Here is a 112,113-nt window from a genome sequence, read left to right on the forward strand (position 1 = left end):
AGATCGAGGAGCTCGGAGTCGTCGACCATGTCCACCTTGTTCATGAACACGACCAGCGCCGGAACGCCCACCTGACGCGCCAGAAGAATATGCTCGCGCGTCTGCGGCATCGGGCCGTCCGCCGCAGACACAACGAGGATCGCCCCGTCCATCTGCGCCGCGCCCGTGATCATGTTCTTCACATAGTCGGCGTGCCCGGGGCAGTCCACATGCGCATAGTGACGGTTCGCCGTCTCATATTCCACATGCGCCGTCGAGATCGTGATCCCGCGCGCCTTCTCCTCAGGCGCCTTGTCGATCTGGTCATAGGCCGTGAACGACGCTCCACCCGTCTCGGCAAGAACCTTCGTGATCGCCGCCGTCAACGACGTCTTCCCGTGGTCAACGTGACCAATCGTTCCGATGTTGCAGTGCGGCTTCGTCCGCTCAAACTTTTCTTTGGCCATCGTAGGGCTCCTAGGAGGAACTCGACGTTCGTCGTCGTTGGTTGCGGATGAAGGTTCAGGCGTATTTCGCTTGAACCTCGGCGGCGACCGCCTGCGGCACCTGCTCGTAGTGGTCGAACTGCATGGTGTAGGTCGCACGGCCCTGGCTCATGGAGCGCAAGGTATTCACGTAGCCGAACATGTTGGCGAGCGGCACCATGGCGTTGATCACCACAGCATTGCCACGCATGTCCTGACCTTGGATCTGCCCACGGCGCGAGTTCAGGTCGCCGATGACCGATCCAGTATAATCCTCCGGCGTCACGACCTCGACCTTCATCACCGGCTCGAGCAGCACTGGCGAACCCTTCTGCAGGGCCTCGCGCAGAGCGGCACGGGACGCGATCTCGAAGGCAAGTGCCGAGGAGTCCACCTCGTGGAACGCGCCGTCCACGAGCTGCACCTTGAGATCGACCACAGGAAAGCCCGCCAGCACGCCGGAGCCGAGGACGCTTTGCAGGCCCTTCTCCACGCCCGGGATATATTCCTTGGGCACGGCACCACCGACGATCTTCGATTCGAAGACATAGCCGGCGCCGGTCTCGTTCGGCTCGACGATAAACTTCACACGAGCGAACTGGCCGGTACCACCGGTCTGCTTCTTGTGCGTGTAATCGATCTCGGTCTTCTTCGTGATCTTCTCACGATAGGCGACCTGAGGCGCGCCGATATTGGCGTCCACCTTGTAGGTGCGTCGCAGGATGTCGACCTTGATGTCGAGATGCAGCTCGCCCATCCCCTTGAGGATGGTCTGACCCGACTCCTGATCGGTCGAAACCCGGAACGACGGATCTTCCGCCGCAAGCTTGGACAGCGCGATACCGAGCTTCTCCTGATCGGCCTTCGATTTCGGCTCGATGGCGATCTCGATGACCGGCTCCGGAAATTCCATCTTTTCGAGAATGACCGGCTTCAGGGTGTCACACAGGGTGTCGCCCGTACGCACGTCCTTGAGACCAGCCAGCGCGACGATGTCGCCGGCATAGGCCTCCTTGATGTCTTCGCGGTTATTCGCATGCATCAGCAGCATGCGGCCAACCCGCTCCTTCTTCTCGCGCGTCGAATTCAGGATCGAGGAGCCAGCCTCGACTGAGCCCGAATAGACACGGCAGAACGTGATCGTGCCGACGAAGGGGTCGTCCATGATCTTGAAGGCGAGCATCGAGAAGGGCTCGTCGTCCGACGGCCTACGTTCGATCGGCTCATCGGTCTTGACGTCGATGCCCTTGATGGCGCCGCGATCGATCGGCGACGGCAGGTAGTCGACGACGGCGTCGAGCAGCGGCTGCACGCCCTTGTTCTTGAAGGCCGAGCCGCAGAGCACGGGATGGAAGGCACGCTTCTGCACGGCCAGACGCACGAGACGCCGCAGCGTCTCCTCATCCGGCTCCTGGCCCTCGAAATAGGCGGCCATGGCATCATCGTCGAGTTCGACGGTGGCCTCGACCAGCTTCGTCCGGTACTCCTGCGCCTTCTCCGCCATATCGGCGGGGATCTCTTCGTCGTGGAACTTGGCGCCGAGCGCCTCATCTTCCCAGACGATCGCCTTCATGCGGATAAGATCGACGACGCCCTTGAAGGAAGACTCCGACCCTATCGGCAGCTGCAGGCATACCGGCTTGCCAGCCACGCGATCGATGATCGAATCGACGCAGCGATACAGGTCCGAGCCGACCTTATCCATCTTGTTGACGAAGACGATGCGCGGCACGTCGTACTTGTCGGCCTGCCGCCATACGGTCTCGGTCTGCGGCTCCACACCCTGGCTGCCGTCCAGCACGCAGACGCAACCGTCGAGCACGCGCAGGCTGCGCTCGACCTCAATGGTGAAATCGACGTGGCCGGGCGTGTCGATGATGTTCAGGCGCTTGTTGCGCCAGATGCAGGTCGTCGCAGCCGACGTGATCGTGATGCCACGCTCCTGCTCCTGCTCCATCCAGTCCATGGTGGCAGCGCCCTCATGGACCTCACCGATTTTGTGGCTCTTGCCCGTGTAATAGAGGATGCGTTCCGTCGTCGTCGTCTTGCCCGCATCAATGTGGGCCATGATGCCGAAGTTACGGTAGTCCTCGATGGCATGATTGCGGGGCATGATCGTTCTCTCGGCAGCTTGCAGTCGTTACCAGCGATAGTGCGAAAAGGCGCGGTTGGACTCCGCCATCCGGTGGGTGTCCTCGCGCTTCTTGACGGCACTACCACGATTGCTGGAGGCGTCCATGAGTTCCGACGAAAGCCTCTCGACCATCGTCTTGTCGTTGCGTGCACGCGCCGCCTGAATGAGCCAGCGGATCGCGAGTGCCTGACGGCGCTCGTTCCGCACCTCGACCGGCACCTGATAGGTCGCGCCACCCACACGCCGGGAGCGCACCTCGATGGCCGGCGCGACATTGTCGAGCGCCTGCTTGAAGACCGAAAGCGGTTCGGTCTTCAGTTTCTGCTCGATGATATCGAGCGCGCCATAGACGATCGCCTCTGCGACCGACTTCTTGCCGTCGCGCATGACCGAATTCATGAATTTGGTCACGATCACGTCCCCGAACTTCGGGTCCGGAATGATCTCGCGCTTCTCGGCACTGTGACGACGGGACATGCTTCAGCTCCGCCCTAAATCCTGAGTTTCCTTGAGCCTTGAGGCTCGCGGCCCCGGCGGGTGGGCGAAAGCACCACCCCCGAGATGATCTGTATGACGGCCGATCACTTCGGCCGCTTGGCGCCGTATTTCGAGCGGCGCTGCTTGCGGTTCTTCACGCCCTGCGTGTCGAGCACGCCGCGCAGGATATGATAGCGAACGCCCGGAAGATCTTTCACGCGGCCGCCGCGGATCATGACGACCGAGTGTTCCTGAAGATTGTGACCTTCACCCGGAATGTAGCCGATGACCTCGTAGCCGTTGGTCAGCCGAACCTTCGCGACCTTACGCAGAGCCGAATTCGGCTTCTTCGGCGTGGTCGTATAGACGCGCGTGCAAACGCCCCGCTTCTGCGGGCATGCTTCGAGCGCGGGAACGGTGTTCCTGCTCTTCGGCGCCGTCCTCGGCTTGCTGATCAACTGGTTGATCGTCGGCATGCTCTCGTTCTCTCGCTTCGGTCGCCGCAACGACCATCGGCCCTGTCTTCGCCCGACCATCGGACGGAAAACAATTCGATCTCGCTGCGCCGCGGCAGTCCGGGCATAGCCCGGGACGGCAATGGCGCAACACAAACCCACGCCTTAAGCTTTTCCAAGCTAAAGGCGTGAAGCACATGCAGAGGACCGCGACATCTCGTGGCGCGATCTTGCTCCAGCTCTGACGTTACAAGCCTGACTTGCGGTCAGTCGGTGCTAAAACGGCAGCGTTTAGGCGTCAAACACCGAAGCGCGTCGCTTCGATCTGCGAACACCTACCACCTGCCAGAGTTCGGAGCTTCTAGCCCCAGACTGCCCGGCCGTCAACCCCGGAATGACCGATTTTGAGCCTGGCAGCTGCTTTCGCCCATCATTCGGTCAAGGGGCGCCGGCGGATCATCGAGACTTCACAAAGAAGTGCCGTGAGGATGGATCCTCACGGCACTCTAGTTCATTCACCATCCCATAAGGGCTGGGAGGTCGGCTGCTTACTCCGCGGCCGCTGGCGGCAGCTCCGGCGCGTTTCGCGCCGCGACTGCCTGCTGGTTCTCGGACACGCGCTGCGCGAGGATCAAATCGTCGCGACGCTGCGCGATCTCCTTGAGGCGCGCCGCAAGGGCACCGGTGCCGGCTGGGATGAGCGAACCGACGATGACGTTCTCCTTGAGCCCCTCGAGCGAGTCGGCCTTACCATTGACGGCCGCCTCGGTGAGGACGCGGGTCGTCTCCTGGAAGGACGCTGCCGAGATGAAGGAGCGCGTCTGCAGGCTCGCCTTGGTGATGCCGAGGAGGACCGGATTGCCCACTGCGGGCTTCTTGCCTTCCGCAATCAGCTTCTCGTTGGCCTCCGCCAGCTCCATGCGGTCCACCTGCTCGCCCTGCAGGAACTCCGAATCGCCGGGCTCGTCGATATCGACCTTCTGCAGCATCTGGCGAACGATCACCTCGATGTGCTTGTCGTTGATATTGACGCCCTGCAACCGGTAGACCTCCTGGATCTCGTTGACGAGATAGGCGGCGAGTTCCTCGACGCCCTTGATGGCCAGGATGTCATGCGGCGCCGGATTGCCGTCGACGATGAAATCGCCGACCTCGACCACGTCGCCGTCCTGCAGATGGATGTGCTTGCCCTTCGGGATCAGGTACTCCACCGGCTCGGAACCATCGTGCGGCACCAGGCTCAGGCGACGCTTGTTCTTGTAGTCGCGCCCGAACTGAACGGTGCCGGACTTCTCGGCGATAATCGCCGCGTCCTTCGGCCGCCGCGCCTCGAAGAGCTCCGCCACCCGCGGCAAGCCGCCGGTGATGTCGCGCGTCTTGGCGCTTTCCGTCGGAATACGCGCCAGCACGTCGCCGGCCTTCACCTTGTTGCCGGGGTCGACGGCGATGATACCGTCGACAGGCAACAGCCAGCGCGCTTCACCACCGCGCGCCAGCTTGGCCACCTTGCCCTCCGCATCGTGCACGACGATGGCCGGCCTCAAGTCTGAGGTTCTCGCCGAGCCGCGCCAGTCGATGACGACGCGCTTGGCGATACCGGTCGCCTCGTCCACCGTCTCGGTGATCGAGCCGCCCTCTACCAGATCCTCGAAGGCCACCGTGCCGTCGACCTCGGTCAAGATGGGACGCGTATACGGGTCCCACTCGGCGATGCGCTGCCCGCGCTTCACCTGATCCCCGTCGTCCACCTTGAGCCGCGAGCCGTACTGCACGCGGTGCACCGCACGTTCCTGTCCATCCGGCGCAAGGAGCACCACCGCGACGTTGCGGCCCATGGCGATGAGATCGCCATCGGTGTTGCGCGCCAAATTGCGGTTGCGGATCTTGACCACGCCCTCGAAATTCGTCTCGAGGAAGGACTGGTCCGCGATCTGCGCCGCGCCACCGATGTGGAAGGTGCGCATGGTGAGCTGCGTGCCCGGCTCGCCGATCGACTGCGCCGCGATGACGCCGACCGCCTCACCGTGGTTGACCGGCGTGCCGCGCGCAAGGTCACGGCCGTAGCAGGTGCCGCAGACGCCGATCCGCGACTCGCAGGTGAGCACGGAGCGGATCTTCACCTCCTGGATACCGGCCGCATTGATCGGCTCGATATGCCATTCCTCGATCATCGTGCCTTTCGGAACGATGATCTTGCCGTCCGGATCGACCAGATCCTCCGCCGCGGTGCGGCCGAGGATGCGCGAGGCGAGCGTGGCGACGATCTGTCCCGCATCGACGATGGCGCGCATGCGGATGCCCCGTTCCGAACCGCAATCCGGCTCGCGAATGACCGCATCCTGCGCCACGTCGACGAGACGACGCGTCAGATAGCCGGAGTTGGCCGTCTTCAGCGCCGTGTCGGCGAGGCCCTTGCGCGCGCCGTGCGTCGAGTTGAAGTACTCGAGCACGTCGAGGCCTTCCTTGAAGTTCGAGATGATCGGGCTCTCGATGATCTCGCCGGAAGGCTTGGCCATCAGGCCGCGCATCGCGCCGAGCTGACGCATCTGCTCGCGCGAACCGCGCGCGCCGGAATGCGCCATCATATAGATCGAGTTCACCTGCAGATCGCGGCCGTTCTCGTCCTTCTTCACGGACGAGATGCGGCTCATCATCTCCTCGGCGAGGCGGGCGGAGCACTTGCCCCAGGCATCGACCACCTTGTTGTACTTCTCGCCCTGGGTGATCAGGCCGTCATTGTACTGCTGCTCGAACTCCTTCACGAGCGAGCGCGTCTCCTCGACGATGCTCCACTTGTTCTCCGGCACGATCATGTCGTCCTTGCCGAACGAAATGCCCGCCTTGAACGCGTGGTAGAAGCCAAGCGCCATGATGCGATCGCAGAAGATCACCGATTCCTTCTGCCCGCAGTTGCGGTAGACGGTATCGATCATCGCGGAGATTTCCTTCTTCGTCATGAGCTTGTTCACGACGTCGAAGGGAACGGCCGGATGGCGCGGCAGCACGCGTGACAGAACCACGCGGCCGGGCGTCGTCTCGTAGATCTTCGAATAGGTCTTGCCGTCCTGATCGACACCCTGCCACCGGTAGCGGATCTTGGTGTGATAGGTGACGACCTTCTCGGCCAGCGCATGCTCGAGCTCGCCGATATCGGAGAAAGCCTTGCCTTCGCCCGGCTCACCCTCGGCGATGATCGACAGATAATAGAGACCAAGCACGATGTCCTGGCTCGGCACGATGATCGGCTGACCATTGGCCGGGTGCAGGATGTTGTTGGTCGACATCATCAGGACGCGCGCTTCGAGCTGGGCCTCGAGCGACAGCGGCACGTGCACGGCCATCTGGTCGCCGTCGAAGTCCGCGTTGAAGGCGGCGCAGACCAGCGGATGCAGCTGGATCGCCTTGCCCTCGATGAGCACGGGCTCAAACGCCTGGATGCCCAAGCGGTGCAGCGTCGGCGCCCGGTTCAGCATCACCGGATGCTCGCGGATGACCTCGTCCAGGATATCCCAGACCTCCGGCTTCTCCTTCTCGACGAGCTTCTTCGCCTGCTTAACGGTGGCCGACAGGCCCTTGGCGTCGAGGCGGGCATAGATGAAGGGCTTGAACAGCTCGAGCGCCATCTTCTTCGGCAGCCCGCACTGATGCAGCTTCATCTCCGGACCGACCACGATCACGGAGCGGCCGGAATAGTCGACGCGCTTGCCGAGCAGGTTCTGGCGGAACCGGCCCTGCTTGCCTTTCAGCATATCGGCGAGCGACTTCAGCGGCCGCTTGTTGGCGCCCGTGATGACGCGGCCACGGCGGCCGTTGTCGAACAGCGCATCGACCGCTTCCTGCAGCATCCGCTTCTCGTTACGGATGATGATGTCGGGAGCCCGGAGCTCGATGAGGCGCTTCAGGCGGTTGTTGCGGTTGATGACGCGCCGGTAGAGGTCGTTGAGATCCGACGTGGCGAAGCGCCCGCCATCCAGCGGCACGAGCGGCCGGATGTCCGGAGGAATAACCGGAACGACCGTCAGGATCATCCACTCCGGCTTATTGCCCGAGAGCTGGAAGGCCTCGATGATCTTGAGGCGCTTCATCAGCTTCTTGGGCTTCAGCTCGGAGGTCGTCGTCGCAATCTCGTGGCGCAGGTCCGCCGCGATCTTGTCGAGATCGAGCGAGCGCAGGATCTCACGAATCGCCTCGGCGCCGATCAGCGCCGTAAACGAATCGTCCCCATATTCCTCCTGGGCGCGCAGGTACTCGTCCTCCGAGAGGAGCTGACGCTCCTTCAAGGGGGTGAGGCCCGGCTCGATAACGACGTAATATTCGAAATAGAGGATGCGCTCGAGATCCTTCAGCGTCATGTCGAGCAGAAGGCCGATGCGCGAGGGCAGTGACTTCAAAAACCAGATATGAGCGACGGGAGCGGCGAGCTCGATATGGCCCATGCGCTCGCGCCGTACGCGCGCGAGCGTGACCTCGACACCGCATTTCTCGCAGATGACGCCCTTGTACTTCATGCGCTTGTACTTGCCGCACAAGCACTCGTAGTCCTTGATCGGGCCGAAAATCCGCGCGCAGAACAAACCGTCGCGCTCCGGCTTGAACGTACGGTAGTTGATCGTCTCCGGCTTTTTGATCTCACCGAAGGACCAAGACAGAATCTTCTCCGGGCTCGCGATCGAGATTTTGATCTGATCGAACGTTTGCGCAGGAGCCTGGGTATTGAAGAGATTCATGACCTCTTGGTTCATCGCCGTCTCCTTCAAGCCGCGTCGGAGCATCGCTAAGCTCCCGCTGGCCGATATCTTCAAGCCGCCGCCAACGGCTCATCTCAACACGGGAGGCTGCGCATGCCCCGGGGCATCCGCAGCCCATTCATCACGATCCGGACGGAATGGTCACCGCCAAGCCTCTGCCTTGAAAGCTCCTCGGCTCACTCGGCAGCTTCCGAAGGCGGCAATTCCACCTGCGGCTTTTTGGTCGATAGCAGTTCGACATTGAGGCCAAGCGATCGCATCTCTTTCACCAACACGTTGAAGCTCTCGGGTATGCCGGCTTCGAAGGTGTCATCGCCGCGCACGATCGCCTCGTAGACCTTGGTGCGACCCGCCACGTCGTCCGACTTCACCGTCAGCATCTCCTGCAGGGTGTAGGCTGCGCCATAAGCTTCCAGCGCCCACACCTCCATTTCGCCGAAGCGCTGTCCACCGAACTGCGCCTTGCCGCCCAACGGCTGCTGAGTGACGAGCGAATACGGCCCGATCGAGCGCGCGTGGATCTTGTCGTCGACGAGATGGTGCAGCTTCAACATATATATGTAGCCGACCGTCACTTTGCGATCGAAGGCTTCGCCAGTCCGTCCGTCATAGAGCGTGACCTGACCTGAGCGGTCGAGCCCCGCCTCCTCCAGCATGCGCTCGATATCGCTCTCCTTCGCCCCGTCGAAGACCGGCGTCGCGATCGGGACGCCGCGGCGCAGATTTTGACCGAGTTCCACCAGGCCGGCGTCGTCGAGCTGGTCGATGTCGCTATTGTCGCCGTAGACCTTCGTCAAGGCACCCTTGAGCTGGCTCGCGTCGTGCGACCTGAGATAGGCGTCGACCGCCTGTCCCACCTGCCGACCGAGGCCGGCGCAGGCCCAGCCCATATGCGTCTCGAGAATCTGCCCGACATTCATACGGCTCGGCACGCCGAGCGGGTTGAGCACGATATCGGCATGCGTGCCATCCTCGAGGAACGGCATGTCCTCGATAGGCACGATGCGCGACACAACGCCCTTGTTGCCGTGACGGCCGGCCATTTTGTCGCCGGGCTGGATCTTGCGCTTCACCGCCACGAAGACCTTGACCATCTTCATGACGCCGGGCGGCAGCTCGTCGCCGCGCTGCAGCTTCTCGACCTTGTCGAGGAAGCGCTGTTCGAGGCGCTTCTTCGATTCGTCGTACTGCTTGCGCATGGCCTCGAGCTCGGCCATGAGCGGGTCGTCCGTGACAGCAAAAGCCCACCACTGCGAGCGCGGGAACTCCGCCAGGCTCTCGCGCGTCAGCTCCACGTCCTTCCGGAAGCCCTTGGGCCCGGCGACCGGGGTCTGGCCCGTGAGGAGCTGGGCGAGACGCGCATAGACGTTCCTGTCGAGGATCGCCTGCTCGTCGTCGCGGTCCTTGGCCAGCCGCTCGATTTCCTCGCGCTCGATGGCCTGGGCACGCTCGTCCTTGTCGACGCCGTGGCGGTTGAACACCCGCACTTCGACGACTGTACCGGTGACGCCCGGCGGCACGCGCAACGAGGTGTCGCGCACGTCGGAGGCCTTCTCGCCGAAGATGGCGCGAAGCAGCTTCTCTTCCGGCGTCATCGGGCTCTCGCCCTTAGGCGTGATCTTGCCGACGAGGATGTCACCGGCATTCACTTCGGCGCCGATATAGACCATGCCGGCTTCGTCGAGGTTCTTCAGCGCCTCTTCCGAGACATTCGGAATGTCGCGCGTGATTTCCTCAGGCCCGAGCTTCGTGTCGCGGGCCATCACCTCGAACTCTTCGATATGGATCGACGTGAACACGTCGTCCTTCACGATCCGCTCGGAGAGCAGGATCGAGTCCTCGAAGTTGTAGCCGTTCCAGGGCATGAACGCGACGAGCACGTTGCGGCCGAGCGCGAGCTCGCCGAGATCGGTCGAGGGACCGTCGGCAATGATGTCGCCCTTGCGCACGAAATCACCCACCTTCACCAGCGGCCGCTGGTTGATGCAGGTCGACTGGTTGGAACGCTGGAACTTCATCAGCCGGTAGATGTCGACGCCCGACTTGGTGGGGTCGAGATCCTCGGTCGCACGCACGACGATACGGGTCGCATCGACCTGGTCGATGATACCCGTCCGGCGAGCCCCAATGGCCGCACCCGAGTCGCGGGCGACCACCGCCTCCATGCCCGTTCCCACGAAGGGAGCATCGGCCTTGACCAGCGGCACCGCCTGGCGCTGCATGTTCGAGCCCATGAGGGCGCGGTTGGCGTCGTCGTTCTCGAGGAACGGGATGAGCGCCGCAGCCACCGAAACGAGCTGCTTCGGCGACACGTCCATATAGTCGACCCGATCCGGCGGCACGACCACGACGTCGCCGGCCCGGCGGCAGACCACCAGGTCCTCCGTCAGCTTGCCTTCGGCGTCGATGTCGGCATTCGCCTGGGCGACGTAGTACTTCGATTCCTCCATCGCCGAGAGATAGACGACATCACTGGTCACCGCGCCGTCGCGCACCCGGCGATAGGGCGCTTCGATGAAGCCGTATTTATTCACCCGCGCGAAGGTCGCGAGCGAGTTGATGAGGCCGATATTCGGGCCTTCCGGCGTCTCGATCGGGCAGATCCGGCCATAATGCGTCGGATGCACGTCGCGCACCTCGAAGCCTGCGCGCTCGCGGGTGAGGCCGCCCGGCCCAAGCGCCGACAGGCGTCGCTTGTGCGTGACCTCCGAAAGCGGATTGGTCTGGTCCATGAACTGCGACAGCTGCGAGGAGCCGAAGAATTCGCGCACCGCCGCCGCCGCGGGCTTGGCGTTGATCAGGTCCTGCGGCATCACGGTGTCGATGTCGACCGACGACATGCGTTCCTTGATGGCGCGCTCCATCCTGAGGAGCCCCAGACGATACTGGTTCTCCATCAGTTCGCCGACCGAGCGCACGCGGCGGTTGCCGAGATGGTCGATGTCGTCCACCTCGCCACGGCCGTCGCGCAGGTCGACGAGCGCCTTGACGACCGCCAGCATGTCTTCGCGCCGCAATGTGCGCATGGTGTCAGGCGCATCGAGATCGAGGCGCATGTTCATCTTCACGCGCCCGACCGCCGAAAGGTCATAGCGCTCGGCATCGAAGAACAGCGAGTTGAACATCGACTCCGCCGTATCGAGCGTCGGCGGCTCGCCCGGCCGCATCACGCGGTAGATGTCGAACAGGGCCTCCTCGCGCGAGGAGTTCTTGTCGAGCTTGAGCGTATTGCGGATATAGGGACCGATATTGACGTGGTCGATATCGAGGACCGGGATCTCCTCGAACTCGCTCTCGATGAGACTTTTCAGGAGCTTTTCGGTGATCTCCTCACCGGCTTCCGCATAAATCTCGCCATTCGCGTAGTTCACGAGGTCCTCGGCCACATACTGGCCGATGAGATCCTCGTTCGTGGCGCGCAGATCCTTCACGCCCTTTTCCGCCAGAAGGCGCGCAGAGCGAGCCGTCAGCTTCTTGCCGGTCTCGATCACCACCTCGCCCGTATCGGCGTCGATGACGTCCGTTGTCGCCTTGAAGCCCTTCAGGCGCTCGGGATCGAAGGGAACGCGCCAGCCGTCCTTGTTCTTCTTGTAGACGACGCGGTTGTAGAAGGTGTCGAGGATTTCCTCGCCGTCGAGGCCGAGCGCAAAGAGCAGCGACGTCACCGGGATCTTCCGGCGACGATCGATGCGGGCATAGACGATGTCCTTGGCGTCGAACTCGATGTCGAGCCAGGACCCGCGATACGGAATGATGCGTGCGGCAAAGAGGAGCTTGCCCGACGAATGGGTCTTGCCCTTGTCATGGTCGAAGAACACGCCCGGCGAGCGGTGCATCTGGCTGACGATGACACGCTCGGTGCCGTTGACGATGAAGGTGCCGTTGTCCGTCATGAGCGGCATATCGCCCATGTAGACATCCTGCTCCTTGATGTCCTTGACGGAGCGCGAACCGGTGTCCTCGTCGACATCGAACACGATCAGGCGCAGCGTCACCTTCAGCGGCGCGGCAAAGGTCATGCCCCGCTGGCGACACTCGTCGACATCGTATTTCGGCAGCTCGAAGGTGTATTTGACGAACTCGAGCAGCGCGCTGCCGGAAAAGTCAGATATCGGAAAGACGGACTTGAAGACGGACTGCAGCCCTTCCTCCGGCCGCCCCCCCTTCGGCTCCTCGACCATCAGGAATTGGTCATAAGATGCCTTCTGAACCTCGATGAGGTTCGGCATCTGGGCCACTTCCCGGATCTTGCCGAAGAATTTGCGGACGCGCTTCGGGCCAGTGATCGTCTGGGCCATATCTGTTCTCGCTCCTCACGCACGGCTGACCGGGCAGCCCCGGGCGGGGCATGGTGCGGCAGAGGCCGCCGGGTCAGCCGCGCCGCTCACGCGGCTTGCTGCTTTGCTTGCGGTCGCCGCCTCCGGCGATCGCTATCATTATCGCCGTCCCGGCCGGATCTGCGCGATCCTGGAGCTTAGGGACGACATAACGGCCCCGGAGACGAAGCGTCTTCGGGACCGTTGAAGTCTTAGTTGCTGACGGCCCGTGGAATCGGGCCGTCTCGATGAAAAAGGACGAGGCCCCCTTTCATCGCGATTGCCAGCATCAGCGACCCGAGGTCACTTCAGCTCCACCTTGGCGCCGACCTTCTCGAGAGCGGCCTTGATCTTCTCGGCCTCTTCCTTGCCTACGCCTTCCTTGACGGGCTTCGGCGCGGCCTCGACGAGATCCTTGGCCTCCTTCAGGCCGAGACCGGTGACGGCGCGGACCTCTTTGATGACCTCGATCTTCTTGTCGCCGGTGGCGGCCAGAACGACCGTGAACTCGGTCTGCTCTTCGACGGGAGCAGCCGCGCCCGCTGCCGGCGCAGCCGCAACCGCGACGGCGGCAGCGGCGGAAACGCCCCACTTCTCCTCGAGGAGCTTCGCGAGCTCCGCGGCTTCGAGAACGGTCAGGCCCGACAGTTCGTCGACGAGCTTTGCTAGATCAGCCATAGTTTCTTCTTCCTGGTTCGGTTCGGTATGGGGTTAGACGGCCTCACGCCGCTTCGTCTCGCTTGGCATAAGCCCCGAACACGCGCGCCAGTTTGCCGGCGGGCGCATTGACGACCTGCACCACCTTCGTCGCCGGGGCCTGCACGAGGCCGACGATCTTGGCGCGCAATTCGTCGAGGGAGGGCAGTGAGGCGAGTGCCTTCACGCCGTCCGGGTTCAGAGCAGTCGTCCCCATCGCCCCGCCGAGGATCACGAGCTTGTCGTTGGCCTTGGCGAAGTCGGTGGCGACTTTCGGTGCCGCAACGGGATCGCTGGAATAAGCCAGCAATGTCGGCCCCTTCAGGAGGGACGCGATGGACGCGACATCCGTGCCTTCGAGAGCGATCTTGGCGAGGCGGTTTTTCGTGACCTTGACGGAGCCGCCTGCCTGCTTCATCTCCCTACGGAGCTTCTGCATGTCGGCGACCGTCAGGCCGGCATAGTGAGCGACGACAACAACGCCGGTCGAGGTGAACACCTCGCCCAATGTCGTGACGAGCTCTGCTTTTGCCGCTCTGTCCACTTGGCTCTCTCCGGTTCGACGGCACGGGAACACCCCTGCCGTCGGCTGCACATGCCGCTCGCCGTGCATCAGGCCTGCGCCCGACGCCGTGCGATACGGCGCTCGCAAGCCCTGTCCCCCGGATCGAAGAGCAACACTCTCGCCCCAGGTCATAGGTCCGAACCGACCAGCCGCGAAGCCCCGCTTGTGCGGAACTTCCCGGCGAAAATCAGCCTTCCCCGTCTATGCTGGCTTCACGCAGAAATTAAGCCGATGATCGGCACCCGCAGTCTCGGACAGGACATAAGGCCGGATCGAGCAGAAGTCTCCTCCTGCCCGCCGGCCCTTCCACCCAGTTGCCCGGGCAGAAACGCTCACGGAAGACCGCAAGCGGCCTTCCAGGTTTTAGGATACAAACGTTCTTAATAACCACTACTAAGGCGCTTGCCAAGGGGCAAACGCGAATCAAATCGGACGATCGGCAACCGACGCCGGTTCCTTCGAGTGGCGTCGGGCTGCAACATCGTCAGGCGTTCAGGACCGACGCCGGATCGACCTTCACGCCAGGCCCCATCGTCGAGGAGATGGCGATGCGCTGGACATAGGTGCCCTTGGCGCCCGCCGGCCTCGCCTTGGCGACCGCGTCGGCGAAGGCCTTGATGTTCTCCACGAGCTTGTCCGCCTCAAAGGAGGCCTTGCCGATGCCGGCATGGACGATACCCGCCTTCTCCACCCGGAACTCGACCGCGCCGCCCTTTGCCGCCTTGACGGCGCCGGCCACGTCCATGGTCACAGTGCCGACCTTCGGGTTGGGCATCAGACCGCGGGGGCCGAGCACCTTGCCGAGCCGGCCGACGAGCGGCATGAGATCGGGTGTCGCGATGCAACGGTCGAACTCGATGGTACCACCCTGGACGATCTCGAGGAGATCCTCGGCGCCGACGATATCCGCCCCCGCCGCCTTGGCCTCATCAGCCTTCGCACCACGCGCGAAGACCGCCACCCGCACCGTTCGGCCGGAACCGTTCGGCAACTGGCACACGCCACGCACCATCTGGTCCGCATGGCGGGGGTCCACGCCGAGATTCATCGCCACTTCGATGGTCTCATCGAACTTGGCCTTGGCCCGCTCCTGAATCATTTTGACCGCATCGGTGAGCCCATAGAGCTTCGTGCGATCGACCCCGTCGCGGAGATTTGTGATCCGTTTTGCCGTCTTTGCCATGATCGATCTCCTCAGCCCTGAACCTCGAGGCCCATAGAACGGGCTGAGCCTTCGATCATCGCCACCGCAGCCTCGATGCTGTCGCAGTTGAGGTCGGCCATCTTCTTCTCGGCGATCTCCTGCAGCTGCGTCCGCGTTACCTGGCCGGCCATGGCCCCCTTGCCGGGCGTCTTCGAGCCGCTGGTGACGCCCGCCGCCTTCTTGAGGAAATAGGAGACCGGCGGCTGCTTCATTTCGAAGGTGAAGGAGCGATCCTGATAGGCGGTGATGATCACCGGGATCGGCATGCCCTTCTCCATCTGCGCCGTGCGCGCATTGAAGGCCTTGCAGAATTCCATGATGTTCAGGCCGCGCTGACCGAGCGCGGGACCGATCGGCGGCGAGGGATTGGCGGCCCCTGCCGGTACTTGAAGCTTCACGTAGCCCGTGATCTTCTTTGCCATGATGGCTGCTCCCAAAAGACGGCACGCCGGATGCCATCCGGTTGCCGTGGGTTGCAGATCGCGGTGCGGTTCCTTTTGCCCGGCTGGCGACCGGAGAACCTCCCGCGGCTGATGCCGCATCCAGTGGCTGCGGCGTGGGGGCCGAACGGTCCCCATGCGAGAACGGACAGGTCCATTCTCGCGGACGTGTCACATAGCAATACGGACCGGCGGAAACAAGCCCCGCCGGCCGCGAACTGCTCTATGCAACGGGTCAGACCTTCTCGACCTGACCGTATTCGAGATCGACCGGGGTAGCGCGTCCGAAGATCGACACCGCGACCTTGAGCCGGGCGCGGGCTTCGTCGACCTCCTCCACGGTTCCGTTGAAGGATGCGAAGGGCCCGTCGGCGACGCGCACCTGTTCGCCCACCTCGAAGCTGACCGACGGCTTCGGGCGATCAACGCCCTCCGCCACCTGACCCTTGATGCGCTCGGCCTCGCGATCCGGGATCGGCATGGGCTTGGCCTTGTCGGCACCCAGGAAGCCCGTGACCTTCGGCGTGTTTTTGATCAGGTGGTAGACCTCGTCGGTGAGGTCGCATTTCACCAGGACATAGCCCGGGAAGAACTTGCGTTCCGTATCGACCTTACGGCCGCGGCGCACCTCGACGACCTTCTCGGTCGGCACAAGGATCTCGTCGAACTTGTCTTCAAGGCCTCGCTGGGCCGCCTGATCGCGCAGTGACTGCGCCACCTTGTTCTCGAAATTCGAGTAGGCGTGAACGATGTACCACCGCTTGGATCCGGAGGACACGCTGTTGGCACTGGCTGGGGACATTGGGGAACCTCCTAACGTCCGATACCGAGGACCAGAGTCACGCCGAACTGGATCAGTTGATCGGCGATCAGAAAAAATATGCTCGCCAGGATGACCATGACGAACACCATCGCCGTCGTGACGAGGGTCTCCTTGCGGGTGGGCCACGTGACCTTGGAGGCCTCGTTGCTGACCTGCTGCAAAAATTCGACCGGGTTCGTCTTCGCCATTTCCCATCACCATTCGCGCTTTCGTGCAATGCCCATGGCATGCCGACGGCGCGGCTTGATCAACATCGGTATCGGCACTGCCGCTCGCAAGCACCGAACCGTCAATAGAATCGCCAGACCGGCTTGCCGCCGCCTTAAAATCCGAAGGCCCCAACGAGGGGCCAATACGGGGTCCGCTGGCAGGAGTGGAGGGACTCGAACCCCCAACCCCCGGTTTTGGAGACCGGTGCTCTAACCAGTTGAGCTACACTCCTAGCGGATCCGGCGAAGCGACACGCCGGCGAGACGACAGCTGCCGAGCGGCCGAGGTCGTCAGGGGCGATATCGCCATCTTCCTATACATCAGTTGTGCGGGAAGGCGATAGGTGATTGACGGCCCCGGACGATGCCGTCGAGAGAGCCCGGGAGCGCCATGGCTCCCGGGATAGATGTCAGCTTTACTCAATGATCGAGGCGACGACGCCGGCGCCGACGGTGCGCCCGCCCTCGCGGATGGCGAAGCGCAGCTTCTCTTCCATCGCGATCGGCACGATCAGCGTCACCTCCATGGNTCGTCACAACCTTAAGGCGTTGCCGTTCTGAGGAGGATCGGGCCCGTCGGCCCCGAAATTGCGGGACCGTCTAGGGGGTTTCGCTCAATTCCGCAAGAGCCAGTTACGATACTCTCTAACTAACATACTCGCCGATCAGCACGTAGCCGGGATCGGAAGAATTGATCGCCATCGCCAGGGCCGTCCCGATACCACCGCCGATCTCCCTGGAGCGGTAGACTCCGTCGTATTTGAGAACGAGCGCACCGGTCTTGGCATCCACCAGATCGATCTCGGCCTGGATCTTGGGGCGGCTCTCGACAAAGACACGCCGAGCCACCGAGGGTACGTCGAAGATCTTCAGCCGGACTACCGCCTTGAGCGGCTTCGCCCCCGTGAAGAGCGGCGTGATCTGCGAGCCGAATTCAGCGCCGAATTGGTCGTCGAGGGCCGTCTGGAACTGTTCCTGGACTTCGGGAAAATTCCAGGACGGCTCGTTTTGCAACCGCCTGGCGACGCTGGGGTCGACGGCATGCGTCTTGAGATAAGCCTCTTCCTGGCTGGGCCAGGAGCGCACAACCTTGACGCCCTTGACCGCGACCTGCGCGATCTTGAACCTCTGGAACGCGCTCAGATCCATGGAATGCGGCGGCACCGTCGCGCAGGCAGCCAAGACCAAGCTCGCCATCGCGAGCAACATAAATCGCCCAATCAACGAAGCCCCCCGGCAACGCTTAAAGAACAATCAAAAAGTCATGGAGCGGGTGAAGGGAATCGAACCCTCGTCATCAGCTTGGAAGGCTGTTGCTCTACCATTGAGCTACACCCGCACCGCAAAACAGTTCCGAGACGGGTGGTGGAGGGGGTTGGATTCGAACCAACGTAGGCATAGCCAACGGATTTACAGTCCGTCCCCTTTAACCACTCGGGCACCCCTCCGCCCGTCCCGCGAAACTGCCCCATGAGGCAGTCCGGATGCACATCTCGCGCAAGCACGAGCAGCGGGGCGTTCTTAAGTGGAGCCGGTCGCGAGTGTCAACAGCAAAACCCGACTGGCGCGATTGAGCGCCCTATGCGACATCTGCCCCTCTCCTACCAGCCAGCCCCCCTCAGCCACGAATGCCGCCGCCATGACCGATGACGAAGCCCGGACGCACAAGCGACCCGCCGCAAGGCCCGGTCACCGGGCGGCGCGCGGCGTCCGAGCGTCGCAAAACCGCGATGAGCCCGGCAGCGTCATCCTTTATGGCTGGCATCCGGTCGTTGAAGCCCTGGCCAACTCGAAGCGGCGCCTGCGTCGCCTCATGGCGACTGAAAATGCACTCCAACGACTGAACGAGAGATTCGAGACCCTGCGCATTGACGCAGACCTCGTGCGGCCGGAGGAGATCGGCCGGCGCCTCGAGCCGGACGCCGTGCACCAGGGGCTTTATCTCGAAGCCGATCCCCTGCCCTCGCCGACCATCGAGACGATGAATGCGCGCTCGCTCATCCTCGCGCTCGACCAGATCACCGATCCGCACAATGTCGGAGCGATCGTGCGTTCGGCGGCGGCCTTCGGCGTCGACACCATCATCACGACCGCCCGCCACAGCCCAGCAGCCACCGGCGTCATGGCGAAATCGGCGTCAGGGGGCTTGGAACACGTCCCCTTCACCATCGTCCGCAATCTGGCCGGTGCCTTGCAGACATTGAGCGAGCGTGGCTTCCTGTGCATCGGTCTCGACTCGGCCGGGACGACGCCGCTCGAAGCCGTCCAGCTGCATCGGCCCGTCGTGCTGGTGCTCGGTGCCGAGGGCAAGGGGCTGCGGCAACTGACGCGCGAGCGTTGCAGCGCGCTAGTGCGCCTGGACGTTCCCGGTGCCATCAAGAGCCTGAACGTGTCGAACGCAGCCGCGGTGGCGCTTTATGCGGTGAGCAGGAACCTTCCGCCCGCCTGAGCGCCCAAGCCTCGGCCGTCATTCGCATCCTCCTAACAGCCTGCGCTCGCTACGACTTTCGGCTGACGACGAATTGACGAGCGACATCTCGCCACGTGCACCATAGCCTCGCCGCATTGAGTCTCGCCGGGCTGATTCGTGATTAGCGTGGTCGTTGGCACCCGCCAGCGGTCACGTCCTCCCGACGCAGACTCCATAAGAACGAGGATGGCCAGGGAGGCACCGATGAGTGTTGCGACATCCGTACCGATTGAAGGAAAAAAACAGCCGATGACGCGCGAAGAGAAGAAGGTGATCGTCGCCTCTTCGCTCGGCACAGTCTTCGAATGGTATGATTTTTACCTCGCGGGCTCTCTTGCGATCAATATATCGGCCAATTTCTTTTCCGGCGTCAATCCGACTGCCGGCTTCATCTTCACACTTCTCGGCTTTGCAGCCGGTTTCGCAGTCAGGCCTTTTGGTGCGCTGTTCTTCGGGCGCCTGGGCGATCTCATCGGCCGCAAATACACCTTCCTCGTGACCATGACAGTCATGGGCTTATCCACATTCATCGTGGGTCTGCTGCCGAGCTATGCCGCGATCGGCATCGTCGCGCCCATCGCCTTCGTGGTCTGCCGCCTGCTCCAGGGCCTGGCACTCGGCGGGGAATATGGGGGAGCTGCCACCTATGTCGCCGAACACGCTCCGCAGGGCCGGCGTGGCTTCTATACTTCCTGGATCCAGACGACCGCGACCTTCGGGCTGTTCCTTTCGCTCGTCGTCATCCTCCTGCTTCGTTTTTCCATGTCGGCGGAGGACTTCGCCGCCTGGGGCTGGCGCGTACCGTTTCTCCTTTCCATCCTGCTGCTGGGCATTTCCATCTGGATCCGGCTTCAGCTGCAGGAATCGCCTGCTTTCACCAAGATGAAGGCTGAAGGCACCCAGTCGAAGGCCCCCCTGACGGAAGCCTTCGGCCGCTGGAAGAACGCCAAGATCGGCCTCATCGCCCTTTTCGGCGGCACGGCTGGCCAGGCCGTCGTCTGGTATACAGGCCAGTTCTACGCGCTGTTCTATCTCACCCAGACGCTGAAGGTGGACGGGACGACGGCCAATCTGTTGATTGCGCTCGCCCTTCTCATCGGCACCCCCTTCTTCATCGTCTTCGGCTGGCTCTCGGACCGGATCGGCCGCAAGCCGATCATCCTGGCCGGCTGCCTGATCGCGGCAATCAGTTACTTCCCACTCTTCGCCGCCCTGTCCCAGTACAGCAATCCCGACCTCGTTGCCGCGCAGGAGAACGCGCCGGTGACCGTCATCGCCGATCCGGCCGAGTGCTCCTTCCAGTTCAACCCGGTCGGCACGTCGAGCTTCACGACATCCTGCGACATCGCGAAGTCTTTCCTGGCCCGCAACGCGGTGAACTACGCCAATGAGGCGGCTCTGGCAGGGACTGTGGCGAAGATCAGGATCGGCGACCAGGTCATCGAGGCCTTCGACGCCAAAGCCGCCGGCCCAGAAGCCGCAGCACGGACAACTGCATTCACCAAAACTGTCACCGACGCCATCCGCGCGCACGGCTATCCGGCCGCAGCCGATCCGGCAAAGATGAACAAGGTCATGATGACCGTCATCCTCACCATCTTGGTGCTCTTCGTGACGATGGTCTATGGGCCGATCGCCGCGCTGCTCGTCGAACTCTTCCCGACGCGCATCCGCTATACCGGGATGTCCCTGCCCTACCATATCGGCAACGGCTGGTTCGGCGGCTTTCTGCCGCCCACCGCCTTCGCCATCGTGGCGGCGACCGGGAACATCTATTCAGGCTTGTGGTACCCCATCGCCATCGCGCTGATGACCTTCGTGGTTGGCCTTCTGCTCCTCCCGGAAACGAAGGACCGCGACATCTACACCTACAAGGGGGAATGAGAACGGGCAGTGGATAGCGGCCCGGCCGGTTCGCAGTTTCGCCACGATCTGCACGTTGACTGACCGGGCCTTTCAGTGACCGCGTTCCTGTAACCGATCGGGGCGAGACCGCCGGCGATGGATCGGAGCCTGCCGAACAATATTGTCGGGAGACTCCGAACAGTTGGAACTCCCGGCAGTTCGATCCGTTCTACCTCGACGGAAGATCATCAGTTTTCCGAGACCCCAACGTGAAAACCCCGCCTTGCGGCGGGGTCTTTTTTTGAGGCCGAGGTGAGTGAGGGCTGCCTCAGTAGCGGCAGACCCTAACCTGCCGCACCCGCCAGACACCGTTCACGACCACCCGCCTTGGCGCGCGATAGCAATAATCCGCCTGGCTTGCCTGGGTGGCGATTGCAGTCCCTGCTGCACCGATGAGAAGCCCGGTCGCCAGCGCCGCTCCCGTACCCCAACGATCGTAATAGTATCCAGGGTAGCCGTAGTAGCCGTAATAGGCCGGCCTGTACCAGCCTCCCCGCCAGCCCGGGCGATACCAGCCGCCACGCCAGCGCGGCCCGTAGTAGCCACCCCTCCAGGCCGGGCGGTTCCAGCCTCTCCATGCGGCGCGGTTCCAGCCCGGCCGGCCGCCATAATAGGCCTGCCGGAATCCTGCACGGCGGAACCCTGGACCGCGGAAGCCGGGCCCACCACGGAACTGAGCCCCGCGAAAGGCAGGCCCGCCCCGGAACCCGGGCCCGCGGAAGCCCGGCCCCCGGAACGCAGGTCCACCGCCCCAATTGCGGCCGCCCATGCCGCCGCGGAGAGCCATCCCGCCACCGCGACCACCTCCGCCCCGCCACGCGGGCTGGGCGTCGGCCGGCGTCGGGATTGCCGACGCAAAGAAGGACACCGCCAGCATCGCGCCTGCGCCAAACAGCAGTGATTTGAATGTGAATGGAATGTTCATCGTCGTCCTCCCGCTCATGTCGGCATCGGCAGGCATCAGCGTCTCGTGCAGTTTATAATACTTAACCCTTTGTTAATCGACCAGTTCCGAGGCTGCCGAAGCGCGCGGGATACGTCCCGAAGCAAAAAGGCCTCGCACTGGCGGGGCCTTCCTGGTTGTCACGAATATGTGCATCAGTCGCAGATGGTGACGCGCCGATACGACCAGCCCCAGCCATCCACCCAGACCCGCCGGCGTTCGACGTAACAGCCCGGGTCGTAATCATAGACCGGGCCAGGTCCCGCATAGGCCGGCCGGACGGCCCCGGCCGCCAGGGCGCCGAGTGCCAAGCCGCCGACAATGCCGGCCGCAGCCGCCGCACCGGCGTTACCGCCGCGGTGGTGATAGTAATGGGGACCGTGACCGCGCCACCGCGCCGAAGCGTCGCCCGCACCCGCCACGACCGAGCCGGCAAGAACCAGGCCGGCGAGCCCGGCGCTCAGGATTTTCTTCGAGACTTGAAAGCTCATCGCTCTCCTTCCGCAGGGTTTTCATCAAAGCTAACCCCGACCCTCCGTAAGACTAACCGCGACCTCACGGGAGCGGTTCCCACCGAACACCGGCAGCATGTCCGCCATGAAAAAGGCCCCGGCAAGCGGGGCCTTTTGATAGCTATCGATGCGCAATCAATCGCAGACGGTGACGCGCCGGAACGACCAGCCGAGACCTTCGACCCAGACTCGCCGACGCTCTACATAACAGTCCGGATCATAGTCGTAGACGGGGGCTGGCGCCGCATAGGCCGGTCGCGCGGCGGTGGCGGCGAGCGCTCCGAGCGCCAGACCACCGACCAAGCCGGCCGCCACCGCTGCGCCCGGATTGCCGTGGTAATGGTGATAATGGTGGTAGTATCGGGGACCATACCACCGGGCCGCGGCATCGCCCGTGCCGGCCGCCATCGCCCCCGCGAGCACCAGGCCGGCGAGCCCGGCGCTCAGAAGCTTTTTCGACATTTGGAAGCTCATCGCCCTTCCTCACAACCAAACTGACCACAACTGGCATGGCCTGCGCGTGTAACTACGCATGAAGGGGATACTGCCAAGCCTTTATGGCGGAATCCGGACCTTGAGCACAGCGCTCTTTTTCGCGAATGTCTTGCAAAACCGGCAGGTGACCTTGCCCGCCCTGCACGACCACATGGGCAGCTGGAGGCAGCCATGAGGACGGCCTGCGCTTGTTGGCGGGCAGCCCCCTCCAAATGGTGGCGAGATGCTATCTTGCGGTCCTGCGGAAAGGCTGGTAGCCCAAAGTCGCGCTTGGGGTGGGAGGCCGGTTTAGCTCAGCTGGTAGAGCACCTGATTTGTAATCAGGGGGTCGGGGGTTCGAATCCCTCAACCGGCACCAGCAACGTCAACTACTTAGACGGAATTTCAGCCCCTGGACGATGCCAGGATCTGCACTCAGGGTAACGTACGGGGTAACAAGAGCGTTGCCCAGCCTTTCCCGAGCGATTGAGCGGAAAGCGCCGCCGATGGGCCCTCTCGAGTTGATTCGCATCGACACGTCAGCTGTTACCCTGGCACGTCATCCGGTCGCCAAGGTAACAGGCGGTGCCGCCTCGCCCGCTACGTTGCAGCGAGCTCATCCCTTGCGGCTTCAGGTCGTGGTGCTCACCCGCTGGATCGCCGAGAACGGCACGATCCAGACCCTGTCGTCTTCATCCTGAAATCTGACGCAGTCTGACGTCACAACTGCGTGGTGTCTCACGTGGAAGGTCTGGTTGGCGCAGCAGAGGCGCACTGTATCGTGTTTTTCGAGAATTTCTTTGAGCAGCGTGGCGAAATTGGCCCGCAAGGCAACCTTCATCGGATCTCTCCCCCGTTCCGAAGACCTGGATTAGACACATTCAAAACAGCGGGGCGCCATCATCAGAAAGTCTAATCTCAAGGGCGTGATCGTCGGTTTCGCGCCGCGTCTTGCTCGTCGGCCAGCCTCCTGCGGGAAATTCAACCATATAGCACCGGAGCGACGAGAGCGGGCCCGACAGCCGGGACGTCGCGGCGTTCTTCGGCAAGAACCATTTCGATGTCCTGAAGGCAATCAGGAGCCTAGGTTGCTCGGCAGAATTCAGGGAAAGAAATTTTGCTTCGTTTAAGATCAATGACTTAACAGGTGATACCACGTCCCACGTCCTCATAACGAAGGACGGCTTCACCTTCCTGGTGATGGGCTTCAGAGGCGTCAAGGCCGCCAAGTTCAAAGAGGCCTATATCGCCCAGTTCAATGCGATGGAGGCCAAGCTCCGCCAGTTCGAAATCGAGCGGATCGAACAGATCGCCGGTATCATGCGGTCGAGCGATATCCGCGCCACGGCGCAGGCGGCGAAGAGATTCACGCTGAAAGGCGGCGTGATCATGCCGAGCGCCAAGTTCACGACCATCACCATGCCGAAATTTACGGGATCGATGCCGAAGCTGGCGGCTACGGGTGCAAGGATCGGCGCCAGGACGATGATCGCTGCCGAGGTCTCGATTAACATGCCGATGAAGAATAGGCAGAGGTTCACCGCCAGGAGGAAAACCAGCCGTTCTCGAAGGTCTGGGTCGGGTAGGCACCGATCTGCGCCGGCATTCCGGCGCGTCAGCAAGAAGCTGAACAGGCCGGTGCGTATGATGGCCGACGAGGCTAAAGCCGGCCTTATCGGTGCTGCGCGCGACGCCTGAGCTCAACCCTGGCCGGATCTATGCACGTTATCCCGACGGGGGTCTCACGGCACCGATCAGCGCCATGCTGAAGTCGATCCAGAAATCGCTGCTCGCCATCGACTACCTGAAGATCGAGGGCTAGGCCGGCTCGCCAGCTGCATCGGCCGGCAGCAGGAACGGGATCTGCTCGAGCACGCGCTCGACGGCGGCGATCACCGCCTCAATCTCGGCCGTCGCGCTGCCGACCCGGTGGGCTGCGCAGACCCAGGCATGGGCAAATTGCGGCACCGAACGGAGCTTCACCACCTGTCCTGCGGCCAGGGCGGTCTCCATTAGCTTGACGGGCAGGAAAGCCGCGGCGACGCCCTCCTGCACAAGGTGGGCGATCACCATCTGCCCGGTGCAATAGTCGAGCCGCCGCGGCGACACGTCCGCGGCGCTGAACCAGTCAATCACCTGGCGGTGCATCGCCGAGGGCGGCGGATTCGACAGCAACTGGCAGTCCTGCAGGTCGGCTGGCCTGATGGTCGGGCGAAGCCCGAGCGACGGCGCGGCGATCCACGCCGCCTCCTGGCGGCCGAGCCTGACCAGGCGGATCGCGGCGCCGCCTGTCGGATGAACCAGGAAGGCAAGGTCGAGCCGATGCTCGCGCAGCTCGTCCTCGAGATGCGAACTCGTCGCCACCGAAAGCTCGAGCCGCAGCAGCGGGTAGCGCGCCGCCAGATCCTTGAGGATCAGCGGCAGGCAGGCGACCGCGAAGGTCTCGGGCAGCCCGACTCTGACCGTCCCGTGGATCTCCCCGGCCGAGCCGACCCGTTCGCGCAGCCGGCCGAGCTCATCGATGATGGTCAGCGCGTGGACGAAGAGCAGCTCGCCGTCGACGGTAAGCCGCAACACGGTGCCGGCCCGCTTGAAGACGCGGACGCCGAGTTCGTCCTGCAGCGACTTCAGGCGGAGCGAGACGGTCGGCTGCGCCAGGAAGAGCTGTCTTGCCGCCGCTTGGACCGATCCGAGGCGCGCCGTCCAGACGAACGCTTCCAGTTCAGCAATCGTCGGTCGCATTGAAATTCCCAATATTAGTCGGCCAGATAAACAAATTGGATTTGGGAATGCAATGCTGCGTAAACTTACGCAAAGAGAACGGGCTGTTTCATTCGGAGGGAGAGGACTATGCAGCGACATTTCCGCGTGATTGCGGTGCTGGCGGCGGTCGGGCTCGGCGCCTCACAGGGCGAAGCCCAGGACTTCGCAAAGGTCAATCTCAAGGTGTCTGGCGGCAACCAGACGCAAAACATGTTCCAGAAGATCTACAAGCCCTTCTTCACCGAGACGCTCGCGGCGCGGACCAACGGCACGATCACCACCACCTTCGGCTCGCTCGAGGAGCTCGGCTTGCGCGGCCCCGAAGTGCTGCGCCTGCTGCGCCAAGGCGTCTTTGACATCTCCGAGGGCACGCTCAGCTACATGGCCGGCGAGGACCCGCGTTTCGACGGCCTCGACCTGCCGGGCGTCACCGTCGACATCGCCACTCAGCGCAAGGCTGCCGACGCCTTCCGCCCTGTCCTCGCGAAGGCGCTTGAGGAAAAATACGGCACCAAGCTGCTGAGCATGAGTCCGATCGCCGCGCAGATGTTCTACTGCAAGGGCGAGATCACCGGCCTGGACTCGCTGCGCGGCAAGGCGGTGCGGACCTTCAACCGGGCGATGTCCCAGATGGTCGAGGGGGCTGGCGGCTCGACCGTGAACATTCCCTTCGCCGAGGTCATCCCCGCGATGCAGCGCGGCGTCGCGCAATGTGCCGTCACCGGAACCTCCGCCGGCAACACCGCGCGCTGGTGGGAGGTGAGCGACCACCTTTACGCCCTGCCGATGGGCTGGTCGATGACCTTCTTCGGCGCCAATCTACGCAACTGGTCGCGCCTGGACGAGAAGACCCGCAGCTTCCTCGAGAAGCAGTTTGTGGAGCTCGAGGACCGGATGTGGGCCCAGGCGGGCAGCGACATCCAAGACGGCGTCAACTGCAACACCGGCTCGGGCCCATGCAAGGACGGGATCGAGGCGACGTCAAAGATGAAGTTCGTCACCGTGTCGGAGGCTGACAAGGCCGCGGCGCAGAAGATCGTCCGCGAGCGGGTGCTGCCCGACTGGGCCAAGCGCTGTGGCCCCGAGTGCGTCAGCCAATGGAACGCGACGGTTGGCAAGGTCGCCGGAATTGAGGCGAGCGCGCAGTAGCGCCTTTCTCAGGACAGTGACGATGGCACGGCTCCATGACGTTGTCGCGGGCTTGTCCTTGTGGATGGCTCGCATCGGCGGCCTGATGCTGGTGGCGGCCTCGGGCCTAATCAGTATCGAGATCCTGGCGCGCAAATTCATTCTGATTCCGTTCAGCGTTGGCAGCGAGCTGTCGAGCTACGCGCTGGCGATCGCGGCGAGCTGGGCCTTCGGCTATGCCGTGCTCAACCGCGCCCATGTTCGCATCGACGTAGTCAGGAACTGGACGCCGCCGGCCGTCCGCTTCGGGCTCGACGTGCTGGCTTTGGCGACGCTGGCGGCGGCTGCGCTGATCCTGAGCTATTTCGCCTGGGACACGGTCGAGACCTCCTGGTTGCTGGGTGCGCGCGAGAACACTTCGCTGGGCACACTGCTGGTCATCCCGCAGGGCCTGTGGCTGATCGGGCTGATCTGGTTCGCGCTGGTCTGCGTTGAGCAACTCGTGCTGGTCGGGCTGGCGCTGCTGAGGGGCTCGCCGGGCGAAGCCGCCGCCATCGTCGCCACACCAGACGTCGCTGACGAGGTCGAGGAAGCGCTCGAAGCCGTCGACGCCCAGCCGGTCGTTCCAAGGTAGCCGCCCATGGTACCCACCTCGCTCGGACTTCTCATCGTCCTGCTCGGTCTCAGCATACCGGTCGGTGCGGCACTTCTGCTGTTGGCGTTATCGCTGGGCGCGATCTACTCGCCGATGCCGATCTATCTTGCGATGGGCGAGGTGGTCTGGTCCGCATCGACCAATTTCCTCTTGGTCAGCGTGCCCCTATTCGTCCTGCTCGGCGAAATCCTGCTGCGCTCGGGCATGGCGGACCGACTCTACCGCTCGATGAGCCACTGGCTTGCTTGGCTGCCGGGCGGGCTGATGCATGCCAATATCGGCGCCTCGATGGTTTTCGCCGCCACCTCCGGCTCCAGCGTCGCCACCGCAGCGACGATCGGCACCGTGGCGACGCCGGTCATCAAGACCTACGGCTATGGCGAGCGCCTCTTTCTAGGCACCATCGCAGCTGGCGGGACGCTCGGCATCCTCATCCCGCCCTCCATCAATCTGATCATCTATGGCTGGTTGACGCAGACATCGGTTCCGCAGCTCTATTTGGCGGGCTTCGTGCCGGGTCTCGTGCTGGGCCTGCTCTTCATGGCGACGATCCTGATCTGCTGCCTGTTCAAGCCGCAGTGGCGCGGACGCCAGATCGAGACCTCGTGGCGCGATCGGATCGACAGCATCGGAGGGCTGGTCCCGCCGGCGATCATCTTCCTGATCGTCATCGGCAGCATCTATGCGGGCTTTGCGACGCCCACGGAGTCGGCCGCGCTCGGCGTGATCGCTGCGATCGTCCTCGCGGCGCTCAACCGGCGGCTCAGCCTCAGCATGATTCTCGAGGCGCTCGACGGCACGATGCGGACCTCCGCGATGATCATGCTGATCGTCGCCTCGGCCTTCTTCCTGAACTTCGTGCTCTCGGCGATCGGACTGGTGGCGGCCTTGAACAGCTTCGTCACCGGACTCGGGCTCGGCCCGATGGGCACGCTCATCGCCGTGATCGTGTTCTACCTCGTCCTCGGCTGCTTCATGGAGCCGTTGCCGATGATGATCGTCACCATCCCGATCATCGTGCCGGTCATCGTCCAGGCCGGTTTCGACCCGGTCTGGTTCGGGATCATGGTCGTGCTGCTCTGCGAGACGGCGATGATCACACCGCCTGTCGGCGTCAATCTTTATGTCGTCCAGGGCGTACGCGGCCGCGGCGTCATCAGCGACGTGATCCTCGGCGTGCTGCCCTTCATCGGCAGCCTGCTCGCCATGATCGCCCTCATCATTCTTGCCCCCGGAACAGTCATGTGGCTGCCGAAGCTGATCGGCGCCCATTGATGAACACACAGGAGACCAGCGTGAGCTACCCCCGGACCGTATCGTTGCGCGGCAAGCAGATCGAGATCACCGAAGCCAAGCGCGCGGCGCGGCTCGCAGAGATGCCCGAGATCGGCTGGATTGAGGACGCCGATCTGCGCGACAACGTACTCGACGCCTGGGCCGCCGCGCTGGAGGCGCATGGCTTCACGCAGATTGGCGAGATGAAGCCCTCGGGCAATTACGATTCGCTACCGCTGCTCAGCGGCTCGCAGGCCGACCATATGCGCTCGGTCTGCCGGCTTGCGGTGAAGACGGCCGAGGAGATGGCCGCGCTGTTCCCGGCCTTCCGCTACAACCGCGACATCCTCATCGCCGGCGCGCTCTGCCACGACATCGGCAAGGTCTGGGAGTTCCAGCCCGACAACGTCAAGCGCTGGAAGGAAAGCCCGCAGGCGGTCGGCATGCCGTCGATCCGGCACCCGGCCTATGGTGTCTATATCTGCCTGAGCATGGGCTTGCCCGAAGCCATCGCCCATATCGCCGCCGCCCATTCTGGCGAAGGTGAGCTGCTGGAGCGCAGTCTGGAGAACACCCTCGTCCATTGGGCGGACGTGACCTTCTGGAAGGCGGTACAGGCCGGCGGCCAGTTGTCCAGCACCGACACCTGGCTCGACGGGCTGACGGCCGGCGTTAGCGGGCAACCGCGAGCCTGATGCGCCACCTAGCTTCCCGACCACGGCAAGCTAACGGCGAAATCAGCCACTCGCAGCTTACTCGCGAAACAGCGATACACGCGCTATGCAGTGTCTGCGGGCGGTTTCACTTCCGGAAAGCGCCCTCAAATTCGGTCGTTGAGCAATCTTGTAGACCTCCCATAACCTGCCGGGCCGGTTAGTTCATCCGATTTCTATAAGTAGGGGCGGTCGAGACTTTATCGGCGGATTCCCCCGGGTTGGGTTGGAACTTTGGGCGTCCATTGGCGCACCAATCGACCCGCCCTTGCTTGATCCAGAAGTGGCAACCACAGTCGTTCAGCTGATCCACGGATGGCCGCACGGTAGGCCGATGCCAGAAATCTCGGATTACGTTCCAACGTGGTCGGCGACCGGGGTTCAATGAGAGACTGATGGCCTTGCCGCAGCCGCCCGGGCAGGACAGGCATGCCCACTTCTCGATCTGCCCGTCGCACACGACGAGCAGCTTTCCAGGTGGAATCTGCGCTCCGGCGGGAAAGGCCGGAGTGTTCTCGGTGAGCAGATCGAACCGGAGGAATCCCAACAAGCGCAGAAAGCGGGCGATTCTGTTCTTCACCGCTCAGTCCACCATGTCGAGGAAGGGCGTGACGTCGCCGGCGCCGCAATTCCGATCGGAATTGCAGCTCGGGCAGCGATCGCGGTGCCGGTGCGCGATGAAGCGCTCGTCGCGGGCATGCCAGCGACGAACGCGGTTCGGGATCATGCCCTTCATGCCATGGAAGCCGGTGAGCGCCGCGATCAGCTCGTCGACGGCTACCGAGGCCATCTCGGTCGTGAAGGTGACGACTGCCGGTGCGGGATCGCCACCGCCGATGACGTAGGCCTCCTCCTTTCGACGTTGGTATTCCTCGGGACGAGTTCGTTCCAGGTCCTCCTCGTGGGCCCGAGTGGCATTCACCACTCCCGAGCAAATTAGGCACGGGCGTCCGGGAAGGACGGTAGTCACGCGGCCATTCAGGTCTGCGCTGTGCGTTTCGGTGGGCGCGATCATGCGGAGGCCGACATCGATCACCGGGATGCCATAGAAGTACGCGAGCCGATTGATGAAGATCCGGCCCGAGTTGTCATCGGTGCAGCCGAAGACGAAGTCCGACGCCTTGAGGGCATCGCGCACCTCCACCGAGTTCACCCAAGCTTTGCTTGTGACGACATGGCATTCAACGCCCATGGCCTCGATCTCGCGCTTGAGGATATCGACCTTGGGCGTGCCAACGTCGGACCTGCGGGAACCATGGACGCGATTGAGATTGCTCTCGGCCAGGGTATCGTTGTCGATCAAGTAGATGCGACCCACGCCGATGCGGGCAAGCAGCAGCGCTACCGCGCTACCGGTGCCGCCGCAACCGACGACACAGACCCGGAGCGAGCGCAATGTGGCGTTGAAACCGTCGCCGAAGAGGCGGCGCTGGCGATCGAGATGCGACGATACCATGCCCTCGGTCGGCATGCGCGCGTGGCGAGTGAAGCGGCCGCCCACGATCTGTACGGCATCGGCGAGCAAATACGTATTCCCGTCGAGCCAGATTCGGGCGCACACCGAGCCATCGCCGCCGAGCACTATGCTGACCAGGCCGCGAACACCCTTGAGGTGCGCGGTGCGGGCGAGCTCACGTTCGTTGCGGTCGTCTTGGTCGGAGAAGAAGGCGTAGCTGCCCGGATGGGTGTGCACGATTGCGGGCACCTTGCCGGCGATCAAGGCATCGCCGAGCAGCCGCATGAAGCCGATTGTGCTCCAGGTCACATGCATCGGCGAGGCGCTGATCCTCTCAGCCGCCGGTATGTCGGCCACCTGGTGGGTGACCAGACGCAAACGGGGTTCGTGGGTCCAGGGATCGGCGGCGATATCGGAGGAGCCCAATAGCATATAGGCCGCCGCCTCCGGAGCATCGCGCCCCGGAAGCAGCGGACGGAGCAGATCCATGTGCTGCTCGAGAATGGTGACGTCGACGATGGTCATCTTAGGCCGCCTTCTGGAATGCCAGCTCGGCGCGGGCGACCATGGTGCGGATGCCATCAATGCCGGCGCGCCATTCGGCATGGCGGGACCAGCGCTGCCAGCTGGTACCCGCGAACTGATGAGCGACGTCCGCGCACTTGGCGTCGCGCCCGCTGGCCTTCAGCTTGATCCAGGGCGCGGTGTAGAACATGTCGACGCTGGCGTCGGGATAACCTGCGGGCAGCTGGATCATGATGTCGACGGTGTCGCGGTCGAACTTGCCAGGCGGGAGCGGGAAGTCCTTGATGACGACGCCGCTCGAGCCGGCCTCACCGATGATCTCGTAGGTCAGGCCGTTGTCCTCGAGATACCGGCGGTCGGCGGACGGAACGGCGAATAGCCCCTCCGTCGTCTCGCGGATCACCGTGATGAAGCGCTCGATGCCGTTGCCGGCCAGGTCGACCAGGTCGGTATCAGCGATCGGACGATCATGCCCGCCGCGCACCTCCAGGTAGATGGTGTAGCGCTCATCGACACCGGCCAGGTTGCGTAGCGCCTTGCCGCTGATGAGGCTCTTGCCCCACGACATCTGGCGTTCCTCGATGGTAAAATTGAAAGTGCGGTCGGTTTCGAAATAGGCGAAGACCTCGGTGCCCTTGCCGCGCAGGTCGAAGGTCTCGTCCAGGCGGACGTCCTCGAACTCGCCGTTGGGCATAATCGCGAAGAGGGAATAGTTCTCCACGTCGCAGACGCCGGCGGCCGCGAGGATCTGACGCCCGACGGGGATCGGATCGGCGACGGTGGCGTTGTGGTAGTTCACGCCGTCATTGGTGAAGCGGACGCGGTAGGCGGTGTTGGCGGCTTCGGCCGCACGGTTCTCGGTGGTCATAGTTCTGTATTCTCCATCGGGTCATCCGCGTGATGCGTGCCCTCTGAAGAACCAATCGGAGCCTCTAGACCGAACCGGTAACGCCGGCCGAAATTTTTTTCACGAGCGTTCCCAGAGGCAGCGAGCCGCAGATGAAGAAGGCGGGGCAGCGTGGGCAGGACCGACTGCTGCGGTTGGGTGGAAGATCACCGGTCAAGATGGCGGAGACCACCTTATCGACACCTGCACGGCGCGCGGCCAACTTCTTCGGGTCGATCTCAATCCGCATGGAGTCGGGCTCCGCAAGGTGCACGACCTCGATCGTAGCGCCCGGAAAAGTCTCCTGCGCCGCGAAGAAGAATGACGTTGAAGCCGCGTCCGTTTGCGATTTCTTCGTCGCGTGGCCCGTCCGCACGCGCCGCACCCGCAACTTTCCTTCGGCGTCCTCGAGGATGTCGTCGACGCGTACCTCGATCGTGGCGCCGCCCGAGGCCAGAACGAGGCCAGGGTTGGAGACCTTGGTCATGCCGGCTCTGCTCACGATCAGCCGGTCAACTAGCGTCTCGGCTATGACTCGATATTCCTCTGCATAGCCGCTCTTGCCGACTCCTGTCTCCTCCAACGCCAAGCCAAGGCGCTGGTCCACCTCGGCGGGATCGACCTGATTGGGTGGTTGCTGCACCATCCAGTCTACGACCAGTTGCACGGCGTCGTGCATCTGCACGAAGGTCGTTTCGAACCGTTTCCCGCCGACTTCAAGCAGATAGGAATAATAGAACCGGCGAGGGCAGCTGTCGTAGGTGGCCAACTTTGTGTCGCCTATGGACAGCTTGCCATCGAACACGATGTCCACCTTCCCCACATCTTCAGGCGGCAGCTCCAGGGTTGGATCGAAGTACGATCTGATCGCAGGCGGTACGATGCGATCGATGTACTCTGAGTGGCTCCATTTAGAGCCAGCGGCATTTTTGGTCGGCGTGTAGAGCACCAGGCGATCGCGGGCACGGGACATGGCGACGTAGAACAGGCATTCTTGCTCGTCGAGATGGGCCTGTTGGCGGATTTCCTTGCCGGTGCCCTCGGCGCCTCTGACAAGACCATTCGGTGTTTCGATGCCTTGGAACATGTTCGGCGATCGCGGAATGCTATTGGCGTTTACGCCTGGAAAGTGGATGGCGCGGAACTCCAGCCCCTTGGACCCATGGATGGTCATGAGCCGCACGGCGTCCAGGCCTTGAGCCGAGGACGGCAACTGCCGAAGATCGCGCTCGTCGGCCAGGCGAACGAGGCGTCGGATGCGGTCGAGCAATCTCACAATAGGCAGGCCCTGGCCGGGTGCCGGATTTCGCACGAAGTTCATGAGCTGCCAGATAGCGATACTCTTTGCACGGGATGCGATGGTCGCGCCGGTCGCCAGATCCGCCGCTATCCACGTGCGATCCAGAAGCAGCGTCGAGAGGACGTCCCACGGCAACGACTTCTCGTCAAATCCGGCCAAGGCTTTGCCAATCTTGCCCAACGCGTCCCGGCCCGCCGGCGTCAAACCGGGAAGTTGCTCCGAGGTTGCCGACCATGCGGGTTCCGGCGCCGAGCCGGCCGCCAGCGACTGGATGACATAGGCGGCATCGCCAATGTCCATGGCGAATTGGGCCATGGTGGCTGCGCGGACGATCCCCATGGCTCGACCATCTACCAACATCGAGAGCAGGGACAGCAGGTCCTTGATCTCCGGCCGTTCGAAGATGCTGCCCAGATGCAGTACGGGTATGCCAAGGCTCTCAAGGGCGGCGCCGACCTTGGCCAGCTTGTCGTTTCCGGTGCATAGGAGCGCCTGGTCCCTGTAAGCGACCCCTTCGGCCCGAAGTGCCTCGATAGCCTCGGCCACGGCCTCGATCTCGTCGGCGGCGTAGTCGACCTGACGGTGCTCTGGCTGATGACCAGATACCCCTCTTTCCGCCTCGAGCGAGGAATCCTTGCCTCGGGCGACGTTCATCTGCTCGGCAAACTTGGAGAAGGTCTTCACTATCTCGTCAGTGGATCGGTAATTAAGGGTGAGTCGGCCATCCTTCGCCCCGGGGAAGTCCTTGGCGAAATTGGCGAGGTTCACCGACGAGGCGCCCCTGAACCGATAGATCGACTGCTTCGCGTCTCCGACCGCCCAGACATGCTCGCCGGTGGGGCGCAGCTTCTTAAGGAGTTCGACGCTGCTGCGGTTCACGTCTTGGTATTCGTCAACCAGCACATGGGTATAGTGCCCGGAAAGTTCGGCCCGTACGTCCTCGTGCTGGGTCAACAGTTTCACCGGCAGTGTAACGAGGTCGCCGAAATCCAGCCGAGGCAGGGCGCTCTTGATCTCCTCGTACCGCGCATAGACGCGTGCGACCTCGGCCTGCCTTTCGGCCTCCGTCCTGGTTTCATCCGTTTCGGCTGCCTCCGCCATTGCGTCGGCTAGCCTCTCGAACTCGGGTGGCGCCACCAACTCGTCCTTCGCGCGAGATATGGCCGCCAAGATCTTGTCTAGGTTCTCGGTCGGGTCCCAGAGGTTCTTGAAATGCTTGAGTCCGAGTTTGGGCGCCTCGAACTCTAAGAGGCCGATGGCGTCGGCTCGATCAATCATCTTCGGATCGTCGGGCAGCCCCAGGCGGTCGTGGAACCGGCGGATGAGGTCCAGGCCGAAGGAGTGGAAGGTCCCGATCCACATCGCCGCCGCAGCAGCCGGGTTCATCGCTGCGATGCGATCGAACAGTTCACCTGCAGCCTTGTTGGAGAACGTGAGCACGAGGATGCTTCGTGGGTCCACATTCTTGGCCAGGAGCCAGCCGACGCGGCCGACCAGGGTCTGCGTCTTTCCGGTGCCTGGACCGGCCTCGAGCAGATAGGGTTCGCCCCAGTGCTCGGCGGCTGCCTTCTGCCGCTCGTTCAGGGGGCGCTCCACCGGGATCTTGACGAGATTCGGATCGACCTCCGGGAGCAGAAGCGCATCGAGCAATTGCTGGACGATGGCCGGCCCCGGAGCGCCCATCATCCGCGCGATGTTTTCCGATGTCATGGCGCCGTCTATGTGCAGCGTCTTGGCGGTTGCGCGGGGCAGGAGCAACTCCCTCGCGAAAAGGTCCATCTGGACCTCTCGCCGTTGCCGCCTGCTGTAGTCCTCCACGCGTTCGGCGCCGACCGGCGGCATTTCGGAAGGACGCGAGGGGTCGACGTTCCTGGCCTCGTCTCGTTGAGTGCGATCACCTAGTTCGATATGGCCGACTTCATGAGCGACGAGAAAGGCATCGCCGAAATCCGAGCCGGTCGCCTCGTGCAAGATCAGGGGTATGGTGGGATCGTAAATCGCCCGGGCGCCGTTGAGCATCGGGCTGCCTTTATCGACCTTCTGCACCTCTACTCCTGCCGCGTCTGCGGCCGCCAGCGAGAGCTGATAGGGCTTGGCGATGTCCGAGCCCTTCGCGATCATCTGTTTGTTGATTTCGGCGGCGCGACGACGTGCGATCTCGATCCCGTCCATGTCACTCCTCGAGCAGCTTCGCGATCTCTTCTGGACTATGGCCGCATTGCTTCAATACATCGGCAAGCGCCATCTGCTGAGAAGTGGTCGGTTTACCGTCTGACTTGTAGCTCGCGCCGGGAGCCAAGGCTCGAGGCGCATCGAGATAGGCCGACACCTGTTCGATGCCGGCGCCCAAGGCGCTCGCGAGGCACGTCAGAAAACGGCGTGGGATGGACGTAAACGATATCGCTCGGTCGCGTAGTTGCATTACGACCGCGGTCTTCACGCCCAGTGCCGTCGCCACGTCCCTAGTGAAGCGGGCCGAGGTCAACGGCTCCGACGAGGCGGCCGAGTATCGGGTCCAGGACCCCGCGACCACCGAGGATTCCATGTCAAGCCACGCCTCGTCGACCTCATCGAACTCAAGCTCTAGAGCGAGCGCAAGGAGCTCAGACCTGAGATCCGGATAGGAAGTGAGGTAGCGATCCAGCGTCTCCTTGCCGTGGCTCGGCTCGACTGCGAAAGCGGCAAGAACGTCCTCGATCTCTTCTGGCCGACGGGTCATTCTAGGTCCTCCAGTGCTCGTCGGAGCTTCGCGAGGGCGCGGTCTCTTCGATTGCGGACCGTCTTCTCAGAGCATCCGAGTACGCTCCTGATTGTTGTGGCGTTGGGTTCCTTGGAGTCAATTGGATAGCCCTTGAGCATAAGCACGACGACTTCGCGCTCTTCTGCAGGCAGTTCATTGATCGCAACGCCCAACGCCGACCGGTAAACCGGATCGTCGATTTTTCGGGGATTGAACGGATCGAACGAACCGGCGGCCGCTTCCACTTCAGCCGAAATGGCCTCTTCATCATTGTAGGAAAGCGGTCGCTCGCGATCCTCCTCGGTGTCGATCTTGGTCCGCGCTGTGGATCGCAGCAGCTTCATGGCTGACGCGAAGTTGATCTCGAAGTAATCGAGCCCGTCGCAGTAGCCGTTCCGGTCCTGCGTCAGTTTGACTTCGAACGCGAAGACGACGGCCTCGATGATCTTTGCTGCTCGCGCGGTGATGGCGCGCTTCCCCTCCACAAAGTGAACGGCCCCGGAAACCGTGGCCGCACGCTCCACCCTTGCAATAAGGGCCTTGTACATGAGTTCGAACTGACGACTGGAGTTGTCGCGCTTCGATTTGCGGACGAAATGCAGCAGACACTCTGACGGCAAGAAGTCTGGATGCGTTGGCGATGCGATACACATCCGCTCGATCAGCTCGTCGCGAGGCAGGTGTCCCAGCCGGTCGATGAGGGCTTCGACCTCCCCGCGCCGGCGATAGAGCTCTCCACCGGCTTTTCTCTTCCTCAATGGCTCTGCCAAATGCCCCCCCAAACTGTAGCAGCCCAACCCAACTTTCTACCGAGTCGGTCCCGTTTTCAGCAAGTGCCCGCCTCCAAACACTTAATCGTTGTCCAATGGGGGAATTCGAAAACCACGCTCGCTTCCAGCAATGACCAACCTTGTTCGCGTCATCGATTATGTCTGCCTTCATCAAGTCGGCTGACGAGACTGCGGGATTCAGGTACTTGGGGGTCCAGAGGTCCTAAAGCGGGCCGCTGCCTGCACGCGATATGCAAGGGGTGCTGGACCATTGATTCGGCTACAGCGGCTGCGTAACCGCGTGCATCCAAAGGCAGACGCGCTGCCCGCGCTGAACGGCAGCTAACCACGTTTCTATGATCAGGAGCCGCCGGTCTGCTATCGGCCCCAGGTGCCAGGCAGCTTCGCGCCCCAAGCCAGCCATTCGATGCGATTTGTATCGCTGCTGAAAGCAGTCGTTCGGTTGGGTAGCGGGCAGAGACACGATCGCGTTTCGAACGGCTTCGCAGAAGGCCTGTAACAAATTCGCCTCGCTCACCAGCCGACAGCGTGGGGATCGTGGAAATTCGAGTTCACTTCCTCGTCGGAGCGCGTTCGGTTGCAGATGCCAGCAAGCCTTTTGCGGGCTCCGCGTCGAAACGGAGGGGCGCGCAGAAAGCGCCGATCGCGTCGCGTAAGGCGGTGGCGCGGCCCCCCAGCCAGACCGCCTCCCTTGCATCTCCTTATCCGCCCATAGATCGCAACTGCGGTCCGGGATCTGCGGCAAGGTCTATGGCCTTGGGTTCGTCGAACCGGTGAGACGTTATGTGGAAACCACCTTGGCCCCGTTCGTAAGCGCTCCGAAGGTGTAGAAGGACAAGTCGGGTCCAGCAAATCGCCTCGGCGATTTCCGACCATCACCTCCACAGCACTGTCTCACTTCCTCCGGCTTTTCATTTGCGTTCGCTGGTGCTCGCAATTGCTCAGGGAACTGCATAGGAACCTCTAGATGGCGCAATGGCCATTATACCGTCTCGCCGCCATCGATAACCATGGCGCGCCCGACGGCGAAGCCGGCCGCGTCGGAGCACACCGTCAGGCAGCACGCGGCAGCGTCGTCGCCTGTAATGCGCCTTCCAGGATATCGAGCGCCGCGACAAGATCGGCGTTGGACAACACCAGCGGCGCGAGGAAGCGCACGATGTTGCGGTGAACGCCGCATTTGATCGCCAGCAGCCCGCCCTCGCGAGCCTTGTCGATGACCTTCTGGGCGGTTTCGGCATCGGGCGTCTTGCTGGCGCGGTCCGTGACGAACTCGATCGCGCGCATGAAGCCGAGACCGCGCACTGTGCCGATCGCCATGTATTTCGCGGCCAGGGCGTCGAGCCCGGCGCCGAGCTGGCTACCGAGGGCTTCGGCGCGATCGAGCAGGCCGTCCTGCTCGAAGGCGTCGAGCACGCCATGCGCGGCGGCGCAGGCCAGCGCATTGCCGCCATAGGTGCCGCCGAGGCCGCCCGGCAACGGCGCGTCCATGATCTCGGCCTTGCCCACGACGCCGGAGAGCGGCAGGCCACCGGCCAGGCTCTTCGCCACCGTCACGAGGTCGGGCTGGATGCCGGAGTGCTCGAAGCCGAACAGCTTTCCGGTGCGTCCGAAGCCGGTCTGGATCTCGTCGGCGATCAGCACGATGCCGTGGCGTTCGGTCAACGCCCGCAGCGCCTGCATGAAGGCGGGCGGCGCCGGCAAGAAGCCGCCATCGCCCTGAACCGGCTCGATGATGATAGCCGCGACGCGGTCGGGCGCGATCTGGGTGGCGAAAAGCTCGTCGAGCGCGGCCAGCGCGACCTCGGTCGTCACGCCGCGATAGGCGTCCGGATAGGGAGCGTGGTGGATCTCGCCAGCGAAGGGGCCGAAGTTCTGCTTGTAGGGCTGGCTCATGCCGGTCAGCGAGACGCCGAGCAGCGTGCGTCCATGGAAGCCGCCGCAGAAGGCGATGACGCCCGGCCGGTTGGTATGGCCGCGCGCGATCTTGATCGCGTTCTCGACCGCCTCGGCGCCCGAGGTCAGGAAGATGCTCTTGTAGGCTGCACCCTTGCCGACGAGCGCATTGAGCCGCTCGGCCAATACGATATAGGGCTCGTAGGCTGCGACCTGGAAGGCCGTGTGGCTGACGCGGGTGAGTTGCTCTGTAACGGCCGCGACGACGCGCGGATGATTGTGGCCGACATTGAGCACCCCGATGCCGCCGACGAAATCGAAATAGCGGCGCCCTTCGACATCCCAAAGATAAGCACCCTCTGCGCGCGCCGCGACGACGGGGTGAGCGGTGACGACGCCGCGCGGGATGTTCCGCTCGCGGATGGCCAGAAGCTCGGCATTGGTCCGTGAAATACTCGACATCGGTCTCTCCTCCTGATGACCCATTCAACTGCCGGCCAGTCTAGGAGGCACCGGCCATCAGGATTGCCGAGCCTGCGGGCCGTTCGGCATCTTTGCCCGTATTCGGCCGGCTTCGCCGCAGCGGATGCTGCGAGCCGTGAAGCGACGGGATACAACTCGGAACAAGACAATGGCGAGGCCGCAAGTCGGCCTCGCCTCATCTGCAAGTGCGGAATAGAGCGCAGGCTTACTTCGCAGCGCGTCCGGCCGCTACCCAGCTATCGAAGACCGTCTTGTGGGCACCGATCCACTCATCGGCCATCTTGGTGATGAGGCTGTTGCTGGCGCCGTTCTTGTTGATGTTGAACTCCCAATGCGACCAGTCCTCGATCGGGAACTTCATGTTATCGACGAGCGCCCTTACGGCTGGGTTGGCGGCGATGAACTTCTTGTTCGCGACCGAGCCCCAGTTCCAGGAGGCCATGGCCATGCGGCAGGGATCGGCGTCGCCGGCGCAGCCCTTCACGCCCTTGACCAGCGCCGAGCCCTTGTTCGGAACGGAGGGCGGCAGCGCGTCTTCCGGCGTCGGCAGCCAGACGACGTCCTTGCCCGGGACCAGCGCATTATTCACCCAGGACGGGCTCCAGGCATAGAAGAAGGCCGGCTCGCCGCGCTTTACGCGGGCCACGGCCTCGACCATCAGCGCCTCGTATTTGCCGCGGATCGACTTCACCGTGTCCTTCAGGCCGAACTTGTCGAGCTGGAAATCGACGACGTCGCCGCAGGACCAGCCGGGATCGCAGTTGATCAGGTCGGCCTTGCCCTCCTTGCCGAATAGCCCCGCGATCTTGGGATCCTTCATCTGGACCAGCGAGGTGATGTTGTAGGCGTCGGCCGTCTTCTTGTCGATCAGATAGCCGTTGATGCCGCCACCGATGATCATGCCGCCGCCCACGATCTCGGCATCCTTCTCAACGGCGCGGAAGCCTGGCTCGCGCTGCGGGAAGTTGACATCGGTCGCGAGGTCAAGGTCGCCCTGCGCAGCCGCCTGGAAGAAGAGCGTGGTGTTGACGGTGCTGAGCTTGACGTCATAGCCGAGCTCCTTCAGCGCCTTCATAACAATCTGCGCGGTGACGTAGTTCGCCCCGAGGCTGTCGCTCTGAGCGAAGCGGACGGTCTTGCCCTTGCCGGGCATTTCCTGCGCCTGCAAGGGCACTGCCCCGAAGGAGAGCACGCCGGCAGCGGCAGCGGCAGCCGTCAGGATCTTCAATCTCGTCATGGTCATAATTCCGTTCTCCTCGTTCTCGGCCGTGCCGAGCGCCTTGTTGTTTTTTCCCCTCCGCCTCACGACGGGTCTTCAAAGACGGGCACGATGTGCCGTGCCGGTCATTCGGTTCAGGCAGCAGCCTTGAGCGCAGAGGCACTGCTAAGCGATCAGAGCGCCTGCTTCGCTGGTGTAGCCGTCTGAGCCGCCTCGTCCGAGCGGTCGCCCTTGAAGAGGCGGGTGACCGTGCCGAGCAGCGAAGCGCGGGCCGCACCGCCGCCTCCCTTGGGTGCCGCGAGCTTCTGGGTGATCCGGTCGAGAACCATGGCGAGCAGGACGATGGCGATGCCGCCGACCGCGGCGCGGCCGACATCGAGGCGACCGAGACCCTGAAGGACGACGAGGCCGAGCCCCTCGGCACCGATCATCGCGACGACGACCGACAGTACCATCGCCGTCAGGACCGTCTGGTTGAGTCCGCCGAGGATGGTGGGAAGCGCCAGTGGCAGCTGAATTTCGAACAGGAGCTGGCGCTTGTCGGCACCGAAGGCGAGGCCGGCCTCGACGATCTCGTGCTCGACCATGCGGATGCCGAGATTGGTGAAGCGGATCAGCGGCGGCGCGGCGGCGGTCACGACCGCAACCTCGCCAGGCACCGTACCGACTCCGAACAGCATCACGACCGGGACGAGGTAAACGAAGCTCGGCGTCGTCTGCATAATGTCGAGGATCGGGCGCACGATGTTCCAGACCCTGTCGCTCCGCGCGCACCAGATGCCGATCGGGATGCCGATCGCGGCGCAGAAGACAATGGCGGTCGAGATCAGCGAAAGCGTCGTCATTGCCTCGTTCCAGACACCCAGTATCGCGATCGCGATCAGCGAGACGGCGCTGAACGTGGCGACGCCGAGGGTCGAGAGCCGCCAGGCGATCAGGAAGAAGGCGACGACGAAGAGCGGGAATGGAATGACGTGGAGGATCCAGTCGTTCAGGGTCAGCAGATTCTCCACCGGCCATTTGATCGCCAGGAAGATCGGCCGCAGGTTGAGCGCGACCCAGCTAACGCCATTCTGAATCCAGGCGTCGATTGGGAGGACGGCAAGATCGTCGGCGTTAAACATGGCGATCTCCAGCAGGAACGGTCTCGGAGGCGGTCGAGGCGATACGGGCCAGGATGTCATCGGCGCCGAGCGAGCCCACAAACTTGCCATGCTCGTCGACGACGGCGATCGGACGGCCGTCGCGATACCTACGCGCCACTTCGAGGAGTTTCGCGGTGGAGGGCACGCTGACGTAGTCGGCGCTCGGCGTGCCGACCTCGCCGCCCTCACGGGCACGGCCGAGAGCGGCAGCGTCGAGGACGCCCAGCACCTTGCCCTCTCGGTCCAGCACGAAGCCGCCGCCGGCATCGCCGACGATGGTGCCGCGCTCCGACCGCAGGATTGGTTCGGCCGCCCGCATCACGGAGCGCGCATCGAAGAGGCGAGCGCGGTCGATCTCGCGGGTGAAGGCGGCGACATAGTCGCTGCCGGGCTCCAGCACGATCGACTGCGGCGTGCCCTCGCGGACCAGTTCGCCCTCGGACATGATGGCGATGCGAGTGCCGAGCTTCAGCGCTTCCTGGAAGTCGTGGGTGATAAACAGAACCGTCTTGTTCAGCGTGCGCTGCAGGCGCAGCAATTCGTCCTGCATCTCGGTGCGGATCAGCGGGTCCAGCGCGCTGAAGGCCTCGTCCATGATCAGGATGTCGGCGTCGGTCGCCAGGGCGCGGGCAAGGCCGACGCGCTGGCGCATGCCCCCCGAAAGCTCATGCGGGTAGTGATAGCCCCAGCGCCCGAGCCCGACGATGGTGAGCACCTCCTCGGCGCGGCGGCGGCGCTCGGCCGGCGCGACGCCGCGCAGCTTGAGGCCGAACTCGACGTTCTCGATGACGCGCTTGTTGGGCAGAAGCGCGAAATGCTGGAAGACCATGGAGATGCGGGTGCGGCGCACCTCGCGTAATTCCTCCTCCCCGAGCGGGACGATGTCGCGCCCGTCAAGCAGGATCTTGCCTGCGCTCGGTTCGTTGAGCCGGTTGATGCAGCGCGCCAGCGTGGACTTGCCGGAGCCGGACAGGCCCATGACCATGTACATGGCGCTTTCCGGCACGCTCAACGAGACGTTGTTGAGCCCGACCACGGCGCCGAGCTTCTCGAAGACCTCGTTCTTGTTGCCGCCCTTCGCAAGGATCTCCAGCGCTGGCGCAGGCGAATTAGAGAATATCTTGTACAGATTCTGGATCTGCAGTCGCTCCGTCATGTCCGGACCCCTCCTCTCGGCTCCCGATTGGATCGGGCTTGCTCGACCTGTCTGCCTAGCCCCAATTAAGAGCCGGCTGAGATGACGCGTCTTCCTCCGATCCGAAGGAGGATCAATCTGCTCCCTCGTTCCCCCGGAGCACGCACTGCCGCCGCATTCCGCCGGAGACCATGTTGCCGACCGAAATGGACTCTAACGTAGCGGCGAAAAATCCGTCGGAAGCAGGATCCGGTTTTCGCCCTGCTCGATGTTTTCCGAAAGCTTGGGCAGGAAGGCCTGCCAGCGCGGATCATCCGCAAGCTGCTGGCGTCGGCGTGTCCGGTCCTCGAAATCGGCATAGGCCCACAGATGGGTCACATGGCTCAGCGCCCCGATCTCAGTGGTGAAGTAACCGATCAGATGGCCGAGGATCGGCTGCTGGATCGCCAGCCCCTCCTCGCGCACAAGCTGGAGATAGCGACCCATGCGGCCGTTGCGGATGCGATAGATGCGTTCCTCGACAATCATGCCGGCTGCCTTCCAGCTGCCGTTTCCCGCGCGCCTTCCGCCAAGAAATCGCGCATCAGCCCGGCGACCTGGTCGGGCGCTTCGATGAGGATCGAGTGGCGTAGGCCGGGCAGGATATGCAGCTTCGAACTGGAAATGCGCTCATGCATGTAGAGCGCCATACGCGGGTTGGAGCCGGCATCCTCCTCGCCGGTCGCGATCAGGGCCGGAACGCGGATCTGATCGAGCAGCCCGCCGAAATCCGTCTGTGCCAGCACGCGATAGGACGCAGCATAGCATTCGGGGTTATTCTCCGCATTGCGCTGGCGCAGCTTCACGATGAGATTTGGGTTCTTCGCTTGGAAGCCCTCGGTCAGCCAGCGCGAGAGCGAGGCGTCGTAATGAGAGCCGCGATCACCGGCCTGAAGGGCGGCAAGCCGGGCGGCGACACGCTCGCGCTCCTCCTCCGTCCGCCCTGCGACGGTCGCCAGCAGGACGAGACGGCGGATGCGCTGCTGATGCGTCAGCGCGAGGCGCTGTGCGATCAACCCGCCGAGCGAGAAGCCGGCGAGATTGAAGCTGTCGAAACCGACATGGTCGGCGAGCGCCAGCACGTCGCCGACGAAATCGTCGATCTCGTAGCGCCCGCGCACTTTGCTCGACCGGCCATGGCCGCGTAGGTCGAAGGTGAGAACCCGGAAACGGTCGGAGAGAAGCTCAGCGACGCCCTCCCAGGCTTCGAGGTAGGAACCGACGCCGTGGATGCAGATCAAGGGCTCGCCGCGCCCCTGCAAGCGATAGTTCAGCGTTATGCCGCCCACGGTCAGGCTCTGCGGCGCTTCCACCGGCTCAACGCACCGGGCGGCGGATGTTCCGGCAGCCATGGCTCAGTGCCCCACGGCCGCGAGGCGCGGCGCCCTGGCCTTCTCCCGCTCGCGGGCCGCGAAATGGGGCATCACCTCGTCGATGAACAGGCGCAGCGTCTTCACTTGCAGCTCGAAAGGCAGGTTGAAGGAAAGGCCCAGCGTATACTGATCAACGCCGGCGTCCTCGTAGACCTGCAGCTTCCTGATCACCTCGTCGGGCGTACCGAACATCAGGTTGTCGCGCACGGCCTGCGGGTTGTAGTTGTCTCGGTTAGTAACCGTCTCGAAGGGCACCGCCTCCGGGAAGCCGTTCTTCACCGTGCCGATGTTTTGCATCAGATTCTCGAAATAGCGTCCGTAATCGACCGAATGCCGCACCGCGAGCTCCCAGTCCTCCTTGCGGTCGTAGACGCAGGTGCGCCGCTGCATCATCAGGCGTGGACGCGGACGCTCCGGATGGTCGGCGACGGCCTTGCGGAACTTCTCCCCGAGCACGCCGACCTCGGTCGGCGGCGCCGAGAGCGGCGTCGAGAGAATGTTGGCGCCGATGCCGACCGCCCAGTCGAAGGTGCCGGGGTCGCGCGCCGCGACCCAGACCGCAGGATGCGGCTGCTGCAACGGCTTGGGCACCGAAGTCGCGAGCGGGAACTTCCAGTAGTGCCCGTCATGCTCGTAGTCGCCAGCCCAGAGCTTCTGCACCGCCGGCACCAGCTCCTTCATATAGCCGACGCCTTCCTGCTGCGGGATGCCGCGGGCCATGCGGTCGAACTCGTACTGGTAAGCGCCCCGTGCGATACCGAATTCGAGGCGCCCGCCGGTGAGGTGGTCGCAGAGCGCGGCCTCGCCTGCGAGCCGGATCGGCGACCAATAAGGCGCGACAAGAGTCGCGGTTCCAAGCCGGATGCGGTCTGTATGCTGGGCAAGCCAGACCAGCGTCTGGAAGGGATTCGGCGAGATCGTGCACTCGATGGTGTGGTGCTCGGCGGTCCACAGCGTCTCGAAGCCGCCCTCGTCGGCGATCTTTGCCAGCGCCCGGAAATTCCTGATGGCGTCCTGCATGGACTCCGTCGGCGAGAAGCGTTCCATGCTGATGGAGACGGCAAATTTCATGGTTGTCCTCCGTTCTGGCTTGTGCCGTGAGCCGCTCAGCGCAGGCGGATCACGAACGGGTCCTGCATGGCGCCCGAGTAATCGATGAGAACGTTCTTCAAGCGCGAGAACTCGCGCATGACCTCGAAGCCGCCGCGACGGCCATAGCCGCTGTTCTTCATGCCGCCATTGGCGGACATGTAAGCGGCGGAACGGTAGGTATTGATCCAGACGGTGCCGGCATCGATGTTGCGGGCGAACCGCATCGCCCGGTCGATGTCCCTCGTCCAGATGCCGGACGCCAGGCCGTATTCGGTATCATTGGCGAGCTGGATCATCTCCTCCTCGGTCTTGAACGGCACGATGCCGACGACCGGTCCGAAGATCTCCTCACGCATGAAGCGCATGTCGTTGCGGGCCTCGACCATCACGGTCGGCTCGAAATACCAGCCGCGGGACAGATCGCCATCGTGCGGCTTGCGGCCGCCGACGGCGACCTTGGCGCCTTCGCGGACGCCGGAGGCGACATAGTCTTCGACCTTCGCGAGCTGGGAAGCGAGCGCGACCGGGCCGATGTCGGTATCCTCGATCTGCGGATGCCCGACCTTGATCCGGCGCGTGCGCTCGACCAACGCCTCGACGAAGCGGTCGTAGATCGGCTGCTCGACGAAGCAGCGCGAGCCGGCGACGCAGGTCTGGCCGGCGGCGGCGAAAACGCCGGAGACGACACCGTTCACCGCCCGGTCGATATCGACATCGGAGAAGATGACGTGGGGCGACTTGCCGCCCAGCTCCATCTGGCAGGGCACGAGGTTTTGCGCGGCGTTACCGGCGATCTTGCGGCCGGTGAAGGTCGAGCCGGTGAAGACGTATTTTGCAACGCCGGGATGGCGCGTGAGCGCCTCGCCGGTGACGGAGCCGTCGCCGGTGACGACGTTGACGACGCCCGGCGGAATGCCGGCTTTGATCGCCAGTTCCGCCAGCGCGAGGCTGGAGGCGGCCGCGTGCTCGGAGGGCTTCACGACGATGGTATTGCCGATGGCGAGGCAGGGCGCGAGCGTGCCGGTCAGCATCATCAGCGGTGAATTCCAGGGGATGATCATGCCGATCACACCCAGTGGCTCGCGCAGATTGAAGTTCAGCGAGTCGAGCTTGTTGACCGGTATCGTCTCGCCAAGCAGCTTGTCGGCCATGCCGGCGAAATAGAGGTAGGAGTCTGGGATCGCCCTCATCTGGGCGCGCATTTCCTTGAGCAGCTTGCCGTTGTCGCGGCACTCGATCATTGCCAGTTCGTCCGCGTTCTCGAGAACCAGCTCGCCGAGACGGCGCACCAGCTTGCCGCGCTCGGTCTGGGTCATGCGCCGCCAGGCCGGGTTGACGAAGGCCGCCTTCGCCGAACGAACGGCGGCGTCAACATCGGCGGCATCACCCTGCGCAAACTCATACCAGGGCTCGGCCGTCGTCGGATCGTAGGATGGAACGTAGACGCCGCTCCTCGGCACGACGAATTCCCCGCCGATGAACAGGCCTTGGCGCGAACCTTCGAGGGATTGGACTGTGGTCTTCATGGTCACTCCGCCGGCTCAGGATTGCGCAAAGTTGGCCCAGGGCTGAGCGTCGCCGACCATGGCGAGGCGGCCGCCATCGTTGGAGTCCACGTAGATTCCGAAGCGCTTGCTGGCCCTTTCGCGTGCATAGCGGCGCAGCATCGAGCGGATCTCCCGGGTCGGGATCTCGTCGTAGGGAAGCTGGTCCACGGGGAAGAACCTGAGCCCGGGTGGCAGCGCCACCGCGGCGGAATCCTGCGCGAGCCTGGCGCGATAGATCAGGTAGCCCGGATCGCCATCAGTCACGTCGAAGACGGAGTAGAGGAAGGTGTCGTCCGGCACGAGGGTCAGCGCGTTGCCGCCGTCGAGCTTCAGCTCACTGTCGGTGATGCGGCGCTTCGCGCAGGGCAGCACCCAGCCGCCCTCGCCGTCCGAACGCAACAGCAGACGACCGTCCGAGTCGATCAGGTAGCCGACGATCATGCCTTGGGACTCGAGCCAGCCCGGCGGCAGCGGATCCTTCACACTGGCATAACGCCCACGGCAGAAGCCGAGCGGCGCAGACGGGCTCGTACCGAAGGCCTGCACCTCACCGATCAGCACGACATGGTCGCCCGCGTCGACGCGGCTATGTACCTTGCAGTCGAACCAGGTCAGGCAATCGGCCAGGACCGGCGCACCGGTGTGGACGTTGTCGTGATGGACGGTGTCGAACTTGTTCGCCGCCTTTGACGCAAAAAGGTTCGAGAGATCCGTCTGCGCCTCGTGCAGCAGATTGACTGCAAAGGCATCCGAACTGTTGAAGGCGCCGTAGCTATGGGCGCTCTTGCTGACACAGACGAGCAGCAGCGGCGGTTCGAGCGAAACAGAGGTGAAGGAATTTGCGGTCATACCGCGCGGCGTGCCGTCTGCATCGCGCGTGGTGATGATCGTCACGCCGGTCACGAAGGTTCCGAAGGCACGGCGCAGGGCGACCGGGTCGATCGGATTGGCTGTCTTTCCAGCGGGAGCAAACATCCGCCTCACCTCGATCAATGCAGGATCGTGATGAGAGGCTAGGCTGGTGGTTACCCTCCGGCTTCCTAGGAACAGCAGGATGAACGGAGGAAATGTTTCCCCGGACCACCGGATTGCGAGAGGTATTTCTCAAGCTGCCGGCGCGTCGCCGTTCTCGATGACGCCGTGCAGGCGGATCGCGAGTTCGATCGCGAAACGCTTGTCGGGCGTCTCGGGATCAATGCCGAACAGGTCCTGAATGCGCGAGAGCCGGTAACGCAGCGTCGTGACATGCAGGCCCATGGCATCGGCGCAGGCCTGCGCCCGGCAGCCTTCGCGCACATAGGCGGCAAGCGTCTGCAGATAGGGCGTACCGTGTTTGCGGTCATGTGCGATCGCCGCGCCGATCACGCCTTCGACGAAGGTGCGCACATCGGCCGATTCGGCAGCGCCGATTAGCATCGGCATCGGCCCGAAATCGAAGGCGGACAAGATTCCGCTGCGCCCGAAGGAACGCGCGATGCGGATCATGCGCCAGCAGCGCTCCCATTCCTTGGGATAGGTATCGAGTCCGTCGCAGATGCCGCCGAGCACGATGATCGGCTCGCGATTGAAACTGTGGCGCAGCGCCTCGACCATGCGTCGTGCGAGGCGCCCTACCCGCTCATGATCGCCGCCCTTCTCCTCTGGCACGAGGCAGACGAGCCCGCCGCCGACCGCGACGACATTGACGGGCAGGTTGAGCTGCCGCGCGAGCCGCGTCACCGTGTGGTGGCAATCGACACTGATGTCGGCCGGAAGCGACGGCATGTCTGGGAAATCCACCACGATCATCCGGGCCGGTATTCCCAGTGCGTGTCCAAGCCGACGGCCGCGCTGGATCACGTCATCGGCATCGCGCCAGCGCCGCTCGACGATCTCGAAGAAGAGTTCGGTGAGCGTGCGCGTCTCGAAGCGGAAGCGGATAACGCTGCGCATCATCTGGACGCTGAGCGCGAATTTCACGCTGTCCAGCAGAAGGCGCTCGAGATCGCCTCCAGCCTCCTGCGCCTCGGGAAAGATCACGAGCGCGCCGACTGCCTGGCCATCGACGTTCAGCGCCTCGATCCGGGCGAGGATCTGCAGCCTGTGGGCGCCGTCGTCGAGCCGCAGGCTCACCGGTTCGGCCCGCCCCGCTGCCACCGCATCGCGGGCAGCCGCGGTGATCTGGCTGCCAATCTGGCCACCCAACGCGCGCTGCCAGGCATCATCGTCGAAATGCAGCGGCGCGGGCGAGCGGCTGGCCTCGATCACGTTGCCGGCGAAGTCGACGACGAGGATCGCATCCGGCAGGAGCCGGGCCAACATGGCGGTGAGCGCCGCGGTCGAACCGCCGGACAGGACCTCTTGCAGCAGGACGGTCTGGGTCTGCAAGGCGTTCTGCAGTTCCTCCGCCGCCTGCTGCTGAGCGCGCATCCGGTGCTCGCGCGCGACTGCGATGCCGCCGAGATGGACGATCATGCTCATGAAGGCGAGATCGTCGGCCGAGACCTCGGCGACGCCGCGCGAGACGACGCTCAGCACCATCGGCCTGCCGTGCGCGTCGGAGCAGCTCATCGGCAGCACCAGCACCGTCCGATAGTCGCGCTCAAAGGCTTCGCGACGGTAGCCCGGAAACTCGTCTGATGCGCGCGCGTCGCGGATATAGACGGGCTCGTTGCGCTGAAGCGCGATCAGGGCCGGGCTCGTGGCCAGCTCCCAGCGGTTCTCCAACGGGCGGCGCAGCAGTGTCGGATCGTGGCGGACCATGACATGCGCTTCGCCATGCGGGGCGTCGATCGCCATGATCGAGCCCAACGCCCAGCCGCCATGCTCGCAGGCCGCGCGGATCAGATCCTGCAGCACTGTGTCGAGATCGCCGCCGGAATTGATCCGGCTCGACACGTCGCGCAACGAGCGCATCTGCGACGCCTGGTCCGCCATCCGGCTGGCTCCTACCCTTCCAACACGATATTACGCCGCATCGCAGGTAGATCTACGATATTCTTCCCGTGATCCGATGGAAGACGCCGCCGGAGCGGGATCGTTACGCTCCGCGACCGTTCGACAATCGCAACAGGTGGACACGCCATGGATTACGGCCTGCGCAAGATCTCGACCTTCGTCGAGGAAACCTTCATCGAGGGGGGCAAGACCGCCGAGCGGCCCGTCCGCTTCGTCGTTGTCGCGGCCGTGCTGCGTAATCCCTGGGCCGGCAAGGGATTCGTCGAGAACCTGCGCCCTGAAATTTTTCGGATCGCGCCGCTTCTCGGTACGGAGTTGACCAAGCGCCTGATCGCAGTGATGCCGGCCGAGCGGGTCGAGGCCTATGGCAAGGCCGCCGCCGTCGGCACGAACGGCGAGATCGAGCACGCCTCGGCGCTGATCCACACGCTGCGCTTCGGCAACATATTCCGCGAAGCCGTCCACGGCACCGCCTATCTGAGCTTCACGAACACGCGCAACGCTCCGGGCGCTCTGCTCTCGTTGCCGATGATCCATAAGAGCGAGACCGGCAAGCGCTCACACTTTCTCACTGCCCAGTTCCAGATTCCGGATGCGCCGTCCGCCGACGAACTGCTCGTCGCCATCGGCGCCGCCGACAACAGCCGCGCCCATCCCCGGCTGGCCGACCGCTTCCAGGACATGGAAGAGATGAAGCGGGAACTGGAGAACGCCTGAGCTTTCGACCAGAGGGACGCCGACCAGCATTGCGGGTCCGATCCGGCGGCCCTTTTCCTTTGCGTTTCCTCCGCGAAGATCACAGCTTGTCGCGGGCGAACTCGTCCATGACCTGGCGCACGGCCTTCTCGGCGCCTCATGGCGAGTTCGTCGGCCGCGTGGGCGGCGGTAGGCCTGCTGTGACATCGCCTCGGCGGCTCTGAGTGCAGCTATATCGATATTGACCCGGTAGAGCGCCGTGAAGCGGTCGATTTAGCTGCGACCCTGGTGGCGATGGACAGGGTAAAGGCGAGCTTCGCCCCGCGATCGATCCGTGAACGCGCTGCCGGAGAAACTCCATGGCCGGACAGGTGAAGCTCGACCGGATCGACCTTAGCATCCTCGTGCAATTGCAGCTCGACAGTGCGCAGACCAATCTCAAGCTCGCCGAGAAGGTTGGGCTCTCGCCCAGCCCCTGCTTGCAGCGGGTCAAGCGGCTCGAAAGCGCCGGCTATATCACCGGCTATGGCGCGCGGCTCAACCTCGCCAAGCTGACCGACAGCGTCACGGTTTTCACCGAGGTCACGCTGGTTGATCACCGCATCGACGACTTCGCCAAGTTCGAGGCGAATATTCGCGATGTCGACGAGTTAATGGAGTGCCACCTGATCAGCGGCGGCTACGACTATCTACTGCGCTTCCTGGCGCCGAGCATTGCGCATTACCAGGAGCGGATGGAAAACCTGCTGCGCCGGAACATCGGAATTGAGAAATATTTCAGCTATGTCGTGCTGAAATCCCCGATCGTGAAGAGCGCGCTGCCGCTCAAGACATTGCTTGCGCTGCCGCAAGCAGCGCCCTCGCGCTCGAACTAGGCGGTCATCACGGACGAAGCGAAGCTTAGACCCCGGGATCCATGCCTGAATTCTTCTCGGATGCTCAGGCATGAATCCCGGATCGGCGCCGCCTTGCGGCTTGTCCGGGACGACGGAGAGGTTGCCGTGGTCAGTCAAGCCGGTTCTTCAGCCCAACCCGCCGATATGGAACGACTTCATCGACAGATATTCCTCGATGCCGTATTTCGAGCCCTCGCGGCCGATGCCGGACTGCTTGACGCCCCCGAAAGGCGCTGCCTCGATCGAGACCGAACCGGTGTTCAGGCCGACCATGCCGAATTCGAGTTTCTCGGCCACGCGCCAGGCCCGGTTGAGGTCGCTGGTGAAGTAATAAGAAGCCAGGCCGTAGGGCGTGGCATTGGCGATCTCGACCGCTTCGCGCTCATCCTTGAAGCGGAAGAGCGGCGCGACGGGCCCGAAGGTCTCCTCGCTCGCCAGCGCCATTTCGGCATTGGCGCCGCCAAGCACGGTCGGAGCGACAAAAAGTTGGCCTTGCGCGGCCTTCGCGCTCGCCAACAGCGTCGCGCCCTTGGCGCGGGCATCATCGATATGGCGCTCGACCTTATCGACGGCCGCTTGGTTGATGAGCGGGCCGATGGTGACGCCCTCCACCATGCCATTGCCAACCACGAGCTTCGAGACGGCGGCCGAGAGCTTGTCGGCGAAGCGGTCGTAGATGCCGTCCTGCACCAATACGCGGTTGGCACAGACGCAGGTCTGGCCGCTATTGCGGAACTTGCTCGCCATCAGCCCGGCGATGGCGAGGTCCGCATCCGCATCATCGAAGATCAGGAAGGGAGCGTTGCCGCCGAGCTCGAAGCTGACGCGCTTCATCGTGTCGGCGCATTGCTGCATCAGGAACTGGCCAACGCGGGTCGAACCGGTGAAGGAGAGCTTGCGCACGCTCCTGCTGGACGTCAGCTCGCCGCCGATCTCCTGCGGCAAACCCGTCAGCACGCTGATGATGCCCTTCGGGATGCCGGCACGCTCCGCGAGGGCGGCGAGCGCCAACGCGGAATAGGGCGTCAGCTCCGAGGGCTTGATGATGATGGGGCAGCCCGCGGCGAGCGCCGGGCCGGCCTTGCGGGTGATCATCGCTGCCGGGAAGTTCCAGGGCGTGATCGCGGCGGCGACGCCGACAGGCTCCTTCAGCACGATGATGCGGCGGTCGCTGGTCGGCGCGGGAATAGTGTCGCCGTAGATGCGCCGCGATTCCTCGGCGAACCACTTCAGGAAGCCGGCGGCGTAGCGCACCTCGCCGCGCGCCTCAGCGAGCGGCTTGCCCTGCTCGAGCGTCATGATCACGGCGAGGTCTTCGAGATTGGCGAGCATCAAGTCGTGCCAGATCTCGACCAGGCGGCCGCGCTCGGCGCTGGGCAGGGCGCGCCAGCTTGCAAAGGCTGTTTCTGCGGCGGAAATCGCAGCCCGTGTCTCGCTGCGGCTGAGCGCCGGCACGGTACCGACCGTCTCCCCCGTCGCGGGGTTGACGACATCCAGCGTCGCGCCGTCACCGGCACCGGTCCATTCGCCCGCGACATAGGCCTGTTGGCGGAACAGAGAGGGATCTTTCAGGCGGGTTGCGATGCTCATCATATCCTCCAGAGGCGGGCAGCGCATCATCGCGCGGATCGACGGCCAGAATTGCTGGCGACGGCCGGCCGACCCCACTTCGTACCAAGTTTGCGCCTTTGACAGCAGGATATGCTTCAGCAGAGCACGGACGGCATGCGCCGTGTCGACATCTTGGGAGACCCATGTCCGGATAGGGCTTTGTTCAAGTGTCGAGGGGCCGACGGTACTGACCGCTTTCGCCCTCCCGAGACTAAAATCTAGCGTCTTGAGGTTGAACTCCGCTATCGTTTTCGGACGCCGTAAGCCGCCAGTCCGCTTTCGGCCCCATTGCCGACATTCTATCCCACCCGCCGGCGCTTCTGGCGCATCCCTGCTCGTCCCAAGAACGAGACGATCGACTTCTTGGCAATCTCGAAGCCGGGCGTGAGGGCAAAGGCCCGTAAGCTGCCCCTCAAAAAGCAGCCATCGTTCGGCCGCCGATCCCAGAACGACAACGCCCGACGCTTAGGGCTGTAATTCGGCCAGATTGGCAATTGGACCAGCCGCGCCCCTCGCGGCACATACCCGTAAACAGCTAGAATCTCGGGGACGGACAAGATGGAGGCCCATCAGGCGTCAAGCAGGCTAGGCGCCCCAGGGCCATCCTGCTTTACGCCCCGTGCAACAATCTGAAGTGAGCCGTCCGGCAAGGGACGCTGTAAGGCCTTCGCTTCATCCCATGGCGCCCGCATCCAGACCTCGCGTTTTTCCTCGGTCGTCAGGATGACAGGCATCGCCTTGTCATGAATGGGCTCAACGTCGGCGTTCGACTCGGTCGTAAGGAAGCCGTAGAGGTCACAGGTGACCTCGCCCTCCTTCACCTTCCTGACGCAGGTCCAGTTAGTCCAAATGCCGGCAAAGAAGGCGAGCGGGCGGCTCTCGTCGAAGGCGAACCAGATATCGCCGCCTGCCGCGGCATTGAACTCGCTGAATGATGTGAAGGGCACGAGGCAGCGGTTGTCCGGTTCAAGCCAACGTTGCCAGTGCTTGCTGCTGACATTGCGGATATTCATCGTGCCCTTGTCGGGCTCCTTTTTGAGCAGCTCCTTGAAATCGACCGTCTGCCCTTTGGCTCTCAGTTTCTCCGCCCGGCGCTCAGCCTTCTCCATCTGGGCCTTCGCCGACGACGGCATGCCCACCGAGCCATGGCGAGCTCGCGCCCCTCGGGGCCGGTCCGAACGATCGGCGCCAAATAGTCAGGGAAGACACCCGGCATCGACGCCGGATGCCCGCGCGACTGCCAGGGCGGTGTCGAGGCTAGTGATCCCCTCCCGCCCCGATCGGCCGGCTGCCGACACGGCTTGGTGCAGATTGACGCCGACGGCCGCCACAAAGGACCGGGCCATGATCCGGCCGGCGGCTGCCCAGTTCGAATCCTGCCTGTTGCCCCAAAAGATATTCTGTTGAGCCTGGGTCGGTGCCAGCGGAAATCGCGGCGGCAGTCCGCTCGGCCGGCCGGCCGAGCCTGAACGCGGCATGCGCGGCGGCGCCAGAAGCTGGACGTTCGGCAGAGATGTGGCGACATGCGCATATTGCGTGAGCGCCGACGTGAAGGCCTGCAACCGCGTGATCTGCGTCTGGCTGACCGTCGGGAAGCGCACGCGCGGCATCGCTGACACGGCCGCCAGATGCCGCAGCGCCGTATTGAGCTGATCGATGCCGGCGACACTGCGCGCGGTGACTGTCGGCACGAGAGATCGCCCCGAGCGGCCGCGCGCGGCTGCCGAGAGCTTTTCGAGATCGCGCGTCAAGCGACGCACCTGCTGGGATGCCTGCTGCAGGCCCTGGATTTTTACCTCGACGGCGCGGAACCGGTTCGCGGTCGTGAACAGGCGTCGAAGCTCGCTGTTGATCCGCCGCGCCTTGGCGGAGGTATCATCGACCAGGCGGAGGGTGGCCGTTTCAACGAAGTTGCTCGGCATGACGGTCTCCGGCTTCTGTCAAGCCTTAGTCACGGGCATAGGGCCCATGGCCTTAGGTGGCAGCGTCATCTCGTCCACGAGCGCGCCATTAACCTCGGCCCGGGCGCCAGGACGCCGCAGGATAATGCCCGCCTGAAGAAGCCCTTCCATGAGCTTCTGGTGGCGAGCGCCAACGAACACCCAATCCGCTCCGCCCCAATGAACCGCGCTGCGTAGAGCCGCCCCGATATCGGCGAGCGGCACGACCTTGCCGCGAGCGCTCGCGAGCACTTCGAGGATGGCTCGGCGCTCATCGGCCGACCATGCGCTGTCAACGTGCGGTAGCCTCACCTTGGGCAGTGGCGGCGGGGCCTCTGGCTCTTTGAAGCCGACCGGCCGCCATTGATTGGTCAGTTTTCCGGCTTCGGACGGGACGAGCCTAAGCGTCTCCGGGTCAATCGCGAGAGCTGGCAAGGCAAACGGCGCAACCGCTACCAGCTCCTCTAGGTTTAGCTCGGCCCCCTGTATGAAACCTGAAAGCCTGAACCGCTGAATGCCGCTGAACCGTGAAGCATCGTCGACACGATGTGCCGGCAAATTGCGGAGCTCGCGCCGGATGGCGCGCGTGGCTTCTGCAAGTCGCTCCTGGTGTTCGGGATCCGCGCCGCGCGGCCGCAACACTCTCGCGGCAATTCCCAAGATGGTCATCATCTGGCCCTCATCGATGGGCAAGCGTTGGCAGCTGCCGTTCGATCCGCTCGAGAACGGCGACGCGGATGAATACAGACGCTGGGACACCGGTCGCCGAGGCCGCCTGCGGTTGGCGCGGCACTGGCAATGAGCTCGTCGTCCATCACGCGACCTCTCGAACGCGGCGGAATCCTTTGGCGTCGAGTCGCAGGAGGGTCACGCTCGGCCGGGATGCGCCTTGCGCCAGCGCGACCACCAGGGATCCGGCCGCGGCGTTGGCCAAATCGTCGTGCCCCCCTGGGGCATGGTCGACGCTATCTCGTCCGCCACGCGACGTACGCCGCTCCAGGCCCGTGAGCTGCGACGAAAGGCGCTTGTGGTCGAGCAGCGATACCCGCCCGCTGTTCACCATCGGCAAGAGCTCGAGATAGAGTTCGCTGCGGCTCCGCTCTGAAGGCTGATAGACGATGCCGGCCCGCCCGAAGGCGCTCGCGACCCATTCGGCGCCATAACGATCACCCGTGACGCGATCGATGCCATAGGCCTTCAGCGTCCGCGCAAAGGTGCCGACCACCTGCGCCGGATCGAAGGGCGGCTTCACCTCGCGAACGAGGTCGAGGATCGCCGTTTCGCCCTCGGCATGGGCGATCCCCAGCGTCATGCTGTCGAGCGAGCCGCCAGACGGATCAACAAAGCCGATATGGTCCAGGCCGTCCTTCGGCGAGCGCTCATGGACGCCCGCCGCGGTAACCGCCCGGACCGCCTCGACCGTCAGGAAGGCCTCGAGGTCGCTTCGGAACTCGGCGAGGTATTCAGCCCGCGCCACCGCCTCGTCGCGCTCCAGCGCGCGATCAACGATACGTTGCGGCAGGTTCGGATTGAGAAGGCGGCTCGGCCCATGCGCCACCATGATCAGCGGGTCGCCGTCCGGGCCGTAGTGGCGGGCCCATGTCTTATAAAGCTCGCCGCGCCGGGCGTAGGGGGACGAGATTATGACCAACGGGCCGGACGTGGTCGCCAGCGCCGGCCGGAGCGCGTTCAGGATTTCGCTGTCGGGGTTCGCGACCCCTCGTCATTTCGCCAGAAAGCCGCCTCATCACCGATCGCCATGACGGCGGTGTCGCCGCGCGCCGTTCGCCACGATGCCGGCCTGACCATGATGTCGATGCCGTTCCGCAGCCGAAGGGTGTCGGCGGTTCGGCTCTCGACCAGGCTGGTGAGCAACGGCACTGTATCGAAGACGCCGGCCGCATAGCCGAACGCCTTCGTCGCCTGGCGCTCCGACACGGCCAAAAGAGGAATAACGCCCCTCTCGCCGACCGCCAGCTTGTCGGCATGGTCGACCAACGCCGCGAAATAGCAGGCCAGAACTGCCGCAGCGCGGGTCTTGCCGCCGCGGCGGCCAATCACACACCAAAGCTCCTCGACGCGGCTCAGCGGCTCGCGCTGGCGCCCGGTGAGGCGCCGGAAGTGCTCGCGCTCGTCGTCGGTCAGCGCCTCGCCCATCGCGGCGATCAACAGCGCGCGCCAAGCGGCCCAGCTCGGGCCCGGCATCACAGTGCCGAGGAGGTTTTCATCCTCGAGCGCCTCGCGCATGCTGACGAGCACGGTCATGCGGCGTCATCCTGCCGTTTGGCCGTGAGATAAGCCCGCACATCAGCCGGACTAGCGCCTGTCTTCTTCGGGCTCAAACGATCGGCGAGTAGGTCGGCGAGCTTCGTGGTGGCGCTGATTGCCGCGCTCACGTTGCCCTGCTTCCGTGCCTCCACATAGCCGGCGACCAACATCGAGCACAGGCGCGCCCGGATTTGCTCTGGCTCGGCGTGAAGGAACCAATCCGGCCCGTCTGGTGGTGGCGCCCTGGGCGTTTCATCGGCCATAGCTGAGCTCCTATGCCGCCGGCTTGCGGCCGGCGAGATAGCTGCGCAGGTCGAATTCGGCCTTACGCCGGACCTTCCGCTTGAGCGCCGCCAGCGTCCTCGCCGCGGCGTTGGCGAGGCGGATCGCCTGGTTCTCGTCGATGTCCTCGCCGTTGACGATCGCGGCCTGAAGCATCTCGCTCCGCACGATCAGCCCGGCCGCTTGCCGAACGAGCGCCCGATCGCTTTCGGTCAAAGCGTCCGGCCCGCCCAAGTCATCGACGAAGCTGATCACCAAGTCGCGGAACCGCCTCGCCTGGGCGCTGCGGCCGTCGACGCCGGGTAACAGAACCGACCCGTTCGTGATCCTCGCGCGAGCCGTGCTCAACCGGAGGGCTTTCTCAGGGCGATCGGCCTGCAACTTTCCGCTCGTCGAAACCATCCGCCATCGACCTCCAATGTTGCGCGCCGGGTTCGGTCAGCGGACAACCGCCGGTCTCTCATCGAGAGGCGAGCGACACAGGGTATCGTTACCCGCACGTTACCCTAACCTAAACCGCCATATCAATGATGGCGACTAATAGACTTGAAAACAAGATTTTTATTAGTCAAGACTATCTGATTGACTATCAGTTGAACCGCCCAGCACGGCCGCTCAAGGCGCCGCAGCGGTCAAGCTTCACCAGCCCACCCGCCAGCCCCTCGACAAGCCTCCAGAACCGCCCCGAAAAGGCCTCCCCAGCCGGCCCAGATCCCAGCCCACCCCGTCAAAAATCACATATATAACGTTTATGAATAATAAAGCCGCCTCACATCACAAAGACGATATGCCGCTGCGGCGTGACGGGGTGGCGCGTTTCAGGCGCAAGACGGGCTCTGTCTTGGCAGGTGGGTGTCTTTGGGCGCCTTCCATGACAGTTGGAGAGGGCAGGCGCGCTTGAGGCGCTGCCCCTTGCTCGGCATGACCCTAGGATCGCTTGCGGAAGCTCAGCGTGGCCTTTGCCGGTCTTGAGGCTCTTTCCCTTGGCGGCTCGTCCTTGCGCCTCCTGAGCCGTTTCTGGCGCTCCAAGCGCTCCAGGAGGCGCCCGCGCCTTCATGGTTTAGGCTGAGAGCTTGGCACGTTCCCGTGACCGGTAGCGGCGGGACATTGAGACAAATGTCTCATGTCCCACTTCGGCATTAAGTGATTGAGCCAGTGCCGTTTACGGAAGCGGCGCCCTTCAGTCTTAGGGCGCGATAGGCGGCGCGCCGGAAAGCGCGTCCGCCCTTGCTCGACGGGTGGCGTCTATGGCTGCCGGCAGCGGGACTGTCGCATGGGCGCTGTGATCGGTAGCGCGAGGGGCGGGCTCGCTTCGAGCTCGCCGCCCCCTTAAGCGTCGCGTGAGACAGGTGTGTCCCCCCTATCCTTTCTTTATATATTGTGGGGTAGACGGACCTGTCTCACCCACCGGCCTCGCGGGCGCGCTTTCGGTACCATGCAGAGCGGCTCATCCCCTCGGCATCCCATGGCTTTGCCGCTGCGAGAGATTGGGCGATGAACTGCTCCCGTGGCATGGCGCCCTTGGCGCGGCGTTGACGTGCCTTCTTTTCACGGCCGATGCGTCGCTTACGCTCCTCGGCGGGTTCGTCCCAGGCATCGAGCCGGCGGATGCGGAGCTCGCTGCGCTCGGCGGTGGTAAGCTCGACCGCGGCGCCTGCTGCTTCAGGCGACATAACTCGATAACCTCGCCAGACACGGCGTGCGGTCTCGCGGCCATGTACGGCGGCCAGTATCTTGGCTGGATCGATATCAAGGAGACCGATCCGGCGGCAGAGATCATTCACGCTCGCCACGTCAACCTCTTTGCCGAGTGCTGCGGCGGTGTCCGCAAGGACCGAGGCCCAGCCATCGGGGTTGCCGATATTGTCTCCACGACGGATCCGAAAGGCCACCAGCCGGCCGAGCTCGTTTAGGCGCTGGAGCGCGGCTATTTCGGTCCAGTTTGGCTTGGTGCCGGACTTTTTGCGGACGAGCCGGATAGGCTCAGCGAAATAGCCGATGACGGCTTGGCCGATGCTCAGCTTGCGAACTTCTGAAGGGACAACGCGAGCCGCCGTTGCGGCGGCCGGGTCGCTCTCGTCGATAAGCGCGGCCTGGGGCGCCCTCACGACGCGTAGACGTGCATCCTCTGCCGTTGACCGGCCAGCGTCGGCTTGCACGCGCGACGCTCGTTTGGTAGAGACGGGCTGCAATAAGGCCTATCCCGCCCCGTCGCCTTTCCGGCTGACGGGGCTTCTTTTTGCCTCAGCCAACCGCCAGGGTTGCGTCGGCGATGTTGAATAGGTGCGCCACCAGGGCGCTCCCCGGGGGGAGGGCTAGGGTTGGGGAAGCGTTGGTGCCGCTCCAGGCGGCCACTTCCCCGGCGCGCCACCAGGGCGCGCTGTCGGCTACGGCGCTAAGCGCCAGCAGCATCAGCCGAACCGATCATCACATGACCGGCCAAGATGTCAACGATTGCGGCTTTAGAACGGGATGTCGTCACCGAGGTCACCGACACCACCAAGATCCTCGATCACCTGCCGGGCGCGCGCCAGCGGGCCGTTGCCGCCGCGCGCCGCTCGTCGTTTGGCGGGCGCTTCCGAGGAAGGCCGCTCGGTCTCGCCCCGTCCGGCCCGATCGGGAGCGCGGTCCTCAGCAGACGCGCGACCGGAATGGCCGGCGGGATTTCTGGCGCCGCTGGTGACCGATCGGGCCGACATGACCGAGTCGGCTACAACCTCGAGCAGGCATCGGTCCTCGCCATCGCCGGCCTTGAAACAATTCCTCCGCAGCCGCCCGAATATGTTGATGCGGTCACCTTTGCGGTGCTCTAGGAGCAGCTCGGCCTGGCCTCCGAAGGCGACGACACCGATCCACTCGGCATCGCCGTCGCCGAGGTCGATGGCGAGGCGGGCCGCCGCCATCGGCGTACCGCTTTTTGTCGAGATCGACCGCGGGTCAGTGCCCAGGCGGCCGACGGCCGCGAGCAGCGCGCTCATTGCGAGCCCCCTATCTCAAAAGGAGGCCAGGGGTTTGCATCGCCCTCGGCGAAGCGCCTGAGCCGCCCGGCACCTTCGTGCGCCATCAAGCGAACGTGCGCGTCGAATGTGTCTATCAGTTTGTCGACGCCGTCCGGCGGAAGCCGCGCCCCCGCTCCCGCAAAGATGCTCGCGGCCATCATGGAAATGGCCGTGATGGCGTCAGCGCTTTCCAGGAAGTCTGCAAAAGGCGGCCTCACACCGTGCTCCGCGAGCACGTCGAAGATGTCGGAGAGGATCTCCATCGACTTGTCCCCGCCGCTCATGACGATACCCTCCCGACGATCTGCGCGCGCTCCCAAGCCTCGATCTCGGCCAGCTTCCAAAATCGCTGGCGTCCGAAGTAGGCCGGGCGGGGGAAAGTCGGATCGTTCTTCAACCGGCGCACGACCCACATGTGCGAAACGCCGGCATAGCGAGCACGAAGGCTGCGGACGCTCAGATATTCGCGGCCGTTGCCGCTGTCGGCGCCCATCAGACGGCCTCTTTCATCACGGCAGGATCGACCGCCTGCGCTTCAAGCCAACGATCAACGTCCTGCTCACGATAAACGACCGTCGCGCCGACCTTGAAAAACACCGGACCACGGCCGGACCGGCGCCAGCTCCGTAGCGTTGCCTCGCTGACTCCGATGAGACTAGCGACCTCGCCCGGCGACAAGAAACCCCGAGCCTGGAGGCGCTCGATCTTACGCATGTTACGTCACCCTTTCGTAAAATGAAGCGAATGACGTCCGTTAAAGCGCAGATTCCTTCACCCATCCACCAGAAATTTACTACGCATTTTGCGTCATTGCAAAGCGCCAACGCACTTTGCGTCGTGAGAGAGAAGACCGAATACTTGGATCATCTGCAGCTGCGCAAAATGCAACTTCGACAAGGGCTACCTGCTGCCCCGGATCGGGACGACACGCTCGTCCTCAGCCGAACCGTTTTTCATCGCGTCCAGAAAGGACCGCCACCGCGTGCCGCCCTCCTGAATGGCGTGCCGAAACTCGCGCTCCCGGCGCTTTCGCTCCTCGCGATCGTGAGCCGCCATGTAGCTGGCATGCGCCGCTCGCGCCTCATCGTCGGTCAGGAGCTCGATAAAACGGCCCCACGCCTCCAGCGCGGTTTCCTTGTCCACCGCGAAATCGTGGCGCTGGTATACGCCGGCGACGCCTGCGAACTTGCCGCTAACGTGGTTCAGAACCTTTTCGATGACCTCCAGCGGAATGCCGAGGGCGGCCATGCCAGACGCTGCGGTGCGGCGCAGGTCATGCAGGCGCCACGGCTGGAGCTCGATGCCAGCCGGGTCTTCGCCGCGCTCCTCAGCCGCCTTGCGCAGGTGCACAAGCATGCGCGTGTCAACCGCCAGCTTCGACTTGCTGAGCCCAGAGATCGGCGTTTTGCCGTTCGTAGTGAATACGAGCGACGATCCGCTCGCACGCGGCAGCTTGTCGAGGATCGCGCGCACCGGCTCGGCCAGCGGCACATCGTGGGCAACGCCGTTCTTGACGCGCTCTCCGGAGATCGACCACAGATCGCCCTTGATCTCGCCCCACGTCATCTCCCGCACCTCGTCGCGGCGCTGAGCCGTGAGCAGCAGCAAACGGAACAGCTCGCCGAATGGCCAGCCGACTTCACCGGTCGCCTTCCAGAAGGCCGAAACCTCATCATCGGAGAGCACCCGATCGCGCGAAATTTCCGCCGCCTTGGCGACGTTCGCGCAAGGATTGGCCTCCGCGAGATCCTTGGCGATCGCCCAACTGTAGAGCTTGCGCAGCGCTGCCAGGGTGCGGTTCGCCGCGATGGGCGCGCCGCGCTCGGCGATCTCGTCGAACAGGCCGATGATCTCTGACCGCTGGATGCTGCCGAGCGGCCGGTGCCCCCAGCGATCCACGATGCTGCTTTTGACCACCGCGAACTGCAGGGGATCGTCGCTGGCCTCTGTCTTCGCCTTGTCTGGCGACAGACCGAGGATGCGCGCCGTCTCCCGCCACGACCGGTTTTTCGGCTTGGCATAGATGGCGATGAACCGACGGACGACGTTCTCGAACCGCTTTGGATCGCTATCACCGTCCTCGCGGGCCTGCCGCTTTTTTGCGACCTTCTCGGCGCCGGGATCCTCGCCACGTTGGACACGTTCCAGCAGATCGCCGGCCTCGGCGCGGATGCGCCGCAGCTCGGCGCCGGCACGCTGGACGTCATCACCGGCGAGGTAGGGGCTGATCGTCAGCTTCCTCGGCTTGCCAAAGTGCCGGTAGCGAACTGCCCATGATTTCGCGCCGCTCGGCTGTATAATGAGATAGAGTCCCGCCAGCATACCGTCCGGGATTTCGAGCCGCTTTTTCGGATCCGCTTTGAGCTTCGTGAGCGCGACCGCCGTGAACGCCTTCGCCATCCCTCGCCTCCTTGGGGTAACTCTGGGGTAACAAACAGCACCGTTATTGATCGTTACCCAGCGTTATATAACAAAGACTAACGAGGATGAAAATCTCTTGAAAAATCTCAGCTTCTGGCAAACGGACCACACTGATTTTCAACGGCATTTCTGGGCCACTCACCTGATTTGTAATCAGGGGGTCGAGGGTTCGAATCCTGTAACCGGCACCAGCTCGGTCGATCTCCTTCACCTCTGTCGGACGACCCACGTTCCAAGCCGGCCATAGCCTGGCGGCTATGCCGCGTCGACTGCGGTAGAAGATGTCCCCTGCGTACCGGGTCCAAGTTGTACCGGGTTCAAGTTCTTGCCAAGCCGGCGCCCGGAACTCCAACAAATCGTGACACGTTGAAACGCTGGCGGTGGCGAGGCGGGGATGCGGGTGTTCGATCGAGGCAGAGCGCCGCGGAGGCTCTGGACGGCAATGGCCGTCTCGGCCCTGCAAGGTTTGCGTGAACGCGACGAAGCGGTGCGACGCAAGCAACCGGTCGAGACGCGCTCGCCGCGCCGCGGCCTCTGGTCGACGCTCTGGCGCCTGGTTGACCGTGTCTCGCGCGACAACCTCAGTCTGGTGGCGGCCGGCGTTGCCTTCTACGCCATGCTCGCGATCTTTCCGGGCCTCGCCGTCTTTGTCTCGCTCTTCGGCCTCGTTGCCGATCCGAGGAGTGTCGAAAGCCAGATCATCTCGATGGCTGCCTTTCTGCCCGTGGAGGCAACGCAACTCCTCCTCGGGGCGCTGAAGGCTCTGGTCGAGAAAAATACCTCGCAACTCAATCTCGGCCTGCTCTTCGGCCTCGGCTTCGCCTTGTTCAGTGCCCGCACGGGCATGAGCGCGCTGATGACCGGCCTCAATATCGCCTATGACCGTCCGGAAAGCCGCAGCATTTTTTATCAACAGGTCGTGGCCCTGGCACTCACACTCGGCGCCATCGCCTTTGGCGTGATTTCGCTCCTGGGCATCGCCGCAGTGCCCGCCGCGCTGTCATTTTTTCCGGTACCGGAGCACATCCGCACAACGCTTCTCCTGGTGCGCTGGCCGATACTGGCCATCGTCACCATGGTCGGATTTGCGCTGATCTATTACGCGGCGCCCTGCCACAAGGTGCGCTGGACCGAAACGATCCGCGGCGCGATCTTCAGCACGGCGCTGTGGCTCGCCGGATCGGCCTTCTTCTCCATCTACGTCTCGCGTTTTGCCGCCTATGACGTGACCTATGGCTCACTCGGCGCCGTGGTCGTGCTCCTGCTCTGGCTGTGGCTCACGGCGCTCGCCCTGCTCATCGGGGCGGAGGTCAATACGCTGAACAACGACCGGGCCTACGACAAAGAGGCCGAGAGCTTGTGATTTGCCCCCGCCTCAGCGTCGTTCGATGCGGTCGTCGGAGAGGATGACATATTCGCCGTCGATCACGCCGGGAGGCTGCGGCGGCTGATGCTTTGCCCGCCGCCATCCCAATCGATGGGCCAAACGATAGAGCAGGCCGACGATCACCACGATGGGAAAGACGATGAGAAAGGCGCTCGCCGCCACGATGGCAAGCGTCAGCACCAAGGTCACGGCAATCGCCACGGCCAGCCAGAACTGCCAGCTGTTCATGCGAATGAACTGGATCCGGCCGCCCTTCAATTGATCATATCCCAGCATCAAATCCTCGGCTTAAGCCGTCGATGACCCTCGATGCCACCCATATGGGGCTTTTCGTTGATCAATCCAAGAATCCCTTTGCTCCTTTGACTCCCCCTGCCCTTTTCGCCGTCACAACCGGCCCTGCATGGCCTTCTCTGGAGCAAAAGCCGCAGCAAGCGTCAAATTCACGTGAGCGGGACCATTCCGGCTTCTGCGAAGGCTCGCCATCAAGGATCTTAGCCCCGGCCACGACGAGGTCACATCGACCCTGTCGGGCCCCAAGGAGAACGCCATGTTGACACGACGCTCGATCCTTGCCGCAACGACAGGCCTTGTCGCGACGACTTTAACGATGGAAACCGCAATGTCTCAGAACAACGCCGCGCCAGCAGCCGATGAACAAGCGCCCGGCTTTTATCGTTATCGCGTCGGCGACATCACGGTGACGGCCATCAATGACGGCAATGCCGTGCGGCCGATCGAGGGCCTCATTCGCAACGCCGACATTGCGGCCGTGCGCCAGGCGCTCGCGGACGCGTTCTTGCCGACGGACAAGATCGCGCTCACCTTTACCGCGCTCGCTCTTCAAACGGGCGGCAGGCTCGTCCTCATCGACACGGGCAACGGCGACCTCGGTCCACCGACCGCGGGCATGTGGCTGGCGAATGCCAAAGCCGCGGGTTTCGCACCCGAGGATGTGGACGTGGTCGTCATCAGCCATTTCCACGGCGACCATATCAACGGGCTGCGCAAGAAGGACGGCACGGCCGTTTTCCCGCGCGCCGAGATCAAGGTGCCGGCGCCGGAATGGGATTTCTGGATGGACGATGCCAAGATGGCCGCCGCGCCGGACGCAGCCAAGGGCAATTTCCAGAATGTGCGGCGGGTATTCTCTCCGATCGCCAAGGATGTGAGCCGCTTCAACTGGAACGAGGAGGTCGTGCCCGGCATCACCGCCGTCGCTGCGCCCGGCCATACCCCCGGCCATACGGCGTTCAACATTCAATCCGGCGACAGTCGGCTCTTCTTCATGGCGGACACGACCAATCACCCGGCCCTCTTCGTCCGCAATCCGGAATGGCAGGCGGTCTTCGACATGGACGGCAATCTCGCGCGCGATACCCGGCGCAAGCTGCTCGACATGGCCGCGGCCGATCGCGTGCAGGTCGCCTTCTACCACGCGCCTTTCCCCGCGACCGGCTACATCACCAAGCGCGACGACAGCTACGACATGGTCCCGGTCGGCTGGAATCCGCATCCTTGAGCCGACACCGCGCCGCCCGCCGGCGCGGCTTTTTTGCCTCTCGGCTGGACGTGCTATGTGTCTGGCTGATCGGGATTCGCCGTCGCGGTCGCTACCGCGGCGGCATCCAGCTGGCACAGTGATGGTCCATGGCCCGCCGCTTCTCGTCCATTGCCTTCGTCGCAAGCGACACGCCAGAAGCGCATGAGGCGCAGGTCCGGCTGCAACAACGCTACGGCAGCGTTCCCGCCGAAACGGCGGACGTGCTCGTTGCCCTCGGCGGCGACGGGCTGATGCTGCAGACGCTTCACCGCTTCATGGGAACAGCCAAGCCGATCTACGGGATGAACCGCGGATCGGTCGGCTTTCTCATGAACGAGTTTTCAGAAGACGACCTGATCGAGCGGCTCGAGGCTGCGCATCGCAGTGTCGTTCACCCGCTCCTGATGATCGCCGAGACCAAGGATGGCGTGCGCCATCAGGCGCGCGCCATCAACGACGTCTATATGCTGCGCCAGACCTACCAGGCCGCCAGGCTTCGCATCACGATCGACGGCAAGGTGCGCATGGCCGAGCTCGTCGCCGACGGCATTCTCGTCGCAACGCCGGCCGGCTCCACGGCTTATAACTTCTCGGCCAATGGGCCGATCCTTCCGCTCAATGCCCCACTTCTCGCGCTGACACCGCTCTCGGCCTTTCGGCCGCGCCGCTGGCGCGGTGCGCTGCTGCCCGACTATGCGCGGATTGCGATCGACATCCTCGAAAGCGATAAACGTCCGGTCAGCGCCGTTGCCGACCACACCGAGTTCCGGTCGGTGACCCATGTCGACATCGTCATGGACCGCAGCCTCGACCTCGTCATGCTGCACGACCCCGGCCATAGCCTGGACGAACGCATCCTGAGCGAACAATTCGGCTATTGATGCCCGGCGCGAGACGCCTGCCGATGAGCAGAAGAATCGGCTCGGCGCGTGGCTTGCCCGACGATCTTACGCAGCCAGCGCGCGCGGCAATTCCGACCCGGCGCGCTCGTCAACGGCAGTCACACTGATCTCCGACTCACCCGTGACGGCATGCTCTGCGGCTTCGGCAGCAAAGCCTTCGAGCAGCGCGAGAACAGGAGCAGCGGCCTCTTCGGGCATAGCGCGGCAGCCCTGGAGCGCGCCTGCGACCAGGCCAGGCGAAAGGCGGCCGTCGGCGGGGCGCTTGATCGCCACGTCATGAAAGGCGTCCAGCGCCGCCGTGAACACGGGCAAGAGCCCCTCGGCCAAACCGGCGCGGCGATAAAGCCGCGCAAAGCCAGCGCCCTTGCGCTCGTAGAGCGCGGCATGGGCGACATCCCGCGATATCCCGGCCAGATCGGCGAGAGCGATTTCGACCAATGCCGTCTCTCCGGAAAGGAGGGCGCGCAGGAGGAGGCCAATGGTCAGTTGATCGCTTTCGATGAGATGCGTCACGAGCCTCGCCAATTCGGACGCGTCCGCCTCAGCCGCCATAGCCACCGTGGCGGCGTCCCGAGCCTGCCTGTGAAGGCGCTCGCCCTCAGCTGGCGAGAGCCAGCCCTGCTGGACGGCGAATTGCGCCAGCCGTTCGGACATGCGGGCGGCGATCGCCTGCCGCGTGAAGGCCGGCAAGTCGCGACGCGTGCCGAGAGCCGCCTGGAATTCGGGATCGTCCCCCACGCGGCTGAGCATCCGCTCAAGAACGCCGGGTGACAATTTGGCGCCCTCGTTAGCCGCGAGCTTGACGAGCACATCGGCAGGCGCGATCTCCGCGAGGGCCGCGGCCGCGGGGACCGGCAGAGCCTGGCGGCCGGCGATCGCCATCTGGGCAGTAACATCGCCCACGGCGGCGCAATCGACGAGCTGTTCCGTAGTCAGAGCCGGTGAGGTTGCGAGAAGCGGGAGCGCGGCTTCACCGTCCTCGGCAAGCTTGGCAAGGATCGCCTGCGGGACCTCCGGTGACCTGCTCAGGGCCTCGGCCAGGGCGCGGCGGACCTCCGGCGATTCGTCCCGGGCAAGGTCATCGAGCGCTTTGAGAACATCGTCCCTGTCCGACGGGGAGAGCGGGGACTGGGCATAAGCGCGAACCAGTGCGTCAGCCGCTTTTGCCCTTTGCGAAGCCGTGGCCGTGCTGGCCCACACGAGGTAACGACGAATAATCATACCACCCTCGACACTGACCGAGCACGCCACCTTTCGTGCACTCCCCGCGACAGTGAAGTCGTTATGGTAAATCTTGTGTTAAGATCCGAAGCAAAGCGGCGAGGAAACCGAGATGGCAGGCCAGACTGCACCCGTGGCGCACCCGAGAGGTGGTTTGTTCTTCGAGGATTTTCGCGAAGGCGAGATGGTTCGGCATCGTCTGACCCGGACGGTGACGCAGATGGACAACATGCTCTTCTCGAACATGACGCTCAATCCGCAGCCGCTCCACATCGACGCCCATTTCTGTGCCACCGAGACGGAGTGGGGCCGGCCCCTCATGAATTCGCTTTTCACGCTCGGGCTGATGATCGGCATTTCGGTCAACGACCTGACCGTCGGCACGACGATTGCCAATCTCGGCATGACGGAGGTGCGCTTCCCCGCGCCGCTCTTCGAGGGCGATACCGTCAACGTAACGACCGAGGTGACCGGCGCGCGGGCGTCGCGGTCGCGCCCGGAGTCCGGGATCATCGAATTCCTGCACCGCGCCTATAAGCAGGACGGAACGCTCGTCGCCGAGTGCCACCGCCAAGTTTTGGTGAAGCGCCGGCAGGAGGCGTGATCGATGCGCTCCCTGCTTTTCGTTCCCGGCGACAGCGACCGGAAGCTCGCGAAAGGGCTGGATACGGGCGCCGATGCGCTGATCCTCGATCTGGAGGATTCGGTCGCCGCAGAGGCGAAGCCACGGGCGCGTGAGATCGTTGCGAGTTTTCTGGCCGAGATGGTGCCGCTATCGGCCCGGCCGCGGCTTTTCGTGCGCGTCAATGCCTTCGGCACGAACCTGACCGACGCCGATCTCGATGCGGCGGTCGCGGCTGCGCCCGACGGCATCATGCTGCCGAAGGCAACCGGCGGCGCGGATGTCGGGCGCCTCGCCGCCAAGCTCGCCGTGCGCGAGGCCCGCGCGGGGCTGCCCGACGGCTCCATTGCGATCCTGGCGATCGCGACAGAAACGGCAGCATCGCTATTTGGCCTCGGCAGCTATGGGAATGCCAGCCCCCGCCTCGCCGGCTTGGCCTGGGGAGCGGAGGACCTTTCGGCCGATCTCGGCGCCGAAACCTATCGCGACGGAAGCGCCCTGACAGACCCGTTCCGCCTCGCCCGCACGCTGACGCTGCTCGGCGCTCCGGCCGCCGGCGTTGCGGCGATCGACGCCATTTTTGCGGATATCCGCGATCTGGACGGGCTAGCCGACGAATGCCGCGCCGCAAGCCGTGACGGTTTCACCGCCAAGATGGCCATTCACCCGGCGCAAATACCGGTCATCAATGCAGCCTTCACACCCTCGGCCGAGGCTGTCGCGAAGGCCCGCGCCATCGTGCAGGCCTTTGCCGATGCGCCAGGGGCCGGTGTGCTGACCCTTGACGGCATGATGATCGATCGCCCGCACCTCTTGCGCGCTGAGCGGCTCTTGGCACGGGCGGAGGCGATCAAGGCCCAGGTTAGCCCGGATAGCGGCTGACGATCTCCGAGAGCGGCGGGCGGGGCCGGTCCGTCTGGCGTTCCACCGGCGTGCCGATATGGACGAAGCCGGCGATGCGCTCGTGCGGGGCGAGCCCGAAGAGATCGAGGACGCGGCGGTCGTAGGCATACCACTCCGTCAGCCAGGACGTTCCATAGCCCATCGCATTGGCCGCTATGGTGAGCGTCATGGCGACGGCGCCCGCCGACAGAACCTGCTCCCATTCCGGGATCTTCGCGTGAGGCGCGGCCCGCGAGACCACCGCGATGACGACCGGGGCGCTCGCAAGGCGCTCGCGCTCCGCCTTGAGCCTCTTATCGTCGGCTTCCGGGTTATCCACGGCATAGACCTGGGCGATCACCTCCCCTGCCTGCGCCAGCCCCTCGCCTTCAAACAGAATGAATCGCCAAGGGGCGAGCTTGCCGTGATCGGGAACGCGGGACGCGATCTCGAGCAAGCTCGTGATCTCGTCGGCCGAAGGCCCGGGGGCCTGAAGAAGACGCGGCGGAACGGATCGACGCGTGCGGAGAAGGTCAAGCATGGGATATGTGCTCAATTCACTGGTGATTGACGTGGGCCTGCGGCATTCGGATAACGGGCCTGGGCAACACTGAGGATCACGGGTGACCCATCCATGCCGCGCTCAGATGTCTCTGTCGAGCCTCCCTTGAGCACGGACTGCCGAGGCAAATCGACCCTTCGGCCTCCCGTCCACAATATCGCCACAGCAACATCGGACTTCATCGTCACAGCCATATGGATTGGAATTGCACCGTGATCATCATCGATTTGCCGCTCGAAGTAGCGCCCGGCCTGACCGCGAATGGCTAGGGAATAGCGAGGAGATGGGTCGCATAGCCATCAGGAAGGGGCTTCGCCGGGCCATCAGCGTTCTGGGGGGCATTGCGGCTGTGGTTGCCGTTGTCGGCGCCCTTCCCGCCCGGGCCCAGGCGGAGCCGCCCGCGGTGGGCACCTCCATGGCGCCACTCCCGAACCGCGAGCTGCCGCCCGCGGCAGCCGCGATGGGTCATTTGACGACGAGCGCCATGCTGGGGGGCACACAAACGCCGATCCGCTCGGGCCTCATCTGGCGTGTATTCCGGATCGCCCCGGGCGAAACGCGGCCGGAGATCGTGGACCGATCGAACAGCGCGGTTGCCCGGTTCAACCTTCCCCAAGGTGATTATATCGTTCATGCGACTTACGGATTCGCCAGCGCCGTGCGCCGCATCGCGTTGCGCGGCGACGCCGACGAGACGGTCACGATCAATTCCGGCGCCCTGAAGATCGCAGGCAATATCGGCAATTATCACATCCCACCATCGAAGCTGACCTACTCGGTCTACCTGCCGGTCGGCAACGATTCGGAGGGCCGCCTGGTCGTCGCCAATGCGCATCCGGGCGATCTCATTCGACTGCCGGAAGGGAGCTATCACGTCGTCTCCACCTACGGCGATTCGAATGCCATCATGCGGACGGACCTGAAGGTCGAGGCCGGCAAAGTGACGGAAGCCACGATCAACCATCGCGCCGCGACGGTGACGTTGAAACTCGTCAATACGGCCGGCGGTGAAGCCTTCGCCGGCACCGCTTTCAGCGTCCTGACACCCGGCGGCGACGTGATCCGCGAGGCGATCGGCGCCTTTCCGTCCTTCGTGCTTGCCGAGGGCGACTATGTGCTCATCGCCCGCCACGAAGGCCAAGTCTACACGCGCGAGTTCAAGGTCGAGAGCGGGCAGGACCGGGATATCGAGATCGTCGCCAGATAGCGCGATCTAGGCGGCACGCTGTGCCGGCGCAGCGAAGGCCTCGACATCGATCCCGAACAGGTCCCGAAAGGCATCACGCCCGCTTTCGGTGACCTGAAGGGCGCGCGTGTCGCGCTCACGCAAGGTCCAGCCCTGGGCGAGGCAGTGGTCGCAGAGCGCCGCCCCGACCGCGCCGGCAAGATGATCACGGCGTTCGCTCCAGTCGAGGCACGGGCGACAGAAGGCCCGGCGGCTTCGGGCCGCGCCGTTGAGATCGATGCCGAGATCGCGAAAGAACCCCCGGCCGCTGGCCGAGACCTCACCGGCCCCGTCTCCGAGCCGCAGGTGACCGGCCTTCTGCAGGGCATCCGCCAGCGCCACGCCGAGCCGCCCGGCGATATGGTCGTAGCAGGTTCGGGCCGTCCGCAGTCGAGCATCAATTCTCACGGGCCATGCCGGGCTGGCCATGTCACTGGCGATCACCCCCATCAGCTCGATCATCTGCGCAATCTCCGAGGAAGCAAGGCGGTAGTAGCGGTGGCGCCCCTGCTGGGCCACCCGCACCAGCCCGCCGTCGAGGAGCTTGAGGAGATGGCCGCTCGCAGTCGGCGCGGCGATGCGTGCGAGAAACGCGAGTTCCTTCGCCGTATGCGCGCGGCCGTCCATTAGCGTCAGCAGGATCCGCGCCCGCGCCGGATCCCCGACGAGATGACCGATGTAGGCAAGGTGTGTCGGCGCACTCATGGCTTCATTCTAGCGGCGCATCATCACCCTCGCACGCCCGGATCATTCGGCCGTGAACAAAGCGTTCGGCAGCGACATCGCAGCCTCCAGGGCCGATGGTCTGCCGCGGAACGGAGATAGAACCATGGCAAACATACTGATCGCACGACAGACCCATTATCGGCCTGAGCTTGTCAGCCGGGCCATGCGAACTGTCGAGTGGCTCGAACTGTGCCAAAGCCGGTGGCGCGAACGCCGCCAGCTTGCTGAGCTCGACGACGCTGCACTCAAGGACATCGGCTTGTCGCGAGCCGACGTCGCGCGTGAGGCGCGCCGCTGGCCGTGGGAAGGCCCGCGCCGGCTGATGTGACCGAAGGCGCCGCCCCGACCTCAACCGGCGGCGGTCGCCTTCTGCAGGTCGGGTGGAACAGCCTCAGTGACGAGGCTCGCAAGCGCCGCATCGAGGGTCATCGATTGCTGGTTCGGCGAGCCGAGCCGGCGGATCGAGACGGTCCGCTCCGCGGCCTCCTTCCGCCCGACGACGAGAAGCACCGGGACCTTGGCGAGAGAATGTTCTCTCACCTTATAGGTGATCTTCTCGTTACGCAGATCAGCCTCGGCCCTGAGGCCTGCGGCCTTCAGCATGGCGGTGACTTCCGCAGCATACCCGTCGGCTTCCGACGTGATCGTGGCGACGACAGCCTGCGCCGGTGCGAGCCAGAGCGGGAAATGGCCGGCGTGATGCTCGATGAGAATGCCGGCGAAGCGCTCCATCGAGCCGCAAATCGCGCGATGGATCATCACCGGCGTCTTCTTCGCGCCGTCCGCATCCACATAGAAGGCGCCGAAGCGCTCCGGCAGGTTGAAGTCGATCTGCGTGGTGCCGCACTGCCATTCGCGACCGATCGCGTCGCGCAGGGTATATTCGAACTTCGGCCCGTAGAACGCGCCCTCGCCCGGCAGGATGCCGGTCTTGATACGATTGCCGGACTGGGCCGCAATTTGTTCCAGCACGTCCTTCATGACGGTTTCGGCGTGATCCCAAACCGCATCCGAACCGACGCGCTTTTCGGGCCGGGTCGAGAGCTTCACCACGATCTCATCGAAGCCGAAGTCGGCATAGGTCGACAGGATGAGATCGTTGATCTTCAGGCATTCCGCGGCCATCTGCTCTTCGGTGCAGAAGATATGCGCGTCGTCCTGGGTGAAGCCGCGCACGCGCATCAGTCCGTGCAGGGCGCCTGACGGCTCGTATCGATGCACCGCACCGAATTCGGCGAGCCGCATCGGCAGATCGCGATAGCTCTTGAGGCCGTGCTTGAAGATCTGCACATGGCCGGGGCAGTTCATGGGCTTCAAGGCGAAGACGCGCTCGTCGTCGGTCTCGTCGCCGGCCGACTGCACCTTGAACATATTTTCCTTGTACCAGCCCCAATGGCCGGAGGTCTCCCACAGGGATTTGTCGAGCACCTGCGGGGCATTGACCTCCTGGTAGTCGGCCGCGAGCCGCCGGCGCATATAGGAGATCAGGCTCTGGAAGAGGCTCCACCCCTTCGGGTGCCAGAAGACGACGCCAGGTCCCTCCTCCTGGAAGTGAAAGAGATTCATCTCGCGGCCGAGCCGCCGATGGTCGCGCCGCTCGGCCTCCTCCAGCTGATGGAGATAGCGGTCGAGATCCTCCTGGCTCGTCCAGGCGGTGCCGTAGATGCGGGTCAGCATCGGATTGTTGCTGTCGCCGCGCCAGTAGGCCCCGGCCACCTTCATGAGCTTGAAGGCATTGCCGATCTTGCCCGTGGAGGTCATATGCGGGCCGCGACAGAGATCGAACCAGTCGCCCTGCCGGTAGATCTTGATGCTCTGCCCTTCCGGGATGGCATCGACGAGTTCCACCTTGTAGCTCTCGCCCTTGTCGCGAAAGACGCGCTTGGCCTCGTCGCGGCTCCAGGTCTCCTTCGTGAAGGGCCTGTCGCGCGCGATGATCTCGCGCATCTTCGCCTCGATCTTCGGCAGATCCTCGGTCGTGAAGGGCTCGTTGCGCGCGAAATCGTAATAGAAGCCGTTCTCGATCACCGGGCCGATGGTCACCTGGGTGCCGGGAAAAAGTTCCTGCACCGCCTCCGCCAGCACATGCGCGCAGTCGTGGCGGATGAGCTCCAGGGCCCGCGGATCGTCGCGATTGATGAATTCGATGCGCGCATCCCGCTCGATGGGATCGGCCAGGTCGGCCACCGTCCCGTCAAGGGCCATGGCGACCGTGCGCTTGGCGAGCGACGGCGAGATGCCTTTGGCGATGTCGAAGCCTGAGATACCGGAGGTGAAGGAGCGCTGGGCGCCGTCGGGAAAAGTCAAGGTGATCATCGTCATACTCCCGCTCACTCCTGCATACTGAGCAGGTAAGCTTTTGCCGGACGGAGAGCTCAGGAAGTGGTCGAGGCTTCGCCGCCATCCGATTCGACGGCCTCGCAAATCGGCTGTGGCGCATTGACACCGTGCCAGCGGCCGTAGCGCCAGGGCTTATACCAGAGTGCGTCTTCGGGCAAATGTTCGGGCACGAGGTCGAGCCCCGAGCTGCCCCATGGATGGCACCGGCAAAGCCGCGCCGTCCCGACCCACCCGCCAGCCCAGAAACCGTGTCGGGCAATCGCTTCGTCCATATAGAACGAGCAGGTCGGCAGGTGGCGGCAGGTCCGCCCCACGATGCTCGACAGGGTGAGCTGGTAGCCGCGGATCAAGAGATGCGCAATGACAACACCCGGCCCTTTTCTCACCGCTGCGCTTGCCTTTTGACGTCGAGGTGGAACACTGCCCTACCTTCACTGGCATCGTCCGCAACTTCGTGGTGGCGGATGCCACGGCCGGCCGGCGACGGGACGAGTAAGCAAATGGTGAACTTTTTGCTCAAGAAAAGAAGCCGTTGCGTAAGGAGTGTCATCATGGTTCGGTATGCGTTGCCTGCTCTTGTCGGTCTCGGTCTGATGGCCGGTGGACCCGCGTCTGCTGCGGATTGGAGCTTTCCCTCACAGATGACGACCACGGCCCAGCCGACCAGCCAATGGATCGTGACGCTGAAGGGCAACGGCATCTTCTCCCCCGATTATCTCGGCGCGAGCGACTACACCTTTACGCCCTTCCCATCGCTCGGCATTCGGCGGGCCGGCACCCCGGCTGCATTCAGCGCACCCGACGACGGCATCGGCATCGCCCTCCTGGAAACGCCGTGGCTGCGTATCGGGCCTGTCGCGCGCTACCGGCCCGGCCGCTACCTCGATGACAATGCCGAGCTCTTCGGCCTGTCGAAGGTTCCGTGGACGATCGAGGTCGGCGCCTTTGCCGAGGTCTGGCCGACGCCCAACCTGCGCGCGCGTGCGGAAATACGGCATGGCTTCCGCGATGACGACGGCTGGGTCGGCGATCTGGCCGCCGATTTCGTTCAGCCTTTCGGCAAATGGACCTTCTCGGCGGGGCCGCGGCTTTCCTTCGGTGCCGATACCTTCATGCGCACGAATTTCGGCGTGACACCCCTCGAGGCTTCCCTCAACGGTCTCGTGACGCCGTACAAGCCCTCCGCCGGCCTTTTCGGTGCCGGCGTCTCCGGCGCCGCGACCTATCAATGGGACCAAAACTGGTCGACGACGGTGCAGGCGAGCTGGATGCGCCTCGTCCAGGACGCCGCCAGAAGCCCGATCGTCAGGAATATCGGCTCGCGCGACCAGTTCGTGCTGGGCGTAAGCGCCGCCTATTCCTTCTACGTGCAGTAACGGTCCGGGGCCGGCTTCGCCCTCGCGGATCAGGGCGCCTTCGGCTTACTCCACAGCCGAAGGCAAGCCGGCCGTCTCGGCCTCGCCCCTCGCCGCCTCGATCTTGTCGATGGCGTCGACCACCGCGTCAAAGGTCAGCATCGTCGAGGCATGCCGCGCCTTATAGTCGCGGACTGGCTCGAGCACGGAGAGATCGGCCCAACGCCCGTCCGGCGGCGGACCATTCTCCTTGAGCATGCGGCGCATGTCATCACGCACCTGGCGCAGTTCCGTGGCCGTCGCGCCGATCACGTGGCGCGCCATGATCGACGAGGAGGCCTGCCCCAGCGCGCAAGCCTTCACATCATGCGCAAAATCCGTCACGGTATCGTGATCCATCATGAGATCGACCGTCACTGTCGACCCGCAAAGTTTGGAATGGGCGGTCGCCGACGCTTGAGGCTCAGCTAGCCGGCCGAGCCGCGGAATGTCCGCGGCCAGTTCGAGAATTCGCCGATTGTAGATGTCGTTCAGCATCGATTCGCCTGTAGGATTGCGTCATCTTGCGTTGCAGCGCCACCCGTTATGCATATATAGGCACTGAAGGTCGCCAGCAGAAAGTCGTGCTATTTTGTCGGCGATTAGTGAGCATGGCCAGCAGATGTGGCAGTGCGAATGAGCGGGAGGCACCACATGGACGCAGTGGTTAAGTCCTTGTCCGCGCGAATGGCTGATGCCACCGCCGACAAGCCCAGCATACACCGGCCGAGCCGGGAAGAGGCGGAAGCCGCCGTCCGTACCCTCATTCGCTGGGCGGGCGACAATCCCGACCGGGAAGGCCTGCTCGACACGCCGGCACGAGTGGTGCGCAGCTACGAGGAGCTGTTCCGCGGCTACCGCGAGGATCCGCGCGAGGTGCTCGATCGGGTCTTCGAGGAAGTGGCGGGCTACGAGGGCATTGTCCTCGTCCGCGACATTCCGTTTCATTCCCATTGCGAGCACCACATCGTTCCGATCATCGGCAAGGCCCATATCGGCTATTACCCCAGCGTCGGCGTCGTCGGTCTGTCGAAGCTCGCCCGGCTGGTGGAGGTTTTCGCGCGCCGCCTGCAGACCCAGGAAGCCATGACCGCGCAGATTACACAGGCTCTCGAGACGGCGCTGGCCCCGCGCGGGATAGCTGTCTTGATCGAGGCCGAACATATGTGCATGTCGATGCGCGGCATCCAGAAGCAGGGCGTTTCCACCTTGACGACCAGCTTCACCGGCCTTTTCAAGGACGAGCCTACGGAACAGGCCCGTTTCATCGCCATGGTCCGCGGAAAGGCCGAGTGATGAACGGACTGGGGGCAGGCTGGGCAATCCGCCACGCTCGCCTCGGGATGGGACGCGCGCGGTGACCGCTGATAACACCACCACATCGGCTGCGCGTGGCACCCGTCGGGATATCGAGGAAGGCGTCGCGTTGATGCCGGCCTTCGACGGCAACGGGCTCCTCACCTGTGTCACGACCGACGCCGACACGGGCGAGGTTCTCATGGTCGCCCATATGAATGCCGAGGCCCTGGAGCGCACGATAGCCTCCGGCGAGGCTTGGTATTGGTCACGCTCGCGCCAGTCCCTCTGGCATAAGGGCGACACCTCGGGACAGATCCAGACCGTGGTCGAGATGCGGATCGATTGCGATCAAGACGCTCTTTGGATCAAAGTACGTGTCGGCGGCGACGGCGGGTGCTGCCACACGGGTCGCCGCTCGTGTTTCTACCGGAAAATTCCCATCGGCGAGGCTCCCGCCCGCCTTGTTCCATCGGACGGCTGACGCGCCTCGGCGCCAAGCCGCCCGGCCTTGAAGCGCTTGTCAACGAATTCCTGGCACGGTGCTGCGATGGTCATCGACGGAGGCCTCGATAAGGGAATGTTCGACACGGCTGCAACGCGCGTCCCAGAACCCAGCCGGCCTGACGAGCAAACAGGCGCCTCCCGCCATGTGAAGCTCGGCTTGGCCCTCGGTGGCGGCGCAGCACGCGGCTGGTCGCATATCGGCGTGGTGAAGGTCTTCGAACGCGAAGGCCTGATTCCCGATGTCATCGTGGGCACGTCGATCGGCGCCGTGGTCGGCGGATGCTTTTCGGCCGGCAAACTCGAGGTTCTGGAAACCTTCGCACGCACGCTGACCCGGCGACGCGTCATCGGCCTGCTCGATTTTCACCTGAACGGCTCCGGGCTCATCGCCGGCGATCGTTTGAAGCGCCTGCTCGAAGAACATCTGCCCGGCATTCGCGCCGAGGATCTGCCGCATCGCTTCGCCGCCGTGGCGACCGAACTCGGCAGCGGACACGAGGTCTGGCTGACCCGTGGCGTGCTGACGGAGATCATGCGCGCCTCCTATGCGCTGCCCGGCGTGCTGGACGCCGTGAAATTCGGCGGCCGTTGGCTGATGGACGGCGCCCTCGTCAATCCCATTCCCGTCACGGTCGCCCGAGCGCTTGGCGCGGATGTCGTCGTTTGCGTCAACCTCAATGGTGACGCACGCAGTCGCGGCGCCGTCATTCCGGTCGTTGATCCGGACGCTGGCGGCTCAACGCAGGCCATTATCGCGGAGGCCGCCGCACAGCGCCGAAGCCTGTTCGATCCCGTTTGGGGCGTAGCCGAGCGCGTGCGCCAGTTCGCCGCCCGATCGGACGGCGCGCCGGGCATCGGCACCATCATGGTCGATGCCTTCAACATCACCCAGGACCGTATCGCCCGCTCCCGCCTCGCCGGCGATCCGCCAGATCTCATGATCTCGCCGAAGCTCGGCCGGATCGGCCTTTTCGACTTCCATCGAGCGGCTGAGACAATTGCCCTGGGGGCCGAAGCAGCCGAGCGGATGGTCGACGAGGTCAAGGAATATCTGGCCCAGGAAACCGCCGCCCGACATCTGGTCGAGCAGGGCGGCCGCCTCGGATAACCGCTCTCCGATCGCGCCGGCGGGCCCTCCCCGTCCTGGTCACGCCGTTGCGATATATTCCCGCAGGACCTGATGCTCGCGCTCGACCTCCGCGAGGCGGTGCTTCACCACGTCGCCGATCGAGATGATGCCGACCAGGACCTCGTCCTCGACGACCGGCACATGGCGGAATTTGCCGAGCGTCATGATCTCCATGACATCGTTGACGAGAAAGCCGCCGTGGCAGGTTCGCACGTTGCCGGTCATGTGAGCGGAGACGGATTCGCCGAAAGCGGCGGCGCCCCGCCGCGCGAGCACCCTGACGATGTCACGCTCGGTGATGATGCCGAGCACCCGGCGATCGGCCCCCGCCACGACCAAGGCACCAATGTGCTTCTCGGCGAGGAGCTTGACCGCCTCGTCCAACGTGCGATGGGGCGGGATGGTAATGACGTCTCTGCCCTTCACCGCCAGAATGTGATCGACCGTCATTGTCTGTCCTCCAGGTGCAAGGCCAGGGACATGATGTCCTGCGACCAATTGTCCTAGATACTGGGCAAAGCCGACGCAGATCGCAAGGTGAAGGTGCAAAGCAGCTGGCGCCCATCAGCATCGCTGCTTGCGCCGCCGCTCTCGGGAGGGGCTCATAAACACGACTCTTCGGGACTGCCGGCAGCTCAGCGGCGCTTGCGGCCGATCGGGTCGAGCAGCGGAAAAAGCGCCAGTCCGGCCAAGAAGCCGCCGATATGCGCCTCCCAGGCGATGCCGCCTTCAACGAGGCCGAGCGGCATGGCGGCGAGCCCGAAGACGATATTGACCCCGAACCAGACGGCGATGAAGCTCATCGCGCGCCGATCACGCAGGACCTCGCGCAGGCTCTGGGCCGGCGCATATTCGGCCGCCGTCGGTTGATGCGCCATCCAGGGCTGGCTCGGCTGGAACACGAAACGGGTCGCGGCCGCCATGACGCCGGAAATCGCGCCCGAGGCGCCGATCATCGGCATGATGTCATAGACATGGACCAGCTCATAGGCGAGTGCGCCCACGACCGCGCAAAGGACCAGAAGAACGTAGAAGCGGACCAAGCCGAAGCGCCGCGCCACCGGGCTTCCGAAGGCCAGCAGCCAAAGCGCGTTGAAGATCAGATGCATCCACGAGCCGTGCAGGAAGGCGTAGGTGATCAGCGTCCATGGTTGCGCGCCGCCCTGAAGAAGCAGTTGAGCGAAGATCAAGCGCTGCTGCCCCTCCACGCCGCCGGCCGAAGACGCATAGGCGAAAACGGAATCGAGCGTCGAGGGCATCAAGGCCACGGTCAGACGGGCCGGAACGAAGGCAAAATCCACCAGCAATCGGAAGTCGGTCTCGGGATCGAGAACAAGGCGGCCAATATGGACGAGAAAGAGGGCCGCGATGACGATGACAACCGCAACAGGTGCGTTGACCATCGGCTCACGCGGAGACCTGACTGGCGTAAAGGAGTTCAGAGGCATGAATTGCTTTCGTCCGCCAGGCGGGGACCCGTTCGTCATCCCAGCGCTGCATCATGAGGGCGTCGAGTTGTGGCATATTTTCGGGATTAGAAACACCTTGGCCTGGACACGGCCCCGCCGGCGAGGCCTCCCGAAGGTGAGCTTATGGATAATGCCCCGTTAACGATGAATTGTTATAAGCCGGACCGCCGCGTGCATTGACCTGTTCCCCGTGGGAACGGCGAGCCACAATCTCGCGCGCCAGACGACGGGCACGGAACTTATGACGCCAACCGAGGACAGTACATCCCAGGAGATGCCCGCCGAAACCATCGAGCGGCGGCGGCATCAACGGGTCAAGATCGCTATTCTCGGGCGCTATATGCTCGAAAACAAGCTCGAGTACCCCGGTCAGACCATCGACGTGTCGCCTGGAGGGATCCATCTTCTCGCCCCGGTCCGCGGAGAGGTCGGCGAGCGGGTGATCGTCTATCTCGATCACATCGGACGCCTTGAGGGCGATATCGTGCGCCACTCGCCGGAGGGCTTCGCGATGACGATCTCCGCGACGCCGCGCAAGCGCGAAAAGATCGCCGCCCAACTCACCTGGCTCGCCAATCGCAATCTGCTGGACCCGGCGGAGGACCGGCTCGACCGCGGGGTTCCGGCCAATACGAGCACGGCGCTGACGCTTCCCGACGGAACGGTGCACGCTGTTCATATCATCGACATCTCGCCGACCGGTGCCGCTCTCCTCTCCGCCATCACGCCGGCTGTCGGCACCCTCGTCATCGTCGGGCGAACCACGGCGACGGTCGTCCGTCACTTCAACGGCGGCTTCGCCGTGCAATTCGGCGAGCAACTCCCACCGCAAGAATTCAACCTGATCGTCGACTGAACTCATTCGGCGATGTTCACTTGCGTTCTCGCGTGGCTCCGGCACCGGGACTGCGGAGGTCGGCTTCCTGCATCATGGCTCGGCCGTCATCGCGATAATTCGTCAGCGGAAAATAAACCAAAGAATTCAGTCTATTAGTTTTAAGGCCCAGAAAAATTCCCATGGCATCCTCCCGATGAACAGGTGGAGGACACCATGCGGATCTGGTTGGGCCAGGGAGCGATTATCGGGATTGCAGCCGTCATCGCCTCAGCGACGACAGCAATACCCGCTGAACGGCTCGTCTCGATGCCGCGCGCGAGTTCGGCAGCCGCGGAAAGCGGCACAATCCGAGCCCCAAGGGGGTGGATCGACTTCTGCGGTCGCCATTCACAGGATTGCACGCGTGACACGGCAGAACCGGAGCGGATCGACCTCACGCCGCGCTTTTGGCGCAAGCTGGTTGCGGTGAACAGCGCCATCAATGCCCGCCTGCAGCCTCTGGCCGACATGACCCATTGGGGCCTTACCGAGTCATGGGACTATCCCGACGACGGGAAGGGAGATTGCGAAGATTACGCCCTGGAAAAACGCCGGCGGCTCATCGCCGCAGGTTTTCCCCAGCGTGTGCTTCTGATGACAGTCGTTCTGGACGAAGCCGGCCAAGGTCACGCTGTGCTGCTCGTTCGCACAGACCGCGGCGATCTAGTTCTCGACAATAAACGTGATGCGATTTTTCCTTGGAGCGCCACGGGTTACACATTTATCAAGCGCGAGAGCCAGTCCCAATCCGGTTGGGTGGCCTTGGGAAATGCTGTTGGGCATACTGCCACGGCCACGTTTGTGCCCTAGGGTTCACAAAATAATCACAAAGAGAGTTAACGCGCGTTAACACATCTTGTTCCCCGAGCTGAGCCGTGAAAGAGTAAATGAAGCGTTACCGGTTCGGGGTTCGAGGGCATGAGTGCCATGCTTCGTGTAGTCTTTACGGTCTTTGCGGCAGGCCTCATGGCCGTCGTGTCGAATGGAGCATCTGCACAAAGCCGTCATGCGGCTATCCCCAACTTCCCCGTAATTCAGGCAGCCGTTGAGACCGGGAGCGCCCGTGCCCCCATCGGCTGGGTCGACTTCTGCCGCAAGAACCCGGCCGATTGCCAGGGGCACGACGGCGCGGCCACCGAAGTGCTGCTCACAGCCAAGTCTTGGCGTCTCTTGGTCAACGTCAACACACGCGTGAACAAGGCGATCGAGCCGATCAGCGACCTCGACCATTGGGGCATCGTCGAATCGTGGGACTACCCCACCGACGGCAAGGGTGATTGCGAGGACTATGTGCTGGAGAAGCGCAAGGAGCTCATCAAGGCCGGGCTCCCGCGTGAGGCGCTCCTCGTCACGGTCGTGCGCGATCTGGATGACGAAGGGCATGCCGTTCTCACCGTGCGGACGGACCGTGGCGACCTCGTTCTCGACAACAAGCGCCAACAGATCCTGTCATGGGCGGCGACCGGCTATCACTTCCTGAAGCGTCAGTCTGCTGCCGGCCCCGATCTGTGGGTGGCGCTCGGCGCTCCGGAAACCACGACCGCGACGGCCTCTCGCTGAGGCCGCCAGATCGGGCGAGGTTCAGTCGAGTTGCTTGAGTTCCGTCGCGAAGCGCCTCCAATTGCGCTGGTATCCGACGGAGGAGCCACGCATCTTGGCCATTGCATCGGCGTCCAGTTCGCGGACGGCCTTGGCCGGGGCGCCGATGATGAGCGACCCATCCGGGAATTCTTTCCCTTCCGTAACCAAAGCACCGGCACCCACTAGGCAGTTCGCACCGATACGCGCGCCGTTGAGAACGACGGCGCCCATGCCGATCAGGCTGTTGGCGCCGATCGTGCAGCCGTGAAGAATCGCCCGGTGTCCGATGGTGCAGCCCTCCCCGACAGTCAGCGGGAAGCCCATGTCTGTATGGAGCACGCAGTGCTCCTGGATATTGCTGCCGTTCCCAATCAGGATGGCTTCATTGTCGCCGCGCAACACCGCGCCGAACCAGATGCCGACATCCTCCCCTAGCTCCACCTGTCCGATGACATGCGCATCCGGCGCGAGCCAATAAAGACCGGATCTAGGCACCCGCGGTTCATGATTTCCAAGCGCGTAAAGCGGCACGGTCTACCTCCCCTTACTGTCAGAGCGCAGGCTAGACTCGATAGCGCCGATCTCAAAGCATCTCGATGATCGGTCAACGCCAGCGCTCGAGCGCCTCGTTTTACGCGATCATAATGAAGACCGCATATCCTCTGCCGTGACACCAATTGGGCTCAAGGCGCCGGCGACCGGCGTCTTGCAGCCGGTGTACTGATTTGACGGCTCTCTTTGGTTAAGCCCCTTATTTTCGGTGTTTCCCGATGAAAAGTTCATCAACACGCGCCTTCTCCTATAGGAAGGCGATCAGGATTTTCTTTGAAAGAACCTGCCTTGGCGGCGCTCGGACGGAGCCGGCACCATCAGTCGCGCGCTCGCGACCCGTCGTTCCACATCTGCCACGCGATGAAGCCGACCTGAGCCGATATTCTGGCTGGATGGGCGGCTTCTCGCCGACCGGCGACAGTCACGAAGCGCTCACCGCCAACAGGCTTGCCGTTCCACCCAAGCCCCTTGTGGCCAGGAACGACAATCACCCGCCTGGATCATCCTGGCACCGACGCTGAGGCTTGATCAGGAGGCGCGCCGCAACGGATCCTTTACCATCAGGATCAATGATGACGGAGGACGAATTCGAGGATCTGTGGGCCCGTGCGGCCGGTGGGGATGTCGCCATGGCGAAAGCTGCCGTCTATGCGGCGCTTCTGCATACTCCCATCCGGCACCGACGCCGGGCCGACAGCCTCGTCCTCGCGTTCATGGCAACCACCTTGAGTGTCGCTGGGCTGGCCACGGGCCTTGGTCTATGGTTCGCCACGACGGCGAGCCCCGCCCTGCCGGCGGTGGTCGGTTACCAGATCGGCGGCGCCACCGCGGCGGTGCCGCGTGAGTGGCTGCGGTTGCCCGCCTCGCGCCCGGGGCCCGTCGAGCATCTCGAACTCGCCCTCTCCTGGCCCGAGCAGCCGTCCCGGTCAGCGCTTCGGGAGCGCGCAATGGGACAGAGCGCGCCCGACGACCTCATCTTGGTCACCGTGTCGGCTGCCGATAACACGCTCTCGCCGTCCGACCGCCTGGCCAAGCTCTATATGCGTTTCCTCGATCCCAAGCCGGCAGCGGGCCCCGCAGGGCTCCTGAGCTACACCTTCCGGGAGGGCACACGCTACGCCGGAGAACAGCTCTATGTGACGGCGGCCGGATTTGGCACTTCTGGCGAAATGCCGTTCTACGCCCGCTGTCCAGCGCCGCCAGCGCGCGAACAGCGCTCGGGGGCAAGCGGGCCATGCATGACCTCGATGCGCATAGGCCCTTTCGATATCGTCGTGCGCTTCGCCTCGGAGCGTCTCGAGGACTGGCCGAGACTGGCGGACGGTATTGCGCGCATCGTCGCCACAATGGTGCGTCGTTAGGCGTCGAAGGGTTAGTCCTCGAGATCGGAATCGAGGATTGCCATTTGGAAGCTGTAGGACTTGTCGCCGTCCTCATCATCCAGGAAGAGCACGCCGATGAACTCCTCGCCCACATAAACTTCGGCGGAATCCGTCTTCCGCGGGCGCGCCACGACCCTGATGGAATGATTGGCGAATGTCTGACGCAGGAAACGCTCGATCTTTGCGAGCTCGGTCTTGTCCATCACGCGGCCTCGTTATGATTTGTCGATGTTAAGCCCGCCTTGCCACGCGAGGCCAGGGAGAGCAAGACCGGCCCCGTCAATCGCCGCCCTTGTCCGCTAAAATCTGGTCCATGGTGCGGGCCGGCTCGGCGCAACCGGCGGTGCCGACCACGCGTGCCGGAACACCTGCCACGGTGCTGTTGCGTGGCACCGGCTGCAACACCACGGAGCCGGCCGCAACCCGCGAGCACTGCCCGACTTCGATATTGCCGAGGATCTTCGCGCCCGCGCCGATGAGCACACCGCACCTGATCTTGGGGTGACGATCTCCCCTCTCCTTGCCCGTCCCTCCCAGGGTGACGTCCTGAAGGAGCGACACATTGTCCTCGACCACGGCCGTCGCACCGATGACGAGGCCAGTGGCATGATCGAGAAAAAGCCCCTGCCCGAGCTTGGCGGCGGGATTGATATCGGTCTGGAAAACTTCCGAAGCCCGGCTTTGCAGATAGAGCGCGAAATCACGCCGCCCCTGATGCCAGAGCCAATGAGCCAGCCGATGCGTCTGGATGGCATGGAAGCCCTTGAAGTAGAGCACCGGCTCGATGACCCGCGTGCAGGCGGGATCGCGGTCTGCGAAAGCCAGAATATCGGCCCGGATGGCCTCGACCATCGCAAGATCGCTGGTCACCGCCTCGCGAAAGGTCTGCGCGATCAATTCGGCTGGCAGCGCCGCATGGCCAAGCCGTCCGGCGATACGATGGCCGACGGCGGATTCCAGCGTGTCGTGGTTCAAGACGGTGCTGATGACGAAGCTCGCCAACTCGCTTTCGCGTGCCACGATCGTCTCCGCGTCGCGACGCATCTGCGACCAAAGGGGGTCGACCACCTCCACCCCACGGCGCGCGACACTCTCCGTCATCGTCTGTCCGCGATACGACATTATGCCTCCTCGCCAGCGCCCGGAACAAACCGAGCAGGTTGCGGCCACAGCCCCCGCATGCGCGAGGTCCTTCCTCGCCATTGACGGCCAGCGGCTGTCTCATCCCTCGTGAAGATAGCAAGCGACAGCCACGGCGCCAATGACGGCTTAAGATTTGATGATGTCTCAGTCCTTTGGCCGCACAGCCTGAATCAAGTCCTGAGAGCGCCAGCCCTAACTGCAGCTGACGGAGGCTCTTCACACGGAGAACAAACATCCACACGCAAGCCGCTGGCGCGATTCACGATTCATTCACCATATTCACGATTGTTCGGCCAGGAACTCCAGGACGCCCGCTTTGTGGACCTTGTCGCCCACCGCCAGATTGTGATCGCGTCCGGGAATATCGAGTGATCGGCCATGCGGCAGAAGGGCGGCGAGTTGCGGCCCCGATCCGGCGACGGTGTCCGCCGTGCCGACCGCCACCAGAGTGGGCACGGAGATGCGGCCCACATCCTCGCGGCTCAGCGTCTGGCGCGAGCCGCGAATGCAGGCGGCGAGCGCCTTGAGGTCGCTCCTGGTCTGTTCGGCAAAGGCGCGAAACATCCGCTGCATGGGATCGGTCAGTTCGGCGAGCGAGGCAGCTTCCATGGCGTCGGCGATGCCGAGGGGCAGCCCGACACCTTCGACGAGGTGAATCCCGAGGCCGCCGAGCACGGCCGAGCGCAGGCGCTCGGGACTGGCCAGCGCGAGATGGGCCGTGATGCGAGCCCCCATGGAATAGCCGATCACATGGGCCTGGCCGATATCGAGATGGTCCATCAACCGGCGCACGTCCTCGGCCATGATCTGCGAACCATAGGCTGCGGGGTCGTAAAGCTTCTCGCTCGCTCCATGGCCACGGTTGTCGAGGGCGACCACTCGATAACCGGCGCGCCCGAGCGTCGTTGCCCAGGAGGTGTTCAGCCAGTTGATCGCATGCGTCGAGGCGAAGCCATGGACGAGGACGACCGGATCGCCACCGCCTTCGTTGTTCGGCAGATCGACGAAGGCGATGCGCACGCCGGCAGAGGAGAAGGTCTGCATGCAGGAGATTCCATTGGAGGCCCGGGCAAGGTAAGGATCGGGGCTAGAGCTTGCAACAGATGCGACACGGCCGGGACGATCCGACGCTCCCGGCGCGGTTGGCTCCCGATACGAGAGCGACTATGGTGCCGCCGAATCCCGCGACTGGGCGATAGGGCTTGGACAACCGATGGCCGAGAAGAGCATCCCGCATTTCCACAACGATCGCGGCGTCCGGGTAATCGAAGTCGGCGCCAAGGAATTCATGTGCATCGGCGCGCTGCCGCCGTTCGATCATCCGCATATCTTCATCGATATGGGCGACGAGAACGAGACGGTCTGCGGCTATTGTTCGACGCTGTACCGCTATCGCAGCAATCTGGCGCCAGGCGCCTGCATGCCGGAAGATTGCCGCTGGGATGACCCCGAGGCCTCGGCTGCGGCCTGACCTCCATCATTCATCCATGAAGATTGCCGATCCCATCGTCGTCGGCGGCGGCATCGGCGGCCTGACCGTGGCCCTGTCGCTGGCGCGTCGTGGTTTCAACGTGACGGTGATGGAGCAGCGCACCAGCCTGACCGAGCCCGGCGCCGGCATTCAGCTGTCGCCGAACGCGAGCCGGGTGCTCGTCGATCTCGGCCTGGGAAGAGCCGTGTCACGGCGCGCCGTGGAGCCCGACCACCTGGCGGTGCACAAGCTGGGCAGCGGGCGGCGCCTTGCGGAAATGCCGCTCGGCCGCGCGATGCGATCACGCTACGGCGCGCCCTACTGGGTCGTCCTGCGCGCCGATCTGCATACGGTCCTCCTCGATGCGGTGCGTTCCGCCCCCAATATCCGTCTGCGCATCGGCAAGAAAGTCCTTCAGATTGACGACGGACCGGAGGGCACCGAGGTCACGATCGCCGGCGATCGCGGCCAGGAGGTGATGCGTACGGGGCTCGTGGTCGGGGCCGACGGCCTGTGGTCGACCATCCGCGCAAGCATCGCGCCATCCGCTCCCCGATTTCGCGGCTATGTCGCTTGGCGCGCGACCATACCGCATGGCAACGTGCCGGCCGAGTTCCAGGCCAACGAGACGCGACTGTGGCTCGGCCAGGACGCCCATGTCGTGCATTACCCGGTCGCCGCGGGCAAGGAACTGAATGTCGTGATCGTGGTCGCGGCCAAGGAGCCGGCTGGCGGCTGGCCAGCCTCCGGCGAGGCCGCGCAACTCCTGCACAAGCTGCGCGGAGCAGCCGCCCCCTTGCGCAAGTTGGTCGAGGCGGCTCCCGAGTGGCGCCTGTGGCCGCTGCACGATCTGGACGCCTTGCCGCGGTGGTGCGGGCGCAACACCGTCCTGATCGGCGACGCCGCCCATCCGGTGCTGCCATTCCTCGCCCAGGGCGGCGCGCTGGCGATCGAGGATGCGGCAACGCTCACGGCCGAACTCGCGCGCAAGGACACCACTCTCCCCGTGGCGCTCGCCGCCTTCGAGAAGGCGCGCAAGCCGCGCGCAACCCGGGTGCAGAAGGCGGCGCGCGCCAACGGCCGCATCTACCATTTGCCGTGGCCGCTCGCCCTCGCACGGGACGCCGCACTGCGCCGAATGGGGCCGGAGCGATTTGCCGCGCGCTATGAGTGGCTCTACGGCTGGCAGCCTGGCTGACCAGCCTCAGGGCCGACCGCCGGCCATGGTGTTGCACGCCTCCACCTTGCCGCTCTTGAGCCCGGTGGAGAACCAGCGCACACGCTGCTCGGAGGAGCCGTGCGTGAAACTCTCGGGTACGACATAGCCCTGCGAAGCCTTCTGCAAACGGTCGTCGCCGATCGCGCTCGCCGCGTCCATCGCTTCCTGCACGTCGCCCGGCTCGAGAGAGCGATATTTTTCGTCGCTGTGATTGGCCCATACCCCGGCGAGGCAGTCGGCCATCAGCTCGACGCGAACGGAGAGCTGGTTGGCCTGTTCCGGCGAGGCCTGGCGCTGCGCCTGCTGGACGCGCGGAAGGATGCCGAGCAGATTTTCGACATGATGGCCCACCTCATGGGCAATCACATAAGCATCGGCGAAGTCGCCTCCGGCATTGAACCGCGTCTTCATCTCGCGAAAGAAGCTCAGGTCGATATAGACCGTGCGATCGAGCGGGCAATAGAACGGCCCGGTGGCCGACTGCGCCACGCCGCAGCCCGAGCGCGTGGCGCCCGAGAACAACACCATCCGCGGCGCCTCGTAATTGATCCCGGCCTGTGCCGGAAGAACGGCGCTCCATACATCCTCGGTATTACCGAGAATGGCAGAGGCGAACTGGCCCTCTCGATCCTGCGGCGGGCCTGACGGGGCAGACCGCTGCGGCGCCGGGGCGGTATAGCTCGAGCCGCCGCCGGACAGCATTTCCGCGCCGGAGATGAGAAGGCGCGGATCGATCCCGAGCGCCCAGCCGACGAGGCCGAGAATGACGATGGTACCAAGGCCGAGGCCACCGCCCCCCCCGCCGGTAGGCAGCCGAAAGCCGCCGCCACCTGTGCCATCGCCGCGTCGATCGTCGACATTGCTCGACCTTCGAAAATCACCCCACCGCATGCTCATGCCTCATCTGTGGGCGCGGTCTCGGAGCCCCGCCACGCATACGAGCCCTCGCATCGAACAGTGAGGCTCGTCAATCCGCTTGGCAAGTCTCCCGCGCGACCGCTTGGCCGCGACCGCCGCCCGACGATAAGCCGACATCGGCTGCCGGTTCCCGCCAACGACGGGTTTCCACAACAGTGATTCGCCAGACGAGCCGAGAAAGAGTCATTGGCCTCGGCGGCTGGATGCCGGTTGCGACGCTCGTCAGGAAGCGTCGAGAGGTCCGCTCTTCGCTCATCGCCCTCGAATGGCGGGCGCCGGCCGGTCCTCTCGGACAGGTTGGCGGCAGGATGATTCGCGGGGTCGCTTGTCGGCCGACTTCCGCCCACATCCATGACAATAAAAGGAGCGGGCACACCTCGAACAAAGACCTGTTGGGGTCAAAGTGGCTGCTCGACTGGTCCGTTGTACCTTCTTGAAAATCACAGGCCGACTAACGAGTATTATTGATACTCGGCAAGCATCGGCGGCCCATCGTCCGGAGCAACCGGCCGGCATGCTGGTCCATCTCGCGCTATTTAACGCTCACCGCTCATGCCGTGCTGCGAGCGCTTGGCCAGAGTAGATGGCCGAAGGACAGGATCAAGCTCACGCGAGGAGATAACACGGAATTTCCGCGCAAGACCCGGCAGAGCGCTCGCATGTGTTGACCTTTGTCCTGCAAGCTGCCGCGTTCCGATTGCACCGTGTTTGCTGAAAACAAAAGTCTTCAATGGGAACGACGGTGCATATCTTTGCAGAATAAAATACCGCAAGAAAATCTCTTAAATAATTTACGCTAACGAATCGCTGCAATATAAACGCCTATATAGGATGCTGATTTCCCGCCTGTTAAGCAGACCATGAATAGCGGCATTGAATGCCGTGAAAAAGGGCTTCGCGTAAGTTCTTGTTCATGAGAACCGGATATTTATAGCGCCGGTTTCGCTAGACAGCCAGGATTCCATCAGCCTAACGGCTGAGTACCAATTGAGGTATTTCTTTGTTCATTCACCGACCAAAGCGGAAGCCAAGTGGTGGCTCGCCTGGTTTTCATGCCGTATCCAGGCCGCAACTGCCACGATCGGCGATTGCCCGAGACGGCATTGAACATTGCAAATAGCGCCGAAGAAAACGGGCTACCTGCGCGAATGAGGACACGGGTTCCGACCCGACGCCCCTGATTTTATCATGGCTCAGACCGCTTTCCGCCATATCAATAGTTGATTCTGAACGAGTTATGGAATAAGCGAACCACAACGGTATCACTACTGACGATTGAGAGGACCATCATGACAAGTTCTTCTGAAATGCCGGACCGCACTGCCTCGGTCGAACTCGCTGCCGAAATCGTAGCGGCCTATGTCGCCAACAATAGCGTCGCTGTTGGCGAGCTTCCCGGGCTGATCGCCAATATTCATACCGCTCTTCAGCGGCTCGGCACGCCCGTCGAGGAGCCGGCAGCTAAACCTCAGCCGGCCGTGCCTGTGAAGAAGTCGGTGACGGCGGACTTCATCGTCTGCTTGGAAGACGGCAAGAAGTTCAAGTCGCTGAAGCGGCACCTGCGCACGCGTTACAATATGACTCCTGAGGAATACCGCCAGAAGTGGGGCCTGCCGGCTGACTATCCGATGGTGGCGCCCAACTATGCCGCGGCTCGTTCTGAATTGGCAAAGACTATGGGTCTCGGCCAGCAGCGCCGCAAGGCCCCGGAGCCGGCAGCGCCCGAGCCGAAGGCGGCAGGCCGCCGGAGCAAGGCAGCCGCTGAACCCGCCGCTGAGACGAAGTCGGCCGCCGCGCCTGCGAAGCGCAAGGCTGCTCCTGCGCGCAAGACCAAGGCGGCCGCCAAGGCCTGATCGCAGGATTTCCTGCTGCTTTACATCTGATCTTCTCTTGGCCCGCGATGTCTCATGCGACATCGCGGGCCAAATTTTGTCAGGGAGACCATTGCCGCCATGCTCGACCTTGGCACGCAAGGGCAGGCCGGCAAGTACAACACGATCAGGAAATAGGCGTCGCGCTGCAGCCCCCAATGGTTCGCGACAGATGTTCTGCTTCACCCCACCGGCCTAAGTAGAACAGGCCCTACGGTTAGGCGAAGCTTGGCCGTGACCATAAGCCCGAACGAGTGGGCGGCGGCGCGGATGCAGACTTTTAACGGTGGGACGGGCGTGCGTTTACGCAGAGCAGTATAGTCCTTTGACGACAGTGCTCCGGCAGGGCTATGGCTAGCTGTCGCTCTAACGCATAGATCCGATGCGACAGTGCCGCGTCGCTTCCCGTTCAAGTATCCGGTCCATGCCCTCCAGACATCGTCACCCGCGCCTCGCCGCTGCCACGCGCTTTCTCGCGCCGGGCCGGTTGCGGGCGCTCATCCGCGCCAGCGAGCTCGGTCTCGTCGCAGCCGGCGCCGTCGTCGGTGCGATCGCCGGTCTGGTCGTCACGGGCATGAGCCTGACAACCCAGCTCATGCACCAGGTTCTGTTCCAGCTCCCGCCGGGAGATCGCTTGAGCGCCATGACCGAGCTGGCGCACAAGCTCAGCTTGCTCGCTCCCGTTGCGGGAGGCGTGCTCGTCGGCTTGATGCTGATCGGCATCAGCCGCTGGCGCAAGCGGCCGATGATCGACCCCATTGAGGCCAATGCCCTGCACGGCGGCCGCATGTCGATCATCGACAGTATAATTTTAACCGTTCAAAACATCATCTCCAACGGATTTGGCGCGTCGGTCGGGCTCGAGGCCGGCTATACGCAGATCTCATCCGGCATTGCCTCGCGCCTCGGTCTCGCAGCCGAGATGCGCCGCAGCGATTTGCGGACGCTGGTCGGCTGCGGCGCGGCGGCGGCCATCGCCACCGCTTTCAACGCACCTTTGACGGGCGCCTTCTATGCCTTCGAACTCATCATCGGCTCCTACTCCATCGCCAATCTGACGCCGGTCGTCGTCGCGGCGCTCAGCGGTACGCTGGTGGCCCGCTCACTGGTCGGCAGCGCCTTCCTGATCGACGTCGGCGAGTTCGGCGTGGTGGTGAATGCCGACTATGTGCCGGCGCTCGTCCTCGGCATCTTCTGTGCCGGCTTCGGCATCCTCATCATGCAGGGAGTGACGCTGGTGGAGACGCTCGCCCGCCGCAGCCGCGTGCCCACGCCCCTGCGGCCGGTCCTGGGCGGCGCGGCCGTCGGCGCACTGGCGCTGATCTCACCGCAGATCCTCTCGTCGGGTCACGGCGCACTGCATCTCAATCTCGACACCGCGGCGACGGCCGGCAGCCTGCTCACCATCATCGCGATGAAGTCCCTTGCCTCGGCCATCTCCATCGGCTCCGGCTTCCGCGGCGGCCTGTTCTTCGCCTCGCTGCTGCTTGGCGCGCTATTCGGCAAGCTCTTCGCACTCGTCGCGCCGCATGTGTTTGACAGCGCGACGCTGACGCCGGTGATCTACGCGATCGTTGGTATGAGCGCACTTTCGGTTGCTGTCATTGGCGGCCCGCTGACGATGACCTTCCTCGCGCTCGAGATGACCGGCGACTTTCCGATCACGGCGCTCGTGCTCGTCGCGGTGATTGCCTCCTCTATTACCGTGCGCAAGACCTTCGGTTATTCTTTCGCGACATGGCGCTTTCACCTGCGCGGTGAAAGCATTCGCAGCGCCCACGATATCGGTTGGATCCGCACCTTGACCGTCGGACGCTTGATGCGCGCCGACGTGCGGACGATCCGCAGCGACACCACCATCGCCGTCTTCCGCCGGAATTTCCCGCTCGGATCGACGCAGCGGGTCGTCGCCCTCGATCAGTCCGAGCGCTATGCGGGCATTGTTCTCGTTCCGGAGGCCTATTCCGCCGATCTCGACGAGTTGGCGGCGACGACGACGATCGACGGACTGCTGCGCTATCGCGCCGACTTCCTCCAGCCGCACATGAACGCCAAGGAGGCGGCCACCATGTTCGACAACACCGAGAGCGAAGCGCTCGCGGTGGTCGATAATCCGGTCAGCCGCAAGGTCATCGGGCTCTTGACGGAGAGTCATACGCTGCGCCGCTACAGCGAAGAACTCGACCGGCGCCGCCGCGAATTGTCAGGAGAACTTTAGAAGACCGCCGGCGACCGGAAACGGCCGGCTTGAAGTGGTGCGGACGGCGGGGATCGAACCCGCATGGGCAAAGCCCGAGGGATTTTAAGTCCCTTGCGTCTACCAGTTTCGCCACGTCCGCAGCGATGCGCCGTGGAGCGTTAACCGGCATCTTGGATCACGGCAAGCGGCGTCTCCCGTCAACGCACGGTCGGCGCACAGCTGGAGAGCGCATCGGCAAGCCGTGCCCATTCAGGCTCGCCGCCGGGCAATCCAATACGCAGCCGCGTCGGCTGGTCGGGGAAGCGGCGCACCAGGATGCCGCGACGCCCGAGCACGTCATACCAGCCGCTTGCCGCCTCGCTCTCCATGAGCCGAAAAAGCGGTGTGCCGCCGCGCACAGCAAAGCCCGCCCCAGTGAACAGCGCATCGAGCCGTGCCGCCGCCTGTTCCAGCTTCATCCGTGTCGCCGCCTGCCAAGCGAGATCGGCGAGCGCCGCCGTGCCCACGGCGATCGCCGGGCCAGAAACGGCCCAGGGCCCGAGCAGCGCCCGCAGCCGGCCGGCGAGTTCGGTATCCGCCGTCAGTGCAAAGCCAAGCCTTATACCCGCAAGGCCGAAAAATTTGCCGAAGGAACGCAGCACGACCGCCCGGCCCGCACTGGCGAGCCGCCCCACATGGCTGGCTCCGGGCATCACATCGGCAAAGGCCTCGTCGATGACGAGAAGCCCGTCCCGTCCCACCCGCACCGCCTCCGCGGCGCGCCTTTCCAGGTCCATCAGCACGTCCGGCGGCAGTACGCGCCCGTCCGGGTTGTTCGGCTGGGTGATCACCACGACATCGGCCTCCGCGCAGGCCGCCGGATCGCTCACCTCGACCACGGAATGGCCGGCCGCTGCCCAGGCCGGCGCATGTTCGCCATAGGTCGGGTGCAGGACGGACACGCGGGCAGGCGTCACAAGCCGCGGCAAAAGCTGGATGAGCGCCTGGCTTCCCGGCGCCGCCACGACGCAAACCTCCGGCGCGGCGGCATAGGCGATGCGCGCCGTCTCTTCGAGGGAGGCGAGCGCCTCCCTGCCCGGCAGCCGTGCCCACGCCGCATCCGGCAGCGGCGGCAGCGGATATGGCACCGGATTGATCCCGGTCGAGAGATCGAGCCACGGCTCCGGCGCCCCCGGAAAAGCAGCGCGGGCCGCATCGAGGTCGCCTCCATGCAGGACAGGCGATACAAGCCGGGCCGTTCTCGTGATATCGCCTTGAGCCATGGACATCCTGACCAACCTGATCCTGCTCGTCGCCGCGCTCACGATCGAGGCCGCCGCCGGCTACCCCGCGCGGCTCTACCGCGCTGTCGGCCACCCGGTGAGCTGGATGGGAGGCCTGATCGCATGGCTCGATCGCCATCTCAACAGGGAAAGCGCCCCTACGGAGACGCGCAAGCGCTGGGGTATGGTGGCGCTCGCCCTGCTGATCCTCGTCGTCGGTGTCATCGCCTGGGCGATCGAGAGTGTCGTCTATGATCTGCCGACCCTTTTGGTCCTGCCCGGCCTCCTCATTCTCGCAGCCGTAGCCTCGACCGGTCTCGCCCAGCGTAGCCTTTATACGCATGTGAAGGCAGTCGCGGTGGGGCTCGAGACCGGCGGCCTCGATGCCGGTCGTGAAGCGGTGGCGGAGATCGTCGGCCGCGATCCGGCAAGCCTCGACGAGGCGGGCGTCGCCCGCGCCGCCATCGAAAGCCTCGCCGAAAACTTCTCCGACGGGGTGGTGGCGCCCGCCATGTGGTTCGCCATCGCCGGCCTGCCGGGCGTTGCGGTCTACAAGGCGATCAACACCGCCGACAGCATGATCGGCCATCGCACCCCGCGTCACGAGGCCTTCGGCTGGGCGGCCGCCCGTCTCGACGATGTCGTCAATCTACCGGCATCGCGCCTCGCCGGCGGCTTTCTGACGGCCGCGGCCTGGATCACGCCCAAGATGGATCGCGGCCGCGTCGCCCCCATCATGCTGCGTGATGCGCCGCATCATCGTTCGCCCAATGCCGGCTGGCCGGAAGCGGCCATGGCTGCGGCGCTGGACCTCAGGCTCGCCGGGCCCCGCAGCTACCACGGCCATCTGGTGCGCGACAGCTGGATGGGGGACGGCCGCGCCGAGGCCGGGCCTCGCGATATCCGCCGTGCGCTCGGCCTCTACCGCAACGCCTGCATCCTGCAATGGCTGCTCGCGGTCCTCCTCGTAGCCGTCGTTCTGTGACGCTCAGCCGCTGGTGCCGCGAATCGGCGGCTGGAAGGTGAGCCCCATGTCCCAGGGCAGATAGATCCAGGTGTCCTGCGAGACTTCCGTCACAAAGGTATCGACGAGCGGCCGGCCGAGCGGCTTGGCATAGACAGCGGCGAAATGCGCCTCCGGCAGAAGCTCGCGGACGAGCCGCACCGTCTTGCCGGTATCGACCAGATCGTCGATGACCAGCACGCCTTTGCCGGTGCCGCCGCCGAGGGCCCTGACGGCGGGGCTGATGTCCTTGATCAGCGAAATGTCGCCCTGGTTCTTATAGTCGTGATAGCTCGCCACGCAGACGGTCTCGACGAGGCGCATTTCGAGCTCGCGGGCGACGATCGCCGCCGGCACCAAGCCGCCGCGGGTGATGCAGACCATCGCCTCGAAGGGGCCGGAACCATGCAGCCGCCAAGCGAGCGCGCGTGCATCGCGATGAAACTGGTCCCAGGACACGGGGAAGGCTTTTTCGGAGGCTGGCGCCATTCGTCGTCTCTCGATCGGGCTGGGGAAGCCGGCTGCATTACGCCTGCTGGACGCGGATGGCCGCAAGCATGGCGATCACCGCCTCGGTTGCGGTCCTGAGGCGCGCAGCATCGCGCGCGCGCAACACGAGATTGGTCTTGAAGCCGGTTTCGTCACTAAAGGGATAACTGCCGATCAGTACATCCGGAAATCGGTCCGCGATGTCGCGCAAGGGAGCGGCGACGTCGCCTTCCTTGGCGTCGGCCCGCACGGTCTCGGAGAGCATGCGCCGCCCCTTCACGAGCTTCGGCGCGACATCGTCGAGCATGGCCTGCATGATCGCCGGGACGCCTGCCATGACGATGACATTGCCGATCCAGAAGCCGGGCGCCTTGGACACCGGATTCAGGACGAGCTCCGCACCTTGGGGGATCCGGGCCATACGCCGCCTCGCCTCGTTCAGATCCTCCGGCTTGATACGCTCGAGGAGGAGCGCGATGGCGCGCGGGTCTTCGCCGATCGGCACACCAAAGGCCTTGGCGACGCTGTCGGCGGTGATGTCGTCATGGGTCGGCCCGATGCCGCCGGTGGTGAAGACATAGCTGTAGCGCGCGCGAAGCGCATTGAGCGCGGCAATGATCTCCGCCTCGTCGTCCGGGACCACCCGCACCTCGCGCAGATCGATACCGACCATCGTCAGATACTCGGCGATATAGCCGATGTTCTTGTCCTTCGTGCGCCCCGAGAGGATCTCGTCGCCGATCACGAGAACGGCCGCGGTCACGATATCGGATTGTCCTTCAGTCGAGCCGGTCACCATCACCTCCGCGGCAGCCGGCAGGTCACGCCAGCTCGCCTGATCTAGCCCTTGCGCGCGCCCCTCTCAAGCACCGTGATGGTTGTGGGACGGCGGATGCATTGCTACCCAGTGGCTTCCCTTTGCCGCAGCGGCGTGCCTCATGTTCTTCCCCTCCCCCCTTGTCGAAGGCCATCTTCTCCTGCGCTACAAGCGTTTCCTCGCCGACATCAGGCTCGATGACGGACGCGAGGTCACCGCCCATTGCGCGAATCCAGGCGCCATGCTCGGGCTCGTGGCGCCCGGCAGCCGCGTCTGGCTGTCGCAATCCACTAATCCCGCCCGCAAGCTCGCCTATTCCTGGGAGATAACGGAAGCGGATTTCGGTGCCGGGCCGCAGCTCGTCGGCATCAACACGAGCCTGCCGAACAGCCTGGCCGTGGAGGCCATCGGCGCGGGCCTCGTGCCGCCGCTCGCGGGCTACATCCGGCTGCGGCGAGAGGTGAAATACGGGCGCGCGAGCCGCATCGACATCCTGCTCGAAGACGATTCGCGCCCCGCCTGCTATGTCGAGGTCAAGAACGTGCATCTCATGCGCCGGCCGGGGCTCGCCGAATTCCCGGACTGCGTGACGGCACGCGGCGCCAAGCACCTGCGGGAATTGGGGGATATGGCGGAGGATGGCTATCGCGCCGTCATGCTCTTCGTCATCCAGATGGCCGCGGAGCGCTTCGACCTCGCCCGCGACCTCGACCCGACCTATGCCACCGCCTTCGACCTCGCCCGCCGCCGCGGCGTCGAGGCCTATGCCCTGACCTGCCGCCTCACGCCTCAGATGATCGCCGCCGAACGCCTCGTTCCGATCGCCGAATGATCATCGGCGGTCGCGGTAAGCACGTTTTGCAAAGTTTGTTGTGATCGTCACAGAGCTGCGGCAACATCCGCGCGAGCGCCACTCGATGGCGTGCGACCTATCGCGCGACCGCGCAAACCGCCCTTTTCGAGGACGACATGCCTTTCCCAATGTTGGCGCTGGTCTTCGGCGCTCAGATGATCCTGGTTGCGGATAATGTGCCGACGCTCAATGTCGAGCCGAGCTGTCGCGCGGCGGCAACCTATGGTGCCGAATCCAAGTCGACCTTCAGCGACTGCATGACGGACGAAAACAGCGCCCGCGCCGCTATGGCCAAGGAATGGGGCACGTTCAAAGCGGCCGATGTGCGCAGCTGCCTCGAGGAAACGAATTCGGACGGCACCCCGAGTTATGTCGAGCTGCAGGAATGCCTGGAGCTCGCACGTGACGCGGCGAAATACAAAGACCCGTCGGCACCGAAGATCTGATTCGCCCGCGAATCTATCGCTTGGCCCCGCGGCCGTTCCGGTTCTCGCAACTGGTCGGCCCTCTGCGCTTCATCGCTCGAACACGAAATTGAGCCGCGTGCGCATCACGTAACGATAGCCCTTTTCGACGAGCAGCTTCGGCAGATCGGTCTGCCAGCGCCCGGTCCCGTCCTCGACGATAAGGAGCTTGGGGAAAAGCGCTTCCGGCGCTTGCTGCAGGAATGGCTCCAGAATGAGGTCTTCCGCACCTTCCACGTCGAGCTTGGCGGCGTCCACGTGCTCGAATCCCTCCTCGAGCAGCAGATCCAGCAAGGTCATGGCCGGCACGCGGACGGTAGTCGCATGGTCCGAACCGACGATCCGGACGCTCGACTCGCCGCGGTTCTTGTAGTCGAGGAACAAGGTGAGCTCGCCAGGCTTGTCGGCGAGCGCGCAGGCGATGGCCTTGATCGTCCCGAAGGGATTGAAGCGGATATTGGTGACGAGCCGCTCGAAGATGTCCGGCTGCGGCTCGATGGCGATGATACGGGCCCGCGGCCCCGCCCGTGAGGCGGCGAACAGGCTGTAGGCGCCCACATTGGCGCCGATATCGATGAAGGTGCAGTCGCCCTTGAGCCGGCTCGCGAGAATTTCGCGCTCTTGCCTGTCGAAATATTGCGGCGTGAACAGCACGCGCTTTTCGCAGACATTGTTGTAGGGAACGAGCCGCATCCTGACGCCGAGGGTTTCGACATCGACCGGCTTGCCGTCGAGGCTGCGCAGCGCGATGTTGCGCAGGGCGAGCGCCACACGCTTGGCGAGCCAAGCCTCCGGCAGCGACCGGGTCATGCCGATGATCGACCGCAGCGGAGGCCGCGGCGCAAAGGTCCCGAACGGCTCGGCGTCGTAGGAGCGGGCATTCGTAGGTGCGGTCATGGCGGCGATGCTTACACCGGCCGGCGGCGCAATGCCAATCGTCGCTTGTGAAGGGCCGGATCAAAAAGCGCACGCCCGGATCAGTGCTGCTTGCGGTCGGCGCCGCATCGCATACATTTGCCCATCTGGGCTGGAGACGATCAGGACGGATCGCATGACCGAATTCGACGGCGCGCTCACGAGGCGCCGCACCAGCGGCATCAAGATCTACGGCCCCGACGCTTTCGAGGGAATGCGCCGTGCCGGCCGCATCGCGGCCGAGTGCCTGGACATGCTGACGGCCCACGTCGGGCCGGGCGTCACGACGGAAGCTATCGACCGGCTGGTCTTCGCCTTCGGCATGGATCACGGCGCCCTGCCCGCCCAGCTCATGTATCGCGGTTACCGCTATTCCTGCTGTACCTCGATCAATCATGTCGTCTGCCATGGCCAGCCCAACGACAAGCCGCTGCGCGAAGGCGACATCATCAATATCGACGTGACCTTCATTCGTGACGGCTGGCATGGCGATTCGAGCCGCATGTATACGGTCGGCGAGGTCTCGCGCCGCGCCCAGCGCCTCATCGAAGTGACCTATGAGGCCATGATGCGGGGCATCGAGGCCGTGCGGCCGGGCGCGACCACTGGCGATATCGGCGCCGCCATTCAACGCTTCGCCGAAGCCGAGCGCTGCACCGTGGTGCGCGACTTCTGCGGGCACGGCATCGGCCAGGAGTTCCACGAGCAGCCGAGCATCCTGCATTTCGGACGCCCCGGCGAGGGCGTGACCCTGCAGCCGGGCATGATCTTCACCATCGAGCCGATGATCAATCTCGGCCGTCCACAGGTGAAGGTGCTCGCCGACGGCTGGACGGCCGTTACCCGCGACCGTTCCCTCTCCGCGCAGTTCGAGCACAGCGTCGGCGTCACCGAAACGGGCGTGGAGATTTTCACCACGTCGCCGGCCGGCCTCCACCAACCGCCCTACACCCCGCCCCTATGAACGAGAACGTCCCGGCGCCCGAAGCGAGCGACGCCTCTCCCCATTACGTCCATCATCGGGAGAGGTTGCGTGCGCGTTTTCGCGAGGCCGGAGACGTCGGATTGCCCGATTATGAGCTACTCGAGCTCGTTCTCTTCCGGTCTATTCCGCGGCGCGACATCAAGCCTATCGCCAAGCAGCTCCTGCAGCGCTTCGGCAGTTTCGCCGAGGTGCTGACTGCCCCGCCGCAGCGCCTCGTCGAGGTACCCGGGGTGGGAGAGAGCGTCGTCACGGATCTGAAGATCGTCGAGGCCGCGGCCCGGCGCTTGGTCAAGGGCGAGATCGCCAAGCGCCCGATTCTGTCGTCCTGGAGTGCCGTGCTCGATTATTGCCGGACGGCGATGGCCTTCGCCGACAAGGAACATTTCCGCATTCTTTTCCTCGACAAGCGCAATACCCTCATCGCCGACGAGCTCCAGCAGACCGGTACGGTCGACCACACGCCCGTCTATCCGCGCGAGGTCGTGAAACGCGCCATCGAGCTTGCCGCCACCGCGGTTATTCTCGTTCACAATCATCCCTCGGGAGATCCGACGCCGTCGAATGCCGATATTCGCATGACTCGCCAGATCGTCGAGATCGCCACCACGCTTGGCATCGAGGTGCATGACCACATCATCGTCGGGCGCAACGGCCACGCGAGCTTTCGCGGCATGGCTTTGATTTGACATGATCGACCGTCGCCCTCGCCGACTGCAGCGCGGCAATCCGACCGTCCGCACAACCGTGTCGTCGCCATCCTGGCCGCGCGCGAGAATCCACCCCGAACACGGGGCCTATTCCACGCCGATCAACAGTGGAGCGCAGGCATGTCGCTGGCACCGCTTCTAGAGGCCTCGCTCCCCATCCGCATACACGCTTTTTCTGCGCTTGCTGCGATACTCATCGGCGCGGTTCAATTGGTGGGCAGAAAAGGAACGGCTGCCCACCGCGCTTTCGGATTCACGTGGGCCGTTCTGATGCTCATGATCGCCATCAGCAGCTTTTGGATTCGTGAGTGGCGCGTCTTCGGGGCGTGGAGCCCCATCCACCTTCTCTCGATATTGGTGCTGGTGGCCGTTCCTATAGGTGTATGGAACGCACATCAGCATCGCATCGATCGACACCGCTCCGGAATGTTGAAGCTCTACGGTCTTGCTTTGATCCTTACAGGCCTATTCACGCTGCTGCCGGGTAGGATCATGCATACCGTCGTTTTCGGAAACTAAGGCTGCAAGAAACGACTCGTCAATTTAATCCGTGAAATATGTAGCCCCGAACTTTGCCGTCGCTTCGCTAGACTGGCCATTTCGACCGCGAGGACCATCGCCGCTTGTTGCTACCCGGCTTTCGCATCACCCGGCCGGCGGCCCTGATCGGCCGGCTGATATGGCCCGTCGCCCTCGTGGTCGCGGTTCTGTTCGCCGTCATGGTGATGACGCTGACATGGATGGGCCAGAGCGTTGACGAGTGGTTCGTCGCCGAGCAACGCAACCGGCTCATGGTCATCCTGGCATCGCGCCAAAAAGTGGCCGAAGCCCAGCTCGCCGCAATCGCAAGGTCCGTCGACCTGACGACTTTGGGCGCCTCGCCGCAGAGCCTGCAGGTGCTTCGCGCTACCGAAACGCCTCGGGGTACAGAACCCGGAACGGTCGATTCCCTTGCCCTTCTCAGTGCCGAGGGCACGGTGATCGCCGGCATTCTTCCCGGCGCCGTAGCAACTGCGGCCGACATCGAGGCGCGGCAACCGCTGTTCACGAATTTCGTCGCCGGCTCCCCCGTTCGCGACAATCCGCTCGACTATTATGTTTACCACCGCGACGCGCTCTATCTCCTCGTTCCGCAGACTCTTGCCGGAACGAGTTCGCCTGCCCCCGCTCGCATCGCCGTCCTCGTTTACCGGTTCAGTCCGGCCGATATCGAGGCGCTCGCCCGGCAGGCAGGTGGCGGGGATCTGACCATCGTCCAGGGCAAGGTGGCGCTGCAGAAGGGAACCCTGCCGCTGAAGACGACGATGACGCAGCCGGCTGCGTTTATCTGGAGCCCGGCAACCCTGCCGAGCTCTGCAGTCTGGCCGCGGCTGACCGGCTTTCTCGCAGCCGCCGCGATCCTCACACTGCTGGCGGTCGCCGTCATTTTCATCATTACGCGTCGGCTCGCCAATGAAGTGGTACGCCGCCAGGAGCTGGCGCAGCGCCTTGCCGGCCAGGATCCGCTCTCAGGTCTTCCCAACCGGCTTTCCTTCGGCATGCGCCTCGACCAGGAATTGGCCCGCAGCGGCCGTTCGGGCGTGGGCCTGGCGGTGCTCTTCCTCGATCTTGATCGCTTCAAGGAAGTCAACGACACCTACGGCCATGCGGCAGGCGACAACTTGATCCGCATCGTCGCCCAGCGGCTGGCCGATCTCCTGCGCGGCGCCGACACGCTCGCCCGCTTCGGCGGTGACGAATTCGCCGTGATCCAGACCGGCGTGAACCACCATCATGAAGCCGAGGCCCTCGCCCGGCGCATTCTCGACAGCGTCAAGAAGCCCATGGAGATCGCCGGGACCACGGTCTCCGTCGGCGCCTCCATCGGCATCGTTCTCAGCCCGCATAACGGCCGGGATCGCGAGACGCTGCTGCGCCTCGCCGACACGGCGCTCTATCAGGCCAAGAACGGCGGCCGCAACCGCTTCAGCTTCTTCGAACGGCAGATGGACGAAGCCTTGCGCCTGCGCAAGGTGGTGGAAGACGATCTGCGCCAGGCGATCGAGAACAACGAGCTCGTTCTCCATTATCAGCCTCAGGTGGAGATCGACAGCTACAGCATCGTCGCCGTCGAGGCGCTCGTGCGCTGGCCGCATCGCGAGCACGGACTGATCGCCCCGGAAAAATTCATCGCCGTGGCCGAGGAGCGTGGGCTGATCATTCCACTCGGCGAGTGGGTGTTGCGGCAGGCCTGTCACGAAGCCAAGCGCTGGCCCAACCTGCGCATCGCCGTCAATGTCTCACCCATTCAGTTCCGCCACCGCGACTTCGTGGCAAGCGTCATGCGCATCATCAACGAGAGCGGCATCGATCCGACGCGCGTCGAGCTGGAACTCACCGAAGGCGTCGTCGTGGAAGACGCCGATGCCGCCGAAGATGCCATGATCGAGTTGCGGGCGCATGGAGTGCGGCTCGCGCTGGACGATTTCGGCACGGGCTATTCGAGCTTGATCTATCTGCGGCGCTTCGCCTTCGACAAGATCAAGATCGATCGCTCCTTCCTTGAGGCGGCCGAGACGACCGGTGAATCGGCGATCCTCATCCATTCCATCGTGCATCTCGGCCGGGCGCTCGGATTGACCGTCACCGCGGAAGGCGTGGAAACACAGGAGCAGCTCGAATTCCTGCGAGCCCTCGGCTGCCACGAATTGCAAGGCTACCTGTTCTCTAGGCCGGTTCCGGCCGAGGCGATCGACGCCATGCTGGAAGCCCCCACGGCCGGGCATCTGCCGGCGCGCGCCGGCTGAATGGGGCTAAAGCAGCAGGGCTGTCACGCCTCGGATGAGAACGAGGACGAAGCCGAGCGTCAAGCCGAGACCGATAGCGCCGACGATCGCACCGATGAGAACCAGGAGCCCGTCCCGCTCGACAAGCCCGAGGCCGACGAGGCAGGCAGCGAGCCCCAGCGGGATCTGGCCGATGAAGGGTGCGGCAACGAGCAAGGTCAGCGCTATGATGAGGACCACCCCGCCGACGATGCGTATGCCGAGCGGCGTGCCGACGATGGCAAAGCGCGGCCGCGACCACTGCTCCAGCCGGCGAAGGGCTGGCATGGCGCGGCCAACCGCACGCGCAAAGTCGGCCCGCGACAGCGAACGCTGAAGCACGCGCCTGGGAAGCCACGGCGCAGTGCGTCCCGCCACCATTTGCAGACCGACGAAACACAAGAGAAAGCCGAAGAGCAGCGGGATGGGCGGCGGCATCGGCAGACAATTGGGCAGGCCGAGCACCAGGATGAGCGCCGCAAAGGCCTGCTGGCGCAGCGCCGCCAGCAATTCGCCGATCGTCAGCCGCTCGTCCGCCCCGGCGGCGAGTTCAAGCAGAATGACGGACGTGCGGGGAGATGAGGACACGGGAAGGCGGCCACGCGGTACGAGTGCGGCAGCCTTCCTAGCCTAGGTAGCGTGTTTGGCCAAGCTGCAAGCGAAGGCCCTCTCGGTCCGGTCTCCGGCAATCTGGTGTGACCTCGCCGGTTCCGGCAGGCCGGGGGCTCGGTGATGAGCCGCGCCAGACCTATTGTCGGCCCCGTGTTTCGGCACACCCTCAGTGGATGGTCAGCTCTCCATCGACGTTCCGGAACTGCGCCGGCCGCAACAGCCGCGAGTGGGCCACCGTGACGGAATGAAGCGGCCCGTCCAGTTCCCGGCGCCAGAAATCCAGAAAATGCTTCAGCTCCGGAAATTCCGGCGCGATGTCGTAATTCTGCCAGACGAAGGTCTGCAGCAGGTGGCGGTGATCCGGCATCCGGTAGAGGATGGTCGCCGTGGTCAAGCCATAGCCGTCGATCTGGCGCACGAAATCTTTCGAGGGCATGCGATTCCCCATTCACAATCGACAACGGGAAAGGTGAGCGCAAGCTCGCCGGATTGACAAGCTTTTTCTTTTAAATTCAGCATGTTAGCAGCAGCCCGGCAGTGATGCTGACAGACCTCTCCCAGGTGTTGGCACTTGGCCCGCGCGAGTGCTAATTTTTCTCGCACGCGCCCTTGACGAGGCCGGTGAGGCCTCCCATTTCGCCGCTGACGCCGTCTCCCTTTCAGCGGACCGGTCGTCGGCGCCTAGCTAAAACCACGCAGCTAAGAGGAGGTTCCGCCATGGCTTTTCGTCCCCTCCATGATCGCGTTCTCGTCCGCCGCCTCGGCAGCGAGGAAAAGACCAAGGGCGGCATCATCATCCCCGACACCGCGCAGGAAAAGCCGCAGCAGGGCGAGGTGATCGCCGTGGGCACTGGGCTGCGCAACGAGGCCGGGGCCGTCACCGCACTCGACGTCAAGCCGGGCGACGTGGTGCTGTTCGGCAAGTGGTCCGGCACCGAGATCAAGATCGATGGCGAAGATCTCATCATCATGAAGGAAACCGACATCTTCGGCATCGTCGAGGGCGTCAGCGAGAAGAAGAAAGCCGCCTGATCAGGGATTTCTTCTTCGTCATGTCTATAAAGGAGTGACACAATGGCAGCCAAAGAGGTCAAATTCGATACCGACGCCCGCGAGAAGATGCTGCGCGGCGTCGACACGCTGGCCAATGCGGTGAAGGTGACGCTCGGCCCGAAGGGCCGCAACGTGGTCATCGAGAAGTCCTTCGGCGCGCCGCGCATCACCAAGGATGGCGTGACGGTCGCCAAGGAAATCGAGCTTGAGGACAAATTCGAGAATCTCGGCGCCCAGCTCGTCCGCGAGGTGGCCTCCAAGACCAATGATCTCGCCGGTGACGGCACCACGACCGCGACCGTGCTCGCCCAGGCCATCGTCAGGGAAGGCGCCAAGGCGGTTGCCGCCGGCATGAATCCGATGGACCTGAAGCGCGGCATCGACCTTGCCGTCGAGGCGATCGTGGCGGACCTCGCCAGGAACTCCAAGAAAGTGACCTCGAACGAGGAAGTTGCCCAGGTCGGCACGATTTCCGCCAATGGCGACGCCGACGTGGGGCGCTTCCTGGCCGATGCGGTGAGGCGCGTGGGCAATGAAGGCGTGATCACGGTCGAGGAGGCCAAGGGCCTGGAGACCGAGCTCGAAGTGGTCGAAGGCATGCAGTTCGACCGCGGCTATATCTCGCCGTATTTCGTTACCAATGCCGAGAAGATGAGAGCCGAGTTCGAGGACCCCTTCATCCTCATTATGGAGAAGAAGCTGTCGAGCCTGCAGGAGCTCCTGCCCGTGCTCGAAGCTGTGGTCCAGTCGACGCGTCCGCTCCTCATCATCGCCGAAGATGTGGAAGGCGAGGCCCTCGCCACGCTCGTCGTCAACAAGCTGCGCGGCGGCCTGAAGGTGGCGGCCGTGAAGGCGCCCGGCTTCGGTGACCGGCGCAAGGCGATGCTGCAGGATATCGCCATCCTCACCGGCGGCACGGCCGTCTCCGAAGATCTCGGCATCAAGCTCGAGAATGTCACGCTCGACATGCTCGGCCGCGCCAAGAAGGTGGTTGTCGAGAAGGAGAACACGACCATCGTCGACGGTGCCGGTTCGAAAGACGACATCCAGGCCCGCGTCACCCAGATCCGCGCCCAGATCGAGGAGACCACCTCCGACTATGACCGCGAGAAGCTGCAGGAGCGGCTGGCGAAGCTCGCGGGCGGCGTCGCGGTGATCCGCGTCGGCGGTGCGACCGAGGTCGAGGTCAAGGAGAAGAAGGATCGCGTGGACGATGCCATGCACGCGACCCGCGCGGCGATCGAGGAGGGCATTCTTCCCGGCGGTGGCGTCGCGCTGCTGCGCTCGGCGGCGGCTCTCGCCCAGCTCACGCCGGCCAACTCCGATCAGAAGACCGGCATCGAGATCGTGCGCAAGGCGATCCAGTCGCCGGCGCGGCAGATCGCCGTCAATGCCGGTGACGACGGCTCGCTCGTGGTCGGAAAGATACTGGAAAAGCCGGACTACAGCTGGGGTTACGATGCCCAGACCGGCGAGTTCGTCGATCTCATCAAGGCCGGCATCATCGACCCGACCAAGGTGGTCCGCGCTGCGTTGCAGGATGCGGCCTCTATTGCCGGCCTCCTGGTGACGACCGAAGCGCTCGTGGCGGAAATCCCGAAGAAGCAGGCATCCGCCCCCGCCATGCCGGGCGGCGGCGGCATGGGTGGCATGGGCGGCATGGACTTCTAAGCCGTTCTGTCGACGACTGTCGTCCTCGAGCCGGGCACGTCCCGGCTCGAGTATTTTTTGGCCGTGCCCTCTCCGGGCCTCGACAGGCGTTCAGCCTTACTTCACTTCGAGCTTGCCCAGATCGAGAAAGACGGTCTCGCCTGAGGAACCGTCGACACCGTCATTGTCGGTGACGATGAAGGTCTCGCCCGCGGCATCGACCGTGACGCTCTCCACCTTGTCGAGCACATAGCCCTTCGGCTGCGCGAGATCGGGAACGAGATCACGCACGAGCGTCTTCGTCACGGTCGGAATGTCGGTCGCTCCGGGGGCCGCCGGCGTCAGTCCCTTTACGGAAAACGACTGCAGGGTCTTGAGCGACTTGTCGCCGAAGAGATTGTCGCGTTCGATGACGACGAAGCGATCATCGCCGGCGGCAATGAGCTCGGAGAGCCCGACCCAGCCCTTTTCGGTCTTGTTGAGGGGATAGTGGAACACGCCCCAGCTCTTCGTCGCGGGCTTGTAGGACAGGATCTTCACGAGACCCTTCGGATCGTCCTTCCACTCGCGCTGTACAGCCAGCCACACGGTTTCATCCGCGCCGCTGCCCGTCACCGCCACACCCTCGAAGCCGAAACGGGTCGCCTGTTTGGCGAGCGCCTCCGGTAGCGCGATCTCCTCCTCGACGGCACCGTCCGGCGCGAGGCGAAGGAGGAGATTGGCGGTCGGCTCGTTCTTCTTGTCCGGATTGCCTTCCGAGGCGAGCCAGAAGCCGCCGTCGACGCGCATGGCGAGCCCCTCACCGTCGTAGCCGACGGGCTTGCCGTCACGCGTCACGGTGATCTCGCCGGTAATCCGCGCCGGCTTCTTCGTCGCGTCGATCGCCAGAATCCGGGTCGTGCTGAAGGCGCTGTCCGTCACCGAGAACAGCTTGCCCGGTGTCTTCGGGTCGCTCGTCAGGCTTGACAGGGCGCTCCAGGGCAGCGGCGTGCCGTCGCTCTTGAGATCCGACTGGATCATCGGATAGTTCGGTACGCCTTCCGCACGCCGGTAGATCACGACGACGCTGCGCGCGCCACCGTCCTCGACATTATCGGCCTCGTCCGCGGTCACGAAGAGATCGCGCTGCGGAACGGCGAGCAGGCCCTCGGGCCCGACGCCGCCGGCGAGCGCCTGCAGAAGCTCAAGTGCTTGGCCCGGTCCCTTGTCGCGGTAGACGAAAACGAGCGAAGCCCGCTCTGTGCCGATGAAGATCAGCTTGTCGTTGCCGAAGGTGGCGACCTCCGCGCCTTCCGGCTCGATGCCCTTGGCGCCGGCGCGCTTCTCCGGGAAATGGCCGAGCTGCACCGCCTTGTGCTCGAGCACATTGCCTGAATCGAACTCCAGCTTGCCGTCCTTATCGAAGATCGAGAAACCGCGCGAGCCGCCCTCGTAATCGCCTTCGTTCGCCGTGACGAAACGCTGGTCGTCGATCCAATGGACGGCGTCCGGCTCACGCTTGACGTTCTCAAGTTTGCCGTCGAGGCGGATCATGCCGTCACGCTTGGTGTCGACCTTGTCGAGAGAGACCGTGCCGGCAGGGAAATTGTTGACGACCTTCGCCGTGGCGAGATCGACGATGGCGATGTGGTTGTTCTCCTGCAGCGAGACCACTGCCTCGCCGCGGCCGTTGACGTCGACGAATTCGGGTTCCGGGTCCTCCGGCGCGACGGTCGCCAGGCCCGTCAGGTCGACCACCTTCTTGGCCTCGCAGTCGACGCCCGCAGCCGTCAGCGGCAGAACGGTGAGATTGCCGCCCGGCAATTGCGGGATCTTGCCCTTGTCCTTGTCCTCGTCGCGCTCGTTCTCGATGACGACGGCGAGAAATTTCTTATCGCGGCTCGCCGCGACCGAGTCGGGCTGGCCGCCGAGGTCACAGGTGGCGTCCACCGTCTTCTTGGCGAGATCGACCACGGCGAGTTCGCCGGCGGGCTTCGCCTTGTCTTTGGACTTGACCACCGCAACGAGCGCCTTGCCGCCGACGATCGTCACCGAGGTGGGCTCACCGCCGAGCGGCAGGAAGCCGGCCGGCTTTGGCGCTTCGGGATTGGCGAGATCGATGAAGCCGACGCCCTCCTGGGGCGAGTCCGTGTAGACGAGCAGCTGCCCATCTTCAGACGCGGTGATGATTTCGGCTACCGTCGGCTTGCCGGCATCGCGATCCGCCGGCAGATTCGCCACGACCGGAAAGGTGGCGATGCGGTTGAACACCGGCTCGGCGGCGGCCGAAAGCGCAGTGCCGGCAAGCAGCGCCGCGGCAAGCGCGGCTGTTGATGTGAAATGAGGCATGACATCCCCCCAGCGTGACAGGTCGATGAGAACGGCTCGGGTGAAGCCGTTCCGCGCAATCGACTGAAATTCCGTGACGGCGGGATGACAGCGGCAGGTTTAATCGAGCGTCTGGCGAAAACGGGCGATGGCTATTCCCATGGCGACGAGCATGGCCGCGACCAGGGCAAGCGTGTCGATCTGCAGGGTCGAGATGTCACTGCCCTTCAGCATGATGCCGCGGGTGATCCTGAGGAAATGGGTGAGCGGCAGCACTTCGCCGATCCATTGCGCCCAGGCCGGCATGCCGGCGAAGGGAAAGGCGAAGCCCGACAGGAGGATATTGGGGAGAAAGAACATGAAGGCCATCTGGATGGCCTGCAGCTGGTTCTGCGCCACGGTCGAGAAGGTGTAGCCGATAGCGAGATTGGTGGCGATGAACAGCGTTGCGAGCACGGCAAGCAAAGTGAGGCTGCCGATCACCGGGACGCCGAAGATGAGCGTACCCGCCCCGATGATGATCGCCGCCTGCACGAAGCCGATCAGCACATAGGGCAGGATCTTGCCGAGCATGATCTCGACCGGGCGGATCGGCATGGCGAGCAGCGATTCCATGGTGCCGCGCTCGCGCTCGCGCGTCACCGACAGCGCCGTGAAGATCAGCATCGTCATGGTGAGGATGATGCCGAGCAGCCCCGGCACGATATTGAGCTGCGAGACGCCCGCCGGATTGTAGCGCGCGTGGACACGAATCTCGAACAGGGGCCCGCTCTCCGCCTCCTCGCGCGGCGGCAGGCCCCGCTCGCGCGTCAGCGCATTGGCGATGATGCCGTTGACCGCCGCGAGCGCACTGCCGGACGCCACGGGGTCGGTGGCATCAGCCGCAACGAGCAGCGCCGGCTTGTCGCCACGCCGCAGTGCACGCTCGAAATTGGCGGGAATTTCGATGCCGAACAGCACCTCGCCGGAGGCGATGGCGAAGTCGAACTCCGCTTCGCTCCGCACCTGCTTCACGACCTCGAAATATCCCGTATTGGAGAAGGCCGACAGAATGGCGCGCGCAACGTCGCTGTCGTCCTGGATCAGCACCGCCGTCGGCAGGTGGCGCGGCGTCGTGTTGATGGCGTAGCCGAACAGCACGAGCTGCACGAGCGGGATGAAGATCATGGTCGCGAAGGTGATGCGGTCGCGCGAGAGCTGCAGCGCCTCCTTCGTCAGCATGGCGCCGACCCTGCGGAAGAAGCCGCCGCGGCGTTCGGGCTCCCGGGCCTCTGGACGCGCCGAAACGTCGGTCATGGGAAATTGTCCCGCGAGCGGCTCATCAGGCTGATGAAGACGTCTTCAAGCGTCGGCGCATCCTCGCGCCAGTCGAGCGCCGGGTCGCCGCGGAAGGGCGCAATGGCAGCCTCGAGCTTGCCCTTGTCTCGCCCGGCGACATGCAGGCTCGAGCCGAAGGGCGCGACCATATCGACGCCCTCGCGGTGCTTCAGCTCCTCGGCGAGGCGCCAGGTATCGCCGCCTGTTACCGTCCAGGTGGCGAGTCCCGATTGGCGGATGACCTCCTCGACCGAGCCCCGCGTCAGCAATTCGCCATAGGCGATATAGGCGATCTCGTGGCAGCGCTCGGCTTCGTCCATGTAATGGGTCGAGACCAACACGGTGAGCCCTTCGCCGGCGAGCGCGTGGATCTCGCTCCAGAAATCGCGCCGCGCCTTGGGATCGACCCCGGCGGTCGGCTCGTCGAGCAGGAGAAGCTGCGGTTCGGGCAGGATGCAGGCGCCGAGCGCGAGCCGCTGCTTCCAGCCGCCGGAAAGCGTGCCTGCGAGCTGCCTGCCGCGGCCTTCGAGGCCGAGGCGCGCAAGCGCCGCCGTGGCGGCCTGCCGGGCATTCGGGATGCCATAGAGCCGGCCGACGAACTCCAGATTCTCGCGCACAGTGAGGTCTTCGTAGAGGGAAAAGCGCTGCGTCATGTAGCCGACATGCCGCTTGATGATCTGGCTCTCGGTCAGGATATCGTAGCCGAGGCAGGTGCCCTGCCCGGCATCGGGCGTGAGCAGCCCGCAGAGCATGCGGATCGTGGTCGTCTTGCCCGAGCCGTTCGGGCCGAGAAAGCCGTAGATCTGCCCGCGATAAACGCGCATCGAGAGGTCGCGCACGACAACCCGGTCGCCGAAGCGCTTCGTGAGCCCCGACACGTCGATGACGACCTCGCGGCCGTTGTGCCGCGGCTCCGGCGCGCGCATCATGATCCCGCCCCCTGGAGCGTGATGGTGACCGGCTGGCCGACCCGGAAGGCGGCGGGATCCTCCGGCTTTGCCTCGATCATGAAGACGAGCTTCTTGCGCTCTTCGAGCGAATAGATCACCGGCGGCGTATATTCCGCCTGCCTGGAGAGGAAGGTGACGCGCGCCGAGAGATTGGGCGGGCAACCGTCGCAGCTGACGCCGATGCGGCTGCCGGCAGCCACGCGCGGCAGGAGCGCCTCCGGCACGAAGAAGCGCAGCTTCAGATTGGCGGGCGGCAGCAACGCCACCACCGGCCGCCCCGCCGGCACCATCTCGCCCGGCCGGTAATAGACCTCCTGGATGCTGCCCGCAGCCGGCGCCGCGAGCCGCCGCCGCGCCAACTGCTCTTCCGCGCCGGCGAGGGCTGCCTCCGCCGCCGCCACCGCTTGTTTGGAGGCATCGATATCCTGCCGGCGCGCGGCCAATTCGGCCACCTCGATCT

General features: G+C 64.1%; 109 protein-coding genes, 5 tRNA genes and 3 pseudogenes (1 of these 117 only partly in view). 39 read left to right on the forward strand and 78 right to left on the reverse strand.

Annotated features, from left to right (window positions below; genetic code table 11):
• The 17 genes and pseudogenes from ACFQU1_RS04625 to ACFQU1_RS04705 form a co-directional block, all read right to left on the reverse strand.
• The coding region (locus tag ACFQU1_RS04625) for a GTP-binding protein (protein WP_378129797.1) at positions 1-446 on the reverse strand (446 nt) is incomplete at its 3' end.
• Between the two features lie 55 nt (positions 447-501).
• Entirely contained in the window at positions 502-2,577 is a 2,076-nt protein-coding gene (gene fusA / locus ACFQU1_RS04630) for an elongation factor G (RefSeq protein ID WP_378129799.1), read from the reverse strand.
• Between the two features lie 27 nt (positions 2,578-2,604).
• Complete coding sequence (gene rpsG / locus ACFQU1_RS04635; protein WP_378129801.1) at positions 2,605-3,075, reverse strand: 30S ribosomal protein S7; 471 nt, start codon at positions 3,073-3,075, stop codon at positions 2,605-2,607.
• Between the two features lie 104 nt (positions 3,076-3,179).
• On the reverse strand, positions 3,180-3,551 hold the full coding sequence (rpsL, locus tag ACFQU1_RS04640; protein ID WP_378129803.1) for a 30S ribosomal protein S12: 372 nt from the start codon (positions 3,549-3,551) through the stop codon (positions 3,180-3,182).
• 527 nt (positions 3,552-4,078) lie between these two features.
• Entirely contained in the window at positions 4,079-8,272 is a 4,194-nt protein-coding gene (gene rpoC / locus ACFQU1_RS04645) for a DNA-directed RNA polymerase subunit beta' (RefSeq protein ID WP_378129805.1), read from the reverse strand.
• Positions 8,273-8,454: 182 nt separating this feature from the next.
• A complete protein-coding gene (gene rpoB, locus ACFQU1_RS04650) occupies positions 8,455-12,576 on the reverse strand; it encodes a DNA-directed RNA polymerase subunit beta (RefSeq protein ID WP_378129807.1) in 4,122 nt (1,373 codons plus the stop codon).
• A 321-nt stretch (positions 12,577-12,897) separates the two neighbouring features.
• Positions 12,898-13,272, reverse strand: coding sequence for a 50S ribosomal protein L7/L12 (rplL, locus tag ACFQU1_RS04655; protein ID WP_378129809.1), 375 nt, complete (start codon positions 13,270-13,272; stop codon positions 12,898-12,900).
• A 43-nt stretch (positions 13,273-13,315) separates the two neighbouring features.
• Positions 13,316-13,834, reverse strand: a complete 519-nt coding sequence (gene rplJ / locus ACFQU1_RS04660) for a 50S ribosomal protein L10 (protein WP_378129811.1) — start codon at positions 13,832-13,834, stop codon at positions 13,316-13,318.
• A gap of 505 nt (positions 13,835-14,339) precedes the next feature.
• A complete protein-coding gene (rplA, locus tag ACFQU1_RS04665; RefSeq protein ID WP_378129813.1) occupies positions 14,340-15,038 on the reverse strand; it encodes a 50S ribosomal protein L1 in 699 nt (232 codons plus the stop codon).
• Between the two features lie 11 nt (positions 15,039-15,049).
• Entirely contained in the window at positions 15,050-15,481 is a 432-nt protein-coding gene (gene rplK, locus ACFQU1_RS04670) for a 50S ribosomal protein L11 (protein ID WP_378129815.1), read from the reverse strand.
• A 253-nt stretch (positions 15,482-15,734) separates the two neighbouring features.
• The gene (nusG, locus tag ACFQU1_RS04675) at positions 15,735-16,301 is read right to left on the reverse strand and encodes a transcription termination/antitermination protein NusG (protein WP_378129817.1); all 567 of its coding nucleotides are present in this window, start codon (positions 16,299-16,301) and stop codon (positions 15,735-15,737) included.
• A gap of 11 nt (positions 16,302-16,312) precedes the next feature.
• Positions 16,313-16,510 (reverse strand): preprotein translocase subunit SecE, encoded by a 198-nt coding sequence (gene secE / locus ACFQU1_RS04680; protein WP_378129819.1) that lies wholly within the window; start codon positions 16,508-16,510, stop codon positions 16,313-16,315.
• A 177-nt stretch (positions 16,511-16,687) separates the two neighbouring features.
• A tRNA-Trp gene (locus ACFQU1_RS04685) sits at positions 16,688-16,764 on the reverse strand.
• Positions 16,765-16,947: 183 nt separating this feature from the next.
• Positions 16,948-17,058: pseudogene (locus ACFQU1_RS04690) on the reverse strand (elongation factor Tu); the annotation flags it as partial.
• A gap of 118 nt (positions 17,059-17,176) precedes the next feature.
• Positions 17,177-17,728, reverse strand: coding sequence for a hypothetical protein (locus ACFQU1_RS04695; RefSeq protein WP_378129821.1), 552 nt, complete (start codon positions 17,726-17,728; stop codon positions 17,177-17,179).
• Positions 17,729-17,796: 68 nt separating this feature from the next.
• Positions 17,797-17,870: transfer RNA gene (locus ACFQU1_RS04700), tRNA-Gly, on the reverse strand.
• 24 nt (positions 17,871-17,894) lie between these two features.
• Positions 17,895-17,979: transfer RNA gene (locus ACFQU1_RS04705), tRNA-Tyr, on the reverse strand.
• A gap of 191 nt (positions 17,980-18,170) precedes the next feature.
• On the opposite strand from ACFQU1_RS04705, the gene rlmB reads away from it, so the two are divergent.
• Complete coding sequence (rlmB, locus tag ACFQU1_RS04710) at positions 18,171-18,980, forward strand: 23S rRNA (guanosine(2251)-2'-O)-methyltransferase RlmB (protein ID WP_378129823.1); 810 nt, start codon at positions 18,171-18,173, stop codon at positions 18,978-18,980.
• A 225-nt stretch (positions 18,981-19,205) separates the two neighbouring features.
• Entirely contained in the window at positions 19,206-20,885 is a 1,680-nt protein-coding gene (locus ACFQU1_RS04715) for an MFS transporter (protein WP_378129825.1), read from the forward strand.
• Positions 20,886-21,174: 289 nt separating this feature from the next.
• Here ACFQU1_RS04715 and ACFQU1_RS04720 read toward each other — a convergent pair whose 3' ends face one another.
• From ACFQU1_RS04720 to ACFQU1_RS04730, 3 genes are all read right to left on the reverse strand, one after another.
• Positions 21,175-21,831, reverse strand: a complete 657-nt coding sequence (locus tag ACFQU1_RS04720) for a hypothetical protein (RefSeq protein WP_378129827.1) — start codon at positions 21,829-21,831, stop codon at positions 21,175-21,177.
• Positions 21,832-22,004: 173 nt separating this feature from the next.
• Complete coding sequence (locus tag ACFQU1_RS04725; RefSeq protein WP_378129829.1) at positions 22,005-22,340, reverse strand: hypothetical protein; 336 nt, start codon at positions 22,338-22,340, stop codon at positions 22,005-22,007.
• A 156-nt stretch (positions 22,341-22,496) separates the two neighbouring features.
• The gene (locus ACFQU1_RS04730; protein WP_378129831.1) at positions 22,497-22,823 is read right to left on the reverse strand and encodes a hypothetical protein; all 327 of its coding nucleotides are present in this window, start codon (positions 22,821-22,823) and stop codon (positions 22,497-22,499) included.
• A 315-nt stretch (positions 22,824-23,138) separates the two neighbouring features.
• Here ACFQU1_RS04730 and ACFQU1_RS04735 point away from each other — a divergent pair.
• A tRNA-Thr gene (locus ACFQU1_RS04735) sits at positions 23,139-23,214 on the forward strand.
• 252 nt (positions 23,215-23,466) lie between these two features.
• On the opposite strand, the gene ACFQU1_RS04740 is transcribed toward ACFQU1_RS04735, so the two are convergent.
• Positions 23,467-23,676, reverse strand: coding sequence for a hypothetical protein (locus ACFQU1_RS04740; protein WP_378129833.1), 210 nt, complete (start codon positions 23,674-23,676; stop codon positions 23,467-23,469).
• Between the two features lie 188 nt (positions 23,677-23,864).
• Between ACFQU1_RS04740 and ACFQU1_RS04745 the strand changes: the two are divergent.
• A pseudogene (locus ACFQU1_RS04745) lies at positions 23,865-24,107 on the forward strand (Rha family transcriptional regulator); the annotation flags it as partial.
• Here the strand turns inward: ACFQU1_RS04745 and ACFQU1_RS04750 are convergent.
• The gene (locus tag ACFQU1_RS04750) at positions 24,077-24,376 is read right to left on the reverse strand and encodes a TRAP transporter large permease subunit (protein ID WP_378129835.1); all 300 of its coding nucleotides are present in this window, start codon (positions 24,374-24,376) and stop codon (positions 24,077-24,079) included. The pseudogene ACFQU1_RS04745 and the gene ACFQU1_RS04750 overlap by 31 nt on opposite strands.
• Positions 24,377-24,513: 137 nt before the next feature.
• Here ACFQU1_RS04750 and ACFQU1_RS04755 point away from each other — a divergent pair, with 137 nt between their 5' ends.
• A complete protein-coding gene (locus ACFQU1_RS04755) occupies positions 24,514-24,657 on the forward strand; it encodes a hypothetical protein (RefSeq protein ID WP_378129837.1) in 144 nt (47 codons plus the stop codon).
• Here ACFQU1_RS04755 and ACFQU1_RS04760 read toward each other — a convergent pair.
• Complete coding sequence (locus ACFQU1_RS04760; RefSeq protein ID WP_378129839.1) at positions 24,654-25,577, reverse strand: LysR family transcriptional regulator; 924 nt, start codon at positions 25,575-25,577, stop codon at positions 24,654-24,656. The two genes, ACFQU1_RS04755 and ACFQU1_RS04760, sit on opposite strands and share 4 nt — an antisense overlap.
• A gap of 108 nt (positions 25,578-25,685) precedes the next feature.
• Between ACFQU1_RS04760 and ACFQU1_RS04765 the strand changes: the two genes are divergently transcribed.
• From ACFQU1_RS04765 to ACFQU1_RS04780, 4 genes are read left to right on the forward strand one after another with little or no spacing between them, the layout of a single operon-like run.
• Positions 25,686-26,747 (forward strand): TRAP transporter substrate-binding protein, encoded by a 1,062-nt coding sequence (locus ACFQU1_RS04765; protein WP_378129841.1) that lies wholly within the window; start codon positions 25,686-25,688, stop codon positions 26,745-26,747.
• Between the two features lie 22 nt (positions 26,748-26,769).
• Positions 26,770-27,360 (forward strand): TRAP transporter small permease subunit, encoded by a 591-nt coding sequence (locus ACFQU1_RS04770; protein WP_378129843.1) that lies wholly within the window; start codon positions 26,770-26,772, stop codon positions 27,358-27,360.
• Positions 27,361-27,366: 6 nt separating this feature from the next.
• Positions 27,367-28,656 (forward strand): TRAP transporter large permease, encoded by a 1,290-nt coding sequence (locus ACFQU1_RS04775; protein ID WP_378129845.1) that lies wholly within the window; start codon positions 27,367-27,369, stop codon positions 28,654-28,656.
• A gap of 20 nt (positions 28,657-28,676) precedes the next feature.
• Entirely contained in the window at positions 28,677-29,351 is a 675-nt protein-coding gene (locus ACFQU1_RS04780) for an HD domain-containing protein (RefSeq protein WP_378129847.1), read from the forward strand.
• 178 nt (positions 29,352-29,529) lie between these two features.
• Here ACFQU1_RS04780 and ACFQU1_RS04785 read toward each other — a convergent pair whose 3' ends face one another.
• From ACFQU1_RS04785 to ACFQU1_RS04860, 16 genes are all read right to left on the reverse strand, one after another.
• Positions 29,530-29,949, reverse strand: coding sequence for a DUF6527 family protein (locus ACFQU1_RS04785; RefSeq protein WP_378129849.1), 420 nt, complete (start codon positions 29,947-29,949; stop codon positions 29,530-29,532).
• A 3-nt stretch (positions 29,950-29,952) separates the two neighbouring features.
• On the reverse strand, positions 29,953-31,350 hold the full coding sequence (locus ACFQU1_RS04790; RefSeq protein WP_378129851.1) for a ThiF family adenylyltransferase: 1,398 nt from the start codon (positions 31,348-31,350) through the stop codon (positions 29,953-29,955).
• A gap of 1 nt (position 31,351) precedes the next feature.
• A complete protein-coding gene (locus ACFQU1_RS04795; protein ID WP_378129853.1) occupies positions 31,352-32,218 on the reverse strand; it encodes a multiubiquitin domain-containing protein in 867 nt (288 codons plus the stop codon).
• 64 nt (positions 32,219-32,282) lie between these two features.
• Entirely contained in the window at positions 32,283-35,708 is a 3,426-nt protein-coding gene (locus ACFQU1_RS04800; protein WP_378129855.1) for a UvrD-helicase domain-containing protein, read from the reverse strand.
• Position 35,709: 1 nt separating this feature from the next.
• On the reverse strand, positions 35,710-36,255 hold the full coding sequence (locus ACFQU1_RS04805; RefSeq protein WP_378129857.1) for a hypothetical protein: 546 nt from the start codon (positions 36,253-36,255) through the stop codon (positions 35,710-35,712).
• Entirely contained in the window at positions 36,252-37,046 is a 795-nt protein-coding gene (locus ACFQU1_RS04810) for an RNA polymerase sigma factor (protein WP_378129859.1), read from the reverse strand. Before ACFQU1_RS04810 ends, ACFQU1_RS04805 begins: the two co-directional genes overlap by 4 nt.
• 1,074 nt (positions 37,047-38,120) lie before the next feature.
• Complete coding sequence (gene gabT, locus ACFQU1_RS04815; RefSeq protein WP_378129861.1) at positions 38,121-39,425, reverse strand: 4-aminobutyrate--2-oxoglutarate transaminase; 1,305 nt, start codon at positions 39,423-39,425, stop codon at positions 38,121-38,123.
• Between the two features lie 226 nt (positions 39,426-39,651).
• Complete coding sequence (gene proX, locus ACFQU1_RS04820) at positions 39,652-40,683, reverse strand: glycine betaine/L-proline ABC transporter substrate-binding protein ProX (protein ID WP_378129863.1); 1,032 nt, start codon at positions 40,681-40,683, stop codon at positions 39,652-39,654.
• A gap of 155 nt (positions 40,684-40,838) precedes the next feature.
• Positions 40,839-41,789, reverse strand: coding sequence for an ABC transporter permease (locus tag ACFQU1_RS04825; protein ID WP_378129865.1), 951 nt, complete (start codon positions 41,787-41,789; stop codon positions 40,839-40,841).
• On the reverse strand, positions 41,782-42,966 hold the full coding sequence (locus tag ACFQU1_RS04830; protein WP_378129867.1) for a glycine betaine/L-proline ABC transporter ATP-binding protein: 1,185 nt from the start codon (positions 42,964-42,966) through the stop codon (positions 41,782-41,784). Before ACFQU1_RS04830 ends, ACFQU1_RS04825 begins: the two co-directional genes overlap by 8 nt.
• Positions 42,967-43,158: 192 nt before the next feature.
• Positions 43,159-43,473 carry an NIPSNAP family protein gene (locus ACFQU1_RS04835; protein WP_378129869.1) on the reverse strand — a complete coding sequence of 105 codons (315 nt, stop codon included), beginning with the start codon at positions 43,471-43,473 and terminating at the stop codon, positions 43,159-43,161.
• Positions 43,470-44,336 carry an alpha/beta fold hydrolase gene (locus ACFQU1_RS04840; protein ID WP_378129872.1) on the reverse strand — a complete coding sequence of 289 codons (867 nt, stop codon included), beginning with the start codon at positions 44,334-44,336 and terminating at the stop codon, positions 43,470-43,472. The genes ACFQU1_RS04835 and ACFQU1_RS04840 overlap by 4 nt, the downstream gene beginning before the upstream one ends.
• Before the next feature lie 3 nt (positions 44,337-44,339).
• Entirely contained in the window at positions 44,340-45,428 is a 1,089-nt protein-coding gene (locus ACFQU1_RS04845; protein WP_378129874.1) for an LLM class flavin-dependent oxidoreductase, read from the reverse strand.
• A gap of 35 nt (positions 45,429-45,463) precedes the next feature.
• Positions 45,464-46,975, reverse strand: coding sequence for an aldehyde dehydrogenase (locus tag ACFQU1_RS04850; protein ID WP_378129876.1), 1,512 nt, complete (start codon positions 46,973-46,975; stop codon positions 45,464-45,466).
• Between the two features lie 15 nt (positions 46,976-46,990).
• A complete protein-coding gene (locus ACFQU1_RS04855) occupies positions 46,991-47,971 on the reverse strand; it encodes a flavin reductase (RefSeq protein ID WP_378129878.1) in 981 nt (326 codons plus the stop codon).
• Positions 47,972-48,100: 129 nt separating this feature from the next.
• Positions 48,101-49,912 carry a helix-turn-helix domain-containing protein gene (locus tag ACFQU1_RS04860; protein ID WP_378129880.1) on the reverse strand — a complete coding sequence of 604 codons (1,812 nt, stop codon included), beginning with the start codon at positions 49,910-49,912 and terminating at the stop codon, positions 48,101-48,103.
• A 147-nt stretch (positions 49,913-50,059) separates the two neighbouring features.
• Here ACFQU1_RS04860 and ACFQU1_RS04865 point away from each other — a divergent pair, with 147 nt between their 5' ends.
• Both ACFQU1_RS04865 and ACFQU1_RS04870 read left to right on the forward strand, forming a co-directional pair.
• Positions 50,060-50,650 (forward strand): amino acid synthesis family protein, encoded by a 591-nt coding sequence (locus ACFQU1_RS04865; protein ID WP_378129882.1) that lies wholly within the window; start codon positions 50,060-50,062, stop codon positions 50,648-50,650.
• Positions 50,651-50,988: 338 nt separating this feature from the next.
• Positions 50,989-51,504: an Lrp/AsnC family transcriptional regulator gene (locus ACFQU1_RS04870; RefSeq protein WP_378129884.1), complete on the forward strand. Its 516-nt coding sequence runs from the start codon at positions 50,989-50,991 to the stop codon at positions 51,502-51,504.
• Between the two features lie 147 nt (positions 51,505-51,651).
• Here the strand turns inward: ACFQU1_RS04870 and ACFQU1_RS04875 are convergent, their stop codons facing one another.
• The 14 genes and pseudogenes from ACFQU1_RS04875 to ACFQU1_RS04940 all read right to left on the reverse strand — a co-directional run bounded on the left by ACFQU1_RS04875 (position 51,652) and on the right by ACFQU1_RS04940 (position 63,025).
• Positions 51,652-53,115, reverse strand: a complete 1,464-nt coding sequence (locus ACFQU1_RS04875) for an NAD-dependent succinate-semialdehyde dehydrogenase (protein WP_378129886.1) — start codon at positions 53,113-53,115, stop codon at positions 51,652-51,654.
• A gap of 590 nt (positions 53,116-53,705) precedes the next feature.
• Positions 53,706-54,367 (reverse strand): annotated as a pseudogene (locus ACFQU1_RS04880) (SOS response-associated peptidase family protein); the annotation flags it as partial.
• Entirely contained in the window at positions 54,333-55,058 is a 726-nt protein-coding gene (locus tag ACFQU1_RS04885) for a hypothetical protein (protein ID WP_378129888.1), read from the reverse strand. The gene ACFQU1_RS04885 and the pseudogene ACFQU1_RS04880, both read right to left, overlap by 35 nt.
• 18 nt (positions 55,059-55,076) lie before the next feature.
• Positions 55,077-55,748: a hypothetical protein gene (locus ACFQU1_RS04890; protein WP_378129890.1), complete on the reverse strand. Its 672-nt coding sequence runs from the start codon at positions 55,746-55,748 to the stop codon at positions 55,077-55,079.
• A gap of 142 nt (positions 55,749-55,890) precedes the next feature.
• The gene (locus ACFQU1_RS04895) at positions 55,891-56,727 is read right to left on the reverse strand and encodes a hypothetical protein (RefSeq protein WP_378129892.1); all 837 of its coding nucleotides are present in this window, start codon (positions 56,725-56,727) and stop codon (positions 55,891-55,893) included.
• Between the two features lie 38 nt (positions 56,728-56,765).
• On the reverse strand, positions 56,766-57,323 hold the full coding sequence (locus ACFQU1_RS04900) for a hypothetical protein (protein WP_378129894.1): 558 nt from the start codon (positions 57,321-57,323) through the stop codon (positions 56,766-56,768).
• 14 nt (positions 57,324-57,337) lie between these two features.
• Entirely contained in the window at positions 57,338-57,607 is a 270-nt protein-coding gene (locus ACFQU1_RS04905; RefSeq protein ID WP_378129896.1) for a hypothetical protein, read from the reverse strand.
• A gap of 10 nt (positions 57,608-57,617) precedes the next feature.
• Positions 57,618-57,974, reverse strand: coding sequence for a hypothetical protein (locus tag ACFQU1_RS04910; protein ID WP_378129898.1), 357 nt, complete (start codon positions 57,972-57,974; stop codon positions 57,618-57,620).
• A gap of 1,052 nt (positions 57,975-59,026) precedes the next feature.
• On the reverse strand, positions 59,027-59,785 hold the full coding sequence (locus tag ACFQU1_RS04915) for a hypothetical protein (RefSeq protein ID WP_378129900.1): 759 nt from the start codon (positions 59,783-59,785) through the stop codon (positions 59,027-59,029).
• A 303-nt stretch (positions 59,786-60,088) separates the two neighbouring features.
• On the reverse strand, positions 60,089-60,604 hold the full coding sequence (locus ACFQU1_RS04920) for a single-stranded DNA-binding protein (RefSeq protein WP_378129902.1): 516 nt from the start codon (positions 60,602-60,604) through the stop codon (positions 60,089-60,091).
• Positions 60,601-60,909: a hypothetical protein gene (locus tag ACFQU1_RS04925; protein WP_378129904.1), complete on the reverse strand. Its 309-nt coding sequence runs from the start codon at positions 60,907-60,909 to the stop codon at positions 60,601-60,603. Before ACFQU1_RS04925 ends, ACFQU1_RS04920 begins: the two co-directional genes overlap by 4 nt.
• On the reverse strand, positions 60,906-61,118 hold the full coding sequence (locus ACFQU1_RS04930; protein WP_378129906.1) for a helix-turn-helix transcriptional regulator: 213 nt from the start codon (positions 61,116-61,118) through the stop codon (positions 60,906-60,908). The genes ACFQU1_RS04925 and ACFQU1_RS04930 overlap by 4 nt, the downstream gene beginning before the upstream one ends.
• The gene (locus tag ACFQU1_RS04935; RefSeq protein ID WP_378129908.1) at positions 61,118-61,339 is read right to left on the reverse strand and encodes a helix-turn-helix transcriptional regulator; all 222 of its coding nucleotides are present in this window, start codon (positions 61,337-61,339) and stop codon (positions 61,118-61,120) included. The genes ACFQU1_RS04930 and ACFQU1_RS04935 overlap by 1 nt, the downstream gene beginning before the upstream one ends.
• A 186-nt stretch (positions 61,340-61,525) precedes the next feature.
• Positions 61,526-63,025 (reverse strand): tyrosine-type recombinase/integrase, encoded by a 1,500-nt coding sequence (locus tag ACFQU1_RS04940; RefSeq protein WP_378129910.1) that lies wholly within the window; start codon positions 63,023-63,025, stop codon positions 61,526-61,528.
• Between the two features lie 463 nt (positions 63,026-63,488).
• Here ACFQU1_RS04940 and ACFQU1_RS04945 point away from each other — a divergent pair, with 463 nt between their 5' ends.
• Positions 63,489-64,409, forward strand: coding sequence for a YihY/virulence factor BrkB family protein (locus ACFQU1_RS04945; RefSeq protein ID WP_378129912.1), 921 nt, complete (start codon positions 63,489-63,491; stop codon positions 64,407-64,409).
• A gap of 12 nt (positions 64,410-64,421) precedes the next feature.
• Here the strand turns inward: ACFQU1_RS04945 and ACFQU1_RS04950 are convergent, their stop codons facing one another.
• Positions 64,422-64,709 carry a hypothetical protein gene (locus tag ACFQU1_RS04950; protein ID WP_378129914.1) on the reverse strand — a complete coding sequence of 96 codons (288 nt, stop codon included), beginning with the start codon at positions 64,707-64,709 and terminating at the stop codon, positions 64,422-64,424.
• 346 nt (positions 64,710-65,055) lie between these two features.
• Between ACFQU1_RS04950 and ACFQU1_RS04955 the strand changes: the two genes are divergently transcribed.
• Together ACFQU1_RS04955 and ACFQU1_RS04960 are read left to right on the forward strand one after the other, a co-directional pair.
• Positions 65,056-65,955: an MBL fold metallo-hydrolase gene (locus ACFQU1_RS04955; protein ID WP_378129916.1), complete on the forward strand. Its 900-nt coding sequence runs from the start codon at positions 65,056-65,058 to the stop codon at positions 65,953-65,955.
• A 128-nt stretch (positions 65,956-66,083) separates the two neighbouring features.
• Complete coding sequence (locus ACFQU1_RS04960; protein WP_378129918.1) at positions 66,084-66,857, forward strand: NAD kinase; 774 nt, start codon at positions 66,084-66,086, stop codon at positions 66,855-66,857.
• Positions 66,858-66,923: 66 nt separating this feature from the next.
• On the opposite strand, the gene ACFQU1_RS04965 is transcribed toward ACFQU1_RS04960, so the two are convergent.
• Complete coding sequence (locus ACFQU1_RS04965; RefSeq protein ID WP_378129920.1) at positions 66,924-68,099, reverse strand: DUF2336 domain-containing protein; 1,176 nt, start codon at positions 68,097-68,099, stop codon at positions 66,924-66,926.
• A gap of 112 nt (positions 68,100-68,211) precedes the next feature.
• On the opposite strand from ACFQU1_RS04965, the gene ACFQU1_RS04970 reads away from it, so the two are divergent.
• Entirely contained in the window at positions 68,212-68,703 is a 492-nt protein-coding gene (locus tag ACFQU1_RS04970) for a MaoC family dehydratase (protein ID WP_378129922.1), read from the forward strand.
• Between the two features lie 3 nt (positions 68,704-68,706).
• The gene (locus ACFQU1_RS04975; protein WP_378129924.1) at positions 68,707-69,603 is read left to right on the forward strand and encodes an HpcH/HpaI aldolase/citrate lyase family protein; all 897 of its coding nucleotides are present in this window, start codon (positions 68,707-68,709) and stop codon (positions 69,601-69,603) included.
• On the opposite strand, the gene ACFQU1_RS04980 is transcribed toward ACFQU1_RS04975, so the two are convergent.
• The gene (locus ACFQU1_RS04980) at positions 69,584-70,144 is read right to left on the reverse strand and encodes a nitroreductase (protein ID WP_378129926.1); all 561 of its coding nucleotides are present in this window, start codon (positions 70,142-70,144) and stop codon (positions 69,584-69,586) included. The genes ACFQU1_RS04975 and ACFQU1_RS04980 overlap by 20 nt on opposite strands.
• Before the next feature lie 304 nt (positions 70,145-70,448).
• On the opposite strand from ACFQU1_RS04980, the gene ACFQU1_RS04985 reads away from it, so the two are divergent.
• Positions 70,449-71,372 (forward strand): hypothetical protein, encoded by a 924-nt coding sequence (locus ACFQU1_RS04985; RefSeq protein ID WP_378129928.1) that lies wholly within the window; start codon positions 70,449-70,451, stop codon positions 71,370-71,372.
• A gap of 6 nt (positions 71,373-71,378) precedes the next feature.
• Here the strand turns inward: ACFQU1_RS04985 and ACFQU1_RS04990 are convergent, their stop codons facing one another.
• Positions 71,379-72,095: an ArsR/SmtB family transcription factor gene (locus ACFQU1_RS04990; protein WP_378129930.1), complete on the reverse strand. Its 717-nt coding sequence runs from the start codon at positions 72,093-72,095 to the stop codon at positions 71,379-71,381.
• A gap of 52 nt (positions 72,096-72,147) precedes the next feature.
• Here ACFQU1_RS04990 and ACFQU1_RS04995 point away from each other — a divergent pair, with 52 nt between their 5' ends.
• A complete protein-coding gene (locus ACFQU1_RS04995) occupies positions 72,148-72,444 on the forward strand; it encodes a DUF1127 domain-containing protein (protein WP_378129932.1) in 297 nt (98 codons plus the stop codon).
• Between the two features lie 20 nt (positions 72,445-72,464).
• Here the strand turns inward: ACFQU1_RS04995 and thrS are convergent, their stop codons facing one another.
• Together thrS and yidD are read right to left on the reverse strand one after the other, a co-directional pair.
• The gene (gene thrS, locus ACFQU1_RS05000; RefSeq protein WP_378129934.1) at positions 72,465-74,432 is read right to left on the reverse strand and encodes a threonine--tRNA ligase; all 1,968 of its coding nucleotides are present in this window, start codon (positions 74,430-74,432) and stop codon (positions 72,465-72,467) included.
• Positions 74,433-74,491: 59 nt separating this feature from the next.
• Positions 74,492-74,842, reverse strand: a complete 351-nt coding sequence (yidD, locus tag ACFQU1_RS05005) for a membrane protein insertion efficiency factor YidD (RefSeq protein WP_378129936.1) — start codon at positions 74,840-74,842, stop codon at positions 74,492-74,494.
• A 255-nt stretch (positions 74,843-75,097) separates the two neighbouring features.
• On the opposite strand from yidD, the gene ACFQU1_RS05010 reads away from it, so the two are divergent.
• Positions 75,098-75,832: a MipA/OmpV family protein gene (locus ACFQU1_RS05010; RefSeq protein WP_378129938.1), complete on the forward strand. Its 735-nt coding sequence runs from the start codon at positions 75,098-75,100 to the stop codon at positions 75,830-75,832.
• Between the two features lie 45 nt (positions 75,833-75,877).
• Here the strand turns inward: ACFQU1_RS05010 and ACFQU1_RS05015 are convergent, their stop codons facing one another.
• On the reverse strand, positions 75,878-76,348 hold the full coding sequence (locus ACFQU1_RS05015) for an iron-sulfur cluster assembly scaffold protein (protein WP_378129940.1): 471 nt from the start codon (positions 76,346-76,348) through the stop codon (positions 75,878-75,880).
• A gap of 156 nt (positions 76,349-76,504) precedes the next feature.
• On the opposite strand from ACFQU1_RS05015, the gene folE reads away from it, so the two are divergent.
• The 3 genes from folE to ACFQU1_RS05030 all read left to right on the forward strand — a co-directional run bounded on the left by folE (position 76,505) and on the right by ACFQU1_RS05030 (position 78,761).
• Positions 76,505-77,146: a GTP cyclohydrolase I FolE gene (folE, locus tag ACFQU1_RS05020; RefSeq protein WP_378129942.1), complete on the forward strand. Its 642-nt coding sequence runs from the start codon at positions 76,505-76,507 to the stop codon at positions 77,144-77,146.
• Between the two features lie 61 nt (positions 77,147-77,207).
• Positions 77,208-77,630 carry a phosphoribosyl-AMP cyclohydrolase gene (hisI, locus tag ACFQU1_RS05025; protein WP_378129944.1) on the forward strand — a complete coding sequence of 141 codons (423 nt, stop codon included), beginning with the start codon at positions 77,208-77,210 and terminating at the stop codon, positions 77,628-77,630.
• 66 nt (positions 77,631-77,696) lie between these two features.
• On the forward strand, positions 77,697-78,761 hold the full coding sequence (locus tag ACFQU1_RS05030) for a patatin-like phospholipase family protein (protein ID WP_378129946.1): 1,065 nt from the start codon (positions 77,697-77,699) through the stop codon (positions 78,759-78,761).
• Between the two features lie 39 nt (positions 78,762-78,800).
• Here ACFQU1_RS05030 and ACFQU1_RS05035 read toward each other — a convergent pair whose 3' ends face one another.
• The gene (locus ACFQU1_RS05035; protein WP_378129948.1) at positions 78,801-79,232 is read right to left on the reverse strand and encodes a CBS domain-containing protein; all 432 of its coding nucleotides are present in this window, start codon (positions 79,230-79,232) and stop codon (positions 78,801-78,803) included.
• Between the two features lie 185 nt (positions 79,233-79,417).
• Positions 79,418-80,185, reverse strand: coding sequence for a rhomboid family intramembrane serine protease (locus ACFQU1_RS05040; protein ID WP_378129950.1), 768 nt, complete (start codon positions 80,183-80,185; stop codon positions 79,418-79,420).
• 307 nt (positions 80,186-80,492) lie between these two features.
• Here ACFQU1_RS05040 and ACFQU1_RS05045 point away from each other — a divergent pair, with 307 nt between their 5' ends.
• The 3 genes from ACFQU1_RS05045 to ACFQU1_RS05055 all read left to right on the forward strand — a co-directional run bounded on the left by ACFQU1_RS05045 (position 80,493) and on the right by ACFQU1_RS05055 (position 82,688).
• Positions 80,493-81,107 carry a PilZ domain-containing protein gene (locus tag ACFQU1_RS05045; RefSeq protein ID WP_378129953.1) on the forward strand — a complete coding sequence of 205 codons (615 nt, stop codon included), beginning with the start codon at positions 80,493-80,495 and terminating at the stop codon, positions 81,105-81,107.
• A 195-nt stretch (positions 81,108-81,302) separates the two neighbouring features.
• A complete protein-coding gene (locus ACFQU1_RS05050; RefSeq protein ID WP_378129955.1) occupies positions 81,303-81,938 on the forward strand; it encodes a transglutaminase-like cysteine peptidase in 636 nt (211 codons plus the stop codon).
• Between the two features lie 108 nt (positions 81,939-82,046).
• Complete coding sequence (locus ACFQU1_RS05055) at positions 82,047-82,688, forward strand: transglutaminase-like cysteine peptidase (protein ID WP_378129957.1); 642 nt, start codon at positions 82,047-82,049, stop codon at positions 82,686-82,688.
• 21 nt (positions 82,689-82,709) lie between these two features.
• Here ACFQU1_RS05055 and ACFQU1_RS05060 read toward each other — a convergent pair whose 3' ends face one another.
• Positions 82,710-83,240 (reverse strand): gamma carbonic anhydrase family protein, encoded by a 531-nt coding sequence (locus ACFQU1_RS05060; protein ID WP_378129959.1) that lies wholly within the window; start codon positions 83,238-83,240, stop codon positions 82,710-82,712.
• Between the two features lie 593 nt (positions 83,241-83,833).
• Between ACFQU1_RS05060 and ACFQU1_RS05065 the strand changes: the two genes are divergently transcribed.
• The gene (locus ACFQU1_RS05065; protein WP_378129961.1) at positions 83,834-84,622 is read left to right on the forward strand and encodes a hypothetical protein; all 789 of its coding nucleotides are present in this window, start codon (positions 83,834-83,836) and stop codon (positions 84,620-84,622) included.
• Positions 84,623-84,633: 11 nt separating this feature from the next.
• Here the strand turns inward: ACFQU1_RS05065 and ACFQU1_RS05070 are convergent, their stop codons facing one another.
• The 3 genes from ACFQU1_RS05070 to ACFQU1_RS05080 all read right to left on the reverse strand — a co-directional run bounded on the left by ACFQU1_RS05070 (position 84,634) and on the right by ACFQU1_RS05080 (position 86,830).
• Positions 84,634-84,846: a DUF3126 family protein gene (locus ACFQU1_RS05070; protein WP_378129963.1), complete on the reverse strand. Its 213-nt coding sequence runs from the start codon at positions 84,844-84,846 to the stop codon at positions 84,634-84,636.
• A gap of 76 nt (positions 84,847-84,922) precedes the next feature.
• Complete coding sequence (gene cysE / locus ACFQU1_RS05075; protein ID WP_378129965.1) at positions 84,923-85,744, reverse strand: serine O-acetyltransferase; 822 nt, start codon at positions 85,742-85,744, stop codon at positions 84,923-84,925.
• A gap of 321 nt (positions 85,745-86,065) precedes the next feature.
• Entirely contained in the window at positions 86,066-86,830 is a 765-nt protein-coding gene (locus ACFQU1_RS05080) for an alpha/beta fold hydrolase (protein ID WP_378129967.1), read from the reverse strand.
• Between the two features lie 169 nt (positions 86,831-86,999).
• Here ACFQU1_RS05080 and ACFQU1_RS05085 point away from each other — a divergent pair, with 169 nt between their 5' ends.
• The gene (locus ACFQU1_RS05085; protein ID WP_378129971.1) at positions 87,000-87,257 is read left to right on the forward strand and encodes a zinc-finger domain-containing protein; all 258 of its coding nucleotides are present in this window, start codon (positions 87,000-87,002) and stop codon (positions 87,255-87,257) included.
• Between the two features lie 16 nt (positions 87,258-87,273).
• On the forward strand, positions 87,274-88,455 hold the full coding sequence (locus ACFQU1_RS05090; protein ID WP_378129973.1) for an FAD-dependent oxidoreductase: 1,182 nt from the start codon (positions 87,274-87,276) through the stop codon (positions 88,453-88,455).
• 6 nt (positions 88,456-88,461) lie between these two features.
• Here ACFQU1_RS05090 and ACFQU1_RS05095 read toward each other — a convergent pair whose 3' ends face one another.
• Complete coding sequence (locus ACFQU1_RS05095) at positions 88,462-89,367, reverse strand: neutral zinc metallopeptidase (RefSeq protein ID WP_378131571.1); 906 nt, start codon at positions 89,365-89,367, stop codon at positions 88,462-88,464.
• 1,334 nt (positions 89,368-90,701) lie between these two features.
• On the opposite strand from ACFQU1_RS05095, the gene ACFQU1_RS05100 reads away from it, so the two are divergent.
• Together ACFQU1_RS05100 and ACFQU1_RS05105 are read left to right on the forward strand one after the other, a co-directional pair.
• A complete protein-coding gene (locus ACFQU1_RS05100; RefSeq protein WP_378131573.1) occupies positions 90,702-91,247 on the forward strand; it encodes a MucR family transcriptional regulator in 546 nt (181 codons plus the stop codon).
• A gap of 442 nt (positions 91,248-91,689) precedes the next feature.
• Positions 91,690-93,483: a chloride channel protein gene (locus ACFQU1_RS05105; protein ID WP_378129975.1), complete on the forward strand. Its 1,794-nt coding sequence runs from the start codon at positions 91,690-91,692 to the stop codon at positions 93,481-93,483.
• A gap of 35 nt (positions 93,484-93,518) precedes the next feature.
• On the opposite strand, the gene ACFQU1_RS05110 is transcribed toward ACFQU1_RS05105, so the two are convergent.
• Positions 93,519-93,604: transfer RNA gene (locus ACFQU1_RS05110), tRNA-Leu, on the reverse strand.
• A 58-nt stretch (positions 93,605-93,662) separates the two neighbouring features.
• Positions 93,663-94,727: a threonine-phosphate decarboxylase CobD gene (gene cobD / locus ACFQU1_RS05115; protein WP_378129977.1), complete on the reverse strand. Its 1,065-nt coding sequence runs from the start codon at positions 94,725-94,727 to the stop codon at positions 93,663-93,665.
• Between cobD and cbiB the strand changes: the two genes are divergently transcribed.
• Positions 94,726-95,712: an adenosylcobinamide-phosphate synthase CbiB gene (gene cbiB / locus ACFQU1_RS05120; RefSeq protein WP_378129979.1), complete on the forward strand. Its 987-nt coding sequence runs from the start codon at positions 94,726-94,728 to the stop codon at positions 95,710-95,712. The genes cobD and cbiB overlap by 2 nt on opposite strands.
• A 3-nt stretch (positions 95,713-95,715) precedes the next feature.
• Here cbiB and gpt read toward each other — a convergent pair whose 3' ends face one another.
• On the reverse strand, positions 95,716-96,219 hold the full coding sequence (gene gpt / locus ACFQU1_RS05125; protein WP_378129981.1) for a xanthine phosphoribosyltransferase: 504 nt from the start codon (positions 96,217-96,219) through the stop codon (positions 95,716-95,718).
• 37 nt (positions 96,220-96,256) lie between these two features.
• Positions 96,257-97,015, reverse strand: coding sequence for a competence/damage-inducible protein A (locus ACFQU1_RS05130; protein WP_378129983.1), 759 nt, complete (start codon positions 97,013-97,015; stop codon positions 96,257-96,259).
• A 142-nt stretch (positions 97,016-97,157) separates the two neighbouring features.
• On the opposite strand from ACFQU1_RS05130, the gene sfsA reads away from it, so the two are divergent.
• Both sfsA and ACFQU1_RS05140 read left to right on the forward strand, forming a co-directional pair.
• The gene (gene sfsA / locus ACFQU1_RS05135) at positions 97,158-97,868 is read left to right on the forward strand and encodes a DNA/RNA nuclease SfsA (RefSeq protein ID WP_378129985.1); all 711 of its coding nucleotides are present in this window, start codon (positions 97,158-97,160) and stop codon (positions 97,866-97,868) included.
• Positions 97,869-98,005: 137 nt separating this feature from the next.
• Positions 98,006-98,335, forward strand: a complete 330-nt coding sequence (locus tag ACFQU1_RS05140; RefSeq protein ID WP_378129987.1) for a hypothetical protein — start codon at positions 98,006-98,008, stop codon at positions 98,333-98,335.
• A 69-nt stretch (positions 98,336-98,404) separates the two neighbouring features.
• Here ACFQU1_RS05140 and ACFQU1_RS05145 read toward each other — a convergent pair whose 3' ends face one another.
• The gene (locus ACFQU1_RS05145) at positions 98,405-99,250 is read right to left on the reverse strand and encodes an FkbM family methyltransferase (RefSeq protein WP_378129989.1); all 846 of its coding nucleotides are present in this window, start codon (positions 99,248-99,250) and stop codon (positions 98,405-98,407) included.
• A 154-nt stretch (positions 99,251-99,404) separates the two neighbouring features.
• Here ACFQU1_RS05145 and map point away from each other — a divergent pair, with 154 nt between their 5' ends.
• The 4 genes from map (at position 99,405) to ACFQU1_RS05165 (ending at position 103,746) form a co-directional block, all read left to right on the forward strand.
• Positions 99,405-100,232, forward strand: a complete 828-nt coding sequence (gene map / locus ACFQU1_RS05150; protein ID WP_378129991.1) for a type I methionyl aminopeptidase — start codon at positions 99,405-99,407, stop codon at positions 100,230-100,232.
• Positions 100,229-100,939 carry a DNA repair protein RadC gene (gene radC / locus ACFQU1_RS05155; protein WP_378129993.1) on the forward strand — a complete coding sequence of 237 codons (711 nt, stop codon included), beginning with the start codon at positions 100,229-100,231 and terminating at the stop codon, positions 100,937-100,939. Before map ends, radC begins: the two co-directional genes overlap by 4 nt.
• Before the next feature lie 141 nt (positions 100,940-101,080).
• A complete protein-coding gene (locus tag ACFQU1_RS05160; protein ID WP_378129995.1) occupies positions 101,081-101,479 on the forward strand; it encodes a DUF2306 domain-containing protein in 399 nt (132 codons plus the stop codon).
• 104 nt (positions 101,480-101,583) lie between these two features.
• On the forward strand, positions 101,584-103,746 hold the full coding sequence (locus ACFQU1_RS05165; protein ID WP_378129997.1) for a putative bifunctional diguanylate cyclase/phosphodiesterase: 2,163 nt from the start codon (positions 101,584-101,586) through the stop codon (positions 103,744-103,746).
• Between the two features lie 6 nt (positions 103,747-103,752).
• Here the strand turns inward: ACFQU1_RS05165 and ACFQU1_RS05170 are convergent, their stop codons facing one another.
• Both ACFQU1_RS05170 and ACFQU1_RS05175 read right to left on the reverse strand, forming a co-directional pair.
• On the reverse strand, positions 103,753-104,352 hold the full coding sequence (locus ACFQU1_RS05170) for an exopolysaccharide biosynthesis protein (RefSeq protein WP_378129999.1): 600 nt from the start codon (positions 104,350-104,352) through the stop codon (positions 103,753-103,755).
• 190 nt (positions 104,353-104,542) lie between these two features.
• Entirely contained in the window at positions 104,543-104,812 is a 270-nt protein-coding gene (locus ACFQU1_RS05175) for an usg protein (protein WP_378130001.1), read from the reverse strand.
• Between the two features lie 281 nt (positions 104,813-105,093).
• Between ACFQU1_RS05175 and ACFQU1_RS05180 the strand changes: the two genes are divergently transcribed.
• Entirely contained in the window at positions 105,094-105,408 is a 315-nt protein-coding gene (locus ACFQU1_RS05180) for a co-chaperone GroES (RefSeq protein ID WP_378130003.1), read from the forward strand.
• A 42-nt stretch (positions 105,409-105,450) separates the two neighbouring features.
• Positions 105,451-107,100 (forward strand): chaperonin GroEL, encoded by a 1,650-nt coding sequence (gene groL, locus ACFQU1_RS05185; RefSeq protein WP_378130005.1) that lies wholly within the window; start codon positions 105,451-105,453, stop codon positions 107,098-107,100.
• 96 nt (positions 107,101-107,196) lie between these two features.
• On the opposite strand, the gene ACFQU1_RS05190 is transcribed toward groL, so the two are convergent.
• The 4 genes from ACFQU1_RS05190 to ACFQU1_RS05205 form a co-directional block, all read right to left on the reverse strand.
• Positions 107,197-109,407, reverse strand: coding sequence for an esterase-like activity of phytase family protein (locus ACFQU1_RS05190; protein WP_378130007.1), 2,211 nt, complete (start codon positions 109,405-109,407; stop codon positions 107,197-107,199).
• 99 nt (positions 109,408-109,506) lie between these two features.
• Positions 109,507-110,682, reverse strand: coding sequence for an ABC transporter permease (locus ACFQU1_RS05195; RefSeq protein ID WP_378130009.1), 1,176 nt, complete (start codon positions 110,680-110,682; stop codon positions 109,507-109,509).
• Positions 110,679-111,632, reverse strand: coding sequence for an ABC transporter ATP-binding protein (locus ACFQU1_RS05200; protein WP_378130011.1), 954 nt, complete (start codon positions 111,630-111,632; stop codon positions 110,679-110,681). The genes ACFQU1_RS05195 and ACFQU1_RS05200 overlap by 4 nt, the downstream gene beginning before the upstream one ends.
• A protein-coding gene (locus ACFQU1_RS05205; RefSeq protein WP_378130013.1) for an HlyD family secretion protein crosses the window boundary here: on the reverse strand, positions 111,629-112,113 show its 3' portion. The gene runs 499 nt beyond the window's last position; the window shows 485 of its 984 coding nt (coding positions 500-984); the start codon falls outside the window, past its right edge — the gene reads right to left on this strand; it ends in the stop codon at positions 111,629-111,631. Before ACFQU1_RS05205 ends, ACFQU1_RS05200 begins: the two co-directional genes overlap by 4 nt.

The organism is Chelatococcus sp. GCM10030263 (assembly GCF_042666455.1).
Classification (GTDB): Bacteria; Pseudomonadota; Alphaproteobacteria; order Rhizobiales; family Beijerinckiaceae; genus Chelatococcus.

Bases quoted from the DNA above. Each gene is read 5' to 3' on its own strand.
- ACFQU1_RS04975 (WP_378129924.1), top strand. From the start codon at position 68,707: ATGCGCTCCCTGCTTTTCGTTCCCGGCGACAGCGACCGGAAGCTCGCG.
- ACFQU1_RS05055 (WP_378129957.1), top strand. From the start codon at position 82,047: ATGAGTGCCATGCTTCGTGTAGTCTTTACGGTCTTTGCGGCAGGCCTC.
- thrS (WP_378129934.1), bottom strand. From the start codon at position 74,432: ATGATCACCTTGACTTTTCCCGACGGCGCCCAGCGCTCCTTCACCTCC.
- ACFQU1_RS04740 (WP_378129833.1), bottom strand. From the start codon at position 23,676: ATGAAGGTTGCCTTGCGGGCCAATTTCGCCACGCTGCTCAAAGAAATT.
- ACFQU1_RS04870 (WP_378129884.1), top strand. From the start codon at position 50,989: ATGGCCGGACAGGTGAAGCTCGACCGGATCGACCTTAGCATCCTCGTG.
- ACFQU1_RS04930 (WP_378129906.1), bottom strand. From the start codon at position 61,118: ATGGGCGCCGACAGCGGCAACGGCCGCGAATATCTGAGCGTCCGCAGC.
- ACFQU1_RS04970 (WP_378129922.1), top strand. From the start codon at position 68,212: ATGGCAGGCCAGACTGCACCCGTGGCGCACCCGAGAGGTGGTTTGTTC.
- ACFQU1_RS04715 (WP_378129825.1), top strand. From the start codon at position 19,206: ATGAGTGTTGCGACATCCGTACCGATTGAAGGAAAAAAACAGCCGATG.
- ACFQU1_RS05030 (WP_378129946.1), top strand. From the start codon at position 77,697: ATGGTCATCGACGGAGGCCTCGATAAGGGAATGTTCGACACGGCTGCA.
- folE (WP_378129942.1), top strand. From the start codon at position 76,505: ATGGACGCAGTGGTTAAGTCCTTGTCCGCGCGAATGGCTGATGCCACC.
- ACFQU1_RS05050 (WP_378129955.1), top strand. From the start codon at position 81,303: ATGCGGATCTGGTTGGGCCAGGGAGCGATTATCGGGATTGCAGCCGTC.
- rplK (WP_378129815.1), bottom strand. From the start codon at position 15,481: ATGGCAAAGAAGATCACGGGCTACGTGAAGCTTCAAGTACCGGCAGGG.
- ACFQU1_RS04950 (WP_378129914.1), bottom strand. From the start codon at position 64,709: ATGCTGGGATATGATCAATTGAAGGGCGGCCGGATCCAGTTCATTCGC.
- ACFQU1_RS04760 (WP_378129839.1), bottom strand. From the start codon at position 25,577: ATGCGACCGACGATTGCTGAACTGGAAGCGTTCGTCTGGACGGCGCGC.
- ACFQU1_RS05090 (WP_378129973.1), top strand. From the start codon at position 87,274: ATGAAGATTGCCGATCCCATCGTCGTCGGCGGCGGCATCGGCGGCCTG.
- ACFQU1_RS04860 (WP_378129880.1), bottom strand. From the start codon at position 49,912: ATGGCGGACCAGGCGTCGCAGATGCGCTCGTTGCGCGACGTGTCGAGC.
- ACFQU1_RS04795 (WP_378129853.1), bottom strand. From the start codon at position 32,218: ATGACCACCGAGAACCGTGCGGCCGAAGCCGCCAACACCGCCTACCGC.
- ACFQU1_RS04800 (WP_378129855.1), bottom strand. From the start codon at position 35,708: ATGGACGGGATCGAGATCGCACGTCGTCGCGCCGCCGAAATCAACAAA.
- ACFQU1_RS05190 (WP_378130007.1), bottom strand. From the start codon at position 109,407: ATGCCTCATTTCACATCAACAGCCGCGCTTGCCGCGGCGCTGCTTGCC.
- ACFQU1_RS04960 (WP_378129918.1), top strand. From the start codon at position 66,084: ATGGCCCGCCGCTTCTCGTCCATTGCCTTCGTCGCAAGCGACACGCCA.
- rpsG (WP_378129801.1), bottom strand. From the start codon at position 3,075: ATGTCCCGTCGTCACAGTGCCGAGAAGCGCGAGATCATTCCGGACCCG.
- map (WP_378129991.1), top strand. From the start codon at position 99,405: ATGACCGAATTCGACGGCGCGCTCACGAGGCGCCGCACCAGCGGCATC.
- ACFQU1_RS04805 (WP_378129857.1), bottom strand. From the start codon at position 36,255: ATGACCCGTCGGCCAGAAGAGATCGAGGACGTTCTTGCCGCTTTCGCA.
- ACFQU1_RS04955 (WP_378129916.1), top strand. From the start codon at position 65,056: ATGTCTCAGAACAACGCCGCGCCAGCAGCCGATGAACAAGCGCCCGGC.
- ACFQU1_RS04990 (WP_378129930.1), bottom strand. From the start codon at position 72,095: ATGAGTGCGCCGACACACCTTGCCTACATCGGTCATCTCGTCGGGGAT.
- ACFQU1_RS04765 (WP_378129841.1), top strand. From the start codon at position 25,686: ATGCAGCGACATTTCCGCGTGATTGCGGTGCTGGCGGCGGTCGGGCTC.
- rpoB (WP_378129807.1), bottom strand. From the start codon at position 12,576: ATGGCCCAGACGATCACTGGCCCGAAGCGCGTCCGCAAATTCTTCGGC.
- ACFQU1_RS05040 (WP_378129950.1), bottom strand. From the start codon at position 80,185: ATGGTCAACGCACCTGTTGCGGTTGTCATCGTCATCGCGGCCCTCTTT.
- ACFQU1_RS05145 (WP_378129989.1), bottom strand. From the start codon at position 99,250: ATGACCGCACCTACGAATGCCCGCTCCTACGACGCCGAGCCGTTCGGG.
- ACFQU1_RS04945 (WP_378129912.1), top strand. From the start codon at position 63,489: ATGGCCGTCTCGGCCCTGCAAGGTTTGCGTGAACGCGACGAAGCGGTG.
- ACFQU1_RS04980 (WP_378129926.1), bottom strand. From the start codon at position 70,144: ATGCTTGACCTTCTCCGCACGCGTCGATCCGTTCCGCCGCGTCTTCTT.
- fusA (WP_378129799.1), bottom strand. From the start codon at position 2,577: ATGCCCCGCAATCATGCCATCGAGGACTACCGTAACTTCGGCATCATG.
- ACFQU1_RS04835 (WP_378129869.1), bottom strand. From the start codon at position 43,473: ATGATTGTCGAGGAACGCATCTATCGCATCCGCAACGGCCGCATGGGT.
- ACFQU1_RS04850 (WP_378129876.1), bottom strand. From the start codon at position 46,975: ATGAAGACCACAGTCCAATCCCTCGAAGGTTCGCGCCAAGGCCTGTTC.
- ACFQU1_RS04900 (WP_378129894.1), bottom strand. From the start codon at position 57,323: ATGCGCGAGGCGCTCGAGGATGAAAACCTCCTCGGCACTGTGATGCCG.
- ACFQU1_RS04830 (WP_378129867.1), bottom strand. From the start codon at position 42,966: ATGACGGAGCGACTGCAGATCCAGAATCTGTACAAGATATTCTCTAAT.
- rpsL (WP_378129803.1), bottom strand. From the start codon at position 3,551: ATGCCGACGATCAACCAGTTGATCAGCAAGCCGAGGACGGCGCCGAAG.
- ACFQU1_RS05160 (WP_378129995.1), top strand. From the start codon at position 101,081: ATGTCGCTGGCACCGCTTCTAGAGGCCTCGCTCCCCATCCGCATACAC.
- nusG (WP_378129817.1), bottom strand. From the start codon at position 16,301: ATGTCCCCAGCCAGTGCCAACAGCGTGTCCTCCGGATCCAAGCGGTGG.
- sfsA (WP_378129985.1), top strand. From the start codon at position 97,158: ATGTTCTTCCCCTCCCCCCTTGTCGAAGGCCATCTTCTCCTGCGCTAC.
- ACFQU1_RS04920 (WP_378129902.1), bottom strand. From the start codon at position 60,604: ATGAGCGCGCTGCTCGCGGCCGTCGGCCGCCTGGGCACTGACCCGCGG.
- ACFQU1_RS04730 (WP_378129831.1), bottom strand. From the start codon at position 22,823: ATGTCGAAAAAGCTTCTGAGCGCCGGGCTCGCCGGCCTGGTGCTCGCG.
- ACFQU1_RS05035 (WP_378129948.1), bottom strand. From the start codon at position 79,232: ATGACGGTCGATCACATTCTGGCGGTGAAGGGCAGAGACGTCATTACC.
- ACFQU1_RS05015 (WP_378129940.1), bottom strand. From the start codon at position 76,348: ATGCTGAACGACATCTACAATCGGCGAATTCTCGAACTGGCCGCGGAC.
- ACFQU1_RS04965 (WP_378129920.1), bottom strand. From the start codon at position 68,099: ATGATTATTCGTCGTTACCTCGTGTGGGCCAGCACGGCCACGGCTTCG.
- ACFQU1_RS05065 (WP_378129961.1), top strand. From the start codon at position 83,834: ATGACGGAGGACGAATTCGAGGATCTGTGGGCCCGTGCGGCCGGTGGG.
- radC (WP_378129993.1), top strand. From the start codon at position 100,229: ATGAACGAGAACGTCCCGGCGCCCGAAGCGAGCGACGCCTCTCCCCAT.
- ACFQU1_RS05175 (WP_378130001.1), bottom strand. From the start codon at position 104,812: ATGCCCTCGAAAGATTTCGTGCGCCAGATCGACGGCTATGGCTTGACC.
- groL (WP_378130005.1), top strand. From the start codon at position 105,451: ATGGCAGCCAAAGAGGTCAAATTCGATACCGACGCCCGCGAGAAGATG.
- ACFQU1_RS05070 (WP_378129963.1), bottom strand. From the start codon at position 84,846: ATGGACAAGACCGAGCTCGCAAAGATCGAGCGTTTCCTGCGTCAGACA.
- rlmB (WP_378129823.1), top strand. From the start codon at position 18,171: ATGACCGATGACGAAGCCCGGACGCACAAGCGACCCGCCGCAAGGCCC.
- rplA (WP_378129813.1), bottom strand. From the start codon at position 15,038: ATGGCAAAGACGGCAAAACGGATCACAAATCTCCGCGACGGGGTCGAT.
- ACFQU1_RS04845 (WP_378129874.1), bottom strand. From the start codon at position 45,428: ATGAAATTTGCCGTCTCCATCAGCATGGAACGCTTCTCGCCGACGGAG.
- ACFQU1_RS04840 (WP_378129872.1), bottom strand. From the start codon at position 44,336: ATGGCTGCCGGAACATCCGCCGCCCGGTGCGTTGAGCCGGTGGAAGCG.
- gabT (WP_378129861.1), bottom strand. From the start codon at position 39,425: ATGTCGAGTATTTCACGGACCAATGCCGAGCTTCTGGCCATCCGCGAG.
- ACFQU1_RS04925 (WP_378129904.1), bottom strand. From the start codon at position 60,909: ATGAGCGGCGGGGACAAGTCGATGGAGATCCTCTCCGACATCTTCGAC.
- ACFQU1_RS04890 (WP_378129890.1), bottom strand. From the start codon at position 55,748: ATGATGACCATCTTGGGAATTGCCGCGAGAGTGTTGCGGCCGCGCGGC.
- ACFQU1_RS04985 (WP_378129928.1), top strand. From the start codon at position 70,449: ATGGGTCGCATAGCCATCAGGAAGGGGCTTCGCCGGGCCATCAGCGTT.
- ACFQU1_RS04875 (WP_378129886.1), bottom strand. From the start codon at position 53,115: ATGAGCATCGCAACCCGCCTGAAAGATCCCTCTCTGTTCCGCCAACAG.
- proX (WP_378129863.1), bottom strand. From the start codon at position 40,683: ATGACGAGATTGAAGATCCTGACGGCTGCCGCTGCCGCTGCCGGCGTG.
- ACFQU1_RS05200 (WP_378130011.1), bottom strand. From the start codon at position 111,632: ATGATGCGCGCGCCGGAGCCGCGGCACAACGGCCGCGAGGTCGTCATC.
- ACFQU1_RS04720 (WP_378129827.1), bottom strand. From the start codon at position 21,831: ATGAACATTCCATTCACATTCAAATCACTGCTGTTTGGCGCAGGCGCG.
- ACFQU1_RS05105 (WP_378129975.1), top strand. From the start codon at position 91,690: ATGCCCTCCAGACATCGTCACCCGCGCCTCGCCGCTGCCACGCGCTTT.
- ACFQU1_RS04905 (WP_378129896.1), bottom strand. From the start codon at position 57,607: ATGGCCGATGAAACGCCCAGGGCGCCACCACCAGACGGGCCGGATTGG.
- ACFQU1_RS04775 (WP_378129845.1), top strand. From the start codon at position 27,367: ATGGTACCCACCTCGCTCGGACTTCTCATCGTCCTGCTCGGTCTCAGC.
- ACFQU1_RS04940 (WP_378129910.1), bottom strand. From the start codon at position 63,025: ATGGCGAAGGCGTTCACGGCGGTCGCGCTCACGAAGCTCAAAGCGGAT.
- ACFQU1_RS04865 (WP_378129882.1), top strand. From the start codon at position 50,060: ATGGATTACGGCCTGCGCAAGATCTCGACCTTCGTCGAGGAAACCTTC.
- ACFQU1_RS05080 (WP_378129967.1), bottom strand. From the start codon at position 86,830: ATGCAGACCTTCTCCTCTGCCGGCGTGCGCATCGCCTTCGTCGATCTG.
- ACFQU1_RS04770 (WP_378129843.1), top strand. From the start codon at position 26,770: ATGGCACGGCTCCATGACGTTGTCGCGGGCTTGTCCTTGTGGATGGCT.
- secE (WP_378129819.1), bottom strand. From the start codon at position 16,510: ATGGCGAAGACGAACCCGGTCGAATTTTTGCAGCAGGTCAGCAACGAG.
- ACFQU1_RS04855 (WP_378129878.1), bottom strand. From the start codon at position 47,971: ATGTTTGCTCCCGCTGGAAAGACAGCCAATCCGATCGACCCGGTCGCC.
- gpt (WP_378129981.1), bottom strand. From the start codon at position 96,219: ATGGCGCCAGCCTCCGAAAAAGCCTTCCCCGTGTCCTGGGACCAGTTT.
- ACFQU1_RS05140 (WP_378129987.1), top strand. From the start codon at position 98,006: ATGCCTTTCCCAATGTTGGCGCTGGTCTTCGGCGCTCAGATGATCCTG.
- cysE (WP_378129965.1), bottom strand. From the start codon at position 85,744: ATGACGGAGAGTGTCGCGCGCCGTGGGGTGGAGGTGGTCGACCCCCTT.
- ACFQU1_RS05045 (WP_378129953.1), top strand. From the start codon at position 80,493: ATGACGCCAACCGAGGACAGTACATCCCAGGAGATGCCCGCCGAAACC.
- cobD (WP_378129977.1), bottom strand. From the start codon at position 94,727: ATGGCTCAAGGCGATATCACGAGAACGGCCCGGCTTGTATCGCCTGTC.
- rplL (WP_378129809.1), bottom strand. From the start codon at position 13,272: ATGGCTGATCTAGCAAAGCTCGTCGACGAACTGTCGGGCCTGACCGTT.
- rpoC (WP_378129805.1), bottom strand. From the start codon at position 8,272: ATGAACCAAGAGGTCATGAATCTCTTCAATACCCAGGCTCCTGCGCAA.
- ACFQU1_RS05095 (WP_378131571.1), bottom strand. From the start codon at position 89,367: ATGCGGTGGGGTGATTTTCGAAGGTCGAGCAATGTCGACGATCGACGC.
- cbiB (WP_378129979.1), top strand. From the start codon at position 94,726: ATGGACATCCTGACCAACCTGATCCTGCTCGTCGCCGCGCTCACGATC.
- ACFQU1_RS04825 (WP_378129865.1), bottom strand. From the start codon at position 41,789: ATGTTTAACGCCGACGATCTTGCCGTCCTCCCAATCGACGCCTGGATT.
- ACFQU1_RS04885 (WP_378129888.1), bottom strand. From the start codon at position 55,058: ATGCCGAGCAACTTCGTTGAAACGGCCACCCTCCGCCTGGTCGATGAT.
- ACFQU1_RS04935 (WP_378129908.1), bottom strand. From the start codon at position 61,339: ATGCGTAAGATCGAGCGCCTCCAGGCTCGGGGTTTCTTGTCGCCGGGC.
- ACFQU1_RS04725 (WP_378129829.1), bottom strand. From the start codon at position 22,340: ATGAGCTTTCAAGTCTCGAAGAAAATCCTGAGCGCCGGGCTCGCCGGC.
- ACFQU1_RS05085 (WP_378129971.1), top strand. From the start codon at position 87,000: ATGGCCGAGAAGAGCATCCCGCATTTCCACAACGATCGCGGCGTCCGG.
- ACFQU1_RS04695 (WP_378129821.1), bottom strand. From the start codon at position 17,728: ATGGCGAGCTTGGTCTTGGCTGCCTGCGCGACGGTGCCGCCGCATTCC.
- ACFQU1_RS05180 (WP_378130003.1), top strand. From the start codon at position 105,094: ATGGCTTTTCGTCCCCTCCATGATCGCGTTCTCGTCCGCCGCCTCGGC.
- ACFQU1_RS05010 (WP_378129938.1), top strand. From the start codon at position 75,098: ATGACGACCACGGCCCAGCCGACCAGCCAATGGATCGTGACGCTGAAG.
- ACFQU1_RS05100 (WP_378131573.1), top strand. From the start codon at position 90,702: ATGCCGGACCGCACTGCCTCGGTCGAACTCGCTGCCGAAATCGTAGCG.
- ACFQU1_RS05195 (WP_378130009.1), bottom strand. From the start codon at position 110,682: ATGACCGACGTTTCGGCGCGTCCAGAGGCCCGGGAGCCCGAACGCCGC.
- ACFQU1_RS04790 (WP_378129851.1), bottom strand. From the start codon at position 31,350: ATGACCATCGTCGACGTCACCATTCTCGAGCAGCACATGGATCTGCTC.